Origin of the sequence: Bittarella massiliensis (ex Durand et al. 2017), from assembly GCF_009876955.1 — a bacterium.
Taxonomy (GTDB): Bacteria; Bacillota; Clostridia; order Oscillospirales; family Ruminococcaceae; genus Bittarella; species Bittarella massiliensis.
Map to the genome: position 1 here is coordinate 424,124 of NZ_WWVY01000002.1, position 115,343 is coordinate 539,466.

104 protein-coding genes, 1 tRNA gene, 1 pseudogene and 2 CRISPR repeat arrays (1 of these 108 cut by a window edge) are annotated in these 115,343 nt (G+C 62.7%); of the genes and pseudogenes, 27 read left to right on the plus strand and 79 right to left on the minus strand.

Going from position 1 to position 115,343, the window contains the following annotated elements; translation table 11 throughout:
- Positions 1–16: 16 nt before the first annotated feature.
- Positions 17–226, minus strand: a complete 210-nt coding sequence (locus GT748_RS03075) for a DUF1858 domain-containing protein (protein WP_044993521.1) — start codon at positions 224–226, stop codon at positions 17–19.
- Positions 227–703: 477 nt separating this feature from the next.
- On the opposite strand from GT748_RS03075, the pseudogene GT748_RS15850 reads away from it, so the two are divergent.
- A pseudogene (locus tag GT748_RS15850) lies at positions 704–808 on the plus strand (winged helix-turn-helix transcriptional regulator); the annotation flags it as partial.
- A 75-nt stretch (positions 809–883) separates the two neighbouring features.
- Here the strand turns inward: GT748_RS15850 and GT748_RS15375 are convergent.
- The 10 genes from GT748_RS15375 to GT748_RS03125 all read right to left on the minus strand — a co-directional run bounded on the left by GT748_RS15375 (position 884) and on the right by GT748_RS03125 (position 11,129).
- Positions 884–1,063 carry a hypothetical protein gene (locus GT748_RS15375; protein ID WP_243147993.1) on the minus strand — a complete coding sequence of 60 codons (180 nt, stop codon included), beginning with the start codon at positions 1,061–1,063 and terminating at the stop codon, positions 884–886.
- 37 nt (positions 1,064–1,100) lie between these two features.
- A complete protein-coding gene (locus tag GT748_RS03085; protein ID WP_044993523.1) occupies positions 1,101–1,493 on the minus strand; it encodes a VOC family protein in 393 nt (130 codons plus the stop codon).
- Between the two features lie 613 nt (positions 1,494–2,106).
- Positions 2,107–2,877 carry an amino acid ABC transporter ATP-binding protein gene (locus GT748_RS03090; RefSeq protein ID WP_073261375.1) on the minus strand — a complete coding sequence of 257 codons (771 nt, stop codon included), beginning with the start codon at positions 2,875–2,877 and terminating at the stop codon, positions 2,107–2,109.
- A gap of 50 nt (positions 2,878–2,927) precedes the next feature.
- The gene (locus tag GT748_RS03095) at positions 2,928–3,743 is read right to left on the minus strand and encodes an amino acid ABC transporter permease (RefSeq protein ID WP_021661392.1); all 816 of its coding nucleotides are present in this window, start codon (positions 3,741–3,743) and stop codon (positions 2,928–2,930) included.
- A 72-nt stretch (positions 3,744–3,815) separates the two neighbouring features.
- Positions 3,816–4,655: a transporter substrate-binding domain-containing protein gene (locus tag GT748_RS03100; RefSeq protein WP_143161664.1), complete on the minus strand. Its 840-nt coding sequence runs from the start codon at positions 4,653–4,655 to the stop codon at positions 3,816–3,818.
- A 1,430-nt stretch (positions 4,656–6,085) separates the two neighbouring features.
- Positions 6,086–6,364 carry a zinc-ribbon domain containing protein gene (locus GT748_RS03105; protein ID WP_021661398.1) on the minus strand — a complete coding sequence of 93 codons (279 nt, stop codon included), beginning with the start codon at positions 6,362–6,364 and terminating at the stop codon, positions 6,086–6,088.
- Between the two features lie 85 nt (positions 6,365–6,449).
- Positions 6,450–7,013 carry a sigma-70 family RNA polymerase sigma factor gene (locus GT748_RS03110; protein ID WP_021661399.1) on the minus strand — a complete coding sequence of 188 codons (564 nt, stop codon included), beginning with the start codon at positions 7,011–7,013 and terminating at the stop codon, positions 6,450–6,452.
- Positions 7,014–7,188: 175 nt separating this feature from the next.
- On the minus strand, positions 7,189–8,571 hold the full coding sequence (locus tag GT748_RS03115; protein WP_044993528.1) for an MATE family efflux transporter: 1,383 nt from the start codon (positions 8,569–8,571) through the stop codon (positions 7,189–7,191).
- Between the two features lie 684 nt (positions 8,572–9,255).
- The gene (locus GT748_RS03120; RefSeq protein ID WP_052537737.1) at positions 9,256–9,771 is read right to left on the minus strand and encodes a DUF4352 domain-containing protein; all 516 of its coding nucleotides are present in this window, start codon (positions 9,769–9,771) and stop codon (positions 9,256–9,258) included.
- Positions 9,772–9,935: 164 nt separating this feature from the next.
- Complete coding sequence (locus tag GT748_RS03125) at positions 9,936–11,129, minus strand: serine/threonine protein kinase (protein ID WP_021661404.1); 1,194 nt, start codon at positions 11,127–11,129, stop codon at positions 9,936–9,938.
- A 295-nt stretch (positions 11,130–11,424) separates the two neighbouring features.
- On the opposite strand from GT748_RS03125, the gene GT748_RS03130 reads away from it, so the two are divergent.
- The 3 genes from GT748_RS03130 to GT748_RS03140 all read left to right on the plus strand — a co-directional run bounded on the left by GT748_RS03130 (position 11,425) and on the right by GT748_RS03140 (position 13,789).
- Positions 11,425–11,853 carry a hypothetical protein gene (locus GT748_RS03130; protein WP_021661405.1) on the plus strand — a complete coding sequence of 143 codons (429 nt, stop codon included), beginning with the start codon at positions 11,425–11,427 and terminating at the stop codon, positions 11,851–11,853.
- Positions 11,854–11,944: 91 nt separating this feature from the next.
- Positions 11,945–12,796 carry a pentapeptide repeat-containing protein gene (locus GT748_RS15900; RefSeq protein ID WP_021661406.1) on the plus strand — a complete coding sequence of 284 codons (852 nt, stop codon included), beginning with the start codon at positions 11,945–11,947 and terminating at the stop codon, positions 12,794–12,796.
- 132 nt (positions 12,797–12,928) lie between these two features.
- Positions 12,929–13,789, plus strand: coding sequence for a prepilin-type N-terminal cleavage/methylation domain-containing protein (locus GT748_RS03140; protein WP_021661407.1), 861 nt, complete (start codon positions 12,929–12,931; stop codon positions 13,787–13,789).
- Positions 13,790–13,873: 84 nt separating this feature from the next.
- On the opposite strand, the gene trxB is transcribed toward GT748_RS03140, so the two are convergent.
- The 3 genes from trxB to GT748_RS03155 form a co-directional block, all read right to left on the minus strand.
- A complete protein-coding gene (trxB, locus tag GT748_RS03145) occupies positions 13,874–14,800 on the minus strand; it encodes a thioredoxin-disulfide reductase (protein ID WP_161222308.1) in 927 nt (308 codons plus the stop codon).
- An 86-nt stretch (positions 14,801–14,886) separates the two neighbouring features.
- Positions 14,887–15,213 carry a thioredoxin family protein gene (locus tag GT748_RS03150; protein ID WP_021661409.1) on the minus strand — a complete coding sequence of 109 codons (327 nt, stop codon included), beginning with the start codon at positions 15,211–15,213 and terminating at the stop codon, positions 14,887–14,889.
- A 294-nt stretch (positions 15,214–15,507) separates the two neighbouring features.
- Complete coding sequence (locus GT748_RS03155) at positions 15,508–16,137, minus strand: Crp/Fnr family transcriptional regulator (RefSeq protein ID WP_161222309.1); 630 nt, start codon at positions 16,135–16,137, stop codon at positions 15,508–15,510.
- 110 nt (positions 16,138–16,247) lie between these two features.
- Here GT748_RS03155 and GT748_RS03160 point away from each other — a divergent pair, with 110 nt between their 5' ends.
- The 6 genes from GT748_RS03160 (at position 16,248) to GT748_RS03185 (ending at position 23,248) form a co-directional block, all read left to right on the plus strand.
- Entirely contained in the window at positions 16,248–17,201 is a 954-nt protein-coding gene (locus tag GT748_RS03160) for a nucleoside hydrolase (protein WP_021661412.1), read from the plus strand.
- Between the two features lie 313 nt (positions 17,202–17,514).
- A complete protein-coding gene (locus GT748_RS15675) occupies positions 17,515–17,739 on the plus strand; it encodes a helix-turn-helix domain-containing protein (protein ID WP_021661414.1) in 225 nt (74 codons plus the stop codon).
- Positions 17,740–17,976 (plus strand): DUF6514 family protein, encoded by a 237-nt coding sequence (locus GT748_RS03170; protein WP_021661415.1) that lies wholly within the window; start codon positions 17,740–17,742, stop codon positions 17,974–17,976.
- A 202-nt stretch (positions 17,977–18,178) separates the two neighbouring features.
- Positions 18,179–18,655 (plus strand): hypothetical protein, encoded by a 477-nt coding sequence (locus GT748_RS03175; protein ID WP_161213265.1) that lies wholly within the window; start codon positions 18,179–18,181, stop codon positions 18,653–18,655.
- A 181-nt stretch (positions 18,656–18,836) separates the two neighbouring features.
- Positions 18,837–22,712, plus strand: coding sequence for a DEAD/DEAH box helicase (locus GT748_RS15905; protein WP_052537738.1), 3,876 nt, complete (start codon positions 18,837–18,839; stop codon positions 22,710–22,712).
- Positions 22,679–23,248: a hypothetical protein gene (locus GT748_RS03185; RefSeq protein ID WP_052537739.1), complete on the plus strand. Its 570-nt coding sequence runs from the start codon at positions 22,679–22,681 to the stop codon at positions 23,246–23,248. The genes GT748_RS15905 and GT748_RS03185 overlap by 34 nt, the downstream gene beginning before the upstream one ends.
- 372 nt (positions 23,249–23,620) lie before the next feature.
- Here the strand turns inward: GT748_RS03185 and GT748_RS03190 are convergent.
- A tRNA-Leu gene (locus GT748_RS03190) sits at positions 23,621–23,707 on the minus strand.
- Positions 23,708–23,781: 74 nt separating this feature from the next.
- Positions 23,782–24,870: a glycosyltransferase gene (locus tag GT748_RS03195; RefSeq protein WP_353590487.1), complete on the minus strand. Its 1,089-nt coding sequence runs from the start codon at positions 24,868–24,870 to the stop codon at positions 23,782–23,784.
- A gap of 258 nt (positions 24,871–25,128) precedes the next feature.
- Here GT748_RS03195 and GT748_RS03200 point away from each other — a divergent pair, with 258 nt between their 5' ends.
- From GT748_RS03200 to GT748_RS03210, 3 genes are all read left to right on the plus strand, one after another.
- Positions 25,129–26,058 (plus strand): DMT family transporter, encoded by a 930-nt coding sequence (locus GT748_RS03200; RefSeq protein WP_021659991.1) that lies wholly within the window; start codon positions 25,129–25,131, stop codon positions 26,056–26,058.
- 1,107 nt (positions 26,059–27,165) lie between these two features.
- The gene (locus GT748_RS03205; RefSeq protein WP_021659995.1) at positions 27,166–28,119 is read left to right on the plus strand and encodes an alpha/beta hydrolase; all 954 of its coding nucleotides are present in this window, start codon (positions 27,166–27,168) and stop codon (positions 28,117–28,119) included.
- Entirely contained in the window at positions 28,116–29,126 is a 1,011-nt protein-coding gene (locus tag GT748_RS03210; protein ID WP_021659996.1) for an aldo/keto reductase, read from the plus strand. Before GT748_RS03205 ends, GT748_RS03210 begins: the two co-directional genes overlap by 4 nt.
- Before the next feature lie 61 nt (positions 29,127–29,187).
- Here GT748_RS03210 and GT748_RS03215 read toward each other — a convergent pair whose 3' ends face one another.
- Positions 29,188–30,375, minus strand: coding sequence for a sigma-70 family RNA polymerase sigma factor (locus GT748_RS03215; protein ID WP_044992895.1), 1,188 nt, complete (start codon positions 30,373–30,375; stop codon positions 29,188–29,190).
- 286 nt (positions 30,376–30,661) lie between these two features.
- Between GT748_RS03215 and GT748_RS03220 the strand changes: the two genes are divergently transcribed.
- Complete coding sequence (locus GT748_RS03220; RefSeq protein ID WP_161213264.1) at positions 30,662–34,096, plus strand: hypothetical protein; 3,435 nt, start codon at positions 30,662–30,664, stop codon at positions 34,094–34,096.
- A complete protein-coding gene (locus tag GT748_RS03225) occupies positions 34,083–34,259 on the plus strand; it encodes a hypothetical protein (RefSeq protein WP_161213263.1) in 177 nt (58 codons plus the stop codon). Before GT748_RS03220 ends, GT748_RS03225 begins: the two co-directional genes overlap by 14 nt.
- Before the next feature lie 167 nt (positions 34,260–34,426).
- Positions 34,427–34,723: a CRISPR direct-repeat array (repeat unit 32 nt; unit sequence ATTTCAATCCATGCACCCGCGTGGGGTGCGAC).
- Positions 34,724–34,976: 253 nt separating this feature from the next.
- Here the strand turns inward: GT748_RS03225 and GT748_RS03230 are convergent.
- The 23 genes from GT748_RS03230 to GT748_RS03340 form a co-directional block, all read right to left on the minus strand.
- Positions 34,977–36,845, minus strand: a complete 1,869-nt coding sequence (locus GT748_RS03230) for a polysaccharide biosynthesis protein (RefSeq protein ID WP_021660001.1) — start codon at positions 36,843–36,845, stop codon at positions 34,977–34,979.
- A gap of 339 nt (positions 36,846–37,184) precedes the next feature.
- On the minus strand, positions 37,185–37,589 hold the full coding sequence (locus GT748_RS03235; protein ID WP_021660003.1) for a secondary thiamine-phosphate synthase enzyme YjbQ: 405 nt from the start codon (positions 37,587–37,589) through the stop codon (positions 37,185–37,187).
- Between the two features lie 13 nt (positions 37,590–37,602).
- Complete coding sequence (locus tag GT748_RS03240) at positions 37,603–38,016, minus strand: secondary thiamine-phosphate synthase enzyme YjbQ (protein ID WP_021660004.1); 414 nt, start codon at positions 38,014–38,016, stop codon at positions 37,603–37,605.
- Entirely contained in the window at positions 38,000–39,160 is a 1,161-nt protein-coding gene (locus GT748_RS03245; protein WP_021660005.1) for an SIS domain-containing protein, read from the minus strand. The genes GT748_RS03240 and GT748_RS03245 overlap by 17 nt, the downstream gene beginning before the upstream one ends.
- A gap of 25 nt (positions 39,161–39,185) precedes the next feature.
- Complete coding sequence (locus GT748_RS03250) at positions 39,186–39,596, minus strand: secondary thiamine-phosphate synthase enzyme YjbQ (RefSeq protein ID WP_021660006.1); 411 nt, start codon at positions 39,594–39,596, stop codon at positions 39,186–39,188.
- Between the two features lie 18 nt (positions 39,597–39,614).
- Positions 39,615–40,775, minus strand: coding sequence for an SIS domain-containing protein (locus tag GT748_RS15680; protein ID WP_021660007.1), 1,161 nt, complete (start codon positions 40,773–40,775; stop codon positions 39,615–39,617).
- Between the two features lie 1,463 nt (positions 40,776–42,238).
- Positions 42,239–44,968, minus strand: a complete 2,730-nt coding sequence (locus GT748_RS03260) for a bacterial Ig-like domain-containing protein (RefSeq protein WP_021660010.1) — start codon at positions 44,966–44,968, stop codon at positions 42,239–42,241.
- A 330-nt stretch (positions 44,969–45,298) separates the two neighbouring features.
- Positions 45,299–46,354, minus strand: a complete 1,056-nt coding sequence (locus GT748_RS03265) for a DUF3592 domain-containing protein (protein WP_021660012.1) — start codon at positions 46,352–46,354, stop codon at positions 45,299–45,301.
- Between the two features lie 328 nt (positions 46,355–46,682).
- A CRISPR array of direct repeats spans positions 46,683–47,048; the repeat unit is 33 nt; unit sequence ATTTCAATCCACGCACCCGCGCGGGGTGCGACC.
- Positions 47,049–47,425: 377 nt separating this feature from the next.
- Positions 47,426–47,908: a peptide deformylase gene (gene def, locus GT748_RS03270; protein WP_021660015.1), complete on the minus strand. Its 483-nt coding sequence runs from the start codon at positions 47,906–47,908 to the stop codon at positions 47,426–47,428.
- Between the two features lie 21 nt (positions 47,909–47,929).
- Entirely contained in the window at positions 47,930–48,199 is a 270-nt protein-coding gene (locus GT748_RS03275) for a helix-turn-helix transcriptional regulator (protein ID WP_021660016.1), read from the minus strand.
- 124 nt (positions 48,200–48,323) lie between these two features.
- Positions 48,324–48,929: an AAA family ATPase gene (locus GT748_RS03280; protein ID WP_044992899.1), complete on the minus strand. Its 606-nt coding sequence runs from the start codon at positions 48,927–48,929 to the stop codon at positions 48,324–48,326.
- A gap of 222 nt (positions 48,930–49,151) precedes the next feature.
- A complete protein-coding gene (locus tag GT748_RS03285) occupies positions 49,152–49,682 on the minus strand; it encodes a 2-oxoacid:acceptor oxidoreductase family protein (RefSeq protein WP_021660018.1) in 531 nt (176 codons plus the stop codon).
- A gap of 1 nt (position 49,683) precedes the next feature.
- Positions 49,684–50,439 carry a thiamine pyrophosphate-dependent enzyme gene (locus tag GT748_RS03290; RefSeq protein WP_021660019.1) on the minus strand — a complete coding sequence of 252 codons (756 nt, stop codon included), beginning with the start codon at positions 50,437–50,439 and terminating at the stop codon, positions 49,684–49,686.
- A complete protein-coding gene (locus GT748_RS03295) occupies positions 50,439–51,503 on the minus strand; it encodes a 3-methyl-2-oxobutanoate dehydrogenase subunit VorB (RefSeq protein WP_021660020.1) in 1,065 nt (354 codons plus the stop codon). The genes GT748_RS03290 and GT748_RS03295 overlap by 1 nt, the downstream gene beginning before the upstream one ends.
- Positions 51,504–51,515: 12 nt before the next feature.
- Positions 51,516–51,722, minus strand: coding sequence for a 4Fe-4S dicluster domain-containing protein (locus GT748_RS03300; protein WP_044992901.1), 207 nt, complete (start codon positions 51,720–51,722; stop codon positions 51,516–51,518).
- A 53-nt stretch (positions 51,723–51,775) separates the two neighbouring features.
- Entirely contained in the window at positions 51,776–52,471 is a 696-nt protein-coding gene (locus GT748_RS03305) for a hypothetical protein (RefSeq protein ID WP_044992903.1), read from the minus strand.
- A 504-nt stretch (positions 52,472–52,975) separates the two neighbouring features.
- Positions 52,976–53,755, minus strand: a complete 780-nt coding sequence (gene spo0A, locus GT748_RS03310; protein WP_021661016.1) for a sporulation transcription factor Spo0A — start codon at positions 53,753–53,755, stop codon at positions 52,976–52,978.
- 163 nt (positions 53,756–53,918) lie between these two features.
- The gene (gene spoIVB, locus GT748_RS03315) at positions 53,919–55,148 is read right to left on the minus strand and encodes a SpoIVB peptidase (RefSeq protein ID WP_021661017.1); all 1,230 of its coding nucleotides are present in this window, start codon (positions 55,146–55,148) and stop codon (positions 53,919–53,921) included.
- A gap of 1,168 nt (positions 55,149–56,316) precedes the next feature.
- Positions 56,317–58,341 carry a bifunctional 4-hydroxy-3-methylbut-2-enyl diphosphate reductase/30S ribosomal protein S1 gene (locus GT748_RS03320; protein ID WP_021661020.1) on the minus strand — a complete coding sequence of 675 codons (2,025 nt, stop codon included), beginning with the start codon at positions 58,339–58,341 and terminating at the stop codon, positions 56,317–56,319.
- The gene (locus GT748_RS03325; RefSeq protein ID WP_021661021.1) at positions 58,332–58,937 is read right to left on the minus strand and encodes a lysophospholipid acyltransferase family protein; all 606 of its coding nucleotides are present in this window, start codon (positions 58,935–58,937) and stop codon (positions 58,332–58,334) included. The genes GT748_RS03320 and GT748_RS03325 overlap by 10 nt, the downstream gene beginning before the upstream one ends.
- On the minus strand, positions 58,934–59,608 hold the full coding sequence (gene cmk / locus GT748_RS03330; RefSeq protein WP_021661022.1) for a (d)CMP kinase: 675 nt from the start codon (positions 59,606–59,608) through the stop codon (positions 58,934–58,936). The genes GT748_RS03325 and cmk overlap by 4 nt, the downstream gene beginning before the upstream one ends.
- 91 nt (positions 59,609–59,699) lie before the next feature.
- Complete coding sequence (locus tag GT748_RS03335) at positions 59,700–60,941, minus strand: NAD(P)/FAD-dependent oxidoreductase (RefSeq protein WP_021661023.1); 1,242 nt, start codon at positions 60,939–60,941, stop codon at positions 59,700–59,702.
- A 9-nt stretch (positions 60,942–60,950) separates the two neighbouring features.
- Positions 60,951–61,814, minus strand: a complete 864-nt coding sequence (locus GT748_RS03340; RefSeq protein ID WP_073261153.1) for a MurR/RpiR family transcriptional regulator — start codon at positions 61,812–61,814, stop codon at positions 60,951–60,953.
- A 388-nt stretch (positions 61,815–62,202) separates the two neighbouring features.
- Between GT748_RS03340 and murC the strand changes: the two genes are divergently transcribed.
- Together murC and GT748_RS03350 are read left to right on the plus strand one after the other, a co-directional pair.
- Positions 62,203–63,579 carry a UDP-N-acetylmuramate--L-alanine ligase gene (gene murC, locus GT748_RS03345; protein WP_021661025.1) on the plus strand — a complete coding sequence of 459 codons (1,377 nt, stop codon included), beginning with the start codon at positions 62,203–62,205 and terminating at the stop codon, positions 63,577–63,579.
- 59 nt (positions 63,580–63,638) lie between these two features.
- The gene (locus GT748_RS03350; protein WP_021661026.1) at positions 63,639–64,151 is read left to right on the plus strand and encodes an AAA family ATPase; all 513 of its coding nucleotides are present in this window, start codon (positions 63,639–63,641) and stop codon (positions 64,149–64,151) included.
- 170 nt (positions 64,152–64,321) lie between these two features.
- On the opposite strand, the gene GT748_RS03355 is transcribed toward GT748_RS03350, so the two are convergent.
- The 16 genes from GT748_RS03355 to GT748_RS03430 form a co-directional block, all read right to left on the minus strand.
- Positions 64,322–64,975 (minus strand): hypothetical protein, encoded by a 654-nt coding sequence (locus GT748_RS03355; RefSeq protein ID WP_044993257.1) that lies wholly within the window; start codon positions 64,973–64,975, stop codon positions 64,322–64,324.
- A gap of 186 nt (positions 64,976–65,161) precedes the next feature.
- Positions 65,162–65,323, minus strand: a complete 162-nt coding sequence (locus tag GT748_RS03360; RefSeq protein ID WP_021661028.1) for a hypothetical protein — start codon at positions 65,321–65,323, stop codon at positions 65,162–65,164.
- Positions 65,289–66,497 carry a D-alanyl-lipoteichoic acid biosynthesis protein DltD gene (gene dltD / locus GT748_RS03365; protein WP_161213262.1) on the minus strand — a complete coding sequence of 403 codons (1,209 nt, stop codon included), beginning with the start codon at positions 66,495–66,497 and terminating at the stop codon, positions 65,289–65,291. The genes GT748_RS03360 and dltD overlap by 35 nt, the downstream gene beginning before the upstream one ends.
- On the minus strand, positions 66,494–66,733 hold the full coding sequence (dltC, locus tag GT748_RS03370) for a D-alanine--poly(phosphoribitol) ligase subunit 2 (protein WP_021661030.1): 240 nt from the start codon (positions 66,731–66,733) through the stop codon (positions 66,494–66,496). The genes dltD and dltC overlap by 4 nt, the downstream gene beginning before the upstream one ends.
- Before the next feature lie 64 nt (positions 66,734–66,797).
- Positions 66,798–67,973, minus strand: coding sequence for a D-alanyl-lipoteichoic acid biosynthesis protein DltB (dltB, locus tag GT748_RS03375; RefSeq protein WP_021661031.1), 1,176 nt, complete (start codon positions 67,971–67,973; stop codon positions 66,798–66,800).
- Positions 67,970–69,490, minus strand: coding sequence for a D-alanine--poly(phosphoribitol) ligase subunit DltA (gene dltA, locus GT748_RS03380; protein WP_073261151.1), 1,521 nt, complete (start codon positions 69,488–69,490; stop codon positions 67,970–67,972). The genes dltB and dltA overlap by 4 nt, the downstream gene beginning before the upstream one ends.
- A gap of 671 nt (positions 69,491–70,161) precedes the next feature.
- The gene (locus GT748_RS03385) at positions 70,162–70,830 is read right to left on the minus strand and encodes a ribulose-phosphate 3-epimerase (protein WP_021660872.1); all 669 of its coding nucleotides are present in this window, start codon (positions 70,828–70,830) and stop codon (positions 70,162–70,164) included.
- A gap of 18 nt (positions 70,831–70,848) precedes the next feature.
- On the minus strand, positions 70,849–71,778 hold the full coding sequence (locus GT748_RS03390; RefSeq protein WP_021660871.1) for an ABC transporter permease: 930 nt from the start codon (positions 71,776–71,778) through the stop codon (positions 70,849–70,851).
- The gene (locus GT748_RS03395) at positions 71,771–72,904 is read right to left on the minus strand and encodes an ABC transporter permease (RefSeq protein WP_021660870.1); all 1,134 of its coding nucleotides are present in this window, start codon (positions 72,902–72,904) and stop codon (positions 71,771–71,773) included. The genes GT748_RS03390 and GT748_RS03395 overlap by 8 nt, the downstream gene beginning before the upstream one ends.
- The gene (locus tag GT748_RS03400) at positions 72,885–74,432 is read right to left on the minus strand and encodes an ABC transporter ATP-binding protein (RefSeq protein ID WP_021660869.1); all 1,548 of its coding nucleotides are present in this window, start codon (positions 74,430–74,432) and stop codon (positions 72,885–72,887) included. Before GT748_RS03400 ends, GT748_RS03395 begins: the two co-directional genes overlap by 20 nt.
- Before the next feature lie 69 nt (positions 74,433–74,501).
- Entirely contained in the window at positions 74,502–75,566 is a 1,065-nt protein-coding gene (locus GT748_RS03405; RefSeq protein WP_044993167.1) for a BMP family lipoprotein, read from the minus strand.
- A 73-nt stretch (positions 75,567–75,639) separates the two neighbouring features.
- The gene (locus GT748_RS03410) at positions 75,640–76,629 is read right to left on the minus strand and encodes a nucleoside hydrolase (RefSeq protein WP_021660867.1); all 990 of its coding nucleotides are present in this window, start codon (positions 76,627–76,629) and stop codon (positions 75,640–75,642) included.
- A gap of 69 nt (positions 76,630–76,698) precedes the next feature.
- Complete coding sequence (locus tag GT748_RS03415; protein WP_044993166.1) at positions 76,699–77,703, minus strand: nucleoside hydrolase; 1,005 nt, start codon at positions 77,701–77,703, stop codon at positions 76,699–76,701.
- Positions 77,704–77,716: 13 nt separating this feature from the next.
- A complete protein-coding gene (locus GT748_RS03420) occupies positions 77,717–78,769 on the minus strand; it encodes a BMP family lipoprotein (protein WP_081693061.1) in 1,053 nt (350 codons plus the stop codon).
- A gap of 105 nt (positions 78,770–78,874) precedes the next feature.
- Positions 78,875–80,314, minus strand: a complete 1,440-nt coding sequence (locus tag GT748_RS03425) for a lactate racemase domain-containing protein (protein WP_021660863.1) — start codon at positions 80,312–80,314, stop codon at positions 78,875–78,877.
- Positions 80,311–81,147, minus strand: coding sequence for a triose-phosphate isomerase (locus tag GT748_RS03430; RefSeq protein WP_021660862.1), 837 nt, complete (start codon positions 81,145–81,147; stop codon positions 80,311–80,313). Before GT748_RS03430 ends, GT748_RS03425 begins: the two co-directional genes overlap by 4 nt.
- Before the next feature lie 330 nt (positions 81,148–81,477).
- On the opposite strand from GT748_RS03430, the gene GT748_RS15910 reads away from it, so the two are divergent.
- Positions 81,478–82,089 carry a LacI family DNA-binding transcriptional regulator gene (locus GT748_RS15910; RefSeq protein ID WP_021660860.1) on the plus strand — a complete coding sequence of 204 codons (612 nt, stop codon included), beginning with the start codon at positions 81,478–81,480 and terminating at the stop codon, positions 82,087–82,089.
- Complete coding sequence (locus GT748_RS15145) at positions 82,032–82,538, plus strand: substrate-binding domain-containing protein (protein ID WP_052537711.1); 507 nt, start codon at positions 82,032–82,034, stop codon at positions 82,536–82,538. Before GT748_RS15910 ends, GT748_RS15145 begins: the two co-directional genes overlap by 58 nt.
- Before the next feature lie 239 nt (positions 82,539–82,777).
- Here the strand turns inward: GT748_RS15145 and GT748_RS03440 are convergent, their stop codons facing one another.
- From GT748_RS03440 to GT748_RS03450, 3 genes are all read right to left on the minus strand, one after another.
- Complete coding sequence (locus GT748_RS03440) at positions 82,778–83,209, minus strand: PH domain-containing protein (RefSeq protein WP_021659943.1); 432 nt, start codon at positions 83,207–83,209, stop codon at positions 82,778–82,780.
- A gap of 60 nt (positions 83,210–83,269) precedes the next feature.
- On the minus strand, positions 83,270–85,198 hold the full coding sequence (locus GT748_RS03445) for an NAD(+) synthase (protein ID WP_161213260.1): 1,929 nt from the start codon (positions 85,196–85,198) through the stop codon (positions 83,270–83,272).
- Between the two features lie 149 nt (positions 85,199–85,347).
- Positions 85,348–87,435, minus strand: coding sequence for a PTS sugar transporter subunit IIC/EAL domain-containing protein (locus GT748_RS03450; RefSeq protein WP_083546621.1), 2,088 nt, complete (start codon positions 87,433–87,435; stop codon positions 85,348–85,350).
- 237 nt (positions 87,436–87,672) lie between these two features.
- On the opposite strand from GT748_RS03450, the gene GT748_RS03455 reads away from it, so the two are divergent.
- On the plus strand, positions 87,673–89,469 hold the full coding sequence (locus tag GT748_RS03455) for a DUF885 domain-containing protein (protein WP_044993151.1): 1,797 nt from the start codon (positions 87,673–87,675) through the stop codon (positions 89,467–89,469).
- Between the two features lie 114 nt (positions 89,470–89,583).
- Here the strand turns inward: GT748_RS03455 and GT748_RS03460 are convergent, their stop codons facing one another.
- From GT748_RS03460 to GT748_RS03470, 3 genes are all read right to left on the minus strand, one after another.
- Positions 89,584–90,084 carry a phosphatase PAP2 family protein gene (locus GT748_RS03460; protein WP_044993153.1) on the minus strand — a complete coding sequence of 167 codons (501 nt, stop codon included), beginning with the start codon at positions 90,082–90,084 and terminating at the stop codon, positions 89,584–89,586.
- A 66-nt stretch (positions 90,085–90,150) separates the two neighbouring features.
- Complete coding sequence (locus tag GT748_RS03465; RefSeq protein WP_021660828.1) at positions 90,151–90,300, minus strand: hypothetical protein; 150 nt, start codon at positions 90,298–90,300, stop codon at positions 90,151–90,153.
- Entirely contained in the window at positions 90,287–91,585 is a 1,299-nt protein-coding gene (locus tag GT748_RS03470; protein ID WP_021660829.1) for a hypothetical protein, read from the minus strand. The genes GT748_RS03465 and GT748_RS03470 overlap by 14 nt, the downstream gene beginning before the upstream one ends.
- A 537-nt stretch (positions 91,586–92,122) precedes the next feature.
- Between GT748_RS03470 and GT748_RS03475 the strand changes: the two genes are divergently transcribed.
- The gene (locus GT748_RS03475; RefSeq protein ID WP_161213259.1) at positions 92,123–92,821 is read left to right on the plus strand and encodes a 5'-methylthioadenosine/S-adenosylhomocysteine nucleosidase; all 699 of its coding nucleotides are present in this window, start codon (positions 92,123–92,125) and stop codon (positions 92,819–92,821) included.
- 78 nt (positions 92,822–92,899) lie between these two features.
- On the opposite strand, the gene prfB is transcribed toward GT748_RS03475, so the two are convergent.
- Positions 92,900–94,021 carry a peptide chain release factor 2 gene (gene prfB / locus GT748_RS03480; protein WP_021660832.1) on the minus strand — a complete coding sequence of 374 codons (1,122 nt, stop codon included), beginning with the start codon at positions 94,019–94,021 and terminating at the stop codon, positions 92,900–92,902.
- A 297-nt stretch (positions 94,022–94,318) separates the two neighbouring features.
- Between prfB and GT748_RS03485 the strand changes: the two genes are divergently transcribed.
- From GT748_RS03485 to GT748_RS03510, 6 genes are all read left to right on the plus strand, one after another.
- Positions 94,319–95,260, plus strand: coding sequence for an RING finger protein (locus GT748_RS03485; RefSeq protein WP_021660834.1), 942 nt, complete (start codon positions 94,319–94,321; stop codon positions 95,258–95,260).
- A 50-nt stretch (positions 95,261–95,310) separates the two neighbouring features.
- Positions 95,311–96,186, plus strand: coding sequence for a UTP--glucose-1-phosphate uridylyltransferase GalU (galU, locus tag GT748_RS03490; protein ID WP_161213258.1), 876 nt, complete (start codon positions 95,311–95,313; stop codon positions 96,184–96,186).
- Between the two features lie 169 nt (positions 96,187–96,355).
- Positions 96,356–96,646 (plus strand): 30S ribosomal protein S6, encoded by a 291-nt coding sequence (gene rpsF / locus GT748_RS03495; RefSeq protein ID WP_021660836.1) that lies wholly within the window; start codon positions 96,356–96,358, stop codon positions 96,644–96,646.
- A gap of 19 nt (positions 96,647–96,665) precedes the next feature.
- Positions 96,666–97,118: a single-stranded DNA-binding protein gene (locus GT748_RS03500; RefSeq protein ID WP_021660837.1), complete on the plus strand. Its 453-nt coding sequence runs from the start codon at positions 96,666–96,668 to the stop codon at positions 97,116–97,118.
- Positions 97,119–97,136: 18 nt separating this feature from the next.
- Complete coding sequence (gene rpsR / locus GT748_RS03505; RefSeq protein WP_021660838.1) at positions 97,137–97,475, plus strand: 30S ribosomal protein S18; 339 nt, start codon at positions 97,137–97,139, stop codon at positions 97,473–97,475.
- Between the two features lie 1,717 nt (positions 97,476–99,192).
- Positions 99,193–101,364 carry a bifunctional metallophosphatase/5'-nucleotidase gene (locus tag GT748_RS03510; protein WP_161213257.1) on the plus strand — a complete coding sequence of 724 codons (2,172 nt, stop codon included), beginning with the start codon at positions 99,193–99,195 and terminating at the stop codon, positions 101,362–101,364.
- Between the two features lie 428 nt (positions 101,365–101,792).
- Here GT748_RS03510 and GT748_RS03515 read toward each other — a convergent pair whose 3' ends face one another.
- The 16 genes from GT748_RS03515 to yfmH form a co-directional block, all read right to left on the minus strand.
- On the minus strand, positions 101,793–103,466 hold the full coding sequence (locus GT748_RS03515; protein WP_021660847.1) for a PASTA domain-containing protein: 1,674 nt from the start codon (positions 103,464–103,466) through the stop codon (positions 101,793–101,795).
- A 279-nt stretch (positions 103,467–103,745) separates the two neighbouring features.
- Positions 103,746–104,381, minus strand: coding sequence for a GyrI-like domain-containing protein (locus GT748_RS03520; protein ID WP_021660849.1), 636 nt, complete (start codon positions 104,379–104,381; stop codon positions 103,746–103,748).
- A 92-nt stretch (positions 104,382–104,473) separates the two neighbouring features.
- A complete protein-coding gene (locus tag GT748_RS03525) occupies positions 104,474–105,136 on the minus strand; it encodes a hypothetical protein (protein WP_044993160.1) in 663 nt (220 codons plus the stop codon).
- Between the two features lie 445 nt (positions 105,137–105,581).
- Positions 105,582–106,313, minus strand: a complete 732-nt coding sequence (locus GT748_RS03530) for an ABC transporter permease (protein ID WP_021660853.1) — start codon at positions 106,311–106,313, stop codon at positions 105,582–105,584.
- Positions 106,310–107,044 carry an ABC transporter ATP-binding protein gene (locus GT748_RS03535; RefSeq protein WP_021660854.1) on the minus strand — a complete coding sequence of 245 codons (735 nt, stop codon included), beginning with the start codon at positions 107,042–107,044 and terminating at the stop codon, positions 106,310–106,312. The genes GT748_RS03530 and GT748_RS03535 overlap by 4 nt, the downstream gene beginning before the upstream one ends.
- On the minus strand, positions 107,041–107,505 hold the full coding sequence (locus GT748_RS03540) for a helix-turn-helix domain-containing protein (RefSeq protein WP_021660855.1): 465 nt from the start codon (positions 107,503–107,505) through the stop codon (positions 107,041–107,043). The genes GT748_RS03535 and GT748_RS03540 overlap by 4 nt, the downstream gene beginning before the upstream one ends.
- 718 nt (positions 107,506–108,223) lie before the next feature.
- On the minus strand, positions 108,224–109,003 hold the full coding sequence (locus GT748_RS03545) for a 4Fe-4S binding protein (protein WP_073261146.1): 780 nt from the start codon (positions 109,001–109,003) through the stop codon (positions 108,224–108,226).
- A 179-nt stretch (positions 109,004–109,182) separates the two neighbouring features.
- Positions 109,183–109,914 (minus strand): YebC/PmpR family DNA-binding transcriptional regulator, encoded by a 732-nt coding sequence (locus GT748_RS03550; protein WP_021659946.1) that lies wholly within the window; start codon positions 109,912–109,914, stop codon positions 109,183–109,185.
- Positions 109,915–109,932: 18 nt separating this feature from the next.
- Entirely contained in the window at positions 109,933–110,355 is a 423-nt protein-coding gene (locus tag GT748_RS03555) for a Mini-ribonuclease 3 (RefSeq protein WP_243148962.1), read from the minus strand.
- Between the two features lie 15 nt (positions 110,356–110,370).
- Entirely contained in the window at positions 110,371–111,642 is a 1,272-nt protein-coding gene (gene obgE / locus GT748_RS03560; RefSeq protein ID WP_073261144.1) for a GTPase ObgE, read from the minus strand.
- A 207-nt stretch (positions 111,643–111,849) separates the two neighbouring features.
- Positions 111,850–112,128, minus strand: a complete 279-nt coding sequence (rpmA, locus tag GT748_RS03565) for a 50S ribosomal protein L27 (RefSeq protein WP_021659950.1) — start codon at positions 112,126–112,128, stop codon at positions 111,850–111,852.
- Positions 112,129–112,132: 4 nt separating this feature from the next.
- On the minus strand, positions 112,133–112,447 hold the full coding sequence (locus tag GT748_RS03570) for a ribosomal-processing cysteine protease Prp (RefSeq protein ID WP_021659951.1): 315 nt from the start codon (positions 112,445–112,447) through the stop codon (positions 112,133–112,135).
- A 4-nt stretch (positions 112,448–112,451) separates the two neighbouring features.
- A complete protein-coding gene (rplU, locus tag GT748_RS03575) occupies positions 112,452–112,763 on the minus strand; it encodes a 50S ribosomal protein L21 (protein WP_021659952.1) in 312 nt (103 codons plus the stop codon).
- A 161-nt stretch (positions 112,764–112,924) separates the two neighbouring features.
- Positions 112,925–113,773 carry a bifunctional methylenetetrahydrofolate dehydrogenase/methenyltetrahydrofolate cyclohydrolase FolD gene (gene folD / locus GT748_RS03580; RefSeq protein ID WP_073261142.1) on the minus strand — a complete coding sequence of 283 codons (849 nt, stop codon included), beginning with the start codon at positions 113,771–113,773 and terminating at the stop codon, positions 112,925–112,927.
- A complete protein-coding gene (gene lgt / locus GT748_RS03585) occupies positions 113,770–114,702 on the minus strand; it encodes a prolipoprotein diacylglyceryl transferase (protein ID WP_021660786.1) in 933 nt (310 codons plus the stop codon). Before lgt ends, folD begins: the two co-directional genes overlap by 4 nt.
- Positions 114,703–114,750: 48 nt before the next feature.
- On the minus strand, positions 114,751–115,343 hold the 3' portion of the coding sequence (yfmH, locus tag GT748_RS03590) for an EF-P 5-aminopentanol modification-associated protein YfmH (protein WP_021660785.1). It continues 730 nt past the right edge of the window; 593 of the gene's 1,323 nt are visible here — the last part of the coding sequence; its start codon lies beyond the right edge, outside the window; the stop codon is at positions 114,751–114,753.

Genomic DNA, 115,343 nt, shown 5'->3' on the forward strand with positions numbered 1-115,343 from the left:
CCGGGGGCCCCGCCCGTTATGCCTCTTTCGAGGCCAGGTATTGGTTGATGCTTGCCACCAGGGTATCGCAATCCATCCCGTGCACCATACAGGCTTCGGCCAGACTCTCGCCCTGCGAGGCGGGGCAGCCGACACAGTGCATGCCGGCCTCCATCAAAATGGGGGCGATCCCCTCCGCGTCGATGCGCAGCAATTCGCCAATCAAAATCTCCGGTGTAATGGTCATTTCGATACGCTCCTTTTGGTCATAAAGTTTACCGAATGACTCTATTATAGCCTGTTCTCCCCCCCAACACAACCCCTATGGGGGCCATTTTCTCTGGTGTTTCTGTCACAATTTCACTACCGTTTTCCGTGCATAAAGCCAATTTTGAGCCACTCTGCCGCCCCGCCCCAGGCCGCGGTCAAGCCCGCTGTGGCAGCGGCAGAGAGTCCGTCGCTTTAGCAACTCCCATTTATATTTTTCTCATTTTATATACAATGAGAAAAAAGAGGGTTGCAAGTGCACACTTTTGGGGTGGCCATCCGCCAAAGGAGAGTCGTCCATGAACGCCAGCCAGCGCCCCCTCAATGCAGAGCCCTTTCTGTGTACCATCTCTCATTGAGGGGGCGATGAAAACGTCCCGTCCCCTTCTGCCTCTGCCGGCAGGGGGCGCTGTGACACAGCGAATGGAAGCGGGCCCGCCCCGGTATCCCCCACAAGATGCTCTCCTCCCAACCCAAGGAGCTGGAGCACGACAGCCTCGTCATCCGCCGGGAGTACTCTCAAATCCCTCCCAAGGTGGAATACTCCCTCTTCCGCCGAGGCCACTCCCTTATCCCCATCCTGATCGTCCTCTCCGACCGGGGGGCCGACCATCTGCCCGAAAACTGGGGGCGTCTCCTAAGGACACTGCTCGGCGATAGGCTCGCCCTCCCTGTTGTAAAAAGTATTGACAGCAAGCTCGGCAAACCGGCCTTCTTCAAAATGGCCACAAAAAGCAAACAAACGCAACCCGTACAAAGTGCGCTTATTTGTTTGCTGCCCGCCCTCATGGGAGTGCCCTATGCCAACCAGGCGCATTCAACCAGCCTCATAGACTTTTTACAGGCTTCAACTCTTACATCCAAGGCATGATCGGAGGCAGGATACAAAACGGATGTCCCGCAGGGTCGATCATCACCCGCCAACGGTCATCATATTGGTGCTCCGATATGCTTGCGCCGCACGACAAGGCATATTTCACCCCTTCTTCCACATCCTGAACGTGAAAATCCAAATGCGCCATCTGCTGCTGCTTGTCCAGTGTCGCGGGCCACACGGGTGGCACATAGTCATCCACCTGTTGAATGGTGAGCCAGGTTGGCGTTCCCGTTTGTTCCAAATTTACCAAGACTGTATACTCTTCCCCCTTGAACCGCGTCCAGCCAAGCAATTTTTCATAAAATGCAGACAATTCGTCCGCGCGATCAGAATCCAAAACCACATTCCATCCCACAAGATCAAGCGCCATTATACGATCCCCTCCCATTTCCCAATCTGACAGGTACGCCTCGTTTGCCAAAAGTGTACTGTTTTTATGATACCTGACAAAAGTGTTTTTCTCAAGGCAATGTGGTGAAATCAGCAGAGCTTTTAGCAGATACATGTATCCGCAACCGGGACGATTCGGCCCAACGCCTGACACCTCGTCTTTCCTCTCTTCCCAGTGGCAGGACCCGGCCTTTTTGAGGGGAGGCCTTGCCCGTGAAAAATACAAAGCACCGTGCCCGCCATCTTCGCACTGGCGACCACCGCCCTCTTTCCAGCTCTCTTTGTCATTCCCGAAACCCGGGCCCCTCTGGCCCGCGTCTGGCCCTATCTGCCGGTCACGACCGCTACCCTCTGTGGAAATATCTTCTCCCTCTCCCGTTGGCCCCTCTGCCCCTCCCCCCTGCAAGGTGAATTGGCAGGGGGGAGGGCTGTCTCAACATTCCTCCCGATCACATCGGCGTTTCCAAAGCCACCGGCAAAGAGCTGGGCAACAGCGAAAAAAGCGACGCCATCTCCCCCGCGCCATACCTTCTCCAGCCAAACGCCAAACAGCCCCCGGCCGCCATCTGTGCGGTCGGGGGCTGTCCTCCCTTTTACAGCCGGTGCATAAACCGGCTCAAAAATTCTCTGGTCTTGGGGTTTCGGGGGTTGCCGAAAATCACCTCCGGGGTGTCGTCCTCAGCGATGAACCCATCGAGCATGAAGACCGTTCGGTCGGACACTTCGCGGGCAAACTCCATCTCGTGGGTGACCACCACCATGGTCATCCCCTCGTGGGCCAGCTGTTTCATCACCCCCAGCACCTCGCCCACCATCTCCGGGTCCAGAGCCGAGGTGGGCTCGTCGAAGAGGAGGACGTCCGGCTTCATGGCCAGGGCCCGGGCGATGGCCACCCGCTGCAACTGCCCGCCCGAGAGCTGGGCCGGCTTTGCGTCGATGTAGGGCACCATCCCCACCTTGTAGAGGTAGCGCAGGGCCAGCTCGCGGGACTCCTGCTTTCCCTTTTTCAGCACATACCGGGGCCCGGCCATGCAGTTTTCCAACACTGTCTGGTTGGCAAAGAGGTTGAAGGACTGAAAGACCATCCCCACCTTGGCCCGGTAGCGGTTCCAGTCAAAGCCATCCCCGCCGGCCAGTTCGCCGTGGTAGTAGATTTCGCCCCCGCTGGGGCTTTCCAGCCGATTGATGCACCGCAGCAGGGTCGACTTGCCCGAGCCCGAGGCCCCGATGACGCAGACCACCTCGCCCTGGTGCACCGTGAAGTCGATGTCCCGCAGCACCATGTGGGTGCCAAAGTTTTTTTGCAGGTGCCGCACCTTGAGGATCGGTTCCCGCTGCCACAGTTCCCGCAGGGCCGGGGACATCTCATCCCCGCCCGGGGCCACACTTCGGCGCTCCTGTACCGTCTGCCCGCTCATCTCACTGCCTCCTTTTGCATCTCCGCCTTCTCCCGGTCGCTCTCCGCCGCGATCGCCTTGAGTTCGGGGATGGAGGCGGGGTCTGCCAACTTGTAGTCCCGGGGGCCGTTCATCCGCCGCTCCACCAGGTGGAGCAGGGCGTTTGCCAGGGTGGTGAGCACCAGGTAGATGCAGCTGACCACAAAGAACACCTCAAAGTATCTGAAGTAGACGCCCGCCGCTGACCGGGCCGAGTAGAACAGCTCGTTCACGGTGATGACGCTGAGCACCGAGGTGTCTTTGATGTTGCTGACTAGGTAGTTGCCGATTTGGGGGGTAATGTTGCGAAACGCCTGGGGCACCACCACCGAGAGCATGGTCCTGCCGTGGGACATGCCGATGGCCTTGGCCCCTTCGATCTGACCCGGGTCAATGGACTGGATGCCGCCCCGCACCGTCTCGCACATGTAGGCGCCGGTGTTGATGGAGACCACCAGCAGACCCGCCATCAGGGGCTGAAAGTGCACCCCGAAGATGGCGGCTGCACCGTAGAAGATCACCATCGCCTGCACCATCATGGGGGTGCCGCGGAAAACCCAGACGTAGAAGCGGATGATGGCCCAGACGATGTTCATTCCCACCCGCTTGAAGAGATTGTCCTCCTTGGTGAGGGGAACGGTGCGCACCGTCCCCGCCAAAAAGCCGATGATACAGCCCAGCAGGGTGCCCAGCACCGCCAGGTAGACCGAGGTGCCGGCCCCCTTTAAAAAGGCGACGCCGTACTTCTCGGTGATAAAAGCCACCCATCCGAAAAATGTGGTGGGCAAATTCATGGTTTCTCTCCCCTTTTTCTTTGATCGCTCATCCCGTTACAAGGGGGCGCGCCTGCCCCACGCGAAAGGCCGCTACTGGTTGACCGGCTGCACCTCGATGGCGTGGCGGAGCATCTCCTCCTTCTCCTCCTCGGTGATCTGGCCCAGGGCGGCGTTGAGCTTTTCCTTCACATCACTGCGTTTTTTGCTGACGGCGATCCCCAGGTCGGTGTCCTCGTCGGAGAGCTGGAACCCGCTCCCTTCGGCCAGTTTGACCATGGCCAGGTCGGGGTTGGCCGCCACGGCCGACAGGGCAGTGGGCTCATCCATCAAGAGCATATCCACTATGCCCGACTGCAGCGAGACAATCATGGCCGGCACGTTGTCCATGGCGGGCATCTTGTCGACATTCGGGATCTGGTCGATGATGTCGTACCATAGGGTGTTGAGCATCGAGGTGCAGCTGGCGCCCGACAGGTCTTGCAGTTTGGTCTTGCCGGCGTACTTGCTGTCCTTTTTCACCAGGGCCACGATCTGGCTGCGGTAGTAGCAGTCGGTAAAGTCCATCGAGGCCTTGCGCTCGTCGGTGATGCTGATGGCCGAGATGGCGCAGTCGATGGTGCCCGTCTGCACCCCCAGCAGCAGCCCCTCCCAGTCGATCTTGTAGGCCTCCATCCGATAGCCGGCCTTGTCGCAAAGCTGCTTCATCAGCTCCACCTCAAAGCCATAGGTGTACTCATTGCTGCCGGTGATGGGCACCGCCCCGTTGGAATCGTCCAGTTGGGTCCAGGTAATAGGCGCGGTCATGCACTCGAAGCCGACCTTTAAAACCGGACGGTCATCGCCGTTTGCCGCAGACTTGTCCCCGCAGCCGGTCAGGGGCAGACAGAGAGCCGCCGCCAACGCCATAGCGATGATTCGTTTCCCTTTCACGATAAAAACCTACCTTTCCATCTTGCCTTTCGGCAATGCCACTTTCCAATAAGGCCGGGGGCGGGTCAATTATCCGCCCCCTCACCTTTGCCTGTATTATAGTGACTTGCCCCCTTCTTTTCAATGCACTGGGGAGAGGTTTTATGCTATCTTAACGATTCCACTACCATTATTTACATTGTATTCAGTCATTGGTTACAAAATATGCGATTTCTCCGCTGTCTTTTCGTCTTCTCCCGCTTGAAAGGGGAAATTTTTTCACATCTTTTGCCCGCCATCCGACCAATCTCTTCCCTCAACAGCCGGGCAAAAGCCAGCCACTTTGCAGCCACCTGGGCAAGGGATGGAGAAAGAGCTTTTCACCTCTCCAGCAGCCCCCTCTCTTCGATAAAAAGACAGCATCTGTCCGGCGGTCGACAGTTCCTCTACCGGCGCCTCTTTCAGCGAACGACACCCCTCATTTTCTCGCCGCCCGACGCATCGACACCAGGCACCAGGCACCGCGCCAAAGATGCCACTGTTTTTGTTGAGAGGGCCACCCGGCATTTTCGCCTCTGGCCTCCCCCCTCAAAAACGCCACAACTCTTTGACACAGCACCGCACTCCTCTGTTTTTTCCTCCCCTGCCGCCATCCTTTGCAGCCCAACACCCTGTCCACCCTCACCTCTCTGGTGGCAGTCAGCTCTTTTCCTTGCCGGGCCTGCATCCCATACACCGCTTAGATGAAAGATAGAAGCATCCCTTTTCATCTCCCCGACGCGCCCCACCTCTTGCGGTTGGGGCGCAGAAGCTGTGCCACGATAGCCCCTCTCTTGCACCTGCTTGGCCGACTGGGACCCCTGCCCTTCTGCCGTCAGGCATTTCAGCGGCCATCCCTCTGCCCAAACTGCCGCAGCCCCTTCTCTTTGCCCCGTCGCCTGCTCCCTTCTCTGGCCCTCCTTTTTCCCGTGCAGCCAAACGCCCGCCAGAGGTTCCCACTTATATCTCTTCGGCAGCAGTTAGCCCCCTTCTTGGCGGCACAGTGTTTGGCCCTTCCAGTCAAAAGACAAGGCACCTTTCCTCACATCTTTCAGCGCACACCCTCCTCTCCATGGCAGGGCCGACAGAGGGCTGGCAGCCAAAGGCCGCTCTGTGGCCGCCTTTCTCCTGTATCTACTGCGCCGACCAGAGTACTCCCTTTTTTGCCGCCGGACGCTTTAACGGCAGCTCTTCTCCTCAAACCGCTGCAGCTCTTTGGTACACCGTCTCTCCCCCTTTCCCCTCCCCCGGCCGATGTCCTGCCAAGCGTTTGCACCGCCGTCCTTTCCACCTTCCCCCTCTTTTCAACATCTCCCCATCCCTGGCAGCTCCCTCTTCCCGTTCCCACACGCAAAAAAAGCCCTTCGCTCGAACGAGCGAAGGGCTTTTGATTGACGAAAAGAAACGGTAGCTTACTGCTCCTCTTTCATCTTGGCGAAGCAGTCGCTGCAGTAGACAGGACGATCCTCGCGGGGCTGGAAGGGAACCTGGCAGGGAGCGCCACAAGAAGCGCAGACGGCGTCGTGCATCTCTCTGGGGCCTCTGAGGTTTCTCTTTCTGTTGTCACGGCACTCTTTGCAGCGCTGGGGCTCGTTCTCAAAGCCCTTCTCCGCGTAAAACTCCTGCTCACCAGCGGTGAACACGAACTCCTGGCCGCACTCTTTGCACACTAAAGTCTTGTCTTCGAACATTTGATTGTACCTCACTTTGGAAAGATAAATTTGGCCCGCACCGGAATTGAACCGTCTTTTAGAAAAACCTAAACGCTCCCCTGAGCTATTGGGCATATTTTAATTTTTTTCTCACTCGTTGCAGGGCGTTATCGACAGATTTCTCCGGCTTGTGCAAGAGGCGCGAAATGTCCTTGTAACTGTACCCGTCCAGGTGTAGAGACAATACCTGTTTCTCAAACGAAGACAAAACACTCTCCGCCTGCTTCATCAGGCGGGACACTTGTTCTCGCTGTGCAACTATCTGCTGAGGGTCGCTGGCCCCGTCGGCTCCGTCTTCTCCGTCCAAGTAGGGCAGCTTTTCCTCGCCGCTGCCCCGCTTGCGCGCCCGGCTGCGCCGGTGGCTGGCGATCATGGCGTTGCGAAGGCAAACCGTCGCGTAGGAGGAGAAGGGGATCCCCCTCTCCGCGTCAAAACTGCTCACCGCGGCGGGCAGGGCCATCAGCCCTTCCTGCGCCATGTCCTCGCAGTCGGCGGAAAAGAGTTTGTGCGCCATCGCCTCGGCGATGGGGAGGTAGGCAGAAACCAACTGATTGAGGGCTTTCGCGTCGCCCCCCTGCGCCCGGCGCAGAAGCTCGGTCTGTGCGTCATCCGGTTTCCAATCGCCCATAAGACCCTACCTTTAGCGTTCTCTCAACATCCCCATCCTAACCCATAAACCACTTCCTGTCAAGGAATTTTTTCACTCTCGCCAAAAGCGCCAGATTTTTCAGACAAAAGTTGCGCAAACCCTCCAAAAGTCGCATGGCGGAGCAGAAATCCACCTTTCTGCCCAGTGCGAAAAATCATTCCGCCGCCAGCTCAGACTCGTCCCGGGTGACGTTTCGCATCCAGCAGCCGCTGCGGATGCGGAAAAAGGAGACCACCGTCTTGATGGGGGAGTCGATGCGCAGCAGCACATAGACCACCGGCGCCGCCACCTTGGCCACCAGGCCGAAGTAGGCCCCCAGAGGGGTGGCCACCGCCCAGATGAAGAAGACGTCGATAAAGAAGGTGAACTTGGTGTCGCCGCCGCCCCGCAAAACCCCCATGGTGGAGATGACCTCCACCGAGATGAGAAAGGTCATGACCGCAGCCGCGATCATCATCTCGCTGGCCATGGCGGTGGTCTCGGGGGCGATGTTGTACAGCCCGATGACCGGCTTTCGGATGGCCAGCACGATCAAAGCGCCCACCGTCCCTACCCCCAGGGAGAGCAGCTGCATGGTGGTGGCCATCTTCCGCACATACCCGGCGGGTTTCGAGCTGACAGCCTTGCCGATTTGGATGGCGGTGGCGTTGGAGAGGCCGAAGAGGAAGATGAAGGCCAGCTGGGTCACCACGTTGACGATGCTGTTGGCCGCCACCACCGATGCCCCCATCCGTCCCAAAATGGCGGCGTGCACCGAGGTGGAGAGCCCCCAGGCGATCTCGTTGAAGGCCACCGGCAGGCTGGTCTTGACGTAGTCGCCCAGCAGCAGCCGGTCCATCTTGTGAAAGAGGTGGCGCAGCCGAAAGCCGGTGCGCTTTTCAAAGCGCTCCATGTAGACGATCGACATCACCAACTCGCTGATGCGGGCGCAGAGGGTGCCCACCGCGGCGCCCGCGACCCCCAGGGCCGGCGCGCCAAAGGCGCCGAAGATGAAGATGTAGTTGATGATCACGTTGATGACAAAGGAGACCGAGTAGATCACCACCGAAATCTTGACCTGCTCCACCCCCCGCAGGGAGGTGATATAGCAGTTGGAGACCCCGTAGAAGAAGTAGGAGAAGGCGATGATCTTCAGGTAGCGCACCCCTTCGGCCACCACCTCGGGGTCGGCGGTGAAGAGGCGCAAGATGGCCTCGGGGAAACAGAGCACCAGGGCGGTGACGAGCAGGGAGAGCACCACCACGAACTTCAGCCCAATGGCCATGATCCGGCTGATGGCCGCTGTGTCCCCCTTGCCCCAGTACTGGCTGATCATCACCGAACCGCCGGCGGCAAAGCCGAAGGAGAACATACTGAAGACGAAAAAGGGCTGGTTGGCCAGGGAGGCCGCCGACAACTGCACCTCGCCCAACTGGCCCAGCATCACGGTGTCCATCATATTGACCCCAAAGCTGATGAGGTTTTGCAGGGCAATGGGGATGGCCACCGTCAACAGGGCCCGGTAAAAGGACTTTTCGGTCAAAATCTTGTCGCGCACGTTCTCAATTCCCTCTCTGTTTGATTTCGCCCCCAGCACTCCCTCTTTCTTGGCGAGAGGGAGTGCTGGACAAAGGCACAAAAAACAGCCGCCTGTGGGGTCCGCCGGGCCGAAAAGCGACTGGTGGGAGGGGGCCGCCCTCCCTATGACAGCAGCAGTATACCACATTCCCAGCCCCGCGCCAACACCTTTTGTCCAAAAAGCGACTTCTTTTTTGACCGTCTTTTTCCGTCCTTCCTTGTCTTTATCATACCGCCTCCCCACCGTCTTTTTCGTCCATCCTCCCCGCATCTTCCCGAAAGGGATGCACTTCCTCCCCCCGGCGGCCAGCCCAATATCTCGGCAAAATGGACACTTGACGGCAGGGGCCTTGGTCGGCCTTTTGCGCAACCGCTCTCCCCTACCCTGCCGTCAGGGGCAGCGCATCCCCGTGACGAAAAGGGGGAATTGTGGAAGCAGTTGGGTGCTTTACCCCTATCTCCGCTCCATCGAGGCTGCCTGTTTAAGGGGGCACCGCCCCTCGCACCTGACGGTGGCAAGCGGGGCGCTGTCGAAGAGTGTCGCCCCGCCCAAAAGCCCGCCACCGCAAAAGAGCCGGCGCCGCTGGTTTGCGGCGTCGGCTCTCTAAAGGGAGTTTTTCTCCCCCTTGTTTATAGCGGTGTTTGCTCCTCTCTCGGGGCACTCCTAGGCGTTGGTGGCCACAAAATTAACCGTCTTGTCCAAAAAGAGGTTGGGCTTGTACTGCAGCTCCAGCTCCTTCCAGTCCGCCGGCAGCTCGTAGCCGATGATGCCGGTGAGCTTTTTCCCCTTGGCAATGGTGCCGCTGAGGTCCTTGCCCTGTTCGTAGGAGGCGCTGATGCTGAGGCTGATGGCCTCGTCGTCGGCGTAAGCGTCAAAAGAGGCGGCGCTGATGAGCAGCTCCTTGTCCGATCCATTCTCCACAGTGAACTCGCAGACAATAAAGGTATTTCCCTTGTCGGGCTTCAGGTACTGTGTGCCCTCGTTCTCCTCCACCTTGTTGAGGGTGATCTTCACGCCGTCGCCCTCGTAGGTCTCGCCCACGCCAAAGGAGGTCTTTTCCTCCACCTGCGAAGAAGAGCTCTCGCCCGACCCGCTCCCCCCATCGGTGCTGGAGCCGCAGCCGGCGCAGAGCACCAGGGCCGCCGCGCAGAGCAGAGACAATAAAATGCGTTTTTTCATCTTTCCAAAACTCCTCTCACTGGCAAAATGGCCCGGCTGTACTTGCCGGGCGACCCTCCGTTCCAGACCTCGGATGATCGCCCTCATTGTACGAAAAAACCGGGGTAAAGTCCTATGCTCCCAGCATAGGACTTTACCCCGGGACCCAATTCCTCCACCGGCCATCAGGGCACCCGGTAAAGGGTGTATCCGACCTGTACCAAAATAATCAAAATCACCAGCCAGACGGCTAAGTAGCACAGTCCCGCCAGCCAGCGCTGTCCCCGCCTGTCCAGTGCGCGAAAGGGCGGTCGGGTGCGGACCCTCCCCAAGTCCAACCAGTAAGCAGCGTGGGGGAGAAATATCCACAGGTAAATCAGGCAGCTCACCGCCGTTCCCGTGCTCTCAAAGGGACGGCTGGTCAGGGCAGTCCAGAGGACAAAGGCGGCGAAGGCCAAAAATGCCACCAGCCGCCAGGCGTTTTCCCTGCCAAATACGCTCTGCCACCGGCGGGGCGGTCCCCCGCTCTCTTCGGCAGAGGAGGGGGCGGGGAAAGGCTGTGCCGGCAGCGCCGCCGCGGCGTTTCCCCGGCTGTGCGGCTGGGGGGCGGCGGCGGAAAGGGCGGGCCCCGCGGGGAAAGCAGCCCCCTCTTCGGCGGGCAGCCCTGCCAGCGCCTGCTGCACCGCCCCCCGCAGTTGGGCGGCCGACTGGTACCGCTGGGCCGGGTCGATGCGCAGGCAGCAGTCGATCACCTCTGCCAAAGGGCCCTTCCAGCGCCGCTCCTCCGGCAGTTTGCCGCAGAGCAGCCAGTTGGCCAGCGCCCCCAGAGCATAGAGGTCGGTGCGGGCGTCGGTCTGGGCGTAGCCGTACTGCTCGGGGGCGGCATAGCCCTTGGTCCCCAGGTAGACCGTGTCGTTTTTCTGCCGGGGGTCGTACTGGCGGGCCGCCTCGAAATCGATGAGGAAGAGCTGTCCGTCCGGCCGCACCAGCACATTTTGCGGCTTGATGTCCCGGTGTACCAGCCCCGCCCGGTGCAAGGGCTCCAAAATATCGCAGAGGGCACAGAGCCACCGCCCCACCTGCGCCACCCCCAGCCGTCGCCGTCCCTCGGCGCAGCGGGCCATCGTCTCCCCGGGCACGTACTCCTCCAGCACCACCGTCTCGCCCGCGCACTGGTAGAGGTCATAGACCATGGGGGTGCCGGCAAACTGCCGGTCCCGCAGCTGGGGATAGACGGTGTCCGCCCGGTGAATGGTCTTTTTCACCGCCACCAGACCGGTATTTTTGTCCCGCACCAGCTCCACTCTCGCCCGCTCATTTTCAGAAAAGGTGTCCAGCACCTGATACCGGTCTGCCAGGTAGTCGGTCAACTCTGTCATCGCTGTCTCATTCCTCGGCTCTGTAAATTCTCCCGCTGTGGGACCCTGGCGGGGCGGCGCGCACTTCTCTCTCGGATGCGGCGCGGCGGCCTTTTGGGGCACCGCTGTCCGGCCCCCGGCAAAGGAGGGCGGTCGCCCGCCCTCTTTTCACCCACAGCTATTTTTATTCTACCACAACCCAAACGAAAAGACACTTAGCTGCCAGCATATTGCGGCGGGGGCCGGGCTTCTATATAATGAAAGGTACTTCTTTCGCCCAGGCAGACTGGGCAGTTTCACAGAAAGGGCTGATCCTGTGTCCCAAAAAACCACCGGAGAGCTGCGCAACGAGCTGCAAGAGGCGCCGTCTCTGGACGCCTATATCCGCGAGAACGAGGGCGAATTCCTGCACAAGGAATTCTCGCAGTACCTCGTCGAATGCCTGGCAAAGCGGGGCCTGCGCAAGTCTGAGGTCATCCGCCGCAGCGGTTTGAGCGAGGTCTACGCCTATCAGATCCTGGCCGGCAAAAAGCGGGCCGAGCGGGACAAGCTCATCTGTCTGTGCTTGGGCGGCGGCCTCTGTGCCGACGAGTGCGACCGCGTCCTCCGCCTGGCCGGGCGGGGCAAACTCTACCCCCGCGACCGGCGCGACGCCATCTTGCTCTACTGCCTGGACAAGGGGCTCGGGGTGGCCGAAGCCGACGACCTGCTCTACGAGGCGGGGGAGCCCACCCTTCTCAGCTAGCCCCCTCCCGCAGTGCGCCGGGCCGGCCACAAGGCCACACTCCGCGCCGACCGTCCCGCCAAACCACTATTCTAAAAAGGAGTGATCTGCCGTGCGACCCATCCGCCGGGAAGAGCCCTTTCCCCAGCTGCGAAAGGCCCTCACCGCCGACTGCCGGTGCTGCCGCGGCCTCTGCTGTGCCGCCCTCTACCGCGCCCGCACCGAGGGGTTTCCCGCCGACCTGCCCCCGGGCCGCCCCTGCCCCCACCTGGACGGGGAGTACCGCTGCGCCATCCACGGCCAGCTCACCGCCCGCGGCCTGCATGGCTGCACCGCCTACGACTGTTTGGGGGCCGGACAGCGGGCTGCCACCTCCCCTGCCGACTGGCGCCGCGACCCGGAAGAAAAGGAGCGGCTCTTTGCCCGCTTCCTCTCCCTGACCGCCCTCCACCAGATGCTCTGGTACCTGGCCGAAGCCGCCGCCCTCCTCCCCGCCCGCTCCCTCTGGGAGGGGGCCCAGCAGCTCATCGGCGAGTGCTGGTCCCTGGGCGAGGGGGACGTCCCCCTCGACGCCGCCCTGGTGGAGCGGCAGCGCACGCGGGTCAACCAGTTGCTCCGCCCCGCCCACGAGCTGACCCTGGCCGCCGTCGGTGGCCGGCCCTCCCCCCGTCGGAGCGCCGACTGTTCGGGCCGGCAATTTCGGGGAGCGCCCCTGCGCGGGCGCGATTTCTCCATGTCCCTCCTCCTGGGGGCCGATCTCTCCGGCTGTGACCTCTGGGGCAGCAGCTTCCTGGGCGCAGACCTGCGGGGGGCCGATCTCCGCGGGGCCGACCTGCGGGGGAGCATCTTCCTCACCCCCATCCAGTTGGGGGCCGCTCGGGGGGACGGGCAAACCCGCCTTCCCCCCTTCCTCTCCCGCCCCGCCTCCTGGGACCCCTCCCCACAGCACGACGGGCCCCGGTGACCCCTTGGGGCGGCCACGCCCCTTCCCTTTTTTCCGCCTTTTTGCACATCTTTTTCCCACCCACCGGCTTTGTGTGATATAATAGGGGAATAAATGAACACATGCCAGACGGGTGCGGGGGTGGAATAAGCGATGACAGAAAAGACAAACGCGGGCAACGGTCGGGGCCGCCCCAAGGGGTTCACCCTGGTGGAGGTCATTGTGGTCCTGGTCATTCTGGCGGTCCTCGCCGCCCTCCTCATCCCCTCCATGGTGGGCTGGATCGACAAGGCCCACAAGCGCGCCTGCGAGGTGAGCAAGGCCGGCCTGGCCCGCGACCTGCAGGCGGAGGAGATCTATCAGACTGGGGGCGGGGGCAAACTCACCACCTCCCAACTGCAGGAGTTGGCCCAAACGTCCGAATTTTACTGCAAGCAGGGCGGAGTCTACCACGTGCTGCGCGACGGCGCAGGGGAGATACAGGTCGTCTGTCCCCTGCACGACAGCGCCTACACCTTTGACATGAGCGAGGTCATCCGCAATCTCATGGCAAACCCCGGCAGCGAGGAGCTCAAGGCCCTGTTCCAGTCCTTTACCGGTGCGGGCAAGTACATCGACTCCACCAGCAAGCAGGGCACCAACCGGGAAAAGCTGGAGGGCGCCCTCAAAGAGGCGGGCTTTGACCTGCAGGCCCAGGGGGTGCAGAGCTGGTCCTTCCAGGGGGTGGGAAGCGGCCAATTCCTGCTCTACTGGACCACCGAAAGTCTGGCGGACTACCCGGTGGGCAGCCAGGTCAAGGTGATGCGCTACAACTCCCGCCGGGGCACCTACACCGCCGGCTATGTCACCGTGCAGGAGACCCAGTTGGAGGGGAAGGGCGAATACTACCCCGTGCTGGGCCGGGGCGACGCCTCCTGGAGCGAATTCACCGACATCCCCCAGAGCGACGCGGACAAACAGCAATTCGACGCCATCTACCAGGTATTCGGCCAGATGCCGGCCGGCGCCAACTGACTCGCCTGTACCCAAAGGGGGGCGGGAGCAATCAACTGCTCCCGCCCCCCCTTTTTCTTCTTTGTCCCGACGGCGGCGCTATTTTTAGCCGCCGAGCTGGGCCAGATACTCCTCCACAAATTTGGAGGCCACCGCCCCGTCCGCCGCCGCGGTCACGATCTGCCGCAGGGGCTTTTGGCGCACATCCCCCACCGCAAAGACCCCCGGCAGGCTGGTGCGGGTGGTCTCGTCGGCCACCAGGTAGCCCTGCTCGTCCATCTCCAGCTGGCCGCGGAAAAGGGCGGTGTCGGGCACCCGGCCGATGGCGACAAAGACCCCATCACAGGCCACCTCGCGGGTGGCGCCGCTGCCCACCTCCTGCAGCCGGACCCCGCTCACCCGCTGGCCGTGAAGGACCTCCGCGCCCGTTTGGTTCCAGAGGAATTCCACCGGGCTGCCCTCCAGCGCCTTTTGATAGACAGCCGACGCCCGCAGCGCATCCCTCCGGTGCACCAGATAGACCTTTTTGCAGATTTTCGAGAGGTAGAGGGCGTCCTCCGCAGCGCTGTTCCCCCCGCCGGCGCCCACCACCGTCTTGTCCCTGTAAAGCATCCCGTCACAGGTGGCGCAGTAGGAGATCCCCCGCCCCCGCAGACCGCGCTCTTCGGGCAGCCCCAGCTCCCGAGGAGAGGCCCCGGTGGCCAGGACCACGGTGTGGGCCAGCACCGGGCCATCGCTGGTCTCGATTGTTTTGGGGACCGCCCGCAGGTCCACCGACTCCACCTCGGCGAAGGCCGTCTGCGCCCCAAAGCGCTCGGCCCCCCGCTTCATCCGCTCCCCCAGCGCAAAGCCGTCGATCCCCTCGTCAAATCCGGGGTAGTTGTCCACCTGGCCGGTGGTGGCCATCTGCCCGCCGGGGGCCATCTTCTCGATCACCAGCACCGAAAGGCCGCTCCGGGCACAGTAGAGGGCGGCCGCATAGCCGCCCGGCCCGCCGCCGATCACTGCCACGTCGTATATTTTTTCCGCCATCGCACACACATCCTTTCCGCCCCGACACATCCTCTCGGTACAGCCGGGCAGGTCGTCACAGGGCTCTTGGTCGATTTCTCATCTTTTTAAAGGGCCCCATTCTCCCGAAGCCAGTTCTCGATTTCCGCCGCCGATCCGGGGTTGACCAGGGGCTCGCTTGCGCGGCCGCCGGCAAAGAGCCGCAGGGTGGGAATGGTGTCCACCCCGTAGTGCTCGGCCAACTGCGGCAATTCGTCGATGTCCACTATCTTTACCTCCAACCGGTCGCCATACTTTTCCGCCAGCCGCGCAACGGCCGGGGCCAACCGGCGGCAGTAGCCGCACCAGGGGGCGGAAAAATCCACCAGCACCGGCTTCTCACTGCGCAGCACCCCCTCTTCAAACTGTTCTCTACCAACTGCTAAAACTGCCATCGCAAACGCGACCTCCCTTTCTTTCGGGCGGAAGGATTGGCGCTGCCTGCTGCAAGGGCCCGTCCCTTCTGGGGCGGCCAATCTCCCTTTTGGCGCAGGCCGGCCGAAGCTCCATCTCCGCAAACTGTTTTTTCTATTGTTACAGATTGTACTGTAATACTAACAGTTACAGAATCTCCTGTCAACCCCTCTTTCCCAATTTCTTTCCCATTTCTCGACAAAAGACCGGGCCCCGCCGTGCACTGCGCACGGTGAAGCCCGGTCTTTCTGTCCGCCCTTTGGCCCAGCTGTCCCCTACTGGGGCAAAAAAGCATTCAGCGCCCCCTCATCGAGCACTCGAAAGCGCCGCTTCTCCCAGCAAAAGATCCCCTCTTTAGCGCAGGCGGCCACAGCCCGGTTGACGCTGCGCAGCGGGGCCCCCGCCTCCATCGACAACAGCTCTTTGGTCAGTTGGGGCAGCTTTCCGGCTCGGTGCCAGACCGCCACGGTGCGCAGCACCCGCTCCCGCACCGTGTAGCGGCCAAACTTGTCAAAGAGGACGGTGTTCTCGGTCAGCTTGCGCACCAACTGGGCCACCACGTACTGGGTAAAGTCAAAGTCGGCCCGCATCCACTCCAAAAAGGCGCTGCGGGAGAGGCGGTACAGTCGGCAGGGACTGACCGCCGCCACATTGATGACGTTCTCCCGCCCGCAAAACACCTCAAACTCGCCGAAGAGGCTGGGGGCGCAGTAGTGAAACACCGGCGACACCTGCCCCCGGCCCCCCTGCAAGTACCCCTCGGCGCCCCCCTCCAGGAGGATATAGACGGCGCTGTTCTCCATCCCCTCCCAGAGGATAGGGGCCCGCCGCCCAAACGACACCTCTTCCAGCTGGCGCCTGACCGCTGCCGGCGCCGCCGCCAAAAAATCGATCAGCCCTTTCATGGGGCACCTCCAAACAAAAAATTGCATTTTGGTCAGGTGACCTGGATTTTGCCATTGGCTTCATTCTATACTGGAGAAAACCAACCGTCAACCGAGAGAGGAGAAGAGAGATGCGACATTTTATCATCGACACCGACACTGGAGGAGACGACGCCCTTGCCCTGATGATGATGCTCATGGGCAGCGGGGTCCAGGTGGAGGCAGTTACCACCGTATTCGGCAACGTGGACCTGGAACAGGCCACCCAAAACGCCCTGGCAACACTGGAATTGGTGGGGGGTGAGCTGCCGCCGGTCTACAAGGGCGCCTCCCGCCCCCTGCTGCGCGAGCCCCTCACCACCGTACACGCCCACGGCAGCGACGGCATGGGCGACTGCGGCTTGGTGCACCCCCATATCGCCCCCCGGGAAGGGCACGCGGTGGATGTGATCTGCCAGCTGGCCAAGCGCTTTCCCGGCGAACTGGAGATCCTGATGATCGGGCCCGCCACCAACGTCGCCCTCGCCCTGATGAAGGAGCCGGAAACCATGCAGGGGGTCAAACACATCTACTCCATGGGGACCGGCGGGTACAGCCTGGGGATGGAGACCGCCGTGGCCGAGTTCAACGTGCTGGTGGATGCCGAGGCCTACGATGCGGTACTGCGAAGTGGGATCCCCCTCACCATCGCCGGATTTGACCTCTGCCTGGGCGAGACCGCCTTCAGCGCCCAGGACATCGACCTCCTCAACCAGTCGGGCTCCGCCCTAGCCTCGTTTGTGGTGCAGAGCAACCGGGTGCTGTTGGAGATGGCCACCGCCCGCCTGGGCTATCCCACCGTGCCCCTGCCCGACGCCCTCGCCGCAGCCGCCGCCCTCTGGCCAGACACGGTGTTGGAGGCGGAGGACCGCTTTTGCTACACCTGCTACCGGGAGGAGGCCACCTATGGCCAGGTCATCCCCTTCCTCCCCAACACGATCGCCACCGCCGGCGGCTACCAAAATCAGCCGGCCAACGCCCGCCTCATCAAGCGGATGGACGCCGCCCTCTTCAAAGAGCGGGTCCTAAAGATGCTGCTGCCATAAGCCACCTCGCCCCCCTTGCCTGCGCAAGGCGGGTCTTCTTTTTCCCCTCTCGCATCCCTCCCCATAGGGCCTGCTCTCACTCCCCAAAGGCGCTGGCCCTCGGGGTCCTCCCATTTCGAGTTCGCTGCATTCCGGCTGCGCAGATCCTGGCACCGCCATCGTCCCTGCCGCCCTCCCGGCTACTTCCCGTCAACCTTTTTCGCCTGAAAGGGCCCCTTTTCGGAAAGAATTTACAAAAAATAGCAAATTGCGCACGACTGTTCATTGTGCTGCTTCGCAAATTGGACTATTATTCCAGCATGGAGGTGGCAAAGTGGACAGATTCAAGCGCGTAGCGGTGCAATTTGGACTGCGACTCAGACTGGCCAGGGAGGCGCGCGGCCTGACCCAGGAAAAGATGGCGGAGCTCTGCGGCATCAGTCCCCGCCACTATCACAATCTCGAAAACGGGCACACCAACCCCAGTCTGGCGACCGCTTTGCGGATCTCCTCTCAACTGGGTTTCAGCCTGGACAGCCTGCGAGAGGAGGTGATGTAGTTGCAACTCGAATACGCGGTGTTTCAGGAACTCCGCCGGATCGCCGACAGCGGCACCTTTCTCACCTATGGCATCCGCGTCTGGCGCAGAGAGGGGGGCGGCAAACTCCTTCTCCGCCAGGTGTCCGACGTCTCGGTCTCCCGCCCCTTTGTCGAGCAAATCGCCGCTCTGTGCAACCGGTATGAGCTGGCGCCGGAGCACCTGATGGACGTGATCGAAGATGCGTTTGGAAAATAGGGACCACCGCGGCAAAAGGCCTCCTTTGGGGGGCTTTTTTCACGCCTGTTTCCAAAGAAAGGTGCAAAGCCGCCCCACGACCCTATCCGAGGGCAACCCTCTTCACCAAATTTCTCCCCCTTTCGACAAACCTTTCGCGACAATCGCTTCCCTCCCCGCTAGGATGGAGAAAACCCCATCCAATCAACTGGGAGATGTTGTCGTGAAAAAGCTGTTTGTCCTCTTGCTGGCGGCCGCCCTCTGTCTGGGCGGCTGCTCCGCGGCCAAAGGCGGGGAAGGCGGGTCCTCTGCTCCCTCCGCTCCGGCCACCTCGTCCAGCGCGTCCTCCTCCAGCCGCGTTTCCTCCTCCGCCTCCAGCAGTCAGGTGTCTTCCAGCTCCCAAACCTCCTCGGCTGCCGCATCCAAAAAGAGCGCCTCTCTATCGTCCTCCAAGCCGGTGTCCTCCGCCGCGGCGACCTCTCAGCCGCCGAGCGGATCCCCTGCCCCTGCCGCCCCGCCCAGCAGTTCCGCCGCCCCCGCGACAGACCCCCAGCAAAGCGTCACCGTCTATGTGACCAAGACGGGGGAGAAATACCACCGCGCCGGCTGCCAGTACCTAAAAAAGAGCTGCATCCCCATCTCGCTGGACGACGCCAAGCGCAGTTACAGCCCCTGCTCCAAGTGCAACCCGCCGCGGTAGAGCTTGGGAGCGGTAGGGCGCCTATTAAAGTCGTGCGGGAGCTGCAAAATAGAATGTCCATCTGCTCACCCCAAAGGCACATCACAGCGCCGCGGTCATGTTGAGAACAGAGCAGAAGTCTATCCCGTCCCGTTTCCGCCCCAAAACCTCTATAGGTCGATACACGAGGAGGTGTACCTCTGTGGAACAGTGTGAATTTGCCCTACTGATCCTGCGATATTGGTATTTGATGGAGTTTCTCTCCCAGCAAAACTTTCCGTCAGAGAGCAGGGACAATAAGAAGGCAAATCAAACGGCGCGAACTGGCGAGCACCGATACCCCATCACTGTCTACCGCGAACTCGATGAACAGGTGCCCGACATCCGCACCCTGCTCAACGAAGATGCTAAGACTTATCCCTTTCACTCTGTCACCTCGGACGAGGTTGCAATCTGTCTGGGAAAGATAGGGCGCAATCTCTGTGTGGAATATCTGCGCAAAAAATTTGGCCAAACAGACGAGTCACCAGAAGTCAGTCGCGGCACCATCTGTATTATCGGTCTAAAATGCGACGGAAATGGACGCTACATCCAAAACAGCTTTTGCATCTCCCCCCTTTTGTGGGGGGTTGCTCAACTGCAAAATACCGAAGGCAAAATAAACGAAGAGTTTCTCGCACAACTGCTGTCTCTTTCTGCCTACCGGACAGCAATGGCCCCCTTTGAGAGCGAGTTGACAGAGATAGTAGAAGAACAGCGCGTGGGGAAACCGGTGACTACTCCGTTGCTGCAGCGTCTCTATCATTCTGTCTGCCAAGCATATCTCATCCCTCTTTTTAATGAGGCAACGCCCTTTCGCGGACTTGCCATTCATCGGCGCTACTCTTCAGAAGAATCAAAAGTCAAGAACCTGGACCCCCTCTATCACAGCGACCTGTGTAGGAGCTTTTTTGCCGATGACCTGCGACTCGTCACTCAACAGATCGAAGCCGGTAGATATGGCAGGCAGAGCGAATTTGAGCGCCAGGTCATTCAGTACATTGTTGGGGCGTACGCTGAAGAAACCTTTCAAAACCACTGGATTGACTTTTCCAAAAGGCTTGATGTACGGCCGGACAAAAGTACCGATTCTCTAAAGGACTTTTTCTGGCACCATCTGGACGTATCATGCGCTCCCCTTGGCAGATGGCCATCGCAATTTATGCCTGCCCTTATGCAGCAACTGGCAATTAACTTGGGAACCGTTCCCCAAGCGCCCGCCGGAAAGCTATTTTCAGTAAATGGACCGCCCGGTACCGGGAAAACCACCCTGCTCAAAGATATTATTGCAGGGAACATTGTGGACAGGGCTCGCTTGACGGCGGCCTATGCAGACCCCGACGATGCGTTTGTCGAGATGCATTTTCAGGACGGAGACAAGATACAGCACAGCTACAGCAAATACTGCCAGTCCTATTTTGATTTTGCCGATCCGAGGATGAAGGACTATGGTATGTTGGTTGCCTCCTGCAACAACGCCGCGGTCGAGAACATTACTAAGGAGCTGCCGGACAGGGAAGCTCTGCTGGAAGGCATCTCTTCGGGCAGAGCCGATGCCTCACCTATTCGGGAAGGGCTGCAGCAGGTGCGGAGGCTGTTTGACCCGCAGTATATCGGTGAGTGCGCCCTGTCGGCTTTCCCGCTGGACCGACACAAAGGAACAGCTTTTCGAGATGTCTTTTTTACAGAGTACGCCAACGAGTTGGCCTACCGGCGCGAGGGCGAGTGGGATCGCTGGGGACTCATCTCCGCCGCGCTCGGAAAAGCTGACAACATCAGTGCCTATGCCTACAGGGTGCTTCGTCCTCTCACAATTACACACTGTTCCCGAGAAAAAAATCAAGCACGCAAAGAGTTCTACTCCAAAGCAGTTGAGCAATTTCAGCTTCAACTCGCCAAAGTAGAAGAACTGCAACAGCGTATTGGCAAGGTGAGCAGTGCCCGACAGACCTTTCTCGAAGAAAAAAAGAAACTTGAACAAATACGGCAGCAACTCATGCAAAATCTTGCGGAGAGCAAACGAGAGGCAGTCCGTCTACAGCGGGAAATCGCCGCTGCCCTTGATGAAGTGAAGAAAATTCAGGACGAGAGTCAGAATGCGGGACAGATTCTCTCCGCTCTACAGTCGGAAAGGCTCCTTCAAGATCAGCAGCTGCACCGTGCCGATGAGAAAATTCAGAGGATCAAGAATGAGATCATCGAATTAGAGGCCCGACAGGGCTGGAAGGAATGGCTCTGGGCTATTATCCACAAAACCACCATGTTGTCCCAAAATATTGCAGAGCGATACTGCGCATTGGATGGCGAGAGGCAGGCAAAGTCAGAAATGGAAGCCCGCTATCGCACCCTCTTGCAACAGTTGCAGGAGCGCGAGCGCCATTGTCGCCATCTGTCAGAGGCCACGGGAGAGTGGAATCGAAGAAAACACAGTTGCGAGGAAGCAAAGCAGACTTGTGAAATTTCTATTGGGGAGGTCAAACGACAGATCACCCTTCTCGACACAGAAGCCCAGCAGATGCGCACCAAGTATCTCGAGCTGCTGGAATGCGCCGACAAAACAACGGATGTCCTCCGCCAGATGACCATTCTCAATGATGAATTTTGGTCCCTCTACGGCAGTGAGGATGAAGAAGAGAGCACCCGTGCGCAGGTATGCAATCCGTGGTTTACCGAAGAATACAATCGCGAACGGGAAAAATTATTCTATTGTGCTCTTCAGTTGCACAGGGAGTTTGTTCTCTCTTCTAGGGCATGTGGATGGAATCTGAGAAATCTACTCATGCTGTGGAAGGTCTCCCAAGATGAAGAGCACAAATTGGTGTCGTTTTCCCAGCGGGATAAAGAGAGTTGTTTTGGCGCACTGTTAAACACTGTATTCCTACTCACCCCTGTCATTTCGACAACATTTGCCTCAGCGGGCGCCATGCTCCACGACATACGCAACCCCGGTGAGATTGGTTATCTGATTATCGACGAGGCAGGGCAGGCCCAACCACAAATGGCAATCGGCGCGCTCTATCGGTGTCGAAGGGCCATTGTTGTAGGAGATCCCAAACAGGTGGAACCCGTTGTAACAGATGACATGGACGCAATCAAACGTCTGATCGACACCCCTTACAACCATCCCTATCGATCAAAACGCCGATCTGTTCAGGAATTCGCTGACCGCATCAACCCGGTTGGGACTTCTTTTTCTGAGATGGATGGTGAACAAAAGACCTGGGTTGGCTGTCCCTTAATGGTACACCGCAGATGTATCAGTCCCATGTATGAAATCTCCAACGCCATCTCCTACAACAACAGCATGAAACAGCAGACCACAGAGCCCAGCCCTCAACAGGAGGCCGGTTTCTGCTTGGAGAGTTCTGCGTGGTTCAACGTGGGAGGAACGGAGCAGAGCACCCAAGGCAAAAACCACTTCGTGTCCAATCAGGGACAGAAGGCACTGGAGCTCATTCGGCTGGCATTTTCCAAAACAGATGGCATTCCAGACCTATTCGTCATCAGCCCTTTTACCACAGTGAAGGACGGACTGGCAAAAATGGTGCGAAACCTTCCTGAATACAGGACTGATGTCCGTTTCTCCCGATGGCTCGAAAAAAATGTGGGGACCGTTCACACCTTTCAGGGACGAGAAGCTTCCGAGGTCATCTTCTTGCTGGGGTGCGACCGAAATGCTCTCGGCGCGGTGAGATGGGTAAACACAAACATTGTCAATGTGGCGGTGACACGAGCAAAGTACCGCCTGTACATCATTGGTGATTATACTGTTTGGCAGCACTCTCATGTCATGCAGGTGGTCAAGTCCATCATGGACAGCTATGCCATACGCCCCTTAAAAAAATCGCCGAAGATCCCCATGCACAAGCGGAAAGAGATGAGGTCGAAAAGTTGTTTCGCCAGGTGCCTCGGGGAACCGCTTTTGAGTTGGACGGCGAGATTCCCAATGCTCTTGCCAGCACTTTTTGCAAATCCCTCTCTACAATTTGGGAGGATGACGCCACTTTGTCCCCAGAACAAGCCGACGCCTTTGGACTGACCGAACAGGCACTTAAAGAGATGGACCCTGCGGTGGCACAGTATGCCATTTGGAGTGTCAAGCTGTATATGATGTTTTTCCTACTGCGAAAACGGTACCAAATTGAAAATATTGATTTCTCATGCTGTGGCATTCTATTTTGTAAGACTATGGAACTACAACTGCAAACCTGCCTTTTTCCCGCGCTCAAACACCACTTTCCCACCTTCAAATATAACCGCAAAACACTGGAGCATCTGCCAGAAAACCAGGCAATGGTGGGCCTATACACCAGTTTGCTGCAAGAAGAGGCCCATCGCTCCCATCTGGCAGATTTGCACGTCTCATGGAATGGGGAGAGCTGCGATCAGCACTGGTGGTATACCTATCACACAGATTTGGTTGAATTCAAGAAGTTGAGAAACCAGTGTTGCCACAAAGAAGCATTTTCCTGGCCAGCTGTTAGGGAGCTTCTAAAGGTGTTGTTTAGAAAGGGAGAGCTTGGAAAGACCGCTGTGGGACATAGCCTCCTCGCACAATCACCCGCTTTCAACTGACCCCCTAGCTTTGCCGCAGATAGGCCGAAATCGAGAATATTAGGCAGTATAACCCCATTTCAAGCCTCAAATATTCGACAGTCTTATCAGAAGAGGAGGTGCACCAACAGCGCCTCCTTTTTTCAACCTGTACAGAGAGTCCTCCCATTCATTGGCCGGATTTCTTCTTGTCAGATGACTGCCGGACTTTACTGTAGGGCATCGCACTCAAAGAGCAGTCGATTTTATAGGTATTTTAGTAGGCAATCAAATCTTCCCTGACGGCTCCTATTTACTACAAAAACAGGCAAAATAGATACTCACCCAAACACAGGTATAAAACTATAAAAAAGAAGAGAGCCTGGAACGCAAAAGTATTCCAGGCTCTCTTCTTGGTGCCGGTGGCCGGACTCGAACCGGCACGCTGTCACCAGCGGTGGATTTTGAGTCCACTACGTCTGCCAATTCCATCACACCGGCATTTTTAGTACCCTGTTATTATATACGTTCCCCCTGCAAAATGCAAGCCCTTTTCCCTCTCCCTCCATGGGGGATCATCCCCCCTTTCCGGTGCCCGTCTCCCGCTGCCGCCGCGCCCGAAAATAGGCCCGGTTTTGCTGCACCGAGGGGTGATCCGGCTTGCTGCGGGCGGCCAGTTCGTTCTCCTCTTCGGCCCGGCGCCAGTTCCCCAGGTGGTCATAGCAGACACACAGCTGAATGTGGGGCAGGAAGTCGTAGCAGTCGGGCTCTGTAAAGCCGCCCGATGCGGGGTCAAAGGGGATTTCCAGCGCCCGGCGGTACCAGTACATCGCCCGCTGCCAGAGCCCCCTATCGAAAAAGCGGCCCGCAATGTCGCAGCAGACCTCCGCCCGCGGCCGGTCAAAGGCAAAGCTCCAGAACAGGGCCCGCAGCGCCCGTTCCGGCTGTCCCTGGCGCTCCAGGCAGCGGGCCAGCTCCCGGCAGGCACTCACCTGGTTTTCCACCCAGCCCTGGCCGCTTTCCAAAAAGGCCGTCAGCACCCGCTCCCCCTCCTCCAGCCGGCCGGCATAGCAGAGCTCCCGCGCAAAGTAGAACTGCTGTCGGGGGGAAAGGGGGCCCTTGGCCGCCTCCTTTTCAAAGATGCGCAGATTTCGCTCCGGGTCTCGACGATGGAGCTTTTGGTGGGTGACGGCGATTTCCCGGCGGATGACCCGGCCCCGAGGGGTCACCGCCTCGTGCACCGCCCCCTCAAAGCGGAACCCCCGGTCCCGCCGCCAGAGCCGCTCCCGATAAAAGGAGAAGGTGGGCCGTCCCGCCTGGTCAAAGGCGGTGTTGTAGCGCAGCATCACCATGTCCACCGATCGGTCCAGCTCCCCTTTGAGGGCAATCAGCGCCTCCCTGTCTGCGGGCAGCAGCACATCGTCGGCGTCCAGCCAAAAGAGATACTCCATCCGCCCCTTCTCCAGGGCAAAGTTGCGGGCGGCGGCAAAGTCGTCGCACCATGGAAAGTCGTACACCCGCGCCCCCTTTTCCAGGGCGATCTGCCGGGTGCGGTCCTTCGAGCCGGTGTCCACCACGACCACCTCGTCGGCCACCCCGGCCACACTGTCCAGGCAGCGGCCCAAAACGTCCTCTTCATCCCGAACGATCATGCAAAGACTCACAGTCGCCAAACCCCATTCCCCCTTCTTCCCGCCGAGACGGCGGCATGGGCCAGTCTATGCGCCAAAAGGGTAGGCTGTTCCCCCGCAAAAATTTTCTCTTTTTCCCCCCTGCAGCCGATTGCACTGGCGGGTTTTTCCATGTAAAATAGCAGTGTTCCGCCCATTTTCGACCGGCGTTGCGGGGGTGCGGCAGAGGGTTTCTCCCCTCTTCCCCGGCGGCCGGGCGGGCGGCGATCTGCATGTGAGGAGGAGCCCCCTTTGCCAAACACCTTGAAAGGAATTGTCTACACCATCGCATCGGCCGTGATTTTCGGCATCACCCCCGTTCTCAGCAAGCTCACCTACTCCATGGGCAGCAACGCCTCGATGGCGGCCTGCTTTCGCGGGCTGCTCTCCCTGCCGGTGCTGCTGTGCATCCTGCTGGCCCTGCGCATCCCCCTCAAGATCACCCGCCACCAGTTGGTCTCGGTGATCGTCTGCGGGCTGGTGGGCTCCACCGCCACCGCCATCACCCTGGGCATCTCCTACAACTACATCCCCGTGGGGATGGCCACCACCCTCCACTTCATCTATCCGGTGCTCACCACCGCCGCCTCGGTCGTCTTTTTAAAGGAAAAACTCTACCGCTACAAGGTGGTGGCCCTGGTGCTGGCCACCGCCGGCATCGCCACCTTTATGGAGCCGGGCGGCAGCCTCATCGGCATTCTGCTGGCCCTCTCCTCCGGCGCCTTCTACACCTTCTACATCATCTGGATGGACAAGAGTGGCCTCAAAAACCTAAACTCCTTCCTCCTGACCTTCTACCTCTCCCTGGTCATCAGCCCGGCCTCTGCCCTCTACGGCGCCCTCACCGGGCAGTTCACCCTCTCCCTCACCGCCACCGGCTGGGCCCTGACGGCGGCCTCCTCCCTCTTGGCGGCCGTGGGGGCCATGACCCTCTTTCAATTGGGGCTGCGCCATGCCGGTCCCTCTCTGGCCTCCATCCTCAGCATGTTCGAGCCCATCACCAGCGTGCTGATGGGGCTGCTCTTCCTGGGGGAAGGCATCTCCCCCCTCAAGCTGGGCGGCTGCGCCCTCATCCTCTGTTCTGTCGCCCTCATCGCCCTGCACCAGCGGGGGGAGGTGCGCCGCCCCGAATCGGACGCCCCCGCTTTACAGGAGGAGGACGAGCTGCCCTCCACCCGCTGATTTCTCCCCTGCTCGTCACCCACCACAAACGGCGTCTGCCTGCGGGCCATCCCCGCGCGGCAAACGCCGTTTCTTTGATTAGAAGCGCCCCCTTCCCCAAGAGTGCGGCAAGAACAGAGCAAGATCCGCCGCCGCGTTGCAAACTCCCGGCGCAGCGGCGAGGGAACGGGGCAATAGGCCCCTCTCTCCTTTGACCGCGTCGCCGCCCTTCCTTTTGACAGCGGGGAACCGCACCGGTCAAGCGGCACCGGGAACACCACCCCGCCACCCCTGTGGCCTAGGGCGGATGGCTCCCTTTCGTCCCCTTCTTTCCGACGACGGCCCTCCCCGCCGCAGCTTCCCGGAAGGGCCCTCTGTATGGAGAGAACAGCCGACTCTGTCCGTCCCTTTCCAGCGGCCCATCCTCTGCGGTAGGCCCTCCTCTCCGCCCGCGCACAGAAAAACAGATGAAACTGCCAAAAAAGTGGCATTCGCAGACAGCGGGCAGGGCCCTCTTATGCAGAAAAAGCGGTCTGCCATGCTCTACACCTGTGCGGTCCTCCCTTTTCTCCCCCCCTCTCAGAGAGAGCGACGGACAGGGAAGATCGCCGCATCCCGGCGATTTTGCGGAAGAGTCGGCGCTGTGGCGACGCTCCGGTCCAATCTCCCCCCTTCGGCTGCGCCGTGGCAACCTTCCGCTGGAAAAAAACGCCTTTCCCCTCTGCTCCCCTAAGGCCGTTGAAATCCACTCCACCCCCTTCCCGTCGACCCCCCCCCGCCAAATCATACCGATTCCCGCACAGCTCTTTTCCCAGTGGTCTGCAAAAGGGCCCTTCCAAGGCGGCGACCAGGCGGCCGTTTCAAACGCCCCAAAGGGCTCTGAGAAAATGAGGGATCTCCCTTCCCCGCCCCAGTGCACACCGCTTTTTTGCGGGGAGGACAGCGCCCTCCCCCGCAGCACAGACCCGCCATTTTGGGAAGGGAGGCCGCTTTCAAGCATGTCCTCCCCTATTTTCTTCAATTTTCTCCCGATTGCGCCCTCTTTTTGGCAATTTGTTTGCAGTTTTTCGATAAAATTGCTATGATATGGGTATCTGAACACATCGACAGATCGGAGGAGAAATCGCTGTGAAAAAAGAGACCTTTTCCCTGGAGTCTTACGGCCTGCCCACCCAGCTGGCCTGCTACCTCTACCTGCCCGACGAGGGGGCGCCCAAGGCGGTGGTGCAGCTCTCCCACGGCATGTGCGAGTACATCGAGCGCTACGAGCCCCTCTGTCGCTTTCTCACCGACCAGGGCTACGCCGTCGGCGGGGCCGACCACCTGGGCCACGGCAAGACCGCCGGCGAGGAGGAGGCGCTGGGCTACTTTGCCGAGAAAAACGGCCACCTCTACCTGACGGAAAATTTGAATGTGGTCTGCGAACAGCTGCGGGCCCGCTTCCCCGGTCTGCCCTACTTTCTGGTGGGCCACAGCATGGGCTCCTTCATCGCCCGGAACTTTTTGGCCAAATACGGCGCCAAACTCACCGCCGCCGTCATCAGCGGCACCAGCGGCGGCAACCCTGCGGCCAGGTGGGGGATGCGGCTGGCCAAGCTGCAGATCGCCCTGGGCCAGGGGCAGAAGCCCGGGCGACTGCTCAACAAGCTGGCCTTTGCCGGCTACAACAAGCGCTTTGCCGGGCGCACCCCCTATGACTGGCTCTCCCGGGACGAGACGGTGGTGGACGCCTATGCCGCCGACCCCTACTGCACCTTCCTCTTCACCCCCAGCGCCTTTCTGGACCTCTTCAAGGTCCTCTCCCGGGTCTCGGTGCCCGAGTGGGCCGAGTCGGTGCCCAAGGACCTGCCCATCCTTCTCCTCTCGGGGGAGGAGGACCCGGTGGGCGACTACGGCGAGGGCCCGAAGGCTGTGGCCCAACGGCTCAAGGACGCCGGCGTAAAAAAGGTGACCTGCAAGCTCTACCCCGGCGGCCGCCATGAGATGTTCAACGAGACAAATCGGCAGGAGGTCTACGAGGACCTGCTGGCCTTTTTAGAGGGGCACCTGCCGCCAACCGACAAGGGAGGAGAGAGACTGTGAACACCGTGACCCTGGGCCGCACCGGCCTCACCGTCAACAAAAACGGCTTTGGCGCCCTGCCCATCCAGCGTATCCCCAAGGAGGAGGCGGTGGCCATCGTCCGCCGCGCCCTGGACGGGGGCATCACCTTCTTTGACACCGCCCGCCTCTACAGCGACAGCGAGGAAAAGCTGGGGGCCGCCCTCGCTGGCCGGCGGGGGGAGGTCATCCTCGCCACCAAGACCCCCGCCACCGACGCCGCCGGCTTCTGGCGGGACTTGGATGCCTCGCTGGCCGCCCTGCAGACCGACTACATCGACCTCTTTCAGTTTCACAACCCCGCCTTCTGCCCCAAGCCGGGGGACGGCAGCGGCCTTTACGAGGCCATGCTGGAGGCCCGCGAGCAGGGCAAGATCCGCTTCATCGGCCTGACCAACCACCGGCTTCACGTGGCCCGAGAGGCGGTGGAATCCGGCCTCTACGACACCCTGCAGTTCCCCTTCTGCTACCTGGCCTCCCCCGACGACCTGGCCCTGGTGGAGAGCTGCCGCCAACACGGCGTGGGCTTTATCGCCATGAAGGCCCTCTCGGGCGGGCTCATCCAAAACAGCGCTGCCGCCTACGCCTTTTTGGCCCAGTTTGAAGGGGTCCTCCCCATCTGGGGGGTGCAGCGGATGGCCGAACTGGAAGAGTTCCTCGCCTACGGCGAAAACCCGCCCGCCCTCACCGAGGAGTTGCAGGCCCTCATCGAGCGGGACAAGCTGCAACTGGCAGGGGATTTCTGCCGCGGCTGCGGCTACTGCCTGCCCTGCCCGGCGGGGATCGAGATCCCCAACGCCGCCCGGATGTCCCTGATGCTCCGCCGCTCTCCCCCGGCCCCCTGGCTGGGCGAGGAATGGCAGGCGAAGATGGCCAAAATCGACGACTGCATCCACTGCAATCACTGCGTCAACCACTGCCCCTACGGGCTGGACACCCCCAAACTGCTGCACCAAAACTACGAGGACTACAAGACCTTTCTCAAATAAAAGCCTTTAAACAGAGGGGGAGGGGAAGCCATCTGGCTTCCCCTCCCCCTCTGTTTGTCCATCACTGTGAGACGGTCAACTCGCCCTCTCCCCGGTTTCCCAACAGGTCCTGGGCAACCAGGGTGTAGTGGCCGCTGGGCAGATCGAATCGGGCGCGCTCCCCCTCGGCCTCCAAAGGGCGGTAGAGGGCGCCGTCCGCCCCCAGCAGGAAGCTGCGCGCCCAGTCCACCCCGGCGGGGTCTGTCAGCCGCACCGTCACCAGCCCCGCCTGGCTGTACGCTTCTGCCAAGGCGGGGGGCTCTTCATCGGCCCCGGCCACCGACACGGCCGTTTGGACGCGCCTTCCGTTGCCCCCCTCGGCCTGCAGGGTGTAGCTGCCGTTTTTCACCGGCAGCAGGGAAAAACCGTCCTCCCCTCGCTCCAGGGCGTAGCGATTGCCGTCACCGTCTTCCAGCCAGACCGTTTCCGCCCCCGCCACCCGGGCGGTGAGACCGGCCCGGCCCTCTGCCTGCCAGACGGCCGTCTCCAAAATTTTGGGGGCCGGCAGCAGGGTCAATCCCGCTGTCACCGCGAGGACAAAGCCGGCCGCCCCGCCCGCCGCAGGGAGGGGGATCTCTCCCAACTGCCAGGGAGAGGGCTGCTCCCCGGCCTGCCGCAGGGCAATGCCCAGGGGCAAAACGGCGGGCAGCCAGCCGGACAGACTTCCCCGCAAGGCCTTCTGGGCGCGGTCCAACTCCCGCTTCACCGTCATCTCCGAACAGCCCAGAATGGCGGCGATCTGGGGCAGGGTTTGGCGCTGAAAGTAGCGCAGCACCACCGCTTGGCGCTGTCGCTGGGGCAGCTTGTCCAGCGCCGACAAAAGGGCAGCCGTCCGCCCCCTTCGGTCGGCCGCCGCCTCGGGCAGGATGTGGGGATCCCGGTCGGTAAGGGAATCCAACAGCTCCTCCCCCGAAGCGGCCCGCCGCGCCTCCACCCGGCGCAGGTTTTGACTGGCAAAGTAGGTGCTGCGGTTGAGATAGGCCACCAGCGCCCGGGGATTGCCCAGCTCCCCCATGTGGCGAAAGAGGGAGAGATAGCTCTCCTGCACCGCCTCCTCCGCCAGAGCGTCGCTCCCCAGCAGGGCCCTGGCCTGCACCCACTGCGCCCGGCAGGTGGCGCGATAGAGCTGGGCAAAGGCCTGTTCGTCCCCCTCCCTCGCCCGCAGGAGAAGCTGTTCCAACTGCCGGTGTCCCATCCGCTTTTCTTCCAACTTTTTCCATTCCTCTTCCCTTGCAGCTCTTTAAAGGGTAGTTTACTATAAAAAGCGCACCTTCTGCAAGGGAAAAAAGCACGCGAAGCCTCACTTGGAAAAATGTGCGAAAAATGTCAATTTGCTGTTCTGTTTTCGACCTTGCCGTACTCATATAAAAGATAGGACAACTCTGCCCCTCTGTATCGGGCGCTATTTTGCCAGAAGAACACCCCCACCCTCCCTTTTCAACAGCCATATCTGGCGTCAAATCAGTTTTCATTATAAACAATAGGAGTGAATGGTCATGCGTTATCAAAAAAAGGGGCCAAAGCGACTCACCGCTCTCCTGCTGGCGGGGGTGCTGACCCTCGGGCTCGTCCCGCTGCCCACAAGCGCCGCTGGGGACGACAGCTTTGTCTCCTCCAACAACCTCAACGACATCTTCGAGTGGAACGACCCCAGTGGATTTGGCGCAGGCATAGGCATCAGCGGCAACAGCATCCACTTCTGCAACACCTCCGCCTCCGTTTTGAAAGATGGGTACCGCACCGGTTCTGCCGGCGCGCGCAGCAAGCGCTGGGTGTCCCTGGAGGCCGACTGGGAAGTCGGAGGGACCTTTGACGTCACCATTGATACGAACACCCCCCACGTCTATACTCGGGGCTTTGTCGTAATAAAGGCCCGTGACACCAAGCAGATCCTCTTTTCTGCCGGCAAATATGAAAATCACATTGGTCTTCGACTTATGACCGGCACCGCGGTTAAACCCAACACCGGTGCCGTCGGTGTAAAGGATCTGGATCTCTCCTACTTCAAGGGTTCCAAGAATTTTCGCATCACTTATACAGCCGCCACCGACATCCTCTCCTGCACCTATGGGGACTATACCCTTACATATAAAATGTCCGACTTCTTTGGCTCTGCCAAAGAAGTCACTGTGACCCTCGCCGGCACCATCTGCTGGCAGGACGGAAAAACCGCCCCCGCTTCCGACGTCCAGGGCACCTTCAGCACGGCCGCCTACACCAAGTACTACCCCCAATTTGTCAAGACCGAGGTACTGCAAACCAACGGCACCCCCTTCCCGACAAACAGCCCGCCAGTCAACAGCCAAATCGTCATGGTCAAATCCACAGTCAAAAATGCCAACGCCGGTGCTGGTGGGCAAGCCGTTCCCTGCACCCTCAAGCTGCTGCAGGGCGATTCCACCTACCCCACTGCTGGGATCGTCCCCCTCACCGCCGCCGAGGGGCAGCAGATCGTCGCCAACGGAGCAGCCGTCCCCGCAAATACCGACATTATAAACAGCGGTATCCCCTTCAAGATGACCGGCGCGGGGGACAACACCATTACCTATCTGGCCAGGATCGCCAATCCCTCCGGGGCGGCAGTCACCGTGGGCCAGACCATTGCCGACGACTTCTTCCAATCTCACCGCTACTCCAAAGCCGAGCTGATTCCCGCCATCCCCCTGGTGGCCGGCGACCCGGACCCCGAACCTGACCCCGACCAACCACAGCCCGTCCCCGGCACCGACTACCACTACACCCGCACCCCGGCCAACCAAAACGGCTGGAATACCGGCGCAGTCGAAATTGCCTTTAGCCCCGGCACCTTCAACCAATTCAACATCCGCGATGGGGTCGGGAACTTGGTTGTCGGCCTCCACTCCGGCAACCCCCAGCAGCACTACAACGGCGAGACCGGGGGCATTCCTCTTTCCTACCAGGCCGTCAACACCGCAAACGGCAAGCTCTCCTCCACCGTCAGCGACACGGTGAAAATCGACGCCACCGCCCCCACCCTGAGGGCCTCCGGCACCGCCCTCACCGCGGCAGACGGCCTCTCGGGCGTCTGGAAGTTGGAGCGGCAGGACCCGGTCACAGGGACCTGGTCGGCGGCCAAGACCTTTTCCCTCAGCTCCTCCGGAAACGGCTCCGCCTCCCAGACCTTCACCCCCACCCAAAACGGGATCTACCGGGCGGTGGACGCGGCGGGCAACCCCTCCGCCGCCACCCTCTCCGTCACCGTCAACGACCCGCCTGAAATCGCGGTCAAGGACGAGCCAAACCACCACAGCCCCCAGGCCCCCACCGTCTCCACCGACGAAGCGGGCCTCACCCACGCCGTCTACACCGACTCTATCGAGGAGATCATCTCCGACCCCCCCGCCTACGGCGGCGCCCTCACCGGCAGCGACCTGAAATCCATCATCGAGGGCCGCTACCAGTTCACCTCTCACTCGGGGACCCTCTCCGGGCAGTTGGTGTCCATGACCCAAAATGGGGCGGACATCTCGGCCACCGGCCTCGACTCCTCCGCCCCCGGCTCCTGCCAAGCCGTCTACCGCATCACCGACCAGGACGGCAACACCGCCACCCTCAACCTCACCTACTCCTTCATCGACAAGCCCCTCCCCCCCGCCGTCGAGCCCGCCGCACCCGACGACCCCCTCACGGAGCCGGAGGAGACCCTCGGCCCCCAGGAGAACACGGTGCACCACCGCTATACCGCCCAGGTGGTGGAGCTCATCTCCGACCCGCCGGCCTATGGCGGCTCCTTTTCCCAGGCAGACGCCCTGGCCTACATCAAGGGCCACTACGCCTTCGCCGCCCAGACGGGCAGCACCCTGAGTGCGTCCTCCACCATGACCCAAAACGGGGTGGACATCTCCGCCACCGGCCTTGACTCTTCCACCCCCGGCTCCTGTCTCATCACCTACACAGTGGCAGATGGGGACGGCAACACCGCCACCCTGGAACTGACCTACACCTTCAAGGAGCGGGTGGAGCCCCCCGCCATCGACCCGGCGGACCCGAACACCCCCGTGCCGGAGCCCGAGGAAGAGGTGGACAAGGGCGGTCTGGTCCACCAGACCTACCGGGAGCAGATCGTCCAGATCATCACCGACCCGCCCCAATTCGGCGGCCTTCTCACCGCCGATAAGCTGCGGGAAACCATCGAGGGCCAATACCACTTCGGCGCGGGCAGCGTCGCCTTTGCCATGATGCAAAACGGGGCGGACATCTCCGCCACCGGCCTGCCCTCCACTGTCCCCGGCTCCTGTCTGGGGGTTTACACCGTGACCGACAGCCAGGGGAACTCCACCACCCTGGAACTGACCTACGAGTATGTGGAGCGGTACGACCCGCCGGTCATCGAGCCGGCCGATCCGGAGCGCCCCCTGCCCGAGCCGGAGGAGACGGTGGACCCCGACGCCACTGTCCACCGCAGCTATCGGGACGGCATTACCGAACTGGTGGCCTATCCCCCCGCCTTCGGTGGGACCCTCTCCGCCGAAAAGGCGCTGGACTGGATGCAGGGGCAGTACCAGATCGCCCCGGGCACCGGAGCACACCTGAAGGAGAGTGTCGCCCTCTACCAAAGCGGGCAGGACATCACCGACCAGGGCTTTGCCACCGACCGGCCCGGCTCCTGTCTCATCCTCTACCGGGTCCTCGATGAGTACGGCAATTCCGCCTCCCTTGCCTTTGCCTACGCCCTCACCGAGCGACAGGTGGAGGGAAGCGACATCGTCTCCGACGGCGCCGACAGCGGGCAGAACTCTGCCGGCAGCGGGCCCTATACCGGCGAACTGAGCGGCCACGCTCACCGGCAGCCGGCGGATTGTTGGGTGCACTGGCTCGCGCTGGTGCTGATGGCAATTGCCCTGGCCTATCTCCTGACGCGCAAGCGCCAACTGGACAGAGAGGAGGAAAAAGCCCGTGAAAACCTGTGATTTTGTCGTCCTCACCGCCCTGGCGGCTGCGGCCGTTTTCTGCGCCGTCCACGCCGCCTGTTTCTGGGATTTGGCGGCGCTCCTCCTTCTGGGGGTTAGCCTGCTGCTGTCCACCGTCTATCTCATCCAGCGCACCCGAAACCAGAACGGCGGCGAAGGATAATCACCTTTTGATGCCATAGAGTAAAAAGAGAGCCTCCGGGAATACCCGGGGGCCCTCTTTGTTGGGGGACAAAAAGGGAAGGGCAGTTGCACAAGCGCAGTTTGCTATGGTCGCACCTGCATGGGGTACGACAAGACGCGAAGCTCCCTCTCATGCTCCAATGAGTAATTTCAATCCACGCACCTACGCGGGGTGCGACATTACTGGGACTATATTTGTGTGGATGATTTGGGATTTCAATCCATGCACCCGCGTGGGGTGCGACGGTACGAACCCCCTTCTTTCTCCACAGGCTAGTTTATTTCAATCCATGCACCCGCGTGGGGTGCGACCTTTTCTATGTATGGATACGCAACACACAGACTATTTCAATCCATGCACCCGCGTGGGGTGCGACCAGCCTCTCGGCTGCTATCCCACAAAATGGCATAAATTTCAATCCATGCACCCGCGTGGGGTGCGACAGCAAATTGGCACAAAAACCAGTGTCAATTTACACTTCTACTATACCCCTTTTCACAAAACCCTGTCAAATCAATCTCCTCTATCCGCCGCCTTTCCCTTTTCCCCGGCAATACGCCGATATTTTTTGGTGCGAACCTCCCGGCAAATCCCTGTGCACTTGGGGTTCGCACCAAAGTCTCTATTTCTCCCGGCTCTCCACCCAGACGCAAAAGAGCGGCCCTGCCGACATCTCTTCGGCAAGCCGCTCTTCTCTCAACTGTGATTGTTGGGGGTAGGGGTAAAGGTGGGCACGATTTTTTGCAGCTCGGCAATCACCTTGTCCGGCTGGTTGCTGTACGCCAGGGGGCGCATCTCGTCGAGAGAGCGCCAGAGGTCGTCGGGACAGATATCGATCGGCCGGCCGATGAAGATTTTTTCGTAGGGGGTCTCTTTCATCCCCTCTTCGTCCATCAGCAGTTCCTCATAGAGCTTCTCGCCCGGCCGCAAGCCGGTATACTCGATCTTGATGTCCTCATTCGGGCGGAAGCCGGAGAGGCGGATGAGGTTCTCCGCCAGGTCGCGGATGTGCACCGGCTGGCCCATATCGAGAACAAAGATCTCGCCGCCCTTGGCCAGCGAACCGGCCGTCAGCACCAGACTCACCGCCTCGGGGATGGTCATGAAGTAGCGGATGATGTCGGGGTGGGTCACCGTCACCGGCCCGCCCTTGCGGATCTGCTCTTTAAAGAGGGGGATGACCGAACCGTTGGAGCCCAGCACATTGCCGAAGCGGACCGCCACAAACTCGGTCTTGCTGATTTGGTCCATCGACTGCATGATCATCTCGCAGATGCGCTTGGTGGTGCCCATCACGCTGGTGGGGTTCACCGCCTTGTCGGTGGAAATCTGCACAAACCGCTTGACGCCGTACTTGTCCGCCAACTGGGCCAGGTTCAGGGTGCCAAAGACGTTGTTCTTCACCGCCTCTTCGGGCACCGGCTCCATCAGCGGCACGTGCTTGTGCGCCGCCGCGTGGAAGATGATCTCCGGCCGGTAGCGGGAGAAGAGGACGTCCATCTTGTCCCGGTCGCGGATGGAGGCGATCTCCACCGAGAGGTCGAGGGCCTTGCCGTAGCTGCGCAGCAGCTCCTGCTGGATCTCGTAGGCGTTGTTTTCGTAGATGTCCACGATCACCAGCTGCTGAGGGGCAAATTTGGCCACCTGGCGACAGAGTTCGGAGCCGATGGTCCCCCCGCCTCCAGTCACCATCACCCGCCGCCCGGCGACATACTTGGCCACCGGCTTCATATCCAGCACGATGGGCTCGCGGCCCAGCAGGTCCTCCACCTCCACCTGGCGGATGGTGCCCATTGGCACCTCCTGCCCGGTCATCACCTTGTAGAGGTCGGGGATGATGTTGACCTCCTTCTTGGTGGCGGCGCAGAGGTTGATGATGCGATTTTTCTCCTTCAGCGAGATGTTGGCGATGGCAAAGAGGATGGCGTCCACACTGTACTGGTCGCACAGCCGCGCCACGTCGTCGGTGGTGCCCATGATGGGGACGCCCTGGATGGTGCGCTTGAACTTGGTGGTGTCGTCGTCCACGATGCAGACCGGTTCAAAGCTGTTTTGAGGGTTGCGCTTGAGCTCGCTGAGGATCATGGCGCAGGCCTCGCCGCCGCCGACAATGAGCAGCCGCTTCTTCTTGCGGGAGGTGGGGAAATTGTACTTGGCGTCAATGACCTTGTTCATCTTGTAGACAAAGCGGAAGAGGAAGATGAAAAAGGTGCTGAGGATGGTGGCCAGCACATAGGCCCGGATCCCCACCGGCAGGTCCAAGAGAAGGGAGGAGATGACGAAGGCAGCGTTTCCCACCACGCAGGCCGTGCCGATGTAGAGGTACTCGACAATGTCGGCGTACTGCCACATCTTGTTGTAGATGCGAAAGAGCAAAAACACCGCGGTGCCGCAGATGAGGTAGAGAAAAAAGGTGGCCAAAAACTCCTCCTCATAGCCTTTGAGGGAGAAGGAGCTGTGGAGAATGGCGTAGGCAAAGTAGTAGGCCGACCCCCAGAGGACCAGGTCAAAGGGGAGGAGCACATACCGCTTGGCCTTGAGCAGGGCGTTGTATAGACTGTTCATAGCGAATCCATCCTTTTTGCAGCGGATCACAACCGGGCCCCAACAGGCGAATGGGCGAGGAGAGGCCGCCAGGGGCCTTCGCCCGCCCAATTGAGAAGCCGCATCACCGCCCCTCTTTTGGGGAGATCGTGCGGCTGCGTTCCGGTTTTGACAACCTTGTCGGTTGCTTACCTATTATACACCAAGCGGGGTCCCCCTGCAAGTTGGGAAGGCAGCCTTCCCGTCCCAGCCCCAAAGGGGCCCTCTTTAGCGACCGCCCCTCCTCCGCAGACGCAGAGCGGCCCGCCCCAAATGGGGCGGGCCGCTCTCCCACCGGTTTTCACCGGCGGACAAATGCACCTATTTGCCGTAGCACTTCACCAGCACCTTGCGGGGCCGGGGGCCGTCAAACTCGTAGAAATAGACGGCCTGGTCGTCGCCCAGGACCAGTTCCCCATCACAGATGGGCGGGGTGATGTCCACCCCGACGATGCTGGACTTGATGTGTCCCGCCGCGTCAAAGGGGGTCTCCACGTGGATGGTGTTGGCCCGCAGGGGGATCACCCGGTCCAGTTCCCCCTGAAAGTCCTCCCCCACCTTGCCCTCGGCGTCCTTTTTGCCAAGGGAGATGGCGGCGGTGGTGTGGGGGACAAAGAGGACGCAGATGCCGTTTTGCACCCCGCTCTCCCGCACACAGGCGCGCACCTTTTCGGTGATGTCCAGCGCCTGCATGGGGCCGGTGGTCAGCTGTATGGTCTGATACATGGCTCTGTCCTCCCTATTCCATCACGTTGACACAGACCCGCCGGCAGCGGCTGGGCCCGTCGAATTCGGCCAGCAAAATGCCCTGGGAGGAGCCAAAGGCCAGCGCCCCGTCCCGGACGATCAGGCTCTGTACCCCGCCCATCAAGCTGGCCTTGGTAGCAGCGGCGGCAGTGTAGGCGGAGGGGGTGCGCTGCCGGTAGTCCACCGTGGCGGGGAAGGCCCGCTGGATGTCGTCCATCATGTCGTCCCACCCCAGGGGGTCCCAGAAAGAGTGGATGCAGATGCCCGCCGTGGTCTCGGGGCAGAAGATGGTGCAGATGCCGTCTTTGACCCCGCTTCTCTCGACAATCTCCTTCACCTGCGCGGTGATGTCATAGGCCTTGTGGTGCTGGGTCTGCAGCTCGATGGTCTCAAACACGGCGTCCATCCCCCTTCTCTTTAAAGTAGTCGAGGATCCCGCTCTGGTCGGCGTAGATGGCGTTCTTGCCACCCCACACGCCCTCGAGCCCCCGCAGGGGCTTTTCGCCCAGCAGTTCCTGCATGAAGCCAAAGAGCATGGTCATGGGCATGAACTGCATCAGCGGCGTCAGCCAGAGGCGGGGCGCCTTGGGGAGGGTGATGACCTTGGCCGAGGGGGGGAACTCCCCCGCATCCAGGTCGGTGACCACCACGTAGGGCCGGCCGATGAAGTCCATCGCCCAGGCGGCCTCCAGGTAGCGGCTCTTGGCCGGGCTGTCGCCGGCGGCGAAGAGGAGGGTGCCGATCTCCTCGGGCTTTCTGGCGTAGTAGTTGACGTGGAGCCAGTCCTCGGTATTCTCCACCGCGGTGACCTTGCCCACCGCCTCGTAGATCTTCTCCCGCACAAAGGCGGCGGTGGCGTAGTCCGTCCCCGAACCCACCGTCTCAAAGTGGCGGCAGTCCTTGAGCATCTCCGCCAGGGCCATGCACTGCTCGGTCAGGGTGGGGATGACCGGGCGAAACGCCTCGGTGTACCCCTCGATGTCGGCGCGCACGGCGGCCGCCTCGTCGGCGGTGATGTGCCCCCTGGCCACCCCGAAGTGGATGGCCAGCAGGAGTAGGGAGAGGAGGCTGGTGAAATAGGTCTTGGTGCCGGGGGCCAGCTCCGCCTCCATCGAGTCGTGTTTCAAGATGCGGTCGGCCGTCTGGGCCAGGGCGGTGGTGCGGCTCTCGGTGACCCCCAGAGTCCAGCCGCCTGCATTTTTCACCGCCTGCATGGCGGCGGCGGTGTCGGCGGCCTTGCCGGAGATGCTCACTCCCACCGCCAGGGCGGGGCCGTAGTCGCCGCTGGGCAGCGGATAGTGAAAGCAGAGCTCGGTGGTGGAGAGGGCCTTGACCCGCATCCCGCTCAAGGCCTCAAAGGCCGGCTGTACCGCCAACCCGGCCACATAGGAGTCGCCGCAGCCGGTGAGGAGCACCTCGCAGAAGTTGCGGATCTCCTCGTCGGTGTAGAGGGTCTCGATCTTTTTTTGCAGGTCGTCGCAGAGGGGCTTTGTGCAGTCGACCAGTCCCAGCGATTGCCGGACGGCCGGATTTTCCATTGCACTGTTCATCCAATCATTCCTCCTTGCAAAAAGGCTAGTCGCTGTATACGGCCAGCTGGCACCGCTGGGTGCGGGGGCCGTCGAACTCGAAGAAAAACACGCCCTGGGAACTGCCCAGCACCAGCTCGCCCCCCTCGACGATGAAGGTGGTGTTGGTGCCCATGAGGGCGGACTTGTTGTGCCCCGCCGCGTCGGCCGGGTTGTCGAACTGGTGGGCGTAGTCGATGCGCATGGGGATGAGCCTGTCCAGGGCCTGCTGAATGTCCTGGTGATCCTCGGGCTTCAACATGTAGGGGTTAAAGGAGATGCCCGAGGTGGTGTGGGGGGCCGAGAGGACGGCGATGCCCGACTGCACCCCGCTCTCCCGCACGCATCGGCGCAGCCACTCGGTCAGCTGCACCACCCCGTCCTTGGGGCACTCGATCTTGGTCTCGTAAAAATGCACGGTGGTTCCTCCCCTCTCCTATACGATCTCGATTTGGCTGGTTTTCAAAAAGTGTGTGGGCTGGCTCTGGAAGGCCGGCTCTCCGCCCCGGAAGAGGGAGACCCCCTTCAGCCGGGCCAGATACCCTGAGAGAAGGGCCACCGGCACGTAGTCCATCAGCGGGGCCAGGAAGCCATAGCGGGGGCTGGGCAGCTGGCAGACCGTCGCCTCTTTGGGGAAGAGGGCGGCGTCGGCATCGGTGACGATGAGGGTGGGCCGCAGTCGAGCCAGCACCTCCGCCACCTCCAGGGCGCGGACCATGGCCGGGGAGTCCTTGGAGATGCTCAGCACCGTCCCCACCCGGCGATGATCGCGGGCAAAGTAGTTGACATGGCACCAGTTCTCCATGTCCTCGTAGGTGGCCACATCTCCGGTCGCCTCGTAGATCTTGGCCGCGTCAAACCAGGCGGTCGCCATCTGGGCGCCACTGCCCAAAAATTCAAAGCTGTCAAACTCCTGCCACTGCTGGGCCAGCGCAAACATGGCGTCGTCGATTTGCTCCATCACCTCGCCGCCGAAGGACTCGGCGTACTCCACCATGGCGCGGCGGTAGTCGTCGGCCTGGCTCATGGGATAGCGCATCTTCACCTCGCCCATGCGGATGGCCGAGGAGCAGAGGGCGTAGAGGGAGGCGTAGTAGCTGCGCAGCCCGGGGGAGTGCTCGTCAAAGCCGCTGTCAAAGGGGGTGGGAGAGATGGGGAGCACCGCCTGGCTGGCCTTGGCCATGGGGGAGTCCGGGTGGGCGGTGACCGCCACCGTCAGGGCCCCCACCCCGCAGGCGGCCGCCCGCTGGCAGACCTCGATGTTGCGGGAGACATTGCCCGAGGCGGAGATGACATAGAGCAGGGGGTTGCAGGGCTCGTTCCCAATCCTCCCCTTCGGCCAGTGGCGGGACGCCTCCATGGCCGAAAGGGCCTCGGTGCGGATGCCGCCCAACTGCTCGAACAGCGGTTTGGCCGCCACCCCGGCGCAGTAGGAGTCTCCACAGCCCACCAGCAGGCAGCTGCGGGGCGAGAAGAGCTGGGGGGTGGTGAGGGCCATTCGCAAGGGCTTGTCGTTTGCCTCGGCGAAGGGGCGGGCCATGACCGGCAGGTCAAAGGTCTCCATTCGCAGGGCGTTGTTGCAGTCCAGTTTTTTCATGGTTTTACCTCCCGACAAAAATAGGACATGTTTTTTGGGCAATTTGTATATTCTCAAAATTGCTTTCCATAAAATATTGTATAGGGCGTCCAGGTCAAAGTCAATTGTTCCCAAACAAAATCTGTATTTTCTCCGCTTTTCTCCCACCCGGCCAAAATCCGCAGGGGCTCAAAAGGGCAAAGCCGTATAAACTGTACGCTTGCTCCACCAAAAGGGGGCCACCGGGCAAAGGCGGCCACAGATAGGGAACGCTTTGATAGGCAGGGTCTCTTGGAAGGTCGCGCCGCTCTCCTTTCCCTAGGTCTGAGAGGAGCCTATCTCCATCAGCCGTCTCTGCCCATTGCGAGGACAGCCGGCGCCATCCCCCCGGCGCTCCTCTGCACCTAATACGCGACTTTGCAGGAACAACATCGCCCAACTGGGACGAACAAGCCCTCCCTCTTTATCCTCACTACCTTCTTTGTCGGAAAAGTGCGTCTGCAAAGGCAATCCTGTTTGGAGAGTGTCCCCTCGCCATCGTCCATTCGCGACTAAAATGTCCTCTCACAGGAGCGGCAACATCCAGTCGAGTTAGCAAGGAGGCCTCTCTGCTTCTACCGCTCTCCTTGTCGGGAAAGCACGCCTGAAAAACATCTCCCTTTTTTCTCCATCTCTGCTCTTTTGCGCTCAAAACGCAATTGCGAAGGGGACAGCACACCCGTTTCACCTAAAAACAGCAGAGAACGCTCGCCGCTCCCGTCGCCCTCCTCTTTGACAAAGCATACCTAAAAATACACTTCCCATTAGGTGGCATTTTCTTACTGCACTACCGCGCCCAAAATGCAATCCCGCTGGGATGGCGGCGCACCGGCCAGGGGTGATAGGAGTTTCCCCCTCTACTCCCGCCGCCCTCTTCTCCGGAAAAGCACGTTGGAAAACACATTCCTAGTTGATGGGCATTCCCTATCGTCCTCTGTGTTCAAAATGCAATTTCGAGAGGGTGACGGTACATCAGTCCAGAGGTGGCAGAAAACTTCTTTCTGCTCTCACAGCCCTCCTCTTCGACAAAGCACGTCTAAAAACGCACGCCCCTCGCATTTGGAAGGCATTCCTCTATCGCCCTTCCGCTACCAAAATACAACCCTGTGGGGATAACAGTACCCAGCCAGGAGTGGCAAAGGAGCTTTTCTCCACTCCTCCCGCCCTCCTCTCCTGAAAAGCGCGCCGGAAAATACACCTTCCTGTTTAGATGGCGTTCCCCCACCGCCCTCTGCACTCAAAATGAAAGCCTGCGGGAGAAATCGCGCCCTATCCAAGGGCGGCAGGTGGTTTCCCTTTTCCTTCCCCCGCTCGCCCACCCTTCCCCTCTTCGCCCCAAACTGCAAAATGCGCTGAAGCCCCTTCACCCCTCTTCCAAAAAAGAACCTCCCCCTTGGCTTCTCTACCGAGGGGGAGGTTCTTTTTTGCCGCCAAGGAGAAAAGGGTCAACGCCTCTGCCTGCTGCGCCTTGTCAAAGGCAAAAGAAGGGCTGCCGCCAGGAGGAGGGCCAGGAGCAGAGCGGGACTCCCCTCCTCTCCCGTGTGGGCGCTGTCGCCCGAAGGGCCGCCGGAGGAAGACGTCCCCCCTCCTTCAGGGATGGAAGGGGCCGATGGCTCTCCCGCTCCTATCTCAGGCTCCTCCTCTTTCCCCCGCTCGCCCACCAGGGCGTAACTGCCGGGAACGGGGGCGACAAAGGTGCCCCACTCCCCCTCCATTTGCAGCGGACACTGGGAAAGGGAGCCGTCCTCCGCCACCAAAAAGACCGCAGCGGTGGTGGGGTCTGCCAGGTCGTCCAGACTGATGCGCACCTCCAGCGGGGCGTCAAAACCGCCGGAAGAGCGGGCGGTGCTCTCCACCTCCAACTGGTAGTAACGCCAGACCTTGGCCCTTTCTCCCCGCAGGCGCTGCACCGCCTGGGTGAGGGCCTCGGAAATCACCTTCTCCCGCACCGACAGGTCACACAGCCAGGAGAGGGCCCCCTGCGGGGCGCGGACGGTGAGGCGGTTTTGGTCAAAGTGCTCCACCCGCTCGGGGGCGGCAAGGGCGGCGGCCCGGTCGATGGCCTGCTTGAGCCGGGTCAGCCCCGGAGCGGAGAGTCCCTCTCTTTCCAGCGGGGGTAGCGCCTCCGCCTGCTCCAAGAGCGCCTGCAGCGCCCCTTCCTCCTCGGGCAGAACATCTTCCAACGAAATCCCCTCCAACTGGGCGTTGAGAGCGTCCACCCGCGCCCGAGAGAGAACGGTGACCGGCCAATCGAGCCGCCCGTCCTCACAGGCGATGCTCACCATCTGCACCCCTAACAACTGGGGCCGGTAGCGGGAACACATCTCGGCCGAGAGGGGGACACAGCGCTGTTCCTCCCCACGCGAAAGGAGGAGAACGCCCCCAGAGGGGTCCAGGGGCTGGCCCTGCAGGTAGCTGGACTTGGCGGGGAGAACGGCAAAGGAAAGGCTCCACGGCTGCTCTTCGGGGAGCACCTGCACCGAAAAGGTGGTTGTCTGCCCCTCGACAGATACCGTCAGCACCGGTTCCCCCGGGGCAGTGCTGTCAAAGCCGCTGACCATTTCGGCAGTGAGGGGGCGCACCTCTTTGCCGCCGTCACTATAGGTGAGGGCGACGCTGCCCCCGGTGGGGTCAAAGGGCTCCCCCACCCGGTAGAGGGTCTTGGCAGGCAGGGCGGCAAGGGCGATGCCCGTCAGTTGCCGCGGCTCCACCTGCACGGTGAAGACAGCGCTCTGCCCCAGGTAGGTGACGGTGACCGCCTGACTGCCCGGCTGGGTAAAGCGGATGGGGCCGCAGAGGGCGAGGGTCAGTTCCAACTCGCTGCTGTCGCCGTTTTGGTAGCAGACCTGTAACCGCCCGCCTGCCACCACCAGCTCCTCTCCAAGCTGGTATGTAAGGCGCTGCGGCGGCGAGAGGAGGACCAGTCCGGTGACCGGGTTGTCCGCCACCGCCACCGCAAAGGAGATAGTCTTCCCCTCGAGGGTGACCAGAACACTCTTTTCGCCGGGGCTGTCGAAGGCGGCTGCCTGGCAGAGATCCGCCGCCAGAGGCCGCTCCGCCCAACCGCCGCCGGCGTACTCCAACCGCAAGATGCCGCCGGCAGGGTCGAATGTCTCTCCCACCTGGTAGACTGTTTTGTCGGGCAGGGTGGCAAGGGTGATGGACTGAAGGTCGCCCCCGTCCACCGTCACAGAAAAGGAGACAGCAAACCCCTTCCACCGAAGGGTCACCGGCTGCTCTCCCACCCGGGTGCTGTCATAGCCGCTGGAGGTGGCCTCCGCCATCTGAACCGGGAGGGACAGCCCGTCGCCGTAGTCGGCTGAAAGCAGGCCGCCGGTGAGGTCCAACCCCTCCCCTACCGCATAGCGGGTCTTGTCGGGCAACGTCTGCACCGTCAGGCCCTGGGGTTGGCGCACCCCGACGGAGAAGGAGACCGACTGCTCCTGGTAGGTGAGGGCGATCTGCTGCTGCGAACCCTCCCCCACCGCGCCGATGTCGCAGTCAGCCTCGGCCATCGGCAACTGGGCGCTGGTGCCGTCCCCGTAGTCCACCCGCAGAAGACCGCCCGTCAGGTCCGGCTCTTCCCCCGGCAGATAAAGGGTCTTGTCGGGCAGTTTTTCCACCGCAAACCCGGTGACTGCTGGCGGCGCAGGGGCGAAAACGGAGACATCGGGCAGGGCGAGGGAGCGGTCCTCCTCCCCCAAGGGGGCAAAGTTTTCATCCAAAAGGGTATAGCGCAGGTCGGCTGCAAGGGGAGCGCCCGCCGGCGCACCCTCCCCTGCCAACGCCTCTAAGGCGCCCAGCTCGACTGTCTGCCCAAAATAGGCCGACCCGTCCGCCGGGGTGATAAAACACTCATGGCTTCCGACATTTGACTGCTCGTCAACGGTGGCGTTGGGGGAGGGGGAGAGCCACCTATCCGACCCGTCGGCCACCCAGGACCAACCCATCTCAGGAGTGTTTAACACCAGTTGGACGATCGCCACCTGACTCCCCTCGGTCGAGAGGGAGAGTTGGACGGAAACACTCTCCCCCGAAGAGACCTCGCTTTTGTCGGCCGTGGCCAACAGAGAGGGCGCGGGCCCAGCCAGCGCTGTGGCTGTGGGCAGAAAGATCCCGCCCACCAGCTGGACAGCAAGCAGGGCCGCCACCCCTCTTTTCCCGCAGATACGCATCTTTTTGTGTCCCCTTTCCCTTTTGCAAATTGTCGAAAAAACAATAAATTTGTCGAAACCGTTAGGAAAATTATACCAATATCTGCAAAGGGGAACCAGTGACATTTCAGCCAAAGAAAAAAGGGCTCTTTTGGCATTCCAGATAGGAAAACAAAAAAAGCCGCCTTTTGAGGCGGCTAAAAAGCGGAAAAGGGAGGGGAAAGGGAAGAAAACCATTTCAGCCAATTCGCTGCATAACAGGTGGAAGAGGGATCACAATGGCCCTCTTTCCCTTTCTGGTTTTCTTCTATTTTGTCGGCGAAACCGGCACAGCGGGTCACACCGCATCCTCTACCGCCCCTTCTCCCCTTTTTTGCTGCGGCCAGGGAGCAGGCACTTGACGGTCTGAAAAAGGCCCACCGCTATCATCATCAGCGGAATCAAGATCCAGAGGCCGAATGACTTAAAGCAGGCAGGCCACGAGCCGGTCTCCCCCCTTCGCAAGAGGATGGGACCGGCCCCTACAAAGGTGAACACGACCCCAATATAAACCCCCAATACACTGACTTTGAACCTGTCAAAACACCCCTTCACGGTGAGCCAAGCCAGGATGAACACGGTGGAACCGAGAACAAAGAAAAGGCCCATAAAAATCATCCAATTTGCACTGTTGCTCCCCGCCAGAACCGATTTTTGGGGGTTGGCAGGGTCATATTTCACCGTTCGGGTGCTATTTCGCGCGGGGATCGCGCTGGTCCCGTAGTCTGTGGAGACGCGGTATGGGGCGCCGTTTACCTCGTACTCATAAATCAGGCGGTAGGTCGTGCCCTCCCTGTCGCTCCGGTAGACCTCATAGTCGACAAAATGCCCCTCGGTGGCGGTGTAACCCCCTGCTCGCTGGCTTAATTGGATGGTGTCCTTCACCCCCAGAAACAGGATAAAAATGCCGGACAGCAGGCACACCCCCACCAAAAAGCAGGTCACGACCACCTTGAAATTGACGTTCAGGTGGAGAGACCGCTTCTTGGGGTCGGCCTTGGCCGGTTGGTCCCCTTTTCTGAAAAACACCCTGTATACCAGGTAGCCGCCAACGAGCCAAAACGGCAGTGAGAACAGCAGTGGCAGATACGCTTGATTGGTGAAGTTCACATAGCACCAAACGCCCAGGAAACCAAACACGTAGAGCAAAAAGCTGGCGGCGTACACCTTGTAGAGCAGCTTTGCCGCCTTCTCCCAACCCACTGCCAAAAATATCGTTCGCAAAAGCTCTGTGAGGCCGCAAATCAAAAAGGGGAGGATCACAATCCTGCTCGAAACATTCTGTGCTTTCAGCATTGTCCTCGCCAAAAACAGAACGATGAACGAAATGGGGATGGCCCTCACCAGCAAGAAGCCTCTATTCTTCACACATCTGCCTCCTTTTTCTCATCGGCGCATTTGTCTGCCAATGGATTTCTCTGATGGTGACCACAGACTTGGCGCACCTGTAAAGGGGGATCTTTTATAAATACGCGATTTGCATCTGCTGTGCCGTTTCTTCCCGCACGGCACATGGCTACCATGTAAGCGCAACCTCTAACTCCGTGGGAAAAACCAGAGAAGTGGCAATATGTGCATCTGCACGGGATATGACCAGTGAGGTCATTTTGGGTTTGAACACTGATAAAATTTCAAGTTCACACACCCGCGTGGGGTGCGACCAGAAAGCCGAGCGTTTGTCCTTAAAAATTGCCTAATTTCAATCCACGCACCCGCGCGGGGTGCGACTCGCCTATTAGGAGGAAGTGAAAATGGAAGAGAAAATTTCAATCCACGCACCCGCGCGGGGTGCGACCAAAGACCTGCTGCTCCTGCTCAATGACCTGTGATTTCAATCCACGCACCCGCGCGGGGTGCGACCCTGTTGCCACTGTCGCGGGAATTATTAGCGTAGGATTTCAATCCACGCACCCGCGCGGGGTGCGACCCTGTTGCCACTGTCGCGGGAATTATTAGCGTAGGATTTCAATCCACGCACCCGCGCGGGGTGCGACCCTGTTGCCACTGTCGCGGGAATTATTAGCGTAGGATTTCAATCCACGCACCCGCGCGGGGTGCGACAGCAAACATACACAAAAGCACACTGTTGTTTGCGCTTTCAATATACCTTCTCCACAAACACTTGTCAATTTTTTGGCAGCTGTCTTCTCTTCTTTTCCACTCTATCTACTTATCTTGCAATTCCTCGGTGCGAACCCACTGGGGAATTTCTGTCCGCTTGGACTTCGCACCGCCCCAAAATGAGGGTAAAACTGCGCTATTTTAAGAGCCGCAAAAAAGCCAATCAAAATCGGGTATGTCAATTCGAAAGAGGGAAACTGGCGCGAAAGAGCTCCCCTTCTACGAGCGCCCTGTGCGTCCACTCCAAAAGTCAGAGAAGGGGCTCCTCATCTACTCTCCTCCCTTTGCAGCTGTCTTTCATCCCAGCCACAAACCGTCCTATTGGCTTTGTTCCTGGGGAAAGACCTGACAGATAGCCTTTTCCCAAAAGACCACCCCGTCCAGGTGGTCCAGCTCATGGCAGAGACACTTGGCCAGCGCCCCCTCCCCCTCGATGGAGATGGGGGTTCCCTCCCGGTCGAGCGCCTCTACCCGCACCCGCTGAGGGCGAATGGTCTTTCCCCACCAGCCGGGGTTGCTCAGACAGCCCTCCATACACTCCTGCGCCCCCTCCGCCGCAGCCAGGCGGGGGTTCACCAAAAACAGCGGCTGTTCAAGGCCCGACTCCTCCCAGGGAAGGATCACCACCAGTCGCCGCAACACCCCCACCTGAGGGGCGGCTATCCCTGCGCCGCCCACCTGCCGCAGCGTCTCCTCCATGTCCTCCAGCAGTTGCCGAACCCGCCCGTCGATCTCCCCCACCTCCCGGCTGGGCTTTTTGAGCAGCGGGTCCCCCTTCTTCCTGATTTCACGCAAAGCCATGTTGGCGCCTCCCTCTCTCCTTTACAGCAGAACTTCTCTTTCTCTCTGCTGTCTCTTCGCCCCCGTGCGGCTGCTCTCGGCACGGCTCTTGCGGGGGCTCTCTGCAAACAAAAAGACCTCTTCGATGGGCAGGCCAAACACCCGCGCAATGTCGTGCGCCAGCCAGATGGAGGGCTCGTACCGCCCTGCCTCCAGGGCGCTGATGGTCTGGCGGGAAACCCCCACCCGCTCTCCCAGCACCTGCTGGGAAAGGCCCTTCTCCCGCCGCAGCAGGCGGATGCGATTCTTCAACGCGCTCCCTCCTCCGTCAAGTCGACTTTCCTTTACAGTACCAGTCCGGTCCACAACTGTCAAGTCAACTTTCCCATTTGCACAGCAAAGGCCCCCGGACCCGAGGGGGTCCGGGGGCCTTTTCTCACTCTTTTTCCGCCAGGCCGACGATCAGGTCCACACAGGTGTCCAGGCCCAGGGCACCGCTGTCCAGGCAGAGGTGGTAGTTCTGCGACATCCCCCACTCCTGGCCGGTGTAATACTTGTAGTAGGTGCGGCGCTTCTTGTCCTTTTCCTCCAAGCGTTTGGCGGGCTTCTTCTCGCTCTCGCCATAGAGGCGGACGATCCTGTCCGCCCGCACCTCCGGGTCGGCGTGGACAAAGACGTGCAGGCAGTCCTGCCGCTCCCGCAAGATGTAGTCGGCGCAGCGGCCCACAAAGACACAGGGCCCCTTCTCGGCCAGCTCCCGGATCACCCGGTGCTGCACCGCCCAGAGAAAGTCGTCCACCGACAGGCCATTTAGCCCTACCTGGCCGCCCCGGGCCGAGAAGGCACAGGCCAGCCAACTGGAGCCGGGGGCGTCCTCCCCCTTCTGCTCCACATACCCCTCGTCCAGGCCGGTCTCGGTCGCCACCTGTTTGACCAGCTCCTTGTCGTAACAGGGAACACCCAGGCGCTGGGCCACCTCTTTGCCGATGGTCCTGCCGCCGCTGCCGAACTCTCTGCTGATGGTGATGATCTGTCTGCGCATGTTGCCACGCTCCTTTCGGGCCGGACAGCCGACCTCTATCCTCATTATACCAAAACGCCGCCCCCCTGGGTAAAAAAAACCTCTGCAAAACAGAAAAAAATGCCCCCTTATAGGAGGGGGACAGGCGCAAAAAAGCCGCCCCCTGACCGCGACCGGCGCGGCCAACAGAGGCGACTTTGGAGCGGACAGCCCCTGCCGAGGGCAGGAGACAGTCAGGATGTTTTACAGGCTCATCCCCAACTCAATGGCGCGGAAGTTGGGTTCGACCAGGTGCTGCTTGCGGGCGGGGACGCTCTTCTCGATTCCCTTCTTCACCGCCTCGAGGGAGGCAAAGCCGCACTCTTTGAGCACCTTGCCCAGGAGGATGATGTTGGCCAGCCCCTGCAGGTCGTTCTCCTCGGCCAGGCGGGTGGCCTCGACATAGCAGGTCTTGACCCCTTCGATCTCCTCCCGGTCGCTGATGAGGGTGGCGTCGATGACCGCCACCCCGCCGGGCTGGACCTTGTGGATGAACTTGTCGTAGGAGGGCTTGTTCATCACCAGCAGGGCGTCGGGGTTGAGGATCAGGGGGGAGCAGATGGGGTCGTCGCTGATGCAGACCGAGCAGTTGGCGGTGCCGCCCCGCATCTCGGGTCCGTAGGAGGGCAGCCAGGAGACCTCCTTGCCGTCCATCAGGCCGGAGTAGGCCGCCACCTTGCCCGCAAAGAGGATGCCCTGGCCGCCGAAGCCGGCCAGCAGGATGTTTTGGGTCATACTACTTCTCCTCCTTCTGCGCGTCTTTGTCCTTGTAGACCCCCAGCGGGTAGTAGGGGATCATGTTGTCCCGCAGCCACTGCATGGCCTCGATCGGGGTGAGGCCCCAGTTGGTGGGGCAGGTGGAGAGGACTTCGACGATCGAGAAGCCCTTGTGGTCCAGCTGGTTCTGGAAGGCCTTCTGAATGGCCTTTTTGGCCTCTTTCACGTGGGGGACGCTGTCCACCGTGACCCGCTGGGCCAGGGCGACCCCGTCGAGGGTGGAGAGCATCTCGCACATGCGGATGGGGAAACCGGCGGTGGCGGTGTCCCGCCCATAGGGGGTGGTCTGGGTGATCTGCCCCGGCAGGGTGGTGGGGGCCATCTGCCCGCCGGTCATGCCGTAGATGCAGTTGTTGACGAAGATGACGGTGATGTTCTCGCCCCGGGTGGCGGCGTGCACCGTCTCGGCGGTGCCGATAGCGGCCAGGTCGCCGTCACCCTGGTAGGTGAAGACCACGCTGTCGGGAAGGGCCCGGCGCAGCCCGGTGGCCACTGCGGGGGCGCGGCCGTGGGCGGCCTCGACCATGTCGCAGGCAAAGTAGTTGTACGCCATGACCGCACAGCCCACCGGCGCGACGCCGATGGTCCTGCCCTCGATGCCCAGCTCGTCGATGGCCTCCGCCACCAGCCGGTGGATGATGCCGTGGGTACAGCCGGGACAGTAGTGGAGCACTGCGTCGGTCAGGGCCTTGGGTTTTTCAAAGACGATTGCCATTACCGGTCACCTCCTGCCATTTTTTCAATTTCGCCCAGCACCTCTGCCGGGGTGGGGATGACGCCTCCGGTGCGCCCGAAGAAGGAGACCGGCACCTTCCCGTTGACGGCCAGGCGGACGTCGTCGACCATCTGCCCCATGCTCATCTCCACGCAGAGGAAGCCCTTGCAGCCCTCGGCTGCGGCGGCGATCTCCTCGGTGGGGAAGGGCCAGACGGTGATGGGGCGGATGCAGCCGATCTTCAGCCCCTTCTCGCGGGCGGCCTTGACGGCGGCCTTGGCGATGCGGGCGGTGGCGCCGTAGGCGACCACGATGTAGTCGGCGTCCTCGGTGTTCTCACACTCCACCAGCACCTCGTTTTGCTTGACCTGTTCGTAGCGGGCAAACCGGTCGACCACCAGCTGCTCCAGCTCGTCGGCCTGCAGGTAGAGGGAGTTGACGATGTTGTGGGGGCGCTTGTTCTGGTGGCCGTTTGTGGCCCAGGACTTGTCGGCCTGGATGGGGGTGTAGTCCTCAGGGAAGCTCACCGGCTCCATCATCTGGCCCAGCATCCCGTCGGCCAGCATCATGGCGGGCATCCGGTACTTGTCGGCCAGGTCAAAGGCCTGGAAGGTCAGGTCCACCATCTCCTGCACGGTGGAGGGGGCAAAGACGATGTTCTGAAAGTCGCCGTGGCCGGAGGCGCGGGTGGCCTGCCAATAGTCCGCCTGAGAGGGCTGGATGCCCCCCAGGCCGGGGCCGCCGCGCATGACGTTGATGATGAGGCAGGGCAGGTCGCTGCCGGCTATGTAGGAGATCCCCTCGCTCTTGAGGCTGATGCCGGGGGAGGAGGAGGAGGTCATGGCCCGCACCCCGGCGGAGGCGGCGCCCAGCACCATGTTGATGGCCGCGATCTCGCTCTCGGCCTGCAGGTAGGTGCCGCCGATCTTCGGCATCCTCTTGGCCATGTAGGCCGACACCTCGGTCTGGGGGGTGATGGGGTAGCCGAAGAAGTGGCGGCAGCCGGCACGGATGGCCGCCTCCGCCAGGGCTTCGTTGCCCTTCATTAACACTCTGTCTGTCATATTGCCGTATCCCTACCTTTCTACCGTGATGGCGCAGTCGGGGCACATGGTGGCGCACATGGCGCAGCCGATGCAGGCCTCGGGTTCAAAGCACTCCGCCGGGTGATACCCTTTTTTGTTGAGCCGGTCTTTGGCCAGCCGGACGATCTTTTTGGGGCAGTTGGCGGTGCAGAGACCGCAGCCCTTGCAGATGTCCTCGTTCACTGTGATTTTGGGCATGATTTCCCTCCTCATATCTCATTGCCAATTGGGTTTGCGTGTACTCGCCGCCGCTACTCCTGCCCCTGGCGGGGCAGCTCTTTTTGCCAGGGCTGACGAACCAAGATCTTCACCGGGAAGGGGGCGGGCAGCCGCCCCTTCAGCGCGGGGTAGAGCTCCTCGCGCACCAGGGTGCAGCGCACCGGCAGGCCGGTCTGGGCGGCCAGCTCCCCGGCGTAGGGGAGGCTGTCGAGAATGGTCTCCTCCCCCGTCTCAAAGCCCAGATTGGAGGCGTTGACCAGGCCGGTGACCGGCAGCCGGGAGGCCGTCTCGATCTCGCGGATGATCGCCAGCGACTCCTCCGGCGAGCGGGTCAGGTAGCGGTAGCAGTTGAAGACGCTCAGGTGCTCGTACCCCCCCTCTTTGAAAAGGGCCGAATAGCGGCCCATGGCCGCCGCCCCCGCGTCGTCCCCCCCCACGTCGAAGAGGGCGTAGCCCTCGTCGTCGCAGAAGACCGACTGCACCTGGGCCCCCAGGGCGGGGATGTCCAGGTTGGAGTTGGCGTAGGTGGGAGAGATGATGTCGATGCCCACCCGCGCGAACTCGTCCTTGAAGTCGGTGGTGCGGAAATAGGGGTTGACCACATCCAGGTCCACCACCGTCACCTTTTTGCCCTCTCTGGCCATGGCGAAGGCCAGGTTGGCCACAAAGTTTGTCTTGCCGCTGCCGTAATGGCCGGTGACCGCGATCCTCTTGTGCTGAAATTCGATACCAGCTCACCGCCTTTCTTCGCTTTAAAGCGATGACGTGTTCCAAAATAAATCCAGCCCGCGCACGCGCAGCAGGTGGATGTAAGAATTATTATATCATTTTTGCCGGTACACCACAAATGCGAAACCGTGGTAATTTCGGACATAAACGGCAAAAGAGAAAGGAATTATTTGGGCAAACTGTCGAAATGCAGGCAGTTGCAGGGACCTTCCCTCCCCCTTGGACAGCAAAAAGGGGGAAAGGAGAAAGCGGGCCCTCTCTCCCTTGGGAAAGGTTTCCGCCCACTCCCCTACTGGACGCCCACCCCCTTGTCCTCTCTGCTCGGCAGGGGCGGGAAGGGGGCGACCGCCGTCCGAATATGTTCCCAATAGACAAAAAGCGCGCGCCCGGCAGGGGTAGCCGGGCGCGCGCTCTTTCTTTTTCATACCGTGCACCGTCAGTGGGAAGTCTGGCGGTGCGGATGGGGAAATCAAACAGTACCAGGGGGCGCGAGAAGGGGGATGTTAGGCGTGGACGCCGCCGCTCTTTTTCATGGAGAGGGACATCCGGTCGGCGATCATGGCAATGAACTCGGAGTTGGTGGGTTTGCCGCGCAGGGCGTTGACGGTGTAGCCGAAGTAGCTGTTGAGCACCTCGATGTCGCCCCGGTCCCAGGCCACCTCGATGGCGTGGCGGATGGCCCGCTCCACCCGGGAGGCAGTGGTGCCATGCATCCTGGCCACCGTGGGGTAGAGCATCTTGGTGACCGAACCCAGCATCTCGCTATTTTGGATGCACAGGGAGATGGCGTCGCGGATGTAGTGGTAGCCCTTGATGTGGGCGGGGACGCCGATCAGGTGCAGCGTTTCGGTGATGGCGATCTCCAAATCGGTCTGGCTCATGGGGATCACCGTCTCGCCGGCAGGCTCTTCCACCTTGCCCAACAGGGTCGCCACCCGCTTGGCCAACACCTCAAAATCAAAGGGCTGAATGGCGTAGTAGCTGGCGCCGGCCTGCATGAGGGCGGACTCGATATTGTAGTTGTCAAATCCCAGCATGGCCACATAGACAGGGGTGATCCCCTTTTCGCGGGTCTGGGTCATCACCTCAATGGCGTCCAGGTTCGCCATGAAGGCGTTCAGGATCACCACCGCCGGTTTCTGTTTGCAGATGGCCTCCATGCAGAGGTTGCCATCGCTGGCGATGGTGGTGACTGCATAGCCGTGCTTCTTCAGCACCTCGGCGCAGGGCTCCCCAAACTCCGCGCTGTTGTCAGCCACCAATACCTTGACCTTTGTGTTCATTGTCAATCTCCTCCTGATACAATAAAATTTGCTTTTCCCTTATCAATTTCACATCACATATCTATATTTTACCAGTTTCTGTAAGATTGTCAATGGGTTTATCTGGGAAATTTTGTAATAAACATCAAAACAATCAAAAATAGCGGAAATTGGGGCAACATCCTCAGGAAACAGAGACGGTTTTGGTGGATTCCCACATATTTTCCGCGAAAATGCCGTAACCGCGGGTGGGGTCATTGACCAGCACATGGGTGACCGCCCCCACCAACTGGTTGTTCTGGATGATGGGGCTGCCGCTCATCCCCTGGACGATCCCGCCCGCCTTTTCCAGCAGTTCGCTGTCGGTGACGCGGATGAGCAGGTTCTTGGTGCGCTCCCTGTCGTTGAGGTTGATTTTTTCGATGTCGATGTCGTAGAGTTTGGGGGTGTCCCCGTCCAGGGTGCAGAGGATCTGGGCCGCCCCCTCCTTGACTTCCTGCTTATAGGCCACCGGCATGGTGGTTCCCTGGGGAGTTTGGTGAAAGAGGCCGTAGACCCCGGTCTCGCCGTTCTGGCGGAGGGTGCCCAGCGCCTTTTCGCTGGTGAAGAGGCCTTTGAGTTCGCCCGGGGTGCCGCTCTGCCCCTTCTGCACCCCGCTGATCCTGGCCGAGACGATCTCGCCGGTGGCCAGGGGCATGATGTCCTTGGTGTCCACATCGCTGATGCCGTGCCCCAGCCCGGCAAAAATCAGGTTGTCCCCGCTGCCGGCCACAAAGGTCATGGTGCCGATGCCCGCCGAAGAATCCCGCACCCAGACCCCCAACTTGTATCCCCCCTCGCTGGAGAGGGCGGGGGTGACGGTGGTGGAATAGCGGGAACCGCCCCGCATGTACTCACAGATCAGGGGCTGACCGGCCTTTGCCTGGGCGGTGATGTCGGTGTAGCTCTTGATCGGCTGGCCGCCCAGGGTGACGATGACGTCCCCCACCTGCAGCCCCGCCTCCTCCCCCGGGGTCTTGGCGCCGTCCTTGGTCTTGACCGGGGAGATGCCCACCACCACCGCCCCGTCGGTGTACATCTTCACCCCAAAGGGGCGGCCGGAGACGGTGACCACCGGCTTGTCCGCCACCGAGACATGGACGTCCTTGACCGGGATGAGGCCAAAGAGGTTGACGTCGGTGAAGAAGTTTTGACTTCCGCCCACAGAGGCCGCCGCCTCCCGCGCCCGCTCATCGGTGCCGGTGGCAAAGGAGAAGGGGGTGGCGCCGGAGAAGGAGACCGCATCGGCCGAGGAGACGTAGAACTGGTCGGGAAGGGTCTTTTGATAGTAGGCAACCGCTCCCAGCGAGGAGAGGGAGAAGGCCGCCCAGAGGGCCGCTGCCAGCCCGCATATTTTTTGAATCTGTTTTTTCAACGCAAATCGCCTGCCTTTACCTCCTTACTGTTTGCCCGCCCGCCTGCAATTATAAAAGGAAAAAATTCGCGGCGGTGGGGGCAGAAGCGGCAAAGCCGCCTCCCATCAGTCTAGCGGCGCACAGTCGATTTTTTTTGTAAAATACTGGTCAAAAAGAAGGGGAAGACAGGGGACTTGTCACCTGCCCGGCGGAGGGCGATGGGTGGAGATAGGGGTGGGCGACGGAGCGACAAGCGCATTTTTGCCTCTCAATAGGCGGGGAGCGGCGGGCGAGAAGGAGCGGATAAAGGAATGGGCGACAGCCCAACCATTGCATGGTGAGGGCAAATACAGCCGCTCTCCTCTCTATGGTACAGACAGAAAAGCAAGTGATAAGACGGCAATCGCGTTTTTACACCCCAATGGGGAGAGCCCACAAGCGGGAAGCCACAAACGATGCTGCCTCTCTCTGCCACTGTGCGGATAAAAAATGAGCAACAGGGGGGCATTCGCATTTTGCACCCCAATAGGCAGAGGGCAGTGGACAGGAAGGGTAAACTTTAGACTCACTTCCCCTTTTCATTGTGCAGACAAAAGAATAGGCGAAGGGCAGCAATTGCGCTTTTACGTCTCAACGAACCGGAAGCGGCAGGCCGAAAGGAGCGGGCGATACACGCCCCTCCTCTGCGGTACAGGCAAAGGAGTGGACAATAGTTTTTTGCACCCCGATGAACAGGGAGCGGCAGACGTGACGGGGGGAACGGCCCGAACACCTCCCTTTCACGGTGCAAGCAAAAAGACAGACAACCGTGCGGCAATCGCGTCCCTATACTGCAATGGACTGGAGTACAGGCAGAAAGGGGCGGACGGCACACCCTCCCCCTTCCTTTTATAGGGTGGGCCAAGGGACGAGCAGCAGAGCAACCATTGCGCTTTTGCACCCTAGGGGATAAGAGGCGGCGGGCGGAAAAAGGGGGGGTACAACACGACCTTCTCCCCCTCCCCTTCCCAAGTGCGGACAAAAACTAGGCAACAGCACAACACCTGCCATTTTCCCACCCCGATAGACGGGGCATGGCGGACTGGAAAGGCGTGAACGGCCCCCGCCCTCCCCCTTCCACACTAGAGAAAAGCGCCCTGGAGGGAGCCGTTCAGGCTCGCTCCAGGGCGCTTTTTCAAAAGGGGTGGATTACTCCCCTTCGCTCTCTTTCAGGGCATCGGCCTCTTCGGTGGAGTAGACCACGTTGTTCTCGCTGGAAGAGAAGCCGTAGTCGTCATCCCGCTCTTCCCGCTTGGGGCTGTCCAGCAGGGCGCGGATGGACAGGCTGACCCGCTTGCGGTCGATGTCGGCCTCGGTGATCTTCACCTCGACCTCCTGTCCGACCTGCAGGGCGTCGGCCACCTTCTCGACCCGCTCGTTGGAGATCTGGCTGATGTGGATCAGGCCGTCCACACCGTCGATGATCCGGGCAAAGGCGCCAAAGGAGGTGATGGAGACGATCTGCACCTTGATGACGTCGCCGACATGGTAGTCTCTTTGGAAGATGGCCCAGGGGTTGTCCTCGGTCTTCTTGTAGCCCAGGGAGATCTTCTTGTTCTCAAAGTCCACGTCCTTGACGTAGACCTCGACGGTGTCGCCGACTTTGACCACCTCGCTGGGGTGCTTGATGCGCTTCCAGCTCAGCTCGCTGATGTGAACCATGCCGTCCACACCGCCCAGGTCGATGAAGGCGCCGTAGGAAGTCAGGCTCTTGACGGTGCCGGTGTAGTGCTTGCCGATTTCAACGGACTGCCAGAAGGCCTCGGCAACAGCCTTGTTGCGCTCGGCCAGAACGGCTTTGATGGAGCCGATGGCGCGGGCCCGGCGCTCGTTGATCTCAATGACCTTGAATTCGGCCTCGGTGCCCTTGAGGGCGTTGAGGTCGTCGTTGCGGCGGAGGGTCGCCAGGGAGGCGGGGACGAACACCTTGATGCCGTAGCAGCTGACCAGCACGCCACCTTTGATGACGTCGGTGACGGTGCCGGTGAGGATGGCGTCCTCCTCCTGGGCCTTGACGATCTTGTCGAAGCCCTCGATGGCGTCGTAGCGCTTTTTGGACAGCTGGACGGTGCCTTCCTGATCGTTGACCCGCAAAACGATCACGTTGATCTCATCGCCTTTTTTGACGATGTCGTCCGCCGACGCGTTGGGATCGTTGGTGAGCTCGCTCAGGGCGACAAAACCGGTGTGCTTGGTGCCAATATCGACGGTCACCTCATTGGGGGCGATGCTGGTGACTACGCCCTTGAGGCGCTGGCCGGTATATATTGGCTTGAGGCTCTCCTCCAGTGCTTCTTCAAAGCTGAAGTCTTCGCCTTGAACGTCGTTTTGCAGTTCACTCATTGTATGTAGTACCTCCTTGATTATACACGCCGGAGTCGAAGCACCAGCGGTAACTCCTATTATTTTAGCATACAAACCGCGCTGTTGCAACAGTTCATCCGCAGTTTCTACCAGGATTGTGGGGCAATTTTTTTCGCAAACCTCCCGCAATTTGGCGGTGTTGGAGCTTTTTCGGTCCCCCACCACCACCATCAGCCCGCTCTCCTTGGAGAGGGCCTCGGCTTCCTGCTGCCGGCTGGCCGTGGCCGAGCAGATGGTGGAGAAGACCGAGAGGCCGGGAAAGAGGGCCTCGGCCTCGGCCACCGCCTCTTTCCAGAGGGCCACGTTGAAGGTGGTCTGGCTGACCATCGACACCGGGCGGTCGGAGAAGTCCCCCTCCTTTGCCAGGCGGCGCAGCTCCCCGGCGGTGGAGAAGACCCGCACCTCGCCGGGGCAGTGGCCGACGATCCCCACCACCTCGGGGTGATCGGGGTCCCCGGCGACCAAGACCAGGTCCCCCGCCTCCGAGCGCTCCCTCACGATCTGATGGATCTTTGCCACAAAGGGGCAGGTGGCGTCCACCCAGTCGATCCCCGCCACCTCGATCTGCGCGTAGACCGAGGCGGGGACCCCGTGGGAGCGGATGACCAGGGTCTCCCCCTCCCCCACCTCGGCGGGGGAAGTGACCGTGCGCACCCCGCGGCGCTCCAGGTCGGCCACCAGGTGGGTGTTGTGGATGATGGGCCCCAGGGTGCACACCCGCTTCCCCTGTTCCAGCAGGTCATAGACCTGTTTGACCGCCCGGTCCACCCCAAAGCAAAAACCCGCGGTCTTCGCCAAAATCACCGGCATGACAATTCCTCCAGCAGGGTCGCCATCCGCTCGGTGAGCAGGGCCTTGGCCCCCTTGAGCTGGGAGGCGGCCTTCATGTCGGTCAGCCCCAGCTCCTCATTGCGGATGAGGGCGCCGTAGCGCACATATACGGGGGCAAAGGGGTGCATCCCCTTGGGGGCGCAGATGGCCACCGGCAGGATGTCGGCCCCGGTCTGGGCCGAGACCACGATGGCCCCCGACTTGAGCTTGAGCAGCTTGCCGGTCTTGGAGCGGGTCCCCTCGGGAAAGACGCCGAGGATCTTCCCCTCCTTCACCACCTCTTTGGCCCGGTCCAGGGCGGAAGTGTCCCCCTTGCCCCGGTCCACCGGGAAGGCCCCCAGGGCCCGCAGCAGCCGGCCGGTGAAGTGGCCCTTAAAGAGCTCGATCTTGGCCATGTAGCAGATCTGCTGGCGCACCGGCAGGGCCACAAAGATGGGGTCCAGGTCGCTGATGTGGTTGGAGCAGAAGACGTAGCCGCCCTGGGGGGGCAGGTTCTCCCGCCCCTCGTAATGCACCCGGTAGAGGGCGCGAAAGATCACGTTGACCACCCCGTGGGCAAAACGGTAAAAACTCATAGCCGGTCCCCCAGACGCTGGCGGATGAGGGTGCAGACCGCGTCCACGCTCTCCGCCAAATTCAGCTCGCTGGTGTCCACCAGCACCGCGTCCGCAGCCTGTTTGAGGGGGGCGGCCTCCCGGTGGCTGTCGTCGTAGTCGCGCTGCTGGATGTCCCGCAGCACCTCCTCATAGGGCATGGGGCTCCCCTTCTCCTCCAGCTCCTTGCAGCGGCGCTGGGCCCGGGCCTCGGGGGAGGCGGTGAGGAAAATTTTCAAATCGGCGTCGGGCAGCACCACGGTGCCGATGTCCCGCCCGTCCATGATGACGCTGTTCTTGCGGGCCAGGGAGCGCTGGGTCTCCATCAGGAAATCCCGCACCTCCTGCACCGCCGAGACCTGGGAGGCGGCCTTGCTCACCTGGGGGGAGCGGATGAAGTCGCTCACGTCCTCGCCGCCGACAAAGACCCGCTGCTGGCCCTCGACAAAGCGCAGGTCCACCTGCAGCCCCGGCAGCAGGGCCTTGATGGCCGCGGTGTCGGTCAGGTCGGCCCCCACCTGCAGGCCGTGATAGCCGATGGCCCGGTAGAGGGCCCCGGTGTCCACGTAGATGAAGCGCAGCGCCCCGGCCGCCGTGCGGGCGATGGTGCTCTTGCCCGCGCCGGCGGGCCCGTCAATGGCAATGGATAACATATCTGTTCGTCCTCCTCGAAATCGGTGGTAATGGCGCCCCCTTCGGGGCAAAAGCCGCCCCGGAGGGCGGCCGGTAGAAAAAGGAAAAGGGTCACCGGGGCTGGGCCAGGATGTCCCGGGCCGCGGCCACGGCGGTGGAAAAGGCGATCTGCAAGTTGAAGCCGCCGGTGTAGCCGTCCACATCCAGCACCTCGCCCACAAAATAGGCGCCTGGGCAGCGCTTGGACTGGCAGGAGCCGGGGTCCACCTCCCGCACCGAGACGCCGCCGCGGGTGACGATCCCCTCGGCCGCGGGGCGGAAGCCGGAGACGGTGAGGGGCAGATCCTTCATCACCCGCACCATCTCCCCCCGCTCGGCCTGGGTGAGCTGGTTGACCTTCTTCTCGCCGGGGATACCGGTGAGGGCCACATAGCTGCCGATGAGCTTTTGCGGCAGCAGTTTGCCCAGGGCGTTTTGCAGGTTTTTGTTCCGGTACTCCTCAAAGTCCCGCAGCAGTCGGCGGTCCAGCGCCTCGCGGGTGAGCCCGGGCTTCAGGTCGATGTGCAGCCGATAGCGCCCGGGCGCGTCCTCCATGTGGCAGGAGGCGGAGAGGACCAGCGGCCCCGATACCCCGAAGTGGGTGAAGAGCATCTCCCCCAGCTCGCAGAAGACCGGGCGCCTCTTCCCCACCTCCTCCACCGTGAGGGTGACGTTTTTCAGGGAGAGGCCCTGGCAGTTTTTGCACCACTGTTCGCCGCAGCGCAGGGGCACCAGGGAGGGCCCCGGCGGGGTGACGGTGTGGCCCAGCTGGCGGGCGAAGCGGTAGCCGTCGCCGGTGCTGCCGGTCTGCGGGTAAGAGAGGCCGCCGGTGGCCACCACCACCCGGTGGGCGGAGACGGCGCCCCCCTCTTTGAGGGACAGCGAAAAGGGCGCGCCGGGGGCGACTGCCTCCACCTCGCCCTGGCGAAATTCCACCCCCTGGGCCCGGCACCAGTTGGTCAGGGCGTCCACCACATCGCCGGCCCGGTCGCTCTGGGGGAAGACCCGGTCCCCCCGCTCGGTCTTGAGGGGGACCCCCAGCCCCTCAAAAAAGGCCATGGTATCCTGCGGGGTGAAGCCGTAGAGAGCCGAGTAGAGAAAGCGGGGGTTGCGGGGGACGTTTCGCAGAAAGTCCTCCACCTCGCAGTTGTTGGTCAGGTTGCACCGGCCCTTGCCGGTGATGCGCAGCTTTTTGCCGGGCTGGTCGTTCTTTTCCAGCAGGAGGACCGGCAGTCCCCCCTGCCCGAGCAGTCCGGCCGCCATCAGCCCCGCTGGGCCGCCGCCGATCACCGCGGCGCTGTACACTCTCTCCATCTCCACTCCTCACACCTCGCCGATATTCTCGTAGACCTGGTCCTCGTTCCACATGGTCTCCAGCTTGCCCAGGGTGGCAAACACCTCGGTCTGCTTGCGCTGGCCCAGGGCCACGATCAGGGCGTTGATGAGGCTGAGAGGGGCCACCAGCGAGTCCACAAAGGAGATCATCTCGCTCTTGGCGTAGAGGACGGTGTCGGCCATGGCGGCGATGGGGGACTTTTCGCTGTCGGTGATGGAGATGACCTTGGCCCCGCTCTTGGCCGCACAGGTCAACGCCCGCACCGTCTTTTTGGAGTAGCGGGGGAAGCTGATGCCCAGGATCACGTCCCCCTCGCCGATGCGGACGATCTGCTCAAAGACGTCGGAGCCCTTGTCCTCGCTGACGAGGTGGACGTTTTCAAAGATCATGTTGAAGTAGTAGGCGGTGAAGGAGGAGAGGGAGGAGGCCCCCCGCATCCCCACGATGTAGATGCGCCGGGCCTCCAGCAGGGTCTCGACGGCGCGGTTGAAGTCCTCGCTGGAGACGGCCTGCTCGGTCTTGCGGACGGTGGCGATGTCCAGCTCCAGCACCCGGGAGAGGACGTCCCGGTCGCCGATCTGCTCGGAGGTGACCCGCATCCGCTGCACGGCGCTGAGGTTTCTCTTGATGAGCTCTTTGAGGGAGCGCTGGAACTGGGGGTAGCCCTCAAAGCCCACCTCCATGGCAAAGCGGACCACGGTGGACTCGCTGACCCCCACCTCCCGCCCCAGCTTGGAGGCGGTCATAAAGGCGGCCTTGTCGTAGTTTTCAAAGATGTAGCGGGCAATCTTCTTCTGCCCCTTGGAAAACTGGCCCATCTTCTCCTCGATGGTGTGTAGCAAACTGCTCAAAATCCTCTCCCTGCCTCTCTGCCCCGCGCCGGCCACAAAAAAGGCGGGCGTCCGCGCATGGGCGTCTGCCACTCGGCGTATAATGGAATGGACGCCGCTGGGAAAGCGGCTGTTTTTTACCGAATTTGTCAACACTATCAGTGTATCGTTGCGGGGCCAAAATTGCAAGGAATTTTTGCCCCTTCTCCCCCTTTTTTGCAGGAAATGATGGCAGCTTCTTGCAAAATGCCGTCCGTGCCGGGGCGAACTCCCAAAAATGGCGGCAAAACCGGCAAAGGCGTGGATTTTGCAGGGGAAATGTGGTATATTCTATGGGAACTCATCGCCCATCCTATTTCGCGGGGGCCTGCGCCCCCATCCCTGAGACTATATTCGAGGTGTGCGCAACATGGCAGTTATCTACGAGGACTTGCTCAAGGGCAAACAGCACGTTCATTTCATCGGCATCGGCGGGTCGGGGATGTTCCCCCTCGCCCAGATCCTGCACGACAAGGGCTATTTCATCACCGGCTCGGACAACAACGAGACCGACACCCTGGCCCTGGTGCGGGGGCTGGGGATCCCGGTGCACCTGGGCCACGACCCCAAAAACATCGAGGGGGCCGACTTGGTGGTCTACACCGCGGCCATCATGAAGGACAATCCCGAGCTGCTGGCGGCCAAGGCCTCCAACGCCACCGTCATCGAGCGCTCGGTGCTGCTGGGGGTCATCTCCCGCCAGTATCCAAACGCCGTCTGCATCTGCGGCACCCACGGCAAGACCACCTCCACCGCCATGCTCACCCAGCTGCTGCTGGACTGCGGGGCCGACCCCACGGCGGTCATCGGCGGCAAGCTGCGCAGCATCGGCGGCAACGGCCGGGTGGGGAAGAGCGAGACCTTCGTCTGCGAGTCCTGCGAGTATGTGGACACCTTTTTAAAGCTCAGCCCCGACGTCTCGGTGGTCCTCAACATCGACCGGGACCACCTGGAGTACTTCAAAAATCTCGAGAACATCATCCGCTCCTTCAACGCCTTCAACAAGATGGCCAGCAAGATGGTCATCGTCAACGGGGACGACGAGAACTCCATGAGATCCCTGGACGGGGTGACGGTGCCCATCCTCACCTTCGGCACCAAGGAGGGGCTCGACTACACCGCCGAGAACATTGCCGTGGAGCGGGGGGTCTTTTACCAGTACGACCTCTGTCACCGGGGCGAGACCCTCTGCCGGATCCGGCTGGGGGTGCCGGGGCGGCACAACGTCCTCAACTCCCTGGCCGTCTGTGTGGCGGCGCTGCAGTGCGGGGTCACCCCCGCCCAGCTGGAGGAGCACCTGCCCCACTTCGGCGGGGCGGGCCGCCGGTTTGAATTTTTGGGGGAGGTGAACGGCTTCACCGTGGCCGACGACTACGCCCACCACCCCGCCGAGCTGGAGGCGACCCTCAAGGTGGCCACCCAGATGGGCTACAACAAGGTGTGGGCGGTCTTTCAGCCCTTCACCTTCTCCCGCACCTCGATCCTGCTGGACGACTTTGCGCGGGTCCTGCAGATCGCCGACCGGGCGGTGATCACCGCCATCATGGGCGCGAGGGAGATCAACACCTACGGCATCCACGCCAAGGACCTGGCCGACAAGGTGCCCGGCAGCGTACAGTTGGACACCTTCCCCGAGGTGGCCGACTACCTGCTGGCACACGTGGAGCCGGGCGATCTGGTGCTCACCCTGGGCTGCGGCGACGTGTACAAGATCGACAAGCTGCTGCTGGGAGAGAAAAAGAACTGACAGAGGGCGCCCGGCAGCAACTGCCGGGTGCCTTTTTTTGCTGGGAGGGAGGAATTTTGATGGAGAGAAAACCCACCGGCACCGTCTACCTGCTCTGCGGCAAGACCGGCAGCGGCAAGAGCACCTTTGCCCGGACCTGGCAGGCCGAGCGGGGGGCCGCCCTGCTCTCGGCGGACGAGCTGATGCTCGCCCTCTTCCCCGAGTACCTGGGGGAGGCCCACCGGGCGGTCTGGGAGCGGTGCCGCACCTACCTGCTGGCGAGGGCGGAGGAGATCGCCCTGGCCGGGGCGGATGTGCTGCTGGACTTCGGCTTTTGGAGCGCGGCGGAGCGGGCCGAGACCCGGGCCCGGTTCGCCGAGGCGGGGGTGCCGGTCAAGCTGCTCCTCTTCACCGCCCCCGCCGACCTGCGCGCCCGGCGGCTGGCGCGGCGAAATGCCGACGCCCAGGGGCGGGAATACCGCATCGGCCCCGCGATGCAGGCCCTCTTCGACAGCCGCTTCGAGCCCCTCGCCGAGGGGGAGGCCGACTGGGTGATCCGCCCCGGCGACAAGCTGCCCGACTGCATCGGATAAAGTCGGATAAAGGGAGAGGAAGGCCCCGCAGAAACATCTGCCGGGCCTTCCTCTCTGGCTGCCTCCCCCCACCGGGAGGGGCAAAAAAAGCGCCCGGAAAGCAGCCTCTGCAGCGCCTTCCGGGCCTCTCTCTGTTTTTGACAGTTCATTTTGCCGGGTCAAAGGCCCCGTCACTGGGTGGGCAGGGTGGTGACCCCCACGTAGTGAAAGCCCCCGTCCCCGGCCCCCTCGATGGAGATGCGCCGCCGCCGCAGGAGGGACCCCCGTTCGCCGTCCACCGTCCGCTCGTAGACACTCACCGAAAGGCTCATCAGCGACCCGCCCACCTGCCAGTCGTCCAGCGCAAACAGGTATTCGCGGGGAACGGGGCGGTAGATGAGGGCGTAGCTCTCCCGCTCGGGCAGGTAGCGCTCGCTCTCCCGCACCCACTGGGGCGGCACCCCAAAGTAGCGCTGGCAAACCCCCTCCACCTCGTCCTGGGGAAAGAGGTAGCCGGAGAGCTCGTCCGCCGACGCGGCCCCGTAGTTGTAATAGGGGCGATCCGGCGCCCGGTTGTCGGGGTAAAGGGGGAGATAGTAACCCAGCACCACCAGAGTGTCGGGGGACAGTTGGTCGGCACTGGTCCAGTCGGGCGCCTCGGCCGCCAGCCAGCGGCAGCGGTCCAGGTAGACGTCGATCACCTGGCTCTCGCTGAGATCGACGGGAAAGTAGCTCTCCCCCGCCGGGACAGAACTGCTCTCCACCCGGTTGGGGGCAGCGGGGGTACAGCCCGCCAAAAGGGCGCACAGCAGCGCCACCGCCAACACCCGTCCCATCCGCTTCACAGAGACCGCCCCCTTTCCGCCCAATTTCCCCCTCTAGTATAGTCGAAGGGCGGAAAAAGGAACAGGGGGCGGTGTGCTTTTTTAAACTTCTTGTGCTGTCTGTCGAAAAAAGGGATCAAAAAGCAGCGCTTCGCACAAGGGAAACCTGTCGAAATAAGGCGAACGCCGCGGACGGCGAAGGCCCCTTTAAAACTGGTTGTAGAGGAATTGGGGGGCGGTGGAGAAGTCGGTGCAGAGCAGCCCGATGTAGATGCCAATAAAGAGGAGGAAGAAAAAGGCTGTCCACCCCAGGAAGGAGAGCCAGGGGTTGCCCTTAATCCGCCTGATAAAACTGGTAAATCTGTTCATCTAGATACGCCCATCCCTTCCAGCCCAGGTGCATGATGTCTCTCAAAAAATAGGGCTCGTATTCCCGGTCGGAGTAGTCGGCCAGCTGCACCCCGTTTTGCTCGGCGATGTTGCGGATGTTTTGGTAGTACTGCTTTCTGTCCTCTTGAGGGAACCCGGTGTAGTCGTACCAGTAGCCGTTGACCGGCACGCTCACCAGCATGATTTCGATCCCCAACTCCTTGGCCACCTGCAAGAACAGCCGCAGGTCGTCGTACTCCGGCGACACCTTGAAGCTGGAATCCCGCTCTGAATTGCGGGCGGTATAGCCCCGGGCGCGAATGAGCTGTTGGTAGTATTTGTCCTCTATATAAAAGGAATTGTTGGTGCAGAGGCTCTTCCCCTGCTCCTCCCCCTGCTGGCGCAGGGCCGCCCAGTCAATCTCCCCAGCGTGGACTGTCGTCTCGCTGGGCTTGACCGAGGCGATAAAGGGGGTGTAGCGGTGTTCCGCCTGCTGGTGGGGGTATGTCTGGGTGCGCCAGACGTTGTAGTCCGACTGCAGCCCCGAAAAGAGATTCCCCACCCCCAGCTGCAGGTAGTCCAGGGGGTCGAGGTCCCCGGTGAGGTAGATCTTCTCGTAGGTCTCCACCTGCTTTTTGCGCTCGGGGTCCTTGACGAGGAGCTCCTTGCACCGGCGCAAGATCTTCCGCTTGGTCTCGTCTGTCACCTGCTCGTTTTTCATAAAGGCGTCAAACATCTGCAGGTAAAACCGGCTGGCGAAGGTCTCGGGGTAGACCCCCGGCTTGTAAAACCACTGGGGGGAGAGGATAAAGACCGCCTTTTTGTTGGCCATCTGATCCGACAGGGCCGCCAGATTGATGGCCTGGTTGAGGCTCTGGGTCCCCGGCACCCCCAGCAAAACCGTGTTGAAGTCGGAGTTTCCGCTGCCAAACACCAGCTGGGGGTGGGTGCTCTCCTCGTGTAGCGTCAGTTCCGACGACCCCAGCACCAACAGACTGCTCTCGTCCCGAAGGGCGGAAAAGGCGTTTGGCGAATAGTTCTTCTCCAGACTGGTGTCGTAGATGAGCTGCCGCTGCAGGCTGCCCTCCAACTGGCCGCGGAAATAGCGTCCCGACCCCCAGATGCAGCCCAGGGCCAGCACCAGGGCCAGCAGGGCGGCAGTTGCCCTCTTCACGCCTGGGCGCTCCTCTGGGCGATGAGGGCGATGATCTTGCGGGGGGTATTCATCTCTTCCCGCTCCAACTCGGAGGGGGAGATGACGACCCCAAAGCGGTCCTCAATGTCCACCAGCAGCTCGGTAAAGCCCAGGGAGTCGATGAGCCCGGTCTCAAAGAGCTCCACGTCCAGGTCCTCCCGCACCACCTCGTCGTCGCAGAGTTCCACCAACATCTCCAAAACGTTTTCTTCCATTGCAGTTGCTCCTTTCTATAATGGCCGCCCCGGCGGCGCGATGCGCGGTTTTCCCCCCGGGGGGTCAGATGAGTTTTGCCAACACGGCCCTTCCCGCCTCGGCCATGGCCCCCGAGAAGATGAGGAACCCCACCATCACCAACTGCAGGGTGACAAACCAGGAGAGGGCCTTGTACCACCCCTTGTCCCGGTTTCTCTTGTAAAAGGCCGACTTTTTCTGGTAGATTTCAGTGAGGGCCAACAGCATCCCGTGGTAGAGGCCATAGGCGATGTAGCAGCCGGTGAACCCGTGCCAGAGGCCCATCACCAGCATGTTCACGACCAGCCCCGCCGCCGCCCCGTTCAGGCGGCTGGAAAACCACTTTTTGCGGATGGCGTTCATCATAAAGCGGGAGAAGAGAAAGTCCCGGAACCAGTGGGAGAGGGTGATGTGCCAGCGGTTCCAGAAGTCCTTCATGTCCACGCTCAAAAAGGGCTTGTCGAAGTTCTCCGGGGTGCGGATGCCCAGGATATAGCTGACCCCGATGGCCATCAGGCTGTAGCCGGCAAAGTCGAAAAAGAGGTAGAAGCCGTAGCTGTACCCGTACCCCGCCAGCGGCAGGGGGCGGTAGCGGTGGGCAAAGCGGCCCATCACCTGGTAAAACAGCTGGGAGAGGGCGTACTTGTAAAAGAGCCCCAGGGCGATCTTCTGCAGCCCCGTCCCCAGCAGTTTGCGGTACTCCTCCCGGGAATAGACGGTATGCCAGTCCGCCAGAAAGCGGCGGCTGCGGTCGATGGGGCCCGAGCTGATGGCCGGGAAGAGGAGGAGGAAGCTGGAGAGCTCCAGCCCGCCCATCTCCTTGATGACCCCGTCGTATATCTCGATGATGACCTGCAGCACCTTAAAGCTCAAGTAGCTGATGCCCAGAAAGCCGAACACGCTCTTGCCAAAGAGGCCGGAGAACTTGTAGAGCAGAAGCGGCGCCAGGGCCAGGGCCACGAAGTGGCCGTAGATCACGCTGTTGCGGCCGAACTTGCGGCGCAGCAGCAGGTAGCCCTTGACGGCGTGCAGTTCCAGCAGATAAAAGCCCGCCAGCCAGAGCAACTGCGCCGGCTGCCCGCCGTACACCAGCCAGATAAAGAGCAGCGAGAGGGCGAAGCTGTACCCCTTGAGGGACCTTTCCCGCAGCCCCAACACCGCCGCCGGCACCAGGGCCGCCGCCAGCACCAAAAAGAAGCGCAGATCGCCGTAAAAACTCACCTTGCCAGCCCTCCCAGCGCCTTGCGGTCCACCTTGCCGTTGGCGGTCATGGGGAGGGCGTCCAGAAAGACGAATTTCTTGGGGATCATGTAGGCGGGGAGGAACTGGGCCAGCTCCCCCCTGGCCCGCTGAGAGGCGGCAAAGCCCCGCTCCCCCGGCCAGTCTGCCGCCACATAGGCCGTCAGGCTGCGGATGGTGCCGTCCCGCTCCTGGGGCAGCACTACCGCCCCCCGAACGCCCGGCAGCCGGCAGATGTTCTGCTCGATGTCCTCCAGCTCAATGCGGTAGCCGTGCAGCTTGATCTGCAGGTCCAACCGGCCGCAGTAGTGCAGCTGCCCGCCCCGCAGGTAGCCCTTGTCCCCGGTGCGGTAGAGGCGGTACTCGACCCCCGCCACCCGCCGGGTGCCGAAGGCGCGCGCGGTCAGGTCGGGGCGGCCGAAGTAGCCGCTGCTCACCGTGTCCCCCACGATGACGATCTCCCCCCGCTCCCCCTCGGGCAGGTCCTCCCCTTCCGGGCCGGCAATAAAAAGCCAGGTACCCGGCTTGGGGGCCCCCACCGGCAGGGGCTCGTCGGCGGCCGCCAGGGCGGGGGTGATCTCCACCTGGGTGATGGCCACGGTGGACTCGGTGGGGCCGTAGGTATTGATGACCTTGGCCCCGGGGAAGCGGCTGTGCAGCTTTTGGGCGGTGGCGTTTTGCAGCGTCTCCCCGCAGAAGAGGAAGAGCCTCATGTCGGGCAACAGAGTGCTGTCAAAGCGCCGGTCGGCCAGGCAGACCTCAGCAAAGGAGGGGGTGGAGACCCAGACCTGGGCCCCCGACCGCTCCAGAGAGGAAAAGAGGGCCGCCGCGTCCTGCTGTACCTCTTTGGGCAGGGTCCAGAGGGTGCCGCCGGTGTAAAAGGCGGTGTAGAGGTCCATCACCGACAGGTCAAAGGAAAAGGGGGCCTGGTTGAGAAAGACCCGGGGCGCCTCTGCCGGGAAGCCCTCCCCCAGCTGGGAGGACCAGTCCAAAAAGTGGTCGAGGCAGTCGGCGGTGATCTGCACCCCCTTGGGGGTGCCGGTGCTGCCGGAGGTGAAGAGGATGTAAAAGAGGTCCTCCCCCTCCACCGGGCGGAGGTCGACAGGGGGTCCTCCCCCCTCGGCCAGGGCGGTCAACTCGGCGGCGGCCAGCACCGGGCGGCCACAGGGGTCGGCCAGCGGCTCGGCGGCCAGCACCAGCGGCGGGTCAGCCGCCTCGACGGTGCGGGCCACCCGCTCGGGGGGAAGGGAGGTGTCCACCGGGCAGTAGCCCCGACCCGAGCGGACGCAGGCCAAAAAGCACAGGGGCACCAGAGGGCCCTTGTGTCCGTAGACCACCAGAGGAGCGCGGTTTTCCCCCAGGCGGCGCTCCAGCGCGGCGGCCAGACGGCCCGCCCCCTCCCACAATTGGCGGTAGGTCAGCTCCCCCTGGGGAGAGCGGTAGGCCAGGGCATCCGGCCGGGCGGCGGCGTGGCTGGCGATGGCGTCCAACAAGTTCATCGGCGATTCCCCTTCCTCGGGCCCCGCAATCGGCTATCAAACGATTGCAAAACCCAAAAACGCAGAAAAACAGCGGGGGCGCCGCTGTTTTTCACTGGTGTTGTCTTCCATTATAGGGTGGCGATAATTTCCTGTCAACCGGCAAGAGAGGGGGCAAAAACGGGATGGGTGCGCCACTTTTCAGGGACAAACCCCACCGCGGCGGGGTGTGGCGGGGAGGCGGCGGCTTTTCAGCCCCAAAAGGGCGGCAATAAATTCATAAAATCTTCAGCAGTTTTTGGGCTGCACGTCATAAAAAAGGGGAAAACTGCCCTGCCTGTGTCCCCTTTTGTGCTGAGCGCAGAGCAGTTTTTCCCCTCACAACTCTGCCCGGTGCGCCGATTTGCAATCCTCCCCCCCCCTTTTTCAGGCAGGTGGTTTCGCCGCCCCCACCCGTTTTGGCGCGCAGTACAAAGAGAGCAGCTCGCCAATCCGTGCAGCCACCCTTCCCGCCGCTTTGGGCAGGGCTGCCAAAAAGCACCAGCCCGAGAGGAGGCTGGGTCTCTCCTCTCCCTTTACACTGCACCCGCCAAAAGGGCGCCGATATATCCGGCGCCCTTTTGAAAATGGGGGGGAGATCGTATGCCCGATAGGAAGAGGGGTGGCGTCCCCCGCCCCATCGGTATGGCTGCCTATGCGTCGGGAAAGACCGCCGCGCGAAAGCGTCGGCAGGCGGCCTCGACGCCGTCGGGCTGAGAAAAGACTGCAAAGGCCCCAGCCACCAGGGCGTCTGCCCCGGCGTCTGTACAGGCGCGACCGTTTTCCGGGCCGATGCCCCCGTCCACCTCGATGAGGAGGGGCCGGCCCAGGGTGCGGCGGAGGGCAGCCAGACGGCCCACCCGCTCCACCGTGCCGGGGAGGAACGCCTGTCCCGAAAACCCGGGCTTTACCCCCATCAGGAGCACCCAGTCACAGAGGTCCAGATAGGGGCTCAGGGCCTCCACCGGCTCGTCGGGGTTCAGGGCCAGGCCGGGGGCGATCCCCGCCCGGCGCATTTCCCTTAAAAGGGCGGCGGTGTCCACCGGGCAGCCCAGGTGAAAGGCCGCCCGCTCCACCCGGTTCTGGGTCAGTTGGGGGAGGTAGTCCCCCGGATTTTCCACCATCAGGTGGCAGTCCACCGGCAGGGGCGAGGCGGTGCGGACCGCCCGGATGAGGTCAAAGTTGAGGCAGAGGTTGGGAACGTAGTGGCCGTCCATGATGTCCAGGTGATACCAGTCGCAGCCGCCCCGCTCCAGGGCGCGCAGGTCGTCGCCCAGGTGGAGCCAGTCGGCGCAGGCCAGGGTCGCGGTGAGGATGCCCATTTGATTCGCCTCCCCTTTCTAGCGGGTGCCCGAGATCTTCGAGTAGGGCTGCCCCGAGGCCGCGGGGCCGGTGGCCCCCTTGATGGTGAGGGCCAGTACGATGATGCTGGCCACATAGGGGATCATCTGCACGAACTCGTGGGGGATGGGCGAATTGGGGATGATTTGAATGTAGAGCTGCACTGCGTCAAAGAGGCCAAAACACATGGCTGCGGCAAAGGCCCCGGTGGGGGTCCAGCGGCCCATGATGATGGCGCCCATGGCCAGATAGCCCCGGCCGGCCACCATCCCCTCCTGGAACAGGTTCATCTGCCCCACCGAGAGGAACGCACCGGCCAGCCCGCCCAGGAAACCGGAAATCAAAACGCCCAGAAACCGCATGGCCCCCACGTTGATGCCGGCGGTCTCGGCCGCCCGGGGATGTTCGCCGCAGGCGCACATCCGCAGCCCCAGCGGGGTTTTGAAGAGGACGAAGTTGCAGACAAACAGCAGGATGAGGGCGATGTAGACGATGGGGGAAAAGTCGGCCAGGATGTTCCCCACCAGGGGGATGGGGCGCAAAAACTCGGTGGTGGCAATGGTGTTGACGGTGGGGGACATCCCCTTTTGCCCGAAGATGGCCTGCAGCCCCACCGAGCAAAAGCCGGTGGCCAGCAGCACCAGGGCCTGGGAGGAGACCCCCTGCGCTCCGCCGCAGACGATGGAGACAAAGCCGTGGATGGCCGAGATGACCACGCCGACGAGGACGGCCAGGAGAACGCCGAACCAGGGGTTGCCGGTCCAGTAGGAGCCCAGCACCGCCAGGAAAGCGCCCATACTCATAATGCCCTCGAGGCCGATGTTGAGGATGCCCGTGCGCTCGGAGATGGTGGCCCCCATGGCGGTGATGGCGATGGGGGTGCCCAGACGGATGGTGGCCAAAACGATGTAAGACAGGGCGCTAAGCATGTGCCACACCTCTCTTCTGTGCTTTTTTCATGAGGTAGCGGATAAAGTTTTCGGAGCAGACAAAGATGATGATCAGCCCCTGGACGATGGAGACGAATTCGGAGGAGACCCCGGTGCTCATCTGCATCAGCGCCGCGCCGTTGCGCATGGCGCCGAAGAGGAAGGCGGTGAGCAAAACGGCGATGGGATTGCTCTTGGCCAGCAGGGCCACGGCAATGCCGGTGGGGCCGTAGCCGGGGGAGTAGTCGGCAAACACCCGGAAGACCGAGCCGTGGATCTCCAAACAGCCTCCGAGCCCGGCGAGGGCGCCGGAGATGAGAAGGGCCAAAAACATGTTGCGGTCGACATTGATGCCGGCGGAGCCGGAGGCATTTTTGTTGATGCCGGTGGCCCGCATCTCATAGCCCCACTTGGTCTTGTTGATGAAGATGTAGACCACGATCACAGCGAGGACGGCGATCAGGATGCCCGAATTGATGTTGTAGGGCCGCCCGATGAGGGCGGGCAGGCGGGCGGCGTCCTGCATCTTCTCGGTGGCCGAGAGCTGGCCCCCCGAGGTGACGAAGACGCTGATGACCAGATAGGTCAGCAGGAACTTGGCGATGTAGTTGAACATGATGGTGGTAAAGACCACGCCCACGTTCTTTTTCAGCCGCAACCAAGCGGGGATAAAGGCCCAGGCCATGCCGCCCAGCATGCCGCAGAGCAGGCAGACCGGCAGGTGGATGATCGCCGGCAGCTTGAGGTAGATGCCCGCCAGGCAGCCCAGCAGCGCGCCGATGATGAGCTGGCCCTCGACGCCGATGTTGAAGACCGAGCCCTTTCTGCCCACGGCGATGGCCAGGCCGGCCAGGATGATGGGGATCATCCGGTTGATGGTGCCCGCAATGGCGCTGGGGGTACCCAGCGCCCCCTTGAAGAGGGAGGCGTAAGCGGTGAGGGGATTGACCCCCAAGATGGCGAGGATGATGCCGCCGGTGATGATGGAGAGCGCAAAGGCGATGAGGGAGATGGAGCACTCCAACCCCATTGCGCGCAGCTTCTCCGAACTCGGTTTCTTAAATTTTTTGGTGGGTCTCTCCTTCGCGGCCACCGAAGGGGGCCGCTCAGCGGTTGACTGCTTCATCGATATCCTCCTCTCCGTCTACACCCAGCATGTACTGCCCCAGAAGCTCTTTGGTGATCCCCTCGTTTTTCAGCACCTTGACGATGCGCCCTTTGAAGAGGACGGCAATGCGGTCGCTGACCTGTAAGATCTCATCGAGTTCGAGGGAGAAAAGGAGGACCCCTTTTCCGGCGTTTCGCGCCTCCACCAGTTTTTCCTGCACAAAGGAGATGGCCCCCATGTCCAGGCCGCGGGTGGGCTGGATAGCCATGATCATCTCGGGGTTGGCGCTCATCTCCCGGGCAATGATGATTTTTTGCTGATTGCCGCCGGAGAGCTTGCCGGTGGGGTCGTCCAGGCTGCCGCAGCGGATGTCGAAATCCTCCTGGAGCTTCTGTGCGTTCTGGTCGACCTTTTTGCGGTCCAAAAAGGCCCCGTACTTGAGGAAGCGGCGCTGGTCTTGAAACCCGAGGACCAGATTTTCCTTGACCGAGAAATCCAGCACCAGGCCGTCCTTGTGCCGGTCCTCGAAGATGACCCCCACCCCTTTTTTCTTGATTTCCTTGACCCCCATCTGGGAGATGTCCTCCCCCTTAAAGGTGAGGCTCCCCTCGCTGGGGTGCAGCTTGCCGCAGATGATGTTCTCCAACTCCTCCTGGCCGTTGCCGTCCACCCCCGCAATGCCGAGGATCTCGCCCCGGTGCAGTTGCAGGTCGATCTGATGGAGTTTTTGAACCCCCTGGCGGGTCTTGTAGGAGAGATTGTTCAGGTCCAACAGCACCTCGCTGTTGTCCACTTGGACGCGCTCGCCGCCCCCCATGATCACCTCTCGCCCGACCATCAGCCGCGCCAGCTCCGCCTGATTTACTTCGGAGATGGGCTTGGTGCAGACCACCTTGCCGCGGCGGATAACGGTGACCTGGTCGGATATCTTCTCCACCTCGGCCAACTTGTGGCTGATAAAGATGATGGTCTTGCCGCTGTCCCGCAGCCGCATGAGGATGTCACAGAACTCGTCGATTTCCTGGGGGGTGAGGACGGCAGTGGGCTCGTCGAAGATGAGGATCTCCGCCTTGCGGTAGAGGATCTTCAAAATTTCCACCCGCTGCTGCATGGTAACCGACAGTTCACTGACCTTTGCGCTGGGGTCGATGCCCAGCCCGTACTGTTCGGAGAGCTGGCGCACCTCCCTCTCCGCTTTGGGGTAGTCGATTTTCAACCGGCTGCCCACCTCCATCCCCAGAATGATGTTCTGGGTGACGGTGAATTTGGGGATGAGCATAAAGTGCTGATGCACCATGCCCAGCCCGCTGGCGATGGAGTCTTTGGGGGAGTGAAAGCGGACTTCCTTGCCCCGCAGATAGATGCTCCCCTCGTCAGGTTGGTTGAGTCCGTAGAGAATGCCCATCAGGGTGGATTTGCCCGCCCCGTTCTCCCCCGCCAGGGAGTGGATCTCCCCCTGTTCGATGTCGAGCGAAATGTGGTCGTTCGCAATCACGCCGGGGTAGATTTTGGTGATTCCCTTTAGCTCGATGATCTTCTCCCGCACCTCTGGTTCACGCCCTTTCTGTGCAGCCGGACGGCGGCCTTTTTTCGAGGCCGCCGTCCGCCGTTCTATTTACGCCGGGAACTGGAAGCTGTCAAACTCTTCCTTGGTGGCCGGAACTTTGATTTTGCCGTCGATGACATCCTTGCGCAGGGCCTCCACCTGATCGATGGTCTCCTGGGGGATGGTCGCCTTCAGGGTCTCGTTGGTGGTGTAGAGCAGGTCCACGCCCTCTTCTTTCAAGCCCATCTCCACCGGGGTGCCGCCCTTGAAGCTTCCCTCGGCAATCTCTTTGAGGAAGCGGTAGCAGGTGTTGTCCACCCGTTTGACCTGGCTGGCGACGATGCGGTCGGGCATCAGGTGGAACTGCCCGTCGGCAGCGCCAAAGGTCCAGCAGTTCCCGCCGCGCTCAGAGGAGGCCTGGAAGACGCCCACGTTGCAGGCCGCAGCCGCCGGGGCGATGTAGTCGACCCCCTGGTCATAGAGCATGTTGGCGATTTCCTTGCCCTTGTTGACATCGGTGTAACTGCCGGTCTGGGTAGAGGTGACGGTGGCCCTGGAATTGACGTACTTGACGCCCGCCTGGAACCCGTAGTCAAAGCGGTTCATGATGACGTTGGAGTTGGAGCCGATGAAAGCCAGCTTGTTGCTCTTGGTCAACTTGCCCCCCAGGGCGCCCAGCAGGAAGGCTGCCTCCTGCTCCCGGTAAAAGGCAGATGCCACATTTTCCAGGTCGGGGATGGCGCAGTCCGGGCTGACAAAGTAGACGTCCGGGTACTCCGGCGCCAGTTCCTTGATGGTGTCCTGATAGGTGTCGGCCGGGAAGATGATGACATTGATCCCCTGGCTGATGAGGGAGCGGGCGGTGTTGGCCGCGTCGGCTGCCGACACCTTCTCGATCTTGTTGAGCTCAAAGCCAAACTCGTCGGCCGCCTTCTGGCAGCCCGCCAGCGCCACGTCGGAGAAGCTCTGGGTGCCAAAGCCGCCCGAGACGACGATGGCCGCCTTGATTTGGACCTTCTTCTCCCCGTCTCCCTTTGCCTCTTCGCCGCCCCCACAGCCGGTCAGGCCGCCCAAACAGAGAAGTCCCGCCAGAGAAGCGGCGAGAATGCGCTTCCCCAATTTCCAATTTTTCATCTCGATTTCCTCCTTATTTTTGCGGACAGATCGCGCCTGAACGCTCTCCGTCACTAAAAAGATGGACAAAAACTTAGGAATAACTGCGCAGGCTGTCGAGGAAGAGCCGCACAAACCCCTCTCTGTCAATGGAGTCGACAAACCAGAGATTGCGCTCCTCCTCGCTCTTGCCGTAGTAATTTTCCATGTCGATGACGGTGAAACCGGTGGTGATCTCCCCCTTGCACTCCACATCGCAGTAGTACTTGGTGGCGGTGAAGAGTTCGGGGTCGGTCAGGTAGGCCACCGTGGCCGGGTCGTGTAGCCGTGCCACCCCCTTGAAGCGGCGGCCGGCCTTGAGTTCCTGCTGGGCGGACTGGAGTTGCCCCTCTGACTTGGCGTTTCTGCCGTATCCGCCGAGGATGGCGGTGGTCATTCTGGCTGCCGGGTTGTCGATGCGGGCGATCTCCTCCACCTCTTCGGCGAGCAGATAGGCCTCTCTCGTGGTGTCCAGCGGGCAGGCGTAGATGGGGACCCCCGAAAAGAGCAGCTCTCGAAACCCTTCTGGGTCCACCAGAACGTTGAAGGTGGTGATGGGGGTAGGGTTTCCCGTGCGGTAACTGGTGCCCATGAAGACGATCTTGTCGATTTTCTCCTTGACCTCCGGGCAGCGGCGCAGCAGCAGGGCGATGTTGGTCACCGGACCCAGGGCCAAAATGGCGACCTTCTCTTTGCTCTGGAGCAACTTGTCCCGCAAAAACTCCCAGGCGGGTGCGGCCACAAGGGCCTCGTCGTGCAACTGGTCAAAGGTCCACCCCCGCAGTCCGTTGTCTCCGTGGATATAGGCGGCGTCCACCAATTCGCGCTCCAGAGGCTTTTCCTTTCCCCTGGCCACCGGGATGTCTCCCCTGCCCAGCAGGTGCAGCACATTGCAGGTGTTGGGGGTGGTGTGGCAGAGGGCCACGTTGCCCGCCACCGTTGTGACTCCTAGGATATCAAGTTTGTCGGATGCGCAGGCAATCACGAGGGCCATGGCGTCGTCGATGCCGGTATCTACATCGATCAGTACGGGGATCTTCTTCATCTTTTCCTCCTATCTTCCCCCACCAAAAGGGGGACACTTATCCAAATTGCAGAGGGCTTTCGCACCTTCTCAGCTGTTTATCAAATCGGGGGTAAAGTGGCGGACGCTCTCGAGGAACAGCCGGGCAAACCCGGCCCGGTCGATGGAGTCCACATACCAGAGGTTGCGCTCCTCCATCGATTTGCCGTAGTAGTCCTCCATGTCGATGACGGTGAAGCCGGTGGTGAGCTCCCCCTTGCACTCCACCTGGCAGAAGTACTTCTGGCGGGTGAAGTAATCGGGCCGCAGCAAGTAGGCCACCACCGCCGGGTCGGGCAGGTGGGCCAGCCCCTCCCGGTTCCAGTCCCGCTCCCCGTCCTTCTGGGCCAGGCAGCCCCCCTTCTGGCCGATGCGGTCGCCGTAGCCGGCCAGGGTGCGGGAGACCATCTTCGCCACCGGACCGGAGATGCCGGCGATCTGCCGGCACTCCTCGGGGGTGAGGGTGGCATGTCTGGTGGTGTCCAGGGGGAGGGTGTGCAGCTCGACCCCGCTCTTTAAAAGGATGTCAAAGGCCTCGGGGTCCACCAGCACATTGAAGGTGGAGACGATGGTCGGGTTGCCGCAGCGGTAGGAGGCCCCCATGAAGAGGATGCGGCGGATGCGGGATTTAAGCTCGGGGTACTGCTGGAGAAAGGCCGCCACGTTGGTGGCCGGGCCCAGGGCGACGATGGTCACCGGCTCCTCGCTCTCGGTGAGGACCCGGGCCATCTGCTGTTGGGCGGTGAGGGGGGAGAGGGCCTCCAGGTGCTCCCCCTGGAACTGGTAGCCCCGCAGGCCGTTCTCCCCGTGCACCTCGGGGGCCCGCAGCAGCGGGCGCTGGAGGGGACCCGGCAGCCCCTGGGAGACCGGGATGTCGCCCCGGCCCAGCAGGTGCAGGAGGTTACAGGTGTTGCGGGTGGTGTGGTAGAGGGAGGCGTTGCCCGCCGCCGTGGTCACCGCCCGGATGTCCAGCTCCTCGCTGGCGCAGGCCATGATCAGGGCGTAGGCGTCGTCGATGCCGGTGTCCACGTCCAGCAGCACAGGTATCTGTCTCAACTGACCGCCCTCCCTATTTGCTGGGGAAGGAGAAAGCCGCGAACTCGTCCTTGGTCGCGGGGATTTTGAGCTCCCCGCTGACGACCTTCTGGCGCAGCTCCTCCACCCGGTCCTTCACATTTTGGGGGATGGTGGCCGCCAGCTCTCCGTTGGTGGTGTAGAGCAGGTCGACGCCCCCCTCTTTGAGGCCCATCTCCTGGGGCTGCCCGCCCTTCCAGTTGCCCTCTACCGCGTCCTTGAGGAACTGGTAGCAGACGTTGTCGATGCGCTTGACCTGGCTGGCGAGGATGCGGTCGGGCATCAGGTGAAACTGCCCGTCGGCGGCGCCAAAGGTCCAGCAGTTGCCCCCGTGCTCTTTGGAGGACTGGAAGACGCCGGTGTTGCAGGCCGCGGCGGCGGGGGCGATGTAGTCGACCCCCTGGCTGTAGAGCAGGTCGGCCATCTCCTTGCCCTTGTTGACGTCGGAGACGCTGCCGGTGTACATCGAGATGACGCTGGCGTTGGGGTTGACATACCTGGCGCCGGTCCGATAGCCGTACTCAAACCGGTCCATGACCACGTTGGAGGTGTGGCCGATGAAGGCCACCTTGTCCGACTCGGTGAGCATCCCCGCCAGGGCGCCCAGCAGGAAGGCCGCTTCCTGTTCCCGGTAATAGGCGGAGGCCACGTTTTCCAGGTCGGGAACGGCGGCGTCGCCGCTGATGAAGCGGACGTCGGAGTTTTCGGGGGCCAGCTCCTCGATGGCGTCGTTGAAGAAATCGTTGGGGGAGATGATCATGTTGACCCCCTGGCCGATGAGGGAGCGAATGGTGTTGCTGGCGTCGGAGGAATTCACATTCTCCACCTTGGTCAGCTCAAACCCGAACTCGTCGGCCGCCTTCTGGCAGCCGGCAAGGGCCACATCCTGAAAGCTCTGGGTGCCGAAGCTGCCCGAGATGATGATGGCGGCCTTGATGTCGCCCCCCTTTTTGCCTGCGTCCCCCCTTCCTTTTTGTCGCCGCAGCCGGCGAAGGCGGTGAGGCAGAGGCAGCCCGCGAGAAGGGCGGCCAGGGTCCGTCTGATCGATTTACCTTTAAACATGTGAAATCCCTCCTTAAAAATTGGTCAGTGTAGGCGCGGCCAAGGGGCGCGCAGCGATCTGTTCAGTTGAAATCGAATTTCCCCCGGCCGCTCACTCCCCCTTCATGCACAGGTGCACCGCCGCGGTGGTGAACGCCTTGGGGAGGGCGAGGATGTTGGGGTGCTCTCCCAGGTACTTCTTCTGGGCGTCGGCCCGGGCCTCCTCAAAGGTGGCCCGGATCTTCATCCCCATCCCCCGGGCGTAGCCGGGCTGTTCGGCCCCCACGATGTAGATGGCGGCGGTGTTCATCTCGGCGATGTGGCCGCAGCTGATCATCGAGAAGCCGTGGAAGGGGTGAAAGCCGTTACAGTAGCGGTAGCGGCGGATGTACTCCTCGTTGGTGGCGAAGTACTCGCCGTAGCGGTTGACATCCCGCAGGGTGTTCATGTGGTCTTTCTGAAAGAGCTCGTAGATCTCGCGGTAGCCGGTGAAGAGCTCGTCGTGGAAGTAGCCGTTGCAGGTGGAGGAGCAGATGACCACGCAGCGGTCGCTGAGCACCCGCTTGTGGCGGATGATCTCGGCCGAGATGGCCTGCATCATCATGATGGGGTTGGTGCCCATCCCGTCGCCGTAGTGGAAAAATTGGGGCATGCCGAAGACCAGCACGTCGTACTTCTTCTCGGCCCAGTGGACGTAGGTGCGCCGGTCGGCGGTCTCCCAGCTCTTGGGCTGCATCACCTTGGCCCAGCCGCTGTTGATCTCGATCTGGCGGGAGCGGGTGTCCAGCACCGCGTCGCAGCAGAAGAACTTCTTCCCCATCCGCTCCTCCATGTACTGGCCGATCTCGTCGAACTTCTGGCGCATGAGGGAGTGGCTGCTCACCGGGGTGAAGTCGGGGCGGTGCATCACCGCCGGCACGTGGTGGGAGGCGATGGAGCGCCAGTGGGTGATGCCGGTGGCACAGTGCTTGTAGCCCCCCGAGTAGCCCCCGTAGGGGTTGCCCTGGGTGTGGCCGATGAGGACGGCCACGTCGGCTTCGTAGACGTATTTGTTCACCAGCACCGGGTCGCCCCGCGGGGTAGTGCCCAGGTCCACCAGGTGCTCGTAGTCCTCGCTGTCGTGGTTGCGGATCTGCCCGGTGGGCCAGAAATCGGAGAAGAGCTCCTCCCCCAGCACCCGGCGGATCTCCTCCTCGGTGTTCTTGCGGTGCAGCCCGTTGGAGCACAGCAGCAGGATGTCTTTTTTCTCCACCCCGGCTTTGTAGAGCTCCTCCAGGACGATGGGGATGGACACCTTGCGGTGGGCGGTGGGCTGCTCGCCCCCCTTGACCCGGTCGGGGAAGACGATGACCACCTTGGAGCCCTTGTGGGCCAGCTGGGAGAGGGGTGGCATCCCCATGGGGTGGAGGATGGAGTCCCGGGTCGCCTCCACCAGCTTTTCCTCGGGGATGCAGGGCGGGTCGGGGACCGTCTCCCCGGGGATAAAGACGTCGGTGTCGTCGGGCAGTTGGGCGCTCATCATCCCCTGCCCATACTCAAATTCCAGTTTCATGCGATTTCCTCCTTGGCATCAAAGTAGGCCGCGGCGATCTGGGCGAACTCGTCCGGGTAGAAGCCGATCTCCCCGGCAAAGCGGGTGAGCCCCACCAGCCCGCCGTCCAGGTTGGGCAGGGCCCCGAAGGCGGCGGCGTTTTCGGCCTTCAGCCCCCCGCCGTAGACCACCGGCAGCCGGACGATCCCCTTGATGAGGGCGGCGATCCGCCCCACCTCATCGGCGGTGGGCACCGGTTTGCCCGGGCCGATGGACCAGATGGGCTCATACCCCAGCACGATATTGGGTGCCCCGTCCACCCCGGGCAGCCCCTGGCGGAGCTGGCGGCGGAGGACGGCCTCGCGCACCGGGATCTCCTCGGCGGTCTCGCCGATGCAGAAGAGCACCTTGAGCCCGGCCGCCAGGGCGCAGCGCACCTCGTCGCAGAGGAGGGCGTCCACCGCGTCGGCGTCGCCGGTGAGGGCCATCTTGTCGGCCCGCTCCTCGCTGTGGCCGATGAGAGCCCAGGTGCAGCCCAGGGAGCGGGCGGCGGTGGCGGTGCGAAAGGTGGTGAAGGCACCGAAGTTCCCCCCGGGGGCCACGTCCTTTCGGTAGACCCCTTGACAGCCCACGGCCACCGCCGGCCCCGGCCCGGCCGCCGCGTTCACCGCGGGGAGGAGGTGGGCCTCCGGCAGAAAAAAGACCGTCTCCACCCCCGGGCGCTCGGCCAGGGCGGCCCGGCTCTGGCGAACCAGGGTCTCGCCCCACTGGGCCGGCGGGCACTGGGTGTTGATGCCCCCCAGCGCGCGAGGAATGTCGAATCGCTTTAGGTTGACGAATAGGTACTGGGTCAAATCCCCTCTCCCCCTCTTGTTGCTTCTCGGGCATCCCGCCCAATTTCTATCCACATCATAGCCGATTTTCAGGGTTTGTAAAGAAAAATGTTTGCAAACGTTCTCACATCGTTATCCTGCCTATAATTCCCGTATTTCATTGTACATTCTGTCATAAAAACGGGGTATAGGAAAAATATCCCTCTTTTCTTCTGCTTTATCTTGCAAACACAGTCCCGCCGGTGTACAATTTAGAAAAAATCGAGAGAGGTTTGGCGGCTGTTTTTCAAAAATATGTTGCAATCGTTTTCACTCACTTGTCACAGGACGCCCCAAAACAGGTGACCGGCCATGACACTCAAAGAAATCGCCCGGGAGGCAGGGGTCTCCATCTCCACCGTCTCCCGGATCATCAACGACCCCAACCACCGCACCGCGGCCCCCGAGGCCGCCGAGCGGGTGTGGGAGATCGTCCGCCGCACCGGCTACACCCCCAACGAGGCGGCCAAGGCCCTCAAGAGCCGGGACCAAAACCCCGCCCCCCGGCCGGCAGGGCGGACCATCTCCTGCGTGTTCGCCCGCACCGAGATGTTCTCCCGCCAGTTTCAGGACCAGATGATGCCCTCGGACCAGTTCTTCGCCGAGATCTTGCGGGCGGTGGAGAAGGAGGCCATGGTGCAGGGCTGCTCGCTGGGCTTTTCCTTCTCGGCGGTCAATCTGGACGACTTCAAGACCGACCGGATGCTGGAAAACCTGGACAAGGGGGGCGTGGTGGTGCTGGGCCGCCCCCGCAAGGAGCTGCTGGGGCGGCTGCAAAAGCTGCGCAACGTCATTGTGGTGGGGCTGGCCTCCGGCGGGCCGACTTCGACCAGGTCATCTGCGACGGGTACAAGGCCGCCATCCAGGTGCTCGAACACCTCTACCGGCAGGGGCACCGGCGCATCGGCTACCTGGGAGAGGTGAAAAACGAGGTCCGCTTTGACGCCTATATGGACTTCATGTTGGAGCGGGAACTCCCCTTTTCGGAGGAGTACATCTACGAGTCGGCCCTGACCATGGAAAACGGCTATTTCGGCATCAAGCGGATGTTTGCCTCCCCCCGACTGCCCACGGCGGTCTTCTGCGCCAACGACATCAGCGCCATCGGGGCAGTGAAGGCCATTCGGGAGTTCGGTCTGCACATCCCCCGGGACATCTCGATCATCTCCATCGACAACATCGCCATGAGCCAGTTCACCACCCCCTCCCTCACCACCGTGGACGTGCCCAAAAACGAGCTGGGGAAGGTGGCGGTGAAGCTGCTGCTCGACCGCATCGAAAAGGGCCACACCCTTCCCCTGAAGGTGGAACTGCCCTGCAAGCTGATCGTGCGGGAGAGCTGCCGCCCCCTGGAAAAGGGGGAGCGGGAGTAGCCGCCCCCTTTCCGCCGCGCGGGCGGCAAATCAAAAGCGCCCCCGGAGACCGCGGTCTCCGGGGGCGCTTTTGGCTGTGGGGTGGCGAGGCCCTGGGCAGGGGCGCAGGTGAAAAAGGGCGGCAAAAAGCCCCCGGCGCGCGGGGGGCCCCTCTCCCCTCTGGGTTGAGAGGGCAGTGCCGCGAGACGGGCCCGCGCTGCGGGTGACAGGCCCCCCGCGGCTTTGACAGGGGAACAGGGCTAGAGGCGCTCGTCCTCCCAGTCCTCCCCGTCTGTCTGTTCGCCGTCGTGAAAGTCGTCGTCGCAGGCGTGGCCGCCGTCGTCCAGCAGCTCGCCCACCCGGATCTTGCGGGAGAGCTTCATCTTCTCCACCTGCTGGTGGAGGGTCTCCTTGACCTCGCGGGGGCGGCGGATATTTTTCAGTTCCAGCACCGGCATGGTCTTGTCTGAGGACTGGACCAGCACCGAGCCCACCCCGAAGATGCGCTGGCCCAGGGTGATCTTCAAACTGATGTCCCGCACCCGGTAGAGGAGCACCTCTTCCTGCCGGGTGTTGAGGAGGCCGGTCTCCAAAAAGAGGCGGTCTTCGGACATGGAGTAGCGGGTAAAGGTGATGGGCATCCCCAAAATGCGCTTGCGGTCTTTCCAAACGATTGGCACTTCACTGACCATCTGGCAGTCCTCCTTGGCTGGCTTTTCTCCATTGTACCAGGGCGGGGCCAAAAAGGCAATCTACCTGGCCTGGCCCCGGCCCTCCAACCCCTTCAACTGCTCCAGCCAGAGGGCGGCGCTGGAATCGCTGGGCATCCGCCAGTCCCCCCGGGGGGAGAGGGAGAGCGCGCCCACCTTGGGCCCGTCGGGGAGGGCCGAGCGCTTGAACTGCTGGGCGAAAAAGCGGCGGTAGAACAGGCGCAGCCAGCGCAGGATCTCCCCTGCCGAAAAGGCCCCGGCAAAGGCGGCACAGGCCAGCCGGTAGACCTTGCGGGGCGGCTCGCCCCAGAGAAGGGTATGGTAGAGGAAGAAGTCGTGCAGCCGGTAGGGGCCCACCAGCGACTCGGTGCGCTGGGCGATCTCGCCCCTGGCCCCGGCGGGGAGCAGTTCGGGGCTGACCGGGGTGGCCAGTATATCCCGCAGGACGGCGGCGCTCTCCCCTCCCGCCCGGTCGGCGGCAAAGGCGACGAGGCGGCGCACCAGGGTCTTGGGCACCGAGGCGTTGACGGCGTACATCGAGAGCTGGTCGCCGCCGTAGGTGGCCCAGCCCAGGGCCAGTTCCGACAGGTCGCCGGTGCCCACCACCAGGCCGCCCTCGGCGTTGGCCAGGTCCATCAGCACCTGGGTGCGCTCCCTCGCCTGGGCGTTTTCGTAGGTGGTGTCGGTGCGCCCCTGGGGGTGGCCGATGTCGGCCAGGTGCCCCTCCACCGCCCGGGAGATGGGGATTTCCCGAAAGGAGGCCCCCAGAGAGAGGGCCAGTCGGCGGGCGTTCTCCCGGGTGCGGGGGGTGGTGCCGAAACCGGGCATGCCCACCGCCAGGATGTCCCCCCGGGGGCGGCCCAGGGCGTCGGCCGCCCCGGCGCAGACCAGCAGAGCCAGGGCGGAGTCCAGTCCCCCCGAGACCCCCAGCACCGGGCGGCAGCCGGTGTGGCGCAGCCGCCCCGCCAGCCCCACCACCTGCAGGGCGAGGGTCTCCCTGCACCCCGCCTCCCGCCCCGGGCCGGGGGCGGGGACAAAGGGCTCCCGCTCCACCGGGCGGGTGAGGGCGGTCTCCCCCACCTGAACGGAAAAGGGGACCCGCCGGTATCCCTTCTCCGGCGGGAGGAAGGTGCCCATCCGGCTGCGCGCAAAGGCCAGGTGCTGCAGGTCCAGCTCGCTGCAGGTGAGCCCGCCCTGGAGTAGCGGGCTCTCGGCCAGGAGAACGCCGTTTTCGGCGATGAGGCTGTGCTCGGCAAAGACCAGGTCGGCGGTGGACTCCCCTACCCCGGCCGAGGCGTAGAGGTAACCCGCCAGCAGCCGGGCGGACTGTCCGGCCACCAGCCGGCGGCGACAGGCGGCCTTCCCCGCCGTCTCGTTGCTGGCCGAGGGGTTGGCGAGGACGGTGGCCCCGGCCAGGGCCAGCCCCACCGAGGGCGGGAGGGGGACCCACAGGTCCTCGCAGATTTCCACTCCCAGCACCCAGTCGGGCAGTTCCCGGCAGCAAAAGAGCAGGTCGGCCCCAAAGGGGACCCGCTGCCCGCAGAGGAGGACGTCCTCCCCGCCGAACGGGCCGGGGGTGAACTGGCGCCCCTCGTAAAACTCGCCGTAGTTGGGGAGGTTTCGCTTGGGCACCACCCCCAGCAGCCGCCCGCCCTGCAGGACGGCGGCGCAGTTGTAGCGCTTTCCCCCGGCCCGCACCGGCAGCCCCGCCACCGCCACAAGGTCCCCCAGCTCCCCGCTGGCCCGCAGCAGGCTCTCCAGGGCGGCCTCGGCCCCCTGGAGCAGGGTCGGCTGCAAAAAGAGGTCGCCACAGCTGTAGCCGGTGAGCCCCAGTTCGGGCAGCACCAGCAGTTTGACCCCCTGGGCCGCCGCCTCCCGCAAAAGCCGGATGCTCGCCGCAGCGTTGTAGGAACAGTCGGCCACCCGCAGGTCGGGGCTGCCCACCGCCACCTTTAAAAATCCATCTCTCAAAACCCCTCACTCCCCTTCTCTGCCAGTCTGCCCCGGGGGCGGCCGGCCGATGCCAAACGGCGAGAAAAAAGGCGTCTCGGAGAGGGTTTCTCCGAGACGCCTTTGTCTCTTTCTTTCAGTATACTCCCGGGCGGGGCGGTCTGCAAGGCCTAGCGCCAGGGCTCCTCCCGGCAGAAGGCGAGGCACTCCTCCAGGGGGACCGCCGGGCTGTAGAGATACCCCTGAAACCGGGTGCACCCCAGGGCGATGAGGGCGTCGCGCACCTGCGCGGTCTCCACCTGTTCGGCCACCGTGTCGAAGGAGAGCCCCGTCCCCAGGGAGACCAGGGAGGAGACGATCTCCCGGCTGCGGGCGTTCTCGGTCACCTGGCGCACCAGGGAACCGTCGAGTTTGACGTAGCGGAAGGGGTTTTCCTGTAGATAGCGCAGGGAGGTGTGCCCCATGCTGAAATCGTCCACCGAGACGGGGATCCCCGCCGCCCAGAGGCGGCCGATGTTCCCCGACACGTGCTCGCGGTCGATGAGGGTGGTCTCCTCGGTGACCTCCAGCCCCAGGCCGCCGGGCTGCACCCCCGCGCCCTGGGCCATGGCGATGATCTGCTCGACCAAAACCGGGTCGTCCAGCTGGGCGGCTGTCAGGTTGACCGAGACCGAGAAGGGCCGTCCCAGCGCCGCCCGAAAGGCCTCGGCGGCGCGGCAGGCCCGCCGCAGCGCCAACTCGGTGAGCTGGTCGTAGACCCCCTCCTCCTGTGCCAGGGAGATGGCCAGGGGCGGGTAGACCAGTTGCCCGCCAAAGCGCCAGCGCAGCAGGCTCTCGGCGCCGAAGGCGCGGCCGTCGGCGTCCACCTGGGGTTGGTACCAAAAGGGGACCGCGCCGGTTTGCAGGTCCGCCCGCAGGCGGGAGGCCAGCCGCTTGGCCGCCGCCCCCAACTGCCCGCCCCGGTCGAGGAAGCGGGGCCGCTCCCCCGTCCGCTCCCCCGCCTGAAAGGCGTCGGTGAGGGCGCGCAGCATCTCCTGCTCGCGGCCGGAGCGCACCCGGTCGGAGAGCTTGACAAAGGGGGCGTAGATGGCGGTGCCCGCCGCCACGATCACCAGCTGCACCGCCGCCCCCCGCCAGGAGTCCACCGCGATGTAGCCGCTGAAGAGGACCGGGGTGGTCCAGGTGACGGTCTTGGTCACCACCGGCAGAAAGCCCACCCAGGTGGCGAAGTAGGCGATGCACAGCGAGCAGATGGGCACCAGGATAAAGGGGATGAGGTAGATGGGGTTCAAGATGACCGGCAGCCCGTAGACCAAGATCTCGTTGATGCCGAAAAGGCCGAAGGGCAGCGAGGCCCCGGCCAGGCGACGGTCGTCCTTGGAGCGGGAGAAGAGCAGCAGCGCCAGCAGCAGACAGATGGTGGCGCCACAGCCGCCGATGAGGGCGAAGTTGTCGAGGAAGGACTTGCAGACGATGGCCGTGGGGTCGGCGTTGGCGGGGACGAAGAGCCGGGTCGCCACCTGGTCGAGGGCGTTGCCGCCGTGGATACCGAACATCCAGAGGGTGCCCTGCAGGGCGGTGAAGAGGATGCCGCCGGACAGGTTGTTGCCCGCGTGGGAGAAGAGGGCGCTGGCCCCGGCGGTGATGAGCTCGTTGAGGCTGGCCACCCCGGCCAGCCAGTCCAGCGCCAGATTGCCCGCGGCAAAGACGGCCACGCAGAGCAGGGCGGGGGCGATCCCCCCCATGGCGGCGCGAAAGCCCTCGTCCGCCCCGGCGGTGGAGAAGCGAAAGCGCCGGGGGGCGTGCTCGCCCAAAAACACAAAGAGCTTGGTGCCCGCCACCGCGCACAGCAGGGCGGTGAACACCCCGGTGGAGCCAAAGCCCGCCAGCCGGTCCGCCGGGGCGGACTGGCCGAAGGTGGCCACAAAGCAGGCCACCGAGAGGGCCATGGCCGTCACCTGGGTGAACAGGTCCCCCTCCCGACAGGCGCCGGCGTAGTGAAAGCCCACCGCCCCCGCCACAAAGATGGAGAGCAGGCCAAAGGTGCTGTCCCCCACGCAGGCGAGGAACCGGTCCAGCGCGCCGCCCCAGAGGGTGGGCAGGGCCGCCTGAAAGGCGGGCAGGGGAAAACTGCGCAGGAGCAGCGCAAAGGCCCCCACCATCAGCAGGGGGACAAGGGTGATAAACCCCTTCTTAATGGACGAGAGCACCCGATTTTGCTCCAGCGCGTACAGCGCCTGCATTGCGCGTTTTCCCATGGCGGCAAACTGCCTCGTTTCTTCCCTTCAAAAAAAGGAAATTTGTCATTATTGTAACACATCCCTCTAGGCACTTACAATACAGCCAAGGGGTCATTGGGCGCAAAAAGCCAAAATTTCCAACCTTTCCCTGCAAATTGGTCTCACCGGGCAGGGGATGTGGTATACTGAAAAAAAGGCGCCGGTCCCCCCTGGGAGCCGGCGCCCTGACAAGTCATTCAAAAAGGAGCTTTTGCCGTGCGAAAAACAAGGGGCCATCTGGCCCGCAAAGCCGTGGCGGGGGTGCTGGCCCTGGGCCTGACCCTCTCCCTTTCCGGCTGCGTCAAAAAGGGGGAGCAGGCCCGGTTCGACCAGTACCTCTCCACCCTGCCCACCGCCATTCTGGACAGCGACTCCCTCGACATCAACTACCTGTTTCAGGACCCGGAGGCCCACGGCTTCTCCCTGGAACTGCTGCAGCTCCCCTACGCCGACGCCGAGGACTACCAGGAGAGCAAAGCCACCTGCCAGGAGATTTTAAAGAACCTGAAGGGCTTTGACGAGCAGTCGCTGGACCCCTCCTCTCGGCTGACGCTGCAGATCCTCAAGGACTCCTTTCAGCGCACCCTCCTCACCCTGGACTACTATTCCCTGGACAACAACTACCTGGGCAGCTTCCTCGGCTTTCAGGCGCAGCTGCCCATGCTGCTGGAAAACTTCTACTTCGAGCGGCAAAACGACCTGGACAGCTACTTTAACATCCTGCGCACCTGCGGGGAAACCTTCCACCTCTACGCCGAAAATGAGCGGGCGCGCCAGGAAAACGGCTGCGGCATGTGCCAGAGCATCCTCGACAAGGTCATCGAGCAGTGCGAGACCTTTGCCGCACAGGAGACCCCCTACCTGGCGCCCATCATGGACGAGAAGATCGACGGCTGCGCCTTTTTGAGCGAGGGGGAGAAGGCCGAGGCCAAGGCCACCAGCCGACGGCTGCTGGAGGGGGAGCTGATGGCCGCCTACCGCCAGCTGGCAGAGGAGCTCTCGCAGATCGACGCCCCCGAGGAGGAGCTGGGCCTCGCCCACCAGCCCGGCGGCAAGGACTACTACCTGGCGCTGCTGCAAAAGAACACCGGCATCGACTGGGAGATGGACGAGGTCAAGACCTTCCTGCACACCCACATGGCCCAGGCTGCCACCGACATGGGCAAGCGGATGCAGGCGCTGCAAAAGAGCGACCCCGCCGTCTACCGGGAACTGATGGAGGGGGCCACCCCCGCCTACTCCCGCTTCTCGTCGGTGGAGGAGACGCTGGACTACCTGGGGGAGGCCATGTTGCAGGATTTCCCCGCCACCGAAAACCTCACCTACCAGATCCGCTGGGTGGACGAGTCGATGAAGGACAACTTCTCCCCCGCCGCCTACCTGAAAAGCCGGATCGACAAGCCCCTGGGCAGCCCCCAGATGATCTATATCAACGGCGAATACAGCACCGACCTCTTCTCCACCGTCGCCCACGAGGGCTACCCCGGCCACATGTACCAAAACACCTATTTCCAAAACCTGCAGCTGCCCACCATCCGCTATATGATCGACTACAACGGCTACTCCGAGGGGTGGGCCACCTATGTGGAAAACAGCAGCTACAAATACGCCACCGAGGACCGGGAGCTGGCCGAGCTCTACGCCTACAACAACCGCTACACCCAGTGCGTCATCGCCCTGGCGGACATCGGGCTGCACTACGACGGGTGGAGTTACGAGCAGTTTGCCGCCTTTTTAAAGACCTATTTCGGCGACGAGATGGACGACGAGGTCCTCCGCTCCCAGTTCTACCTCAACCTGGAGACCCCCACCAACTACCTGCAGTACTACCTGACCGGCATGGCCTACCAGGACCTGTATGACGGCGCGAAAGAACAGTTGGGGGAGCACTTCTCCCCGGTGGAATTCAACCGGGTGCTGCTGGAGACCGGGCCCGCCAGCCTTGACATCCTGCAACAGCAGGTGGACAGCTACGTCAAAACCGCCAAGGGCGGGGCGCAGAAGGCGGCCTGACGCTCTCCTTTGCACGGCCCCTGCCCGAACGCTTTTCCCCGCCCCGCGAAAGAGAGGGCCGACCCCATAGGGGGGTCGGCCCTCTCTTTTCTGCGGCAAACAAAAAAGGCCCGCCTAAAGCGGCAGGCCGTAGAGACAGGCAAAGCCAAAGAGGAGCCCGAAGGCCGCCCCGGCGACGGTGTCCCGCGGGAAGTGGACCCCCGCCAGGGGGCGGACCACCGCCATCCCCGCCCCGGCGAGAAAGACCGGCAGCCCCAGCCAGGGGGAGAGGTACCAGAAGGCACAGCCGATCAAAAAGGCCGAGGCCACATGCCGGCTGGGGAAGGAGCGGCCCGCCTTCTCCCGCCCGATGAGGGGGGCGATGGTCAGGGCCTCGTAGGGGCGGGGGGCATTGTGGAGCCGCCGAAAGATACTCACCAGCAAAAAGCCGGCCGCCGGCACCCAGAGCACCTTCCAAAAGCGGGCATCCCGCCGCCAAGCCAGGACCAAAAGGCCCAGGGGGTAGGCGCAGTAGACCAGCCGGGGCAGCCAGCGGTTGGCCGCCTTGAGGGCAGCCAGACGGCCGGGCCGGGCCAAAAACCAGCGGCGGACCCGCTCGTACTGCGGCGCTGTCACAACCAAATCCCCCCTTCTCCCTGTCGGCGTCTCCATCCTACCACAGGAGGGGGCGGGGGCGCAACCCTAGGGCCGGGGCGACAGGGTCACCGGCTCCGTCTCGTCCAGGGCCACCTGGTAGAGGAGAAGGGCATCCGCCCGGCCCTCCCCCGCGCCGGCGGGGGTTTGGGGAAGAACGATCCAGTGGGGAACCCCCTTGTCGTCAAAGAGGGCCACCGCCGTCCGGTCGATCTTTTTGCAGCTGCCGATGGAATAGGTCTCGACCCCTCCGCCCCGGCGGAGCTGAAAGATCCCCCTCTCGTAGGTGAGGTGAAACTTGCCCGAATCGCTCTGCCAGCGGCCCTCCAGCCGCTCCAGGAGGGGGCGACCCTCCCGCCCTCCAAAGAGGAAGACGGCCGCGTGGGGCTGGCGGTCCTCCCCCCGGTAGCTGACGGCGCAGACGTCGTCCCGCAGCCACCGGAGTTTGACCTCTCCCCCCCTCCAGCCAGCCCTGCAAACTGGTTTCCGGGCGGATGAAAACGCCCCCTACCGAGCGGTAAAAAATCATCCGCCCCGAGGCGGTGTTTCGCCGCAGGACCACCACCTGTCGAAAGTCGGGCGAAGGGGCGATGAGCCGGTGGGTGGTGAGGGCGTCGGCCGCCGCACAGACCGCATTGACCCCCAACAGGGCCCCAAAAAAGGCGGCCAGCAGCGCCCGGCCGAGGCCACTGCGCCGCGCCAGGCAGAGAGCGGCCCCCAGAGCCGCCAACAAGGTCAGCCCGTTCAGGAGGGGGGCCAGCCAGGGCCAGAGATAGCGGCACCCCCGCTCCCCCACCACGGCGGCATAGTAGCAAAGCTGCCCCCCGCCCAGCACCAGCGCGGCCCAGAGAAACACCCGGCCGTAGGGACGCAACTGGGCAGCCCGCCAGGGCGGCGTCTCCCCCGCGGGAAAGCGGCGGCTCCACCCCTCCTCCCACCGCCGCCAGAGGGCGGGACAGGGGGTGGCCGGGCATCTGCGCCACCGGCCACCGCTCCACTGCCGCAGCTGGGTCAACGCCTCTTCCGATGGGGCGGGCAGGGCGTTTTTGGGAAGGGGGATACAGCGGCGGCCGACCAAAAAGACCAGCAGTTCCCCTGTCTCCAGCACCTGCCACCCGCCTGGTTCCGCCTCCACCTGCAGGCCGGGGGCGCGCCATACCAGCCCCTGGGGGGAGAGGATGAGGGTCGCCTCCGCCCCCCGGCGGCAGGGGCGGCGCAGCCCCCGCAGCCCCCGCCAGAGAAAGAGCCGGTTGCCCCAGAGGGCCGCCGTCAGCCCGCCGATCAGGAGGGCCGTCGCCAGCGGGGGCTGCCAGAAGTAGGTGCGAAAGGATCCGGCGGCGCTGAGGGCCAGATAGAGCCCCGCCAGTCCCCCCACCGCGGCGCAGGCCAGCCGCACCCACCTTCCCCGCGCCCGGTAGCGGACGTCGGAGGCCCGGCAGAGCAGTTCCCGCGTCAGGGGGTAGCGGCAGGTGACCACATCCATAGAACACACTCCTCTCTTTTCATGGGGCGGGGCCCCGAAGGCTCCCGCTCCCCTCTGTCCCCCGCCGGAGGGCGGGGCAGCGCAGGGGGACGCCCCTGCATCACAAAAAATGGCGGCCGCCCGTCCGCCCCCGCGGCGGCAAGTCCCTTCCCACCAGCGGGCAAAACGGCTTTGGCCGTGCCGCCGGAGGATATGCCACCTGTGGCAGAGGGCAGCCGCCCTCTACAATCGGGGTACGCTGTGTTTTGCTGCTGCGGGGGAAAAACACCGCTCCCATGGCCGTGGCCAAAAGACCGGCAGCGCGGTCGAAAAAACAGCCTGCGGTTGCTTCTTATGATACCACCGATCGACACGATCCGCACCCCTTTTCCCCCGGGAATCGCCCGCCTTTTCGACAAAATCCACCTCCTCTTTTTGCCGGATCGCACAATGTTTCCCGCCGCCCTTGACAGCCGGACGGCCGCCGCCGTATACTATTTTCCCTTTCGCTTTGCGGGAGGGAAAAATCAGGAATGCAAAAAAAAGGAGGCAGACGAGATGCAGCAGCAACCCATTTTGATCCAGGGGGCCATGCCGGTGGAGGTAGCGGCCCTGCGCGAGGCCCTGGAGGGGCGGGAGGACCAGACCCTGCACGGGTTCTCCTTCTCCACCGGGACAGTGGAAGGCCACCCCCTGGTGGTGAGCGAGACCCAGATCGGCACCCTCAACGCCGCTCTGTCCACCGCCGTGGGCATTGGCGCCTACGCCCCCCGGGCCGTCATCAACCAGGGGCTGGCCGGGGCCCACGTGGGGGAGCTGGCGGTGGGCGATCTGGTGGTGGGCACCGCCACCGTGGCCCTGCACGGGATGCAGAGCCCCGCCCGGGCCGCGGGCGAGGGCTGCGCCCCCTTCGACTGGGTCTTCGACCCCCGCTCGGTGCCCATCCCCTCGGACGAGGCGCTGCTGCGCCACTTCACCCAGGTCCCCTGGCCGCACGGCCGCGCGGTGGCGGGGGTGCTGGGGAGCGGCGACCTCTTCAGCCGGGAGATCGACCGCATCCGCTGGATGCAGGAGAAAAAGGGCGAACTCTGCGAGGAGATGGAGAGCGTGGGCAGCTACGAGTGCTGCCGCCGCTTCGGGGTCCCCTGCATCGGGGTGCGCGTCATCTCCAACAACGAGCTCACCGGCGAGCCCTTCACCGACTTGGTGGCCGGCGACCTGCAGCGCTGGCTGCTCGGGCAGATCGCCTGCCTCTGACCCCGCCTGGCCCTTCCGCAAGGGCGCAAAAGAGAGAGGGCCGCACCCTGCCGTGCGGCCCTCTCTTTTTAAAACGCGCTATTTGGCCAGTTTGCCCAGGCTGGCGGCGGTGAGATAGGCGTTGATGAACCCGTCCAGGTCCCCGTCCATCACGGCGCCCACATTGCCCACCTCAAAGCCGGTGCGGTGGTCCTTGACCATGGTGTAGGGCATGAAGACGTAGGAGCGGATCTGGGAGCCCCAGCCGATCTCCTTCTGGTCGCCCTTGATGTCCTCGATGCGCTCGAAATTCTCCTGCTCCTTGATTTTCATCAGCTTGGAGAGGAGCATCTTCATGGCCACCTCCCGGTTCTGGTGCTGGCTGCGCTCGTTCTGGCAGGCCACCACGATGCCGGTGGGCAGGTGGGTGATGCGGATGGCCGACTCGGTCTTGTTGACGTGCTGGCCGCCCGCGCCGCTGGAGCGGTAGGTGTCCACCCGCAGGTCCTCGTCCCGGATCTGCACGTCCAAGTCGTCGTCGATCTCGGGCACCACCTCCAGCGAAGCAAAGGAGGTGTGGCGGCGGCCGGAGGAGTCAAAGGGCGAGACCCGCACCAGCCGGTGCACCCCGTTCTCCCCCTTCAAATAGCCGTAGGCATTCTGCCCTTCAATGAGGATGGAGGCGGATTTGAGGCCGGCCTCCTCCCCGTCCAGGTAGTCCAGCACCTTGACCTTGAAGCCGTGGCGCTGGGCGTAGCGGCCGTACATCCGGTAGAGCATCTCGGCCCAGTCCTGCGCCTCGGTGCCGCCGGCCCCGGCGTGAAAGGTGAGGATGGCGTTGTTGCCGTCGAACTCGCCCGAGAGGAGGGTGGACAGCCGCTGGTCCTGCAGCTCCTCCTCCACCTGGGCGACAGCGGCGGTGATCTCCTCGGTCATCGACTCGTCGCCCTCTTCCAGGGCGATCTCGATGAGGGTGGCGGCGTCCTCATAGGCGCCCTGCAGCTTTTGATAGCGGGCCAGCACGTCCTTGATGTCGCTGATTTGTTTGAGGATCTTTTGGGAGGCCTTCATGTCCTCCCAGAAAGCGGGGTCGGCGGACTGGCTTTCCAACCGGGCCAGCTCGGCGGCCTTTCCCTCCAAGTCCAGGGAGACCCCCAGTTCTTTCAGCGGGGTTTCCAGCCCCTCCAAGCGCTGTTTGAGCTCTTCTATCTGCAATAACATTGGCGTCCCCTTCCGAAAAAGCAAGTGTAAAGCGGGCGCGGCGGTCGCCGCTGTCCCCTGGGTATTCTACCACCCGTCGCCCGGCTTTTCAACCGCCGCGCCCCCTCATTTTCCCTCTGTTTTCAATTCTTTCACACAATCTATTGGATTTTTGGGGGCGGTGCGATATAATATAGAAGAATCTCTCTTTGCCCTTTCGGGGCAAAGAGACGCCGCGCCGGCAGGCCCTCAGCCCCCGGCAGCGGCCGAGGGGCGGACGGTCGCCGTCCGCCCCTTTTTTATGGAGGTGAACCTTTCTTGGCTTCATACAAGGGCGAATTATGCCCGGTTTGTCACAAGGCGTTTGCAGACGGCGACCAGATCGTCGTCTGCCCGGAGTGCGGCACCCCCCACCACCGGGACTGCTACTTTCAGCTCGGCCACTGCGCCAACGCCGAGCGCCACGGCGAGGACTTTGCCTGGCAGCCGGAGAAAAAGGCCCCGGCCGCCGCGCCGGGGATCGAGGGGGGCGCGGCCCCCGGGCAGGAGGGGGACGGCTTCTCCCGCCCCTGCCCCCACTGCCACGCCGCCAACCCGCCGGGCGCCCTCTTCTGCATCTCCTGCGGCAAGCCGCTGGAGAGCCAGCAGCAGCAATACGCCGCCGGGCCGGGGTTTGGGCCGATGGCCGCGAACCAGCAAAACATCAAGTACGGCGGGGTCGATCCCGAAGACACCATCGACGGCATCCGGGTGGAGGACATGGCCGAGTTCATCGGCCCCAGCTCGGGTTACTACCTCTACCAGTTCAAAAACATGGACATGCGGGGGCGCAAGCTCTCCTTCTCCTGGTCGGGGTTCTTCATCACCCCCCTCTACATGCTCTTTCGCAAGGTCTGGCCGGTGGCCCTGCTCTCCATCCTGCTCAACATCACCCTCAACATCCCCGGCATCATCTTCTTTTTGACCCCTGAATCCCAAATCAACACCCTCCTCACCGGCCCCTTTGCCGTGGCCTACACCGTCACCAGCCTGCTGATGATGGCCGTGCAGATCTTCTTCGGCCTCTTCGCCAACGCCATCTACCGGCGCTCGGTGGTCAAAAAGATCAAGCGGATCCAGGCCATGGGGCTCGACCGCACCGAAACGCTGCGCCTCTACCACAAAAAGGGCGGGGTCTGCCGCTGGGCGGTCCTCACCGTGGGCCTGCTGCTGATGATTTCCAGCCTGGTCGGCACCCTGTTGACCGCCGCCGGGTTCTGATTTCACCGACCACACACCAAACCATACCGACGATAGGAGTGTTAAAGACGATGCAAAAAATTCGCAAAGCCGTCATCCCCGCCGCCGGCCTGGGCACCCGGGTGCTGCCCGCGACCAAGGCCATGCCCAAAGAGATGCTCCCCATTGTGGACAAGCCCGCCATCCAGTACATTGTGGAGGAGGCGGCCGCCGCCGGCATCGAGGAGATCCTCATCATCACCTCCCGGGGCAAAGGGGTGATGGAAGACCACTTCGACCGCTCCCCCGTGCTGGAGCAGAAACTCCTCGACGGCGGGAAGAAGGCCCTCTACGACCAGGTGGTCTCCATCGCCGAGATCGCCAACATCACCTACCTGCGCCAGAAGGAGCAAAAGGGGTTGGGCCACGCCATCCTGCAGGCCAAAAACTTTGTGGGGGACGAGCCCTTCGCCGTCCTCTACGGCGACGACGTCATCGTCTCCCAAGACCCGGTCTGCGGCCAGTTGATGCGGGCCTATGAGACCTACGGCAAGGCCTGCGTGGGCATCAAAGAGGTGCCGGCAGCCGACATCTCCAAGTACTCCTCCCTGGCGGTGAAGCCGCTGGAGGGGAACCTCTACGCCATCGACAACATGGTGGAGAAGCCCCAGACCGAGGCGGAGGTGCTCTCCCTCTTCTCGATCCTCGGGCGCTGCGTCCTCACCCCCGACATCTTCGACATCCTCGAGCACACCGCCCCCGGGGCCGGCGGCGAGATCCAGCTGACCGACGCCATGCGGGAACTGGCCCTCTCGGAAGGGATGGTGGGGGTCGACTATGTGGGCACCCGCTACGACATGGGCAACAAGCTGGGGGTCCTAAAGGCCATCGTCGAGGTGGGGATCGACCACCCCGAGATCGGCGAGGACTTCCGCGCCTACCTCAAGGACTTTGCCGGCCGGCTGTAAAACCCGCTCAAAAGCCGTGGAAACGCCGATTTTCCGCGGCTTTTTTTTCGCGATCTGCCGAGCCCGCCGTTGACTTTGCGGTTTTTTCTGGTATAATTATTTTGTTGCGCTTCGCAACATCCTTGTCCCCTTCGCGGGGACCTAATGTCCAAAAGGAGGTGCATTCAAAATGGCAAAGGTAAATTACGAGACCGTGATCGTGCTGAGCACCAAACAGGGAGAAGAGGGGATCAAAGCCCTCGTCGAGAAATTCCAGACCCTGATCGCTCAAAACGGTACCGTTGACTCGGTGGACGAGTGGGGCAAACGCCGCCTGGCTTACGAGATCGACCACGAGAACGAGGGCTACTACGTGCTGATCAACTTCAGCTGCGAGCCCGAGTTCCCCGCCGAACTCGACCGCGTCTACAAGATCACCAGCGGCATCCTGCGCACACTGATCATCAAAAAAGAGCAGTAAGCGGAAAGGGGAACGGCTTATGTTGAACATCGCAGCCATCATGGGCAGATTGACAGCCGACCCGGAGCTTCGCCACACCCCCAACAACGTGCCCGTCACCAGCTTTTCGGTGGCGGTGGCCCGCTCCTTCGTCCGCCAAGGGCAGGAGCGCGAGACCGATTTCATCAACGTTGTGGCCTGGCGCAGCACCGCCGAATTTGTCTGCCGCTACTTCAAAAAGGGAAATATGATCGCCGTCAACGGGTCGATCCAGACCCGCAAGTACCAGGACCGCGACGGCAACAACCGCACTGCCTTTGAGATCGTGGCCGACAACGTGCATTTTTGTGAGAGCAAATCCTCCGCTTCTCAGAGCGGCGGGACGACCTTCTCCATGCCGCAGCAGCCCCCCCAGAGCGACGTTATGAGCTTTTCGTCGGGCAGCACCGGTGACTTTGAAGAGATCGCCAGCGACGACGATCTCCCATTCTAACACAAGGAGGAAACGACCGTGGAAGAGAAAACCACCACCGCAGCGGCCCCTGCCGCTGCTTCCAGCACCGCTCCGGCCCCCCGCGAGAACCGCGAGCCCCGGGAGTATAACCGCGACCGGAGAGGCGGCGGGTTCCGCGGCGGCAAACGCGGCCGCCGCAAGGTCTGCGCTTTCTGCGCCGACAAGGCCGAGACCATCGACTACAAAGACATCAGCAAGCTGAGACGGTACCTGTCCGACCGGGGAAAGATCGTCCCCCGCCGTGTGACCGGCACCTGCGCGTTCCACCAGCGCGCCCTGACGACCGCCATCAAGCGCGCCCGTCATCTGGCCCTGCTGCCCTACACCAACGACTAATTAGGCAGCCGGACTTCACTTGTCTCTGTCAAGAGCGTCGACCCTTTTGGGTCGGCGCTCTTTTTGTTGCAGCCTTCCCCGCTCTGCCGGGGGGCTCTTTTGGCGCATCGCCAAAAGAGCCCCCCTTCGATACCATCCAACCAAATGCGGTCTCTCAACTTGCGCAAAGATCTGGGCGGGAGGGACATCGGCGCAGAAGGGTGCCCCGACCACATTCATCTCCTCGCATAGATACCTCCCCCAGACAAACATCTCCAACTCTGTGGGATTTCTCAAGGGAAACAGCAGCTTGACCATCTTCGAGCGACAGGTAGATTGCGAGCACAAACAGATTCCAGCAGTTTTGGTGTCGGGTACCCTGTGTTGACACCGCAGGCAAGAATGCGAAAAAGGACAGCAGAGTATTTCCAACGTCAACGCGGGGAAGAGCAGGCCGCAGACCAGACGGTGGAGCAGCCCCTTTACCGGTGGCAGGTGAGCATCCTCCCGCAGGCGGTAGGCCACGCCAACACCTTGAAACACGGCTGGGCAACATCGCGCTTTGCCCGCACCGGCAGGGCCACCTGCTCTGGCGGCGGGTCCCTATTCGCGAAAACCGCCGGCCCCGCTAGAGGAAGCATACCTCAAAAAAACGTTCACTGAAAGCACCGGGCAAAACAAGCTGCCGACAGCAGAGGGTCGGGCAGAGGGGGCACTGTAAAAGGGCAACTGCGCCGGTTGGCGGCCACAGGGCAGGCGATGCAGGCCAAAAACGGAAGTGCGTCTTAAAACGCCTGCCGGTGCAGGGCCCCGATGGGACCGAGTCGAGTCAACGGCTCTGCCGGGGGCACGACCGCCTCCCCTTCCGCCACGGCAGCCCCGCCAATCAAACGGGCGGAACCAATCAAAAGGCGGTGGTGTCTCTCCCCCTCCGGCCGACAGGTTCGTCGCCCCAAAAGGGACGGCCAGTAAAACCCGTTTGCGACCGCTGCTGATGGCACTTTTGGGCCGGGCTCTCCTGCATCTCGACGCGGCAGAGGTGCTTCACTGCAAAAAAGGCCTTCACCGCGCCGACGGACCCGACGGCGCCAGGCACAAAGGGCGGCCTCCCTCCTTTTATAAGGGCTGCCCGGCAACAGCTCTCAAAAGAAGGGGCGAAAAAGCACACTCTCCGCGCGCCGATACCGCCCGCCCTCCCCCAATACCTACTCCCCCTCCAAGCCCCATCGACGGGGCGGTTTGGCGGGCAATCTTTGTGTTTTCCCCCCTCTCTTCCTTCGGGCGGCAACGGCCAGCCACCCGGATAAAGAGCAAGCCCTCCCCTCCTTATAAAGGAGGGAGGCCGGGAGAGAAAACGGCCTTTCGCTCCCGGAGAAAAACAACTTGTAAAAAATCTGTCAAAATCTGCGGTTTCCAAAATAAGGCGGAAAAATCCCCCTCACTTGCTCCCGATTTCTCTGTCTTTCACTACACTTTACATATTTTTTACAAAAACTTTGGTTATTCGTCAAAGCATCCATTTTTTTTTTTTTTGTTGTGCAAATATGTAAATGTTGTATAATACCTATATGGAAATTGTTTCCCGTTTCGACTGGAGATCGGACTGTCCATCTCCCCCCGCTCTTCTGGACCTGCGGATTGGGAAAGGCCGCGGGGAGCGGGGCCGAAGCGGAGCGATCTTCCGATTGGAGGGCCGCATCCCGCGGCTCTGGAAATGAAAGAAGGAGGAAAACACACGATGAAACCGCTTTTCAAGAAGGGACTCTCTGCCGTTTTGGCAGCGGCCCTGACGGTGAGCATGGCGGCCACCGCGTTTGCAACCCCCAACGCAGAGGATACCGTCATCACCGTACTGCACACCAACGACGTCCACGGCGCCGTGGTGAGCGACGATTCCCACGCCGGGCTGGACTACCTGGCCGGCATGAAAAAGTCCATGGTGGCCGGCGGCCAGAAGGTGCTGCTGGTGGATGCCGGCGACTACTCCCAGGGGACGCCCTTTGTGGCCGACTCCAAGGGACAGAGCGCCATCAAAATCATGAACGAGGTCGGCTATGACGCCGCCGCCCTGGGCAACCACGAGTTCGACTACTCCCTGGACGAAATCTCCGCCAACATCAAGGCGGCCAAATTCGACATCCTCAACTCCAACATCGACGACCCCGAGAACATCATCGACGGGCTGAACAAGTTGGAAAAGACCAAGGTCTTCGATTACGGCGACGTCAAGGTGGGCGTCTTTGCACTGGACACCCCCGAGACCTTTGAATTGAGCCAGCCCGCCAAGGTGGGCAAACTCAACTTCCACAACAACGACTTGAAAAATATCGCGCAAACCACCGTCGACAACCTGAAAAACACCCAGGGCTGCGACGTGGTCATCGCCCTCTGCCACCTGGGCGAGTCCTCCAACAAGTGGTCCTCCAAATGGCTGGCTGAGAATGTCACCGGCATCAACTTAATTGTCGATGGCCATGACCACGTGGAGCGGATGGGCAATGTCGGCGATTACGCCGAGAGCAACAAAGGCGCCATCAAAGTGGGCAGTACCACCATCGTCTCCACCGGCACCGCCCTGGCCTATGTGGGCAAGGTGACCATCACCGTCAAAAAAGACGGCACCGTGGACATCAAGTCCGAGGGCATCACCAACAAGGCCATGAAAGACGGCTATACCCCCGACCCCACCGTCAAGACAGTGGCGGACGCGGTGGCCAAAGAGGTCAATGAGAAGTACGCCGAGGTCATCGGCAAGACCAAAATCGGCCTCTACGCCGGCACCCCCATCTGCCGCCGCGCCGAGAGCAACATGGCCGACCTGGTGGCCGACGCCAACCGCTGGCGGACCCTGCAGTGGCAGCAAACTGCCCCGGCCGAGCTGAAAAACCTGCCGGTGATCGGTTACACCGGCGGCGGCGGTGTGCGCGCTTCCGTCCCCGCCGGGGACATCACCAAGAAGGACATCATCACCGTTCTGCCCTTCGGCGGTGAGACCCGCTACCTGAAGATGAGCCACAAAGCCCTGTGGGAGATGGTGGAGAACGGCGTCAGCCTGATTTCCGTCAACGCCGAGGGGGCCGACACCGCCAACACCGGCGAAATCTTCGGCAACAAGGGCCGCTTCTTCATCCCCTCCGGCATGAAGTACGTCTACGACCCCACCAAGACCCCGACCGACTCGACGGCCAAGACCATGGGCAACCGCGTCCAGAGCATCACCCTGGATGACGGCACCGCCATCGACAAAAACGCCACCGACAAGTTCGTGTTGGTCATGACCGGCTCCTACGAAGTGGGCGGCGGCGATGGCTACTACATGTGTGACCCCGCCTTCTACGGCGACGGCCAGGTCAGCGTGGTGGGGGCCGACACCTCCAACGACGTCTTCCTGACCGACTACATCAAGTACCTGATGACCCTGCCCGAGAACAAAGACGGCCTCTGTGTCCTCAGCGAGACTGGGCGGATCAAGGCCATCAACACCGGCTACACCGCCACCCAGTACGACGCCACCGTCAGCCTGCTGGACAGCGAGGGCAACCCCGCCGCCGGCGCCTGGGCCAAGGTGGAGATCGACGGCAAGGCCTTCGGCGAGTACACGGCCGATGAAAACGGCGTCATCACCGTGCCCGGCATCGGCAACGGCCTGCACGACCTCTGCGCCATCGCCGAGGACGGCAGCCGCGCCGCCAACTACGTCAGCGACTACGCCGGTCAGAAGTCCATCACCCTGCAGGCCAACTACACCGCGGTCAACCAGGGCGACGGTTCCGACACCCCCACCCCTGACGACGGCAAGGAAAAGGGCGACTCGGTCAACACCGGCGACAGCACCGGTTCCCTGATCGCCTTCTCAGCGCTGGCCATCTCCGGCCTGGCGGCCCTGTCCCTGAAAAAGCGGAAACACTAGTTTTCCCCTAACCAAAACCTCTCCTTTCCCAAAAGAGAAGGGAGCGCAGTCGGCTTGACTGCGCTCCCTTTTTTCTGCCCTTTTGCCTTTTTCTCGAAGAGGTGCTCCCCCGCAAAGCGGCAAATACCGGCTGAATTTTCATCTTTTTCGACCGATGTCCCTTTTGCTCTTTCCAATTTGTATATTTTATATCAAATTATACTACAATTGACGTCTTGTGCCCCGTGAGACCCCCTCTTTCCTCCTCCGCCAGACAGGGCGGCGTGCAGGGGGAAAGGAAAATCCTCCGTCCGCTCCTCTCTTCCCTCCCCCTGCACCCCGATTGAAGGGGCGCCCGGCAAACTGTCGAAAACACCTTCTCTCTGCACCAAAAAAGGCGAGGGGATGGCTCCCTTCGCCTTTTTGCAACCAGTCCTGTTTCAAATCAACTAGCTCTGTTTTTGTAGCACCCGCACGGTGACCACCGTGCTGCCAGGGGTGACCTTGGTGCCGGCCGAGGGGTCGGTGGCGAGAACGGTGCCGTCGGCGCCCTCCCCCTCGTAGACGTGGATCACATTGTACTTGATTTTCTTTGCGTCCAAATCGCCCTTCACACTGTCCCAGCTCTTGCCGACGATGTTGGGCATCTCCACATCTTCGGGGCCCTTGCTGACGGTGATGGTGAGCACCTCGCCCGCCTTGAGGGTTTCGCCCGCCTTGGGGGAGAGGTCGCAGATGACGTCCTTGTCGTACTCGCTGCTGTAGGCGGTGACCACCCGGTAGGGGATGTCAGCATGGTCCTTCTGGAAGTCGGAGAGGGGCTTGCCCACCACGCTGGGGACTTTGACCTCGCCCGCCTGTGACCCGCTGGAGGAAGCGGCCCCAGAGGAGCTGCCGGCAGAGGAACTCTCCCCGCTGGAGGAGGACTGGGAGGAGGTCTGCGACGAGGAGCCACCCGCTGGATCTTCGGCGGGCCGGGTGTAGAGCCAGACGGCAATGGCCGCGCCAATGATCACCAGGGCAGCGGCGATCCCCGCGATCATCCAGATAAACTTCTTGTTGCCGCCGGAGTTCTTCCCGCCCTTCTTGGGCGACTGGGCGGCAGGGCGGGACTCCTCCTCGTCGGTGATGCGGACGGCCTCCTTGGTGGGGGCCTCCGACGGGGTGGGGACCTGCCGGGGCAGCAGGGCGGTGGCAAACTCCTCAATGGTGCGGATGCGCCCTTTGGAGGGGAGCACCAGGGCGGCGGCCACCGCCTGGGAGAGGCGGCTGTCCACCGTGTGGTTGACCTCTACCGGGGGGAGCAGGGCGTCGGCGGTGAGCCGCTCGTCCGCGCTCTGGGGCCGGGTGCCGGTGATACAGCGGTAGATGGTGGCCCCCACGGCGTAGATGTCGGTCCAGGAGCCCTGCCAGCCGGTGACGCTGTACTGCTCGGGCGCCGAGTAGCCGGGAAAGAGCTCGCACTGCAGTTCCGAGCCCTTGGTGCGCAGGGCGGAGGTGGCAAAGCCCACCAGCCGGACCTCCCCCTCCCCGTTGACCAGGATGTTGTCGGGGCAGATGCCGCCGTGCACCATCCCCAGCTTGTGGATCTCCCGCAGGGTTTTGAAAAAGGGCTTGAGGATGTTGAGGGTGGCAGCGCTGTCGATCTCGCCGATGGTGCGGGAGAGCACCACCGAGAGGGAGATGCCGTCAAAGTGTTCGGTCACGGCGTAGACGGTGCCCCGGTCCTTCCAGACGCCGTAGACCTGGCAGAGGGCCTCGGCCGCCTCGATGTGGGCGAGGGATTTATAGAGGTCGACAAAGGATTCGACCACCGTCTTAAAGTGCATGCTCTCCCCCACGGCCACCCCGGCGGAACCGTTGAACTCCCGGTCCACCAGACCGGTGGGGAACAGCTCCCGCACGGTGACGCGGCGCTCCTCCTGGCAGTCATAGCCCTGGTAGTCGATCCCCTCGCCGTCCATGTGGATGACCTGGCCCAGCAAAAAGCGGCCGGCCACCACTGTGTGGACCGGCAGGGCCGGGTGGGGGTTGGGGGTGTTCTGGTCGATGTGGCAGCGGGGGCAACGCCCCTCTTCCAGCGGGGTCATGCAGTGGATACAGCGGTTGGTATCTATGTTCATCTGGCGTTCTCTCCTACTGTGGTGTGATGGCGCTGGGCGCAAACAGATGGATCAAAATCGACAAATTCTGCCGAGCTGGGCGGCCCACAGGGCGCTTTCTCCCCTCGGCCATTCATCTTATCATACCCTTTTTCCCGCCCAGTTGCAAGCGCCAAAGGGGGCCGGATCCCCCATTTTGTCCCCCCAGTGGGTGGAGATTTTTTCCACCCCCTCCCGGGCACAAAAAGGAGGCGGCCCCTCCCCGCGGGAAGGGCCGCCCCCGGCAAAACAGGGGTGCTGTCAGAGGGGCGCCACCGGCAGCCGCAGAACGGTCTTCTGCTTGTCCACCGGGGTCTTGCGGGGGTCGCCCAGGTAGATTTCGTGGTGGCGGCGTCCCTCGCCCAAGTCGGGGCGGAACCCCTCCTTTGCCAGGTAGGCGTGCATCCTGGCCAGGGTCTGGGGCTCATCGTCGTAACTGCCCCGGTGCAGACACTGGACACAGAGCCCCTCGTCCACTGTCAGCCGGAAAGCGGCGCTGGTGTCCAGCTTTTTCTTGTGGGCGGCTTCCTCCCTCGCCCAGGCAAAGACCTGGTCGGTGACAAAGTCGGGCAGGCGGATGGCCGCCCGCCAGCAGAAGGAGGACTTGTCGCCAAAATCGGCGTCTTCGCCCCCCTCGCTCCACCACCAGCCCTCCAGCGGGGGAACGACGTATGCAAAGAACCCGTCGATTGGGTGTCCGCCCTTCTCGCTCATGCGGATGGTGTAGGAGACGGTGTAGAGGACGGACACCGCCCGAGAGAATTCGCCGCCCTCCTCGTTGGGGTCGCCCCGCCCTTCCACCGCCACAAAGGGGAGGGGCGGCACCTCGATGAGGGACGGCGTCTCGCCGGGGAGATAAAGGGATCTCTCTGCTTTTTTGTAGTCCAGTGCAGCCATGTTTCATTCCTCCTGTAAAGGGTGTTCTCTTTTTTTACAGGATAGCAGGGAGAACTGGACAGCAGTCTGTCAGGTATGGGAGAAACGCCGCATCACTCGGCCAGGAGCCGGTCTCCCGCAATCAACTCCCGCAAAATCTCCTCTCCCTGGTACTGCTGCTCGAGGCTGCTCCCCCGCAGCAGCACCGGCGTCTCCTCGACGCCCAGTTTGGCCAGCAGGGCCGTGTCCCTCTCGTCCCCCTGCGGGGTGTAGCGAAAAATTTGGGCGTCCCGTTCCTCCAAATAGGAGCGCAGGGACGCCGTTACGGCCGCATCGCCGGCCCCCTCGTCCGAAATGTAGAGGAGGAGGTCCCCCTTCCCCTCGGCGGTGAGGAGCCGCGCCTCCACCTCCTCCGCCGAAATGGGGGAGAAGGGGCCGTCGGGCCGGTGGTCCCGGATGAGGACGTGGTTGTAGTGGGCGCTGTACGCGACCACCGCCAGGGCGACCCCGGAGAGGACCGCCAGAGCGGCCACCCCTCCGCGCCCCAGTCCCCTGCGGCGCAGAAACTGCACTGCGCCGGCGGCCAGGGCCGCTGCCGCCAGCAGGAGGACAAAGGCGTAGAAGCGCCCGTCCCGCAGCAGGCTGTCCTGGTACCAAAAGGCGTATTCGTCCCGGGCGATCCCCGTTTGGTAGGCCACCTCTCCCCCCCAGACAAGGAGGGACAGGGAAGCGATCCCCAGGGGGATGCCGGGCCATCTCTTTGCGCTTTTTTTCATCTCCATCACCTCACTGCCATCATACACCGAAGGGCAGGGCGCTGCCTAGGAAAACCGCCCACATTCGTCCACCTGCCCTCTTTTTCGGGGAAATTTTGGGCAGCTTCCCCACCCTGCCGGTCCTGCATCCGCCGCGCCAATCTGGCGCTGCGCCCCCCTTTTTGGAAACCCCCTGCCGCCCGGAGGCAAGGGATGCGCCCGGCTCGGTGGACCCCTCCTCCGCGAACGGTCCTCCACATCGGCCGTCCGGCGGTTTCAACGGCCCGTTTGCAGACGGGGATTTTCCCCCTTTCGCTGACAGACAAGCCGCATTTTTCCACCGCGCGGCGGCCGCGGGGGGCACCGCCTTTTCGGGCCAAGGGGCCGCCCCTCTGCGCTCCTTTTTTGCGGCGGCAACCGAAAAAGCGGGCCCTGCTCCCCTTCGTAGAAGCAGGGCCCGCTTTCATCAGCCGCGCATCCTGCGGCGGAAGACCCAGACAGCCACCGCCAGCACCGCCGCTGCGTAGCCCACCACCCACCAGAGGTGGGGGAAGATGCCGCCCCAATCCCCTGCCAGGGCGGCCCTCCCCGCCTTGACCGCGTGGATGAAGGGGAGGGCATCCGCCACCCGCTCAAAGGCGCCGCCCACCAGGCTCACGTCGAACCAGGTGTCCGACAGCCAGGCAGAGAGGTTGGTGAGGAGGGCCCCGCAGAGCCCGCCCACCTGCCGGTCGGTAAAGAGGCTGCCACAGAGCAGCCCGATGGCGATGAACAAAAGGGCTGTTGGCAGCAATACCGCCAGCGCCGGCAGCAGATTTGCCGTGACGGGAAGCCCCAGACAGAGGGCCGTCAGGTAGCAGACCGCCCCCTGCGCCAGCGCCATGGGAAAGAGGGGGAGGATGTACCCCAGCAGGAAATCGCCCGCCCGCATGGGGGAGGTGAAGAGCCGCTGGACAAAGGCGCCGGTGCGGTCGCGGGCGATGAGCATCCCCGAGAAGAGGGAGATGAAGGAGAGGCCGAAGACCGCGATGCCCGGGGTCAGCCGGGCAATGGGAAAGAGCTCGGTGGGGACATTTTTCTGAATGGCGCTGAGCAGCAGCAGGAGAATGACCGGAAAGCCCATCCCAAACAGCAGGTTGATGCGGTCGCGGACGATCTCCTTGGCGTTCCTGCCCGCAAAGGCAAGGGTCCGGTTCACAGGGCAGCCCCCCTCTCCCCCGCCAGGGCGACAAAGGCGTCTTCAAAGCTGGACGCACCTGCCTGGGCCATCAGCTCCCCGGCGGTGCCGACGGTGCGCAGCCGCCCCTCGGCCAGGATGCCGATGCGGTCGGACAGGGCCTGCGCCTCCTCCAGGTAGTGGGTGGTCAACACCACCGTCACCCGGCCCTTGAGGCGCTGGATCTCCCGCCAGAGCTCCCGCCGGGAGAGGACGTCCAGGCCCAGGGTGGGTTCGTCTAAAAAGAGGACCTGGGGGTCGGTGATGAGAGCCAAGGCGATGCTCAACCGCCGCTGCCAGCCGCCCGAGAGGGTGCGGGCCTGTTTCCTCTCCACCTGGGCAAAGCCCCCCTCCCGAATGGACTGGGCCGCCTTGGCGCGGGCCTCTTCCCTGCTGCAGCCGCCGATGCCGGCCATCAGTTCCAGGTTTTCGCGGACGGTGAGGTTGGGGGCCACCGCCGTCTCCTGCGGGGAGAGGCTGATGACCGCCTTGACCCGCTCCTTCTCCCGGAGGATGCTGTGGCCCATCAGCCAGGCCTCCCCCGCGGTGGAGGCAATCAGGCAGGAGAGCAGCTTGATGGCGGTGGATTTGCCCGCCCCGTTGACCCCCAGCAGGGCAAACAGCTCCCCCTGCCCGACGCACAGGTCCAGCCCGTCCAGGGCCAGTTTGTCCCGGTAGCGCTTGGTGAGGGCCTTGGTCTCAATGGCGTTCACTCCCCCTCGCCTCCTCTTTCACTGCGGGGCGGGGCCTTCTCTCGCTGGGCGGCCTTCATCAGCTCGTGGGCGAAGGACTGCACCAGGTCGGCCTTGACGATGGCGATCCCCTGCTCCTCGTCCCCCAAAACCAGCAACTGGTCCCCGGTGGAGATGGAGAACACCTCCCGGGCCCGCTTGGGGATGACGATCTGCCCCCGCTCTCCCACCCGCACCAGGCCGAAGAGATGTTTGCCTTTCGGGGTGAGCAGCGCCCCGCCCTGGCTGTCGTGGTGGTTGACCAGTTCGTCCAGGGTGATACTGTAAAGGTCGGCCAGGGCCTGGGTGTTGGGCAGGTCGGGGATGGTCTCGCCGCTCTCCCACTTGGCGACGGCCTGGCGGGAGACCCCGATGCGCTCGGCCACCTCCTCCTGGGAGTAGCCGCGGGCCCGGCGCAGAAACTGCAAATTCTCATGGATCATACTTTTCACACCTCCTATGGCTGTATTCTACCCCACCACAGCGGCCAAAACCACCAATTGCGGCTGACAGGGGATGTTCGTTTCGGTTGCCCCTCTCCCAGCTCCCAAAGGGGGCAACCGCGCCGTTTTCACGGGGAACAGGCCCCGCCGGCGGTCATATTGGATGAGCGATCAGGCGGTGAGCCCCCTCTGATCGCTTCCCCCGCCGGAGGGGCGGGCGCGGCCGGGGGGACGTTTCGCGCCACCGGTCTCAAACTTCCCGGCACCAAGTCGGCGGGTTCGGGGGGCAGCCGCTGGGGAAAAGGCGGCAGCCGTGCCCCTCTATGCGGGGCGGGCCGAGTGAGCGCCCTCCCGCCACCAAGTCGATGGGTTCAAGGGCAGCCGCTGGGGAAAGGGCGGCAGCTGTGCCCCTCTATGCGGGGCGGGGCGGAGTGAGCGCCCTCACGCCACCAAGTCGGCGGGTTCGGGAGCAGCCGCTGGGAAAAGAGCGGCTGCCGTGCCCCTCTATGCGGGACGGGGCGGAGTGAGTGCCCTCCCGGCACCAAATCGGTGGGTTCGAGAACAGCCGCTGGGGAAAAGGCGGCAGCCGTGCCCTCTATGCGGGGCGGGGCGGGGCGGAGTGAGCGCCCTCCCGGCGGCCGATGGCGGGGAAAGACGGCTCGGTCCCTCTCCCCCGGCAAAAACGCAATCGGTCCCCGCCGCCCGCACCAGACTACGATCACCCGAAAAAGGCCACCGGCTCCCGGCGGGCAGCGCACTTCTTTTCAAAGCCCTTTTGGGCCAACCGGTAGGCAGGGCCCCGAAAGGCGCGGGCCCCGGTGGGACAGACGGCGATGCAGGCGGCGCAGGCGATACACCGCTCCCCGTCGGTTTCTTTGGGGGCGGCGGGGTCGATGGCCCCGGCCGGGCAGACGGCCGCGCAGGCCCCGCAGCCGGTACAGCGGCGGTCGCCGGAGGGGTGGAGGGGGACGGACCTCGCCTCCCTGTACGGGCGGCCGCCCGGCAGGTGAAGGGCCGGGGGCGCGGCGGGGTCAAGGGCCTCGGCCGCCGCCTCTCCCCCGGCGGCAAAGCGGGCGAGAAAGGCCGCATCCTCCCCGTCGGGGCGGCCCTGGCCCACGGTGGGGAAGATGGAGTGCTGGGCCACCGCCGCGGCCGCCCCCACCGTGTGAAAGCCCCCCGCCTCCAACAGGTCGGAGAGCTCCACCAGGCAGTCGTCAAAGTCGCGGTTGCCGTAGACCGCCACCGCCAGGGCGGGCCCACCCTCCCCCTTCAGGCGGCGCAGGCTCTCGGCACAGAGGGCGGGCACCCGCCCGGCGTAGACCGGGACGCAGACCACCGCCAGGCAGTCGGCTGGAAGGGCCCATTCCTCCGTCAGGGGCTGGCGCAGAAGGTTGCGCCCCTGAGTGGGGAGGGCGAGCCCCTCGCCGATGAGGCAGGCGGTCCGCTCGGTGGTGCCGGCGGCGCTGAAGTAGATGAGCTGGGCGCTTTTGATCTTCATTTGATTCTCCTCTTTCTCTCTCGGTTTTTCTCCACTATCCCCCAAAGAAAACGGCCTGTCAAGCGAGGCCCGCTTTACAGGTGCAAAAGGGCCCGCCGACGCCTCCTCCGCACAAAAGGCGGGGAGGGGCCGAAGCGGGCCCAAAACGGCAGCGACAGAGGGTGAGGGTGAGCAAACGGCTACTCGCCGTCCTCCTCGTCCCAGTTGTGCCAGATGTCCTGCACGTCGTCGTCCTCTTCCAAGTGGTCGATGAGCAGGCCGATCTTCTTGATTTGGTCGGGGTCGTCCAGGTGGGTGGTGGTGCTGGGGAGATAGGCCACCTCGGCCGAGTAGAAGACAAATCCCTTTTTGTCGAAGTACTCCCGCGCGGCGGAGAAGCCCTCGGGGGCGACGGTGCACTCGATCACCCCGTCCTCAAAGGTGTAGTCCTCCACCCCGGCTTCCAGGGCGTCCTCCATAAAAGCCTCCTCGTCCACCCCGTCGGCGTTCAGGTCGATGACCCCCTTCTGGGTGAAGAGGAAGGAGACACAGCCCGACTGGCCCAGGTTGCCGCCGAACTTGTCAAAATAGTGGCGGATGTTGGCCGCGGTGCGGTTGCGGTTGTCCGACAGGGTCTCCACCAAAAAGGCGGTGCCGCCGGGGCCGTATCCCTCGTAAAGGATCTCTTCATAGGTGTCCTTGCCCTCGCCCATGGCCTTTTTGATGACCCGCTCGATGTTGTCGTTGGGCACGTTGTTGGCCTTGGCATTGGCGATGGCGTCGCGCAGCTTGGAGTTGGAGGCGGGGTCAGGCCCGCCCTCTTTGACGGCGACCGAGATCTCCCGGCCGCACTTGGTGAAGATCTTGGCCTTCGCGCCGTCGGTCTTCTCCTTCTTGCGCTTGATGTTGTTCCACTTGGAATGTCCCGACATGGTGTGTCCTCCTTTTTCCTATTTTGGTTCGCGGGGGGGGGGGGGGTCACAGGGGCCCTCCCGCTCTTCCATTTCTAAGATGGCGGCGATGAGCTCGTTCAGCCGCGCCGTCTCGCCCTTTAAGTCCAGGTAGCCCACCAGGGCTTCCAGCCCAGTGGCGGCCCGGTACTCCGCTGGGCTGGCGTTTTTGGGGACGGTCACCCCGCTGGCGTTGCGTCCCCGCTTGTAGATCTGCTGCTCCTCCTCGGTGAGGCGGTCGTATATGTAGCGCACGGCCCGGCACTGGGCCGAGGCGCGCACGTGCTGCACACAGAGGTTGTGGAGCTTTTTGGGGGGCATGCTCCCCCCCGCCTCCACCAGGTAGCGGCGGATCGCTAGCTCGTAGACCCCGTCGCCGAGAAAGGCCAGGGTCAGCGGGCTGAGCTGTTTTGGGTGTTCCAAAGGCATCCCCCTCTTTTAGTAGACAAAGGTGAACTCGAAATCGCCCACCCGCACGGTGTCCCCCTCCTGGATGCCCATCTCCTCCAGCCGGTCGATGACGCCGCTCTGGCGCAGCACCCGCTGGAAGTACTGGAGGGACTCGTAGTCGTCCATATTGACCGAGCCCAGCAGGGCCCCGGCCCAGTCGCAGACCACCTCGTAGGCCGCGTCGTCGGCCCGGCGGACGGTGAACTGGCTGTAGTCGAGGGGCTTTGCCTCCTCCCGCACGAAATCGCTCTCGTAGCGGACGATGGGGGGCAGCTCTTCCAGGGCGCGGCTGACGGCGTTCACCAGGTCCCGCAGGCCCTGGCGGGTGGCGGCGGAAACCACATAGAAGGGGTAGCCCTGCTCGCGGACAAAGGCGCCAAAGCGCGCGATCTGCTCGTCGCTGGCCAGCTCGCACTTGTTGGCGGCCACGATCTGCGGCCGCTGGGCCAGCTCACTGCTGAAGTTTTCCAGCTCCCGGTTGATGGCGGCAAAGTCCTCGCAGGGGTCGCGCCCCTCCAGGCCCGAGACGTCCACCACGTGCAAAATCAGCCGACAGCGGTCCACGTGGCGCAGGAAGTCGTGCCCCAGGCCGACCCCCTCGCTGGCCCCCTCGATGAGGCCGGGGATGTCGGCCATGACGAAGGAGTGCCCCTCCTCCACCGAAACCACCCCCAAGACCGGGGAGAGGGTGGTGAAGGGGTAGTTGGCGATCTTCGGTTTGGCGGCGCTCACCGCCGAGATGAGGGTGGACTTGCCCACGTTGGGGAAGCCCACCAGCCCCACGTCCGCCAACAGCTTGAGTTCCAGCACCAGCTCGAACTCCTCCCCCGGCTGGCCGGGCTTGGCAAAGCGGGGCACCTGGCGGGTGGCGGTGGCGAAGCGGGCGTTCCCCGCACCGCCCCGGCCGCCCAGGGCCACGGCCACCGGCTCGTCCCCCGAGAGGTCGGCCATCACCTTGCCGGTGCCGGCCTCCTTCACCAGGGTGCCCTTGGGGACCTTGATGAGGATGTCCTGCCCGCTCTTCCCCTTGCGGTTGCCGCCGGAGCCGTTTTCGCCCCGCTCGGCCGCGAACTTGCGCTTGAAGCGAAAGTCCACCAGGGTGGAGAGGTTGGTGTCCACCTGAAAGACCACGTTGCCCCCCCGGCCGCCGTCGCCGCCGTCCGGGCCGCCCGCGGCCACATATTTTTCCCGGCGGAAGGAGACGGCCCCGTCCCCCCCGTCGCCGGCCTTGACCTTGATTTTCACTACATCGACAAACATCGGTTCACCCGTTCGCGCCCGCTGGCGCGCCTTTCTCGGAGAGCGTTCTCCCGCCCTGCCTCTCCCCCTTACCTTTTCCCGGTTTGCCGGGCCCATGCGGGCGGGCGGGGGAGCGGCGGCCTTTTTTCAAAAGGAAATCCCGAGCTTTCGCCCGGGATTTCCGAAAAGGCTCATCTGCAAAGGGCGAAAAACCGCCGGGTCGCTTCTCTACGCCTCGTAGACGCTGACCTTTTTGCGGTCTTTGCCGACGCGCTCGAACTTCACCTTGCCACTGACTTTGGCAAACAGGGTGTCGTCAGACCCGCGGCCCACGTTCTCACCCGGGTGGATGTGGGTGCCGCGCTGGCGGACCAGGATGTTGCCGGCCAGCACGAACTGACCGTCACCCCGCTTCACGCCAAGGCGCTTGGACTCGGAGTCACGGCCGTTCCGGGTGGAACCGACGCCTTTCTTATGGGCAAAAAACTGGATATTGAGTTTCAGCATTCCTCTACACCTCCGTATCGGTTATGACAATGTTTTTGGGATAGTCCTGCGCCAGCAGCGACAACTGCAGGTACAGGCTTTCAAAGAGCAGCTTGGCGCCCTCGCCCCCCCCTTCGCAGCGAAGGGAGATGTCCCCCTCGTGTACCGAGAGGTCGGCGGGCAGCCCCGCGCACTCCGTCAGGCCGTTCGCCGCCATCTGCACCGCAGAGGTGACCGAGGCGCAGACAATGTCCTGTCCGCTCTCGGCAAAGCCGGCGTGGCCCTTGACTCGAAACCCGACGATCTCGCCGCCGCGGCGGCAAAAGCGGATGCGAATCATTTCCTTACGCGTTGATGGCGGTGATCTCTACCTTGGTGTAGGGCTGCCGGTGACCCATCTTGCGCTTGGAGTCCTTTTTGGGGCGGTAGGTGAATACCGTGATTTTTTTGCCCTTGCCGGACTTGACGATCTTGCCGGTGACGTTGGCGCCCTCGACAAAGGGGGTGCCGACCTTCAGCCCGTCGTCGCCGGAGATGGCCACGACCTGCTCGAAGGTGTAGTCGGCGCCGTCTTCTGCGTCGAGCTTCTCGATGTAGACGACATCGCCCTGGGAAACCTTGTACTGCTTCCCGCCGGTCTGGATAACTGCGTACATATTTGCACCTGCTTTACATTAGACTCGCTGTATACATAGGCGGCGGGAGACCCGCTCTTGTGTTTGCCCAGAACATGCGGCTTCCCTAGTTTAGCAAATTTCTCCCGCCCTGTCAAGGGAAAATCCCCATGACAAAGCCGTTTTTCGCGGTTTTTGCGCCCCTATCTCCCCCCGGCGGCGCGCAGGGTGTTTTGCATGAGCATGGCGATGGTCATCGGCCCCACCCCGCCGGGGACCGGGGTGATGTAGGCGGCCTTTTGGGCGGCGGCGGCAAAGTCCACATCCCCGCAGAGTTTGCCGGCGGCGTCCCGGTTCATCCCCACGTCGATCACCAGGGCGCCGGGCTTCACCATCTCGCCGGTGACAAAGCCCGCTTGCCCCACCGCCGCCACCAGGATGTCGGCCCGGGCGGCGATCTCCTGCAGGCTCTGGGTGCGGGAGTGGCAGACGGTGACGGTGCCGTTTCGCCCCAACAGCAGCAGGGCGGTCGGCTTGCCCACGATGTTGGAGCGGCCGATGACCACGCAGTGCTTGCCCTCCACCGAGACGCCGGTGGAGTCGATGAGTTCCAAGATCCCCGCAGGGGTACAGGGGACAAAGCCGGGCTCCCCCACCAGCAGCTGGCCGGCGCTCTGGGGATGAAAGCCGTCCACGTCCTTGTCGGGGGGGATGGCCTCGATGACCGCCCGCTCGTCGATCTGCGGCGGCAGGGGGAGCTGCACCAGGATGCCGTGCACCGACCCGTCGCCGCCCAGGGCGGCGATGCGCGACAGCAGCTCCTCCTGGGTGGTCTGCGCCGGGAGGCGGTAGACCCGGGAGGAGATGCCCACCTCGGCGCAGGCCCGCTCCTTGTTGCGCACATAGATCTGGCTGGCCGGGTCCTCCCCCACCAGCAGCACCGCCAATCCGGGGGTGACGCCGCGCTCCTCCCGCAGGGCGCGGCAGCCGGCGGCCACCCGGGCACGGACGGCGGCTGCCACCGCCTTGCCGTCGATGAGGGCGGCGCTCAACGGCCGTCCTCCGCGTCGGGGGCGTCGGGGGCCTCGGGCGCCGCGGCGCGGGCCAACTGCCAGGCCTGGGGGCGCAGGTAGCTCTCGTCGTGGGCGGCGCGGATCTTGCCCTTGACGATCAGCCAGGTAATCAGGGCGGCGACGACGCAGGCCCCGGCCAGCAGCTGGGAGACCCGCAGCCGGCCGATCATCAGGCTGTCGGTGCGCAGCCCCTCGATCCAGAAGCGGCCCAGACCGTACCAGCCGATGTAGATGAGGAACATCTCGCCGTCAAAGCGGCGGTGTTTGGTGTAGAAGTGGAGGATCAAAAAGCCCGCCAGACACCAGAGGAACTCGTAAAAAAAGCAGGGGTGCACTGGCATGGTGGGGTCCACCGCCACCCCCAGGTCGGCCAGGGCGGTGGCGTGGCGGGAGAGGTAGGCCTCGGTGTTTTGGGAGTACATCCCCCAGGGGAGGGTGGTGTTGGAGCCGAAGGCCTCCTGGTTGAAAAAGTTGCCCCAGCGGCCCAGGGCCTGGCCGATGAAGAAGCCCATCCCCGCCAGATCCAGAACCGGCAACACCTTCATCTTCTTGATCCGGCAGGCGATGGCCCCCACCAGGATGGCCCCGATGAGGCCGCCGTAGATGGCCATCCCGCCGGTGCGGAAGTTGAAGATCTGCCAGAGGTTGTCCTTGAACTGGTCAAAGGCGTAGGCCACGTAGTAGGCCCGCGCGCCGATGATGCCGCCGAAAAAGCCCCAAAAGACCACGTCCAAAAAGTCGTCGCCCTTCACCCCGAAGAGCTTGGAGCGGCGGTAGCAGTAGAGCACCGCCAGCACCAGCCCCAAGCAGATGACCACGGCGTACCAGTAGATTTCAAAGCTGCCGATCTTGAGGGCCACGTCGTTGATTTTCAGGTCGAGCCCCAATCCGGGAAAACGCACTTCCATTGCAAAATCCTCCTTGTTTGTCGGGTGGTGGGTCCGCCCCGCGGGCGGCTATCTCTCCTCTTTCTTGGGCCAGATGATGGAGACCGCGCTGCGCTCCTGGCGCAGGATCTCGGCAAACCGGGCCTGCACAGTGGCAAAGCGAAGGGACTTGATGAAGTCGATGCTGTCGTACAGGGTGCAGCCCTGGAAATGGGCCCCCACCAGGGCGGTGGCAATGGCCTCGGGCCGGCCGAAGGTGCGGATATAGCGGCCGTAGATGCCCTTTTTGATCCGCTCGAAGTCCTCCCGGGGGAGGCCCTCCCGCCGGGCCTTTTCGATGGCCGCGTAGAGGCAGTAGGAGAACTCGCCGGTCTTCTGGGTCTCGCAGGAAAAGAGGAGGGCGTGGTAGCTGTCGCCGCTGAACACGTCGTAGCCGAAGGTGGGGCCGATGATCCCCGCCTCGTACATCTCGCGGTAGAAGTCGCTGGTCTCGCCGGTGAGCAGTTCCAGGATCACCGTGTCCACCACCCGGTCAAAGGGGCTCTCCACCGGGGCCTCCTTAAAGCCCACCGTCACCAGGGGAACGGCGATCTGCAAGCTCTCCTCGGCGTAGGTCTTGACGATCTCCCGCGGCTCGTAGACCCGCTCGCGGCGCAGGGAGA

Excerpts from the sequence above, each read along its gene's own strand:
- galU (WP_161213258.1), top strand. The coding sequence starts at position 95,311 with ATGCAAAAAATTCGCAAAGCCGTCATCCCCGCCGCCGGCCTGGGCACC.
- dltA (WP_073261151.1), bottom strand. The coding sequence starts at position 69,490 with ATGAACTTGTTGGACGCCATCGCCAGCCACGCCGCCGCCCGGCCGGAT.
- GT748_RS03405 (WP_044993167.1), bottom strand. The coding sequence starts at position 75,566 with ATGAAAAATTGGAAATTGGGGAAGCGCATTCTCGCCGCTTCTCTGGCG.
- cmk (WP_021661022.1), bottom strand. The coding sequence starts at position 59,608 with ATGTTATCCATTGCCATTGACGGGCCCGCCGGCGCGGGCAAGAGCACC.
- GT748_RS03520 (WP_021660849.1), bottom strand. The coding sequence starts at position 104,381 with ATGGCTGCACTGGACTACAAAAAAGCAGAGAGATCCCTTTATCTCCCC.
- GT748_RS15375 (WP_243147993.1), bottom strand. The coding sequence starts at position 1,063 with ATGCGCCTGGTTGGCATAGGGCACTCCCATGAGGGCGGGCAGCAAACA.
- GT748_RS03500 (WP_021660837.1), top strand. The coding sequence starts at position 96,666 with ATGTTGAACATCGCAGCCATCATGGGCAGATTGACAGCCGACCCGGAG.
- GT748_RS03385 (WP_021660872.1), bottom strand. The coding sequence starts at position 70,830 with ATGGGCATCCTCACCGCGACCCTGGCCTGCGCCGACTGGCTCCACCTG.
- GT748_RS03230 (WP_021660001.1), bottom strand. The coding sequence starts at position 36,845 with ATGAACAGTCTATACAACGCCCTGCTCAAGGCCAAGCGGTATGTGCTC.
- GT748_RS03390 (WP_021660871.1), bottom strand. The coding sequence starts at position 71,778 with ATGCTTAGCGCCCTGTCTTACATCGTTTTGGCCACCATCCGTCTGGGC.
- lgt (WP_021660786.1), bottom strand. The coding sequence starts at position 114,702 with ATGGAAGTGCGTTTTCCCGGATTGGGGCTCGACCTGAAAATCAACGAC.
- GT748_RS03120 (WP_052537737.1), bottom strand. The coding sequence starts at position 9,771 with ATGAAAAAACGCATTTTATTGTCTCTGCTCTGCGCGGCGGCCCTGGTG.
- GT748_RS03260 (WP_021660010.1), bottom strand. The coding sequence starts at position 44,968 with ATGCGTATCTGCGGGAAAAGAGGGGTGGCGGCCCTGCTTGCTGTCCAG.
- GT748_RS03350 (WP_021661026.1), top strand. The coding sequence starts at position 63,639 with ATGGAGAGAAAACCCACCGGCACCGTCTACCTGCTCTGCGGCAAGACC.
- rpsF (WP_021660836.1), top strand. The coding sequence starts at position 96,356 with ATGGCAAAGGTAAATTACGAGACCGTGATCGTGCTGAGCACCAAACAG.
- GT748_RS03440 (WP_021659943.1), bottom strand. The coding sequence starts at position 83,209 with ATGGTCAGTGAAGTGCCAATCGTTTGGAAAGACCGCAAGCGCATTTTG.
- GT748_RS03360 (WP_021661028.1), bottom strand. The coding sequence starts at position 65,323 with ATGAACAGATTTACCAGTTTTATCAGGCGGATTAAGGGCAACCCCTGG.
- GT748_RS03220 (WP_161213264.1), top strand. The coding sequence starts at position 30,662 with ATGCGTTATCAAAAAAAGGGGCCAAAGCGACTCACCGCTCTCCTGCTG.
- rplU (WP_021659952.1), bottom strand. The coding sequence starts at position 112,763 with ATGTACGCAGTTATCCAGACCGGCGGGAAGCAGTACAAGGTTTCCCAG.
- GT748_RS03150 (WP_021661409.1), bottom strand. The coding sequence starts at position 15,213 with ATGGCAGTTTTAGCAGTTGGTAGAGAACAGTTTGAAGAGGGGGTGCTG.
- GT748_RS03280 (WP_044992899.1), bottom strand. The coding sequence starts at position 48,929 with ATGCGCAGACAGATCATCACCATCAGCAGAGAGTTCGGCAGCGGCGGC.
- GT748_RS03510 (WP_161213257.1), top strand. The coding sequence starts at position 99,193 with ATGAAACCGCTTTTCAAGAAGGGACTCTCTGCCGTTTTGGCAGCGGCC.
- GT748_RS03300 (WP_044992901.1), bottom strand. The coding sequence starts at position 51,722 with ATGCCCAAAATCACAGTGAACGAGGACATCTGCAAGGGCTGCGGTCTC.
- GT748_RS03155 (WP_161222309.1), bottom strand. The coding sequence starts at position 16,137 with ATGAAAGGGCTGATCGATTTTTTGGCGGCGGCGCCGGCAGCGGTCAGG.
- GT748_RS03470 (WP_021660829.1), bottom strand. The coding sequence starts at position 91,585 with ATGGATGTGGTCACCTGCCGCTACCCCCTGACGCGGGAACTGCTCTGC.
- GT748_RS03075 (WP_044993521.1), bottom strand. The coding sequence starts at position 226 with ATGACCATTACACCGGAGATTTTGATTGGCGAATTGCTGCGCATCGAC.
- GT748_RS03235 (WP_021660003.1), bottom strand. The coding sequence starts at position 37,589 with ATGTATCAGACCATACAGCTGACCACCGGCCCCATGCAGGCGCTGGAC.
- obgE (WP_073261144.1), bottom strand. The coding sequence starts at position 111,642 with ATGTTTGTCGATGTAGTGAAAATCAAGGTCAAGGCCGGCGACGGGGGG.
- GT748_RS03540 (WP_021660855.1), bottom strand. The coding sequence starts at position 107,505 with ATGATCCATGAGAATTTGCAGTTTCTGCGCCGGGCCCGCGGCTACTCC.
- GT748_RS03090 (WP_073261375.1), bottom strand. The coding sequence starts at position 2,877 with ATGTCCCCGGCCCTGCGGGAACTGTGGCAGCGGGAACCGATCCTCAAG.
- GT748_RS15680 (WP_021660007.1), bottom strand. The coding sequence starts at position 40,775 with ATGAAAAAACTGGACTGCAACAACGCCCTGCGAATGGAGACCTTTGAC.
- GT748_RS03320 (WP_021661020.1), bottom strand. The coding sequence starts at position 58,341 with ATGCCGGTGATTTTGGCGAAGACCGCGGGTTTTTGCTTTGGGGTGGAC.
- GT748_RS03245 (WP_021660005.1), bottom strand. The coding sequence starts at position 39,160 with ATGAACAGTGCAATGGAAAATCCGGCCGTCCGGCAATCGCTGGGACTG.
- GT748_RS03285 (WP_021660018.1), bottom strand. The coding sequence starts at position 49,682 with ATGACCCAAAACATCCTGCTGGCCGGCTTCGGCGGCCAGGGCATCCTC.
- GT748_RS03550 (WP_021659946.1), bottom strand. The coding sequence starts at position 109,914 with ATGTCGGGACATTCCAAGTGGAACAACATCAAGCGCAAGAAGGAGAAG.
- dltC (WP_021661030.1), bottom strand. The coding sequence starts at position 66,733 with ATGGAAGAAAACGTTTTGGAGATGTTGGTGGAACTCTGCGACGACGAG.
- GT748_RS03085 (WP_044993523.1), bottom strand. The coding sequence starts at position 1,493 with ATGGCGCTTGATCTTGTGGGATGGAATGTGGTTTTGGATTCTGATCGC.
- GT748_RS03395 (WP_021660870.1), bottom strand. The coding sequence starts at position 72,904 with ATGAAGCAGTCAACCGCTGAGCGGCCCCCTTCGGTGGCCGCGAAGGAG.
- GT748_RS03295 (WP_021660020.1), bottom strand. The coding sequence starts at position 51,503 with ATGACAGACAGAGTGTTAATGAAGGGCAACGAAGCCCTGGCGGAGGCG.
- GT748_RS03450 (WP_083546621.1), bottom strand. The coding sequence starts at position 87,435 with ATGGGAAAACGCGCAATGCAGGCGCTGTACGCGCTGGAGCAAAATCGG.
- GT748_RS03475 (WP_161213259.1), top strand. The coding sequence starts at position 92,123 with ATGCAGCAGCAACCCATTTTGATCCAGGGGGCCATGCCGGTGGAGGTA.
- GT748_RS03095 (WP_021661392.1), bottom strand. The coding sequence starts at position 3,743 with ATGAATTTGCCCACCACATTTTTCGGATGGGTGGCTTTTATCACCGAG.
- rpmA (WP_021659950.1), bottom strand. The coding sequence starts at position 112,128 with ATGCTGAAACTCAATATCCAGTTTTTTGCCCATAAGAAAGGCGTCGGT.
- GT748_RS03110 (WP_021661399.1), bottom strand. The coding sequence starts at position 7,013 with ATGGGCGATTGGAAACCGGATGACGCACAGACCGAGCTTCTGCGCCGG.
- GT748_RS03125 (WP_021661404.1), bottom strand. The coding sequence starts at position 11,129 with ATGACAGAGTTGACCGACTACCTGGCAGACCGGTATCAGGTGCTGGAC.
- GT748_RS03425 (WP_021660863.1), bottom strand. The coding sequence starts at position 80,314 with ATGAAACTGGAATTTGAGTATGGGCAGGGGATGATGAGCGCCCAACTG.
- def (WP_021660015.1), bottom strand. The coding sequence starts at position 47,908 with ATGGCTTTGCGTGAAATCAGGAAGAAGGGGGACCCGCTGCTCAAAAAG.
- GT748_RS03290 (WP_021660019.1), bottom strand. The coding sequence starts at position 50,439 with ATGGCAATCGTCTTTGAAAAACCCAAGGCCCTGACCGACGCAGTGCTC.
- GT748_RS03545 (WP_073261146.1), bottom strand. The coding sequence starts at position 109,003 with ATGAAGATCAAAAGCGCCCAGCTCATCTACTTCAGCGCCGCCGGCACC.
- GT748_RS03160 (WP_021661412.1), top strand. The coding sequence starts at position 16,248 with ATGCGACATTTTATCATCGACACCGACACTGGAGGAGACGACGCCCTT.
- GT748_RS03240 (WP_021660004.1), bottom strand. The coding sequence starts at position 38,016 with ATGGACGCCGTGTTTGAGACCATCGAGCTGCAGACCCAGCACCACAAG.
- prfB (WP_021660832.1), bottom strand. The coding sequence starts at position 94,021 with ATGTTATTGCAGATAGAAGAGCTCAAACAGCGCTTGGAGGGGCTGGAA.
- trxB (WP_161222308.1), bottom strand. The coding sequence starts at position 14,800 with ATGGCGGAAAAAATATACGACGTGGCAGTGATCGGCGGCGGGCCGGGC.
- GT748_RS03515 (WP_021660847.1), bottom strand. The coding sequence starts at position 103,466 with ATGAACATAGATACCAACCGCTGTATCCACTGCATGACCCCGCTGGAA.
- murC (WP_021661025.1), top strand. The coding sequence starts at position 62,203 with ATGGCAGTTATCTACGAGGACTTGCTCAAGGGCAAACAGCACGTTCAT.
- GT748_RS03325 (WP_021661021.1), bottom strand. The coding sequence starts at position 58,937 with ATGAGTTTTTACCGTTTTGCCCACGGGGTGGTCAACGTGATCTTTCGC.
- GT748_RS03140 (WP_021661407.1), top strand. The coding sequence starts at position 12,929 with ATGACAGAAAAGACAAACGCGGGCAACGGTCGGGGCCGCCCCAAGGGG.
- GT748_RS03525 (WP_044993160.1), bottom strand. The coding sequence starts at position 105,136 with ATGAAAAAAAGCGCAAAGAGATGGCCCGGCATCCCCCTGGGGATCGCT.
- GT748_RS15910 (WP_021660860.1), top strand. The coding sequence starts at position 81,478 with ATGACACTCAAAGAAATCGCCCGGGAGGCAGGGGTCTCCATCTCCACC.
- spo0A (WP_021661016.1), bottom strand. The coding sequence starts at position 53,755 with ATGAACACAAAGGTCAAGGTATTGGTGGCTGACAACAGCGCGGAGTTT.
- GT748_RS03570 (WP_021659951.1), bottom strand. The coding sequence starts at position 112,447 with ATGATTCGCATCCGCTTTTGCCGCCGCGGCGGCGAGATCGTCGGGTTT.
- GT748_RS03410 (WP_021660867.1), bottom strand. The coding sequence starts at position 76,629 with ATGAAGAAGATCCCCGTACTGATCGATGTAGATACCGGCATCGACGAC.
- GT748_RS03335 (WP_021661023.1), bottom strand. The coding sequence starts at position 60,941 with ATGGAGAGAGTGTACAGCGCCGCGGTGATCGGCGGCGGCCCAGCGGGG.
- GT748_RS03105 (WP_021661398.1), bottom strand. The coding sequence starts at position 6,364 with ATGTTCGAAGACAAGACTTTAGTGTGCAAAGAGTGCGGCCAGGAGTTC.